General features: G+C 66.9%; 115 protein-coding genes and 1 riboswitch (2 of these 116 only partly in view). Of the genes, 42 read left to right on the top strand and 73 right to left on the bottom strand.

Going from position 1 to position 110,822, the window contains the following annotated elements; genetic code table 11:
* Both BCEP18194_RS30365 and BCEP18194_RS30360 read right to left on the bottom strand, forming a co-directional pair.
* Positions 1-294, bottom strand: the 5' portion of a protein-coding gene (locus BCEP18194_RS30365; protein ID WP_011355121.1) for an FAD-dependent oxidoreductase. 1,203 nt of this gene lie to the left of the window's left edge; only the first 294 of its 1,497 coding nucleotides appear in the window; its start codon is at positions 292-294; its stop codon lies off the left edge, out of view.
* A gap of 294 nt (positions 295-588) precedes the next feature.
* On the bottom strand, positions 589-798 hold the full coding sequence (locus tag BCEP18194_RS30360; RefSeq protein ID WP_041493573.1) for a hypothetical protein: 210 nt from the start codon (positions 796-798) through the stop codon (positions 589-591).
* 461 nt (positions 799-1,259) lie between these two features.
* Between BCEP18194_RS30360 and BCEP18194_RS30355 the strand changes: the two genes are divergently transcribed.
* The 5 genes from BCEP18194_RS30355 to BCEP18194_RS30335 are packed head-to-tail and all read left to right on the top strand — an operon-like array spanning position 1,260 to position 5,177.
* A complete protein-coding gene (locus BCEP18194_RS30355) occupies positions 1,260-1,676 on the top strand; it encodes a nuclear transport factor 2 family protein (protein ID WP_011355119.1) in 417 nt (138 codons plus the stop codon).
* A gap of 3 nt (positions 1,677-1,679) precedes the next feature.
* Positions 1,680-2,537: an SDR family NAD(P)-dependent oxidoreductase gene (locus BCEP18194_RS30350; protein ID WP_011355118.1), complete on the top strand. Its 858-nt coding sequence runs from the start codon at positions 1,680-1,682 to the stop codon at positions 2,535-2,537.
* Between the two features lie 40 nt (positions 2,538-2,577).
* Complete coding sequence (locus tag BCEP18194_RS30345; protein WP_011355117.1) at positions 2,578-3,336, top strand: SDR family oxidoreductase; 759 nt, start codon at positions 2,578-2,580, stop codon at positions 3,334-3,336.
* Between the two features lie 40 nt (positions 3,337-3,376).
* Complete coding sequence (locus BCEP18194_RS30340; RefSeq protein WP_208860745.1) at positions 3,377-4,210, top strand: SDR family NAD(P)-dependent oxidoreductase; 834 nt, start codon at positions 3,377-3,379, stop codon at positions 4,208-4,210.
* Positions 4,211-4,268: 58 nt separating this feature from the next.
* A complete protein-coding gene (locus BCEP18194_RS30335) occupies positions 4,269-5,177 on the top strand; it encodes an NAD-dependent epimerase/dehydratase family protein (protein ID WP_011355115.1) in 909 nt (302 codons plus the stop codon).
* 97 nt (positions 5,178-5,274) lie between these two features.
* On the opposite strand, the gene BCEP18194_RS30330 is transcribed toward BCEP18194_RS30335, so the two are convergent.
* From BCEP18194_RS30330 to BCEP18194_RS30310, 5 genes are all read right to left on the bottom strand, one after another.
* Positions 5,275-7,140 (bottom strand): phosphoenolpyruvate carboxykinase (GTP), encoded by a 1,866-nt coding sequence (locus BCEP18194_RS30330; RefSeq protein WP_011355114.1) that lies wholly within the window; start codon positions 7,138-7,140, stop codon positions 5,275-5,277.
* A gap of 525 nt (positions 7,141-7,665) precedes the next feature.
* Positions 7,666-8,442 carry a glucose 1-dehydrogenase gene (locus BCEP18194_RS30325; RefSeq protein WP_011355113.1) on the bottom strand — a complete coding sequence of 259 codons (777 nt, stop codon included), beginning with the start codon at positions 8,440-8,442 and terminating at the stop codon, positions 7,666-7,668.
* Positions 8,443-8,552: 110 nt separating this feature from the next.
* Positions 8,553-9,308 carry an SDR family NAD(P)-dependent oxidoreductase gene (locus BCEP18194_RS30320; RefSeq protein ID WP_011355112.1) on the bottom strand — a complete coding sequence of 252 codons (756 nt, stop codon included), beginning with the start codon at positions 9,306-9,308 and terminating at the stop codon, positions 8,553-8,555.
* A gap of 9 nt (positions 9,309-9,317) precedes the next feature.
* Positions 9,318-10,184, bottom strand: coding sequence for an SDR family NAD(P)-dependent oxidoreductase (locus BCEP18194_RS30315; protein ID WP_011355111.1), 867 nt, complete (start codon positions 10,182-10,184; stop codon positions 9,318-9,320).
* 50 nt (positions 10,185-10,234) lie between these two features.
* On the bottom strand, positions 10,235-10,735 hold the full coding sequence (locus tag BCEP18194_RS30310; RefSeq protein ID WP_011355110.1) for a nuclear transport factor 2 family protein: 501 nt from the start codon (positions 10,733-10,735) through the stop codon (positions 10,235-10,237).
* 212 nt (positions 10,736-10,947) lie between these two features.
* On the opposite strand from BCEP18194_RS30310, the gene BCEP18194_RS30305 reads away from it, so the two are divergent.
* Both BCEP18194_RS30305 and BCEP18194_RS30300 read left to right on the top strand, forming a co-directional pair.
* Entirely contained in the window at positions 10,948-11,460 is a 513-nt protein-coding gene (locus tag BCEP18194_RS30305; RefSeq protein WP_011355109.1) for a nuclear transport factor 2 family protein, read from the top strand.
* A gap of 50 nt (positions 11,461-11,510) precedes the next feature.
* Positions 11,511-12,227, top strand: a complete 717-nt coding sequence (locus BCEP18194_RS30300) for an EthD domain-containing protein (RefSeq protein ID WP_011355108.1) — start codon at positions 11,511-11,513, stop codon at positions 12,225-12,227.
* A 101-nt stretch (positions 12,228-12,328) separates the two neighbouring features.
* Here BCEP18194_RS30300 and BCEP18194_RS30295 read toward each other — a convergent pair whose 3' ends face one another.
* Both BCEP18194_RS30295 and BCEP18194_RS30290 read right to left on the bottom strand, forming a co-directional pair.
* Complete coding sequence (locus BCEP18194_RS30295) at positions 12,329-12,694, bottom strand: hypothetical protein (protein ID WP_041493294.1); 366 nt, start codon at positions 12,692-12,694, stop codon at positions 12,329-12,331.
* A gap of 154 nt (positions 12,695-12,848) precedes the next feature.
* A complete protein-coding gene (locus BCEP18194_RS30290) occupies positions 12,849-13,352 on the bottom strand; it encodes a GNAT family N-acetyltransferase (protein ID WP_157687312.1) in 504 nt (167 codons plus the stop codon).
* Between the two features lie 182 nt (positions 13,353-13,534).
* On the opposite strand from BCEP18194_RS30290, the gene BCEP18194_RS30285 reads away from it, so the two are divergent.
* Positions 13,535-13,954: an NUDIX hydrolase gene (locus BCEP18194_RS30285; protein ID WP_011355105.1), complete on the top strand. Its 420-nt coding sequence runs from the start codon at positions 13,535-13,537 to the stop codon at positions 13,952-13,954.
* A 188-nt stretch (positions 13,955-14,142) separates the two neighbouring features.
* Here BCEP18194_RS30285 and BCEP18194_RS30280 read toward each other — a convergent pair whose 3' ends face one another.
* The 5 genes from BCEP18194_RS30280 to BCEP18194_RS30265 form a co-directional block, all read right to left on the bottom strand.
* Positions 14,143-15,051 (bottom strand): alpha/beta hydrolase, encoded by a 909-nt coding sequence (locus tag BCEP18194_RS30280; protein ID WP_011355104.1) that lies wholly within the window; start codon positions 15,049-15,051, stop codon positions 14,143-14,145.
* 119 nt (positions 15,052-15,170) lie between these two features.
* On the bottom strand, positions 15,171-15,335 hold the full coding sequence (locus BCEP18194_RS41420; protein WP_157687309.1) for a hypothetical protein: 165 nt from the start codon (positions 15,333-15,335) through the stop codon (positions 15,171-15,173).
* A 54-nt stretch (positions 15,336-15,389) separates the two neighbouring features.
* Positions 15,390-16,310, bottom strand: a complete 921-nt coding sequence (locus BCEP18194_RS30275) for a proline dehydrogenase family protein (protein WP_011355103.1) — start codon at positions 16,308-16,310, stop codon at positions 15,390-15,392.
* 323 nt (positions 16,311-16,633) lie between these two features.
* Positions 16,634-17,509, bottom strand: a complete 876-nt coding sequence (locus BCEP18194_RS30270) for a hypothetical protein (RefSeq protein ID WP_011355102.1) — start codon at positions 17,507-17,509, stop codon at positions 16,634-16,636.
* 245 nt (positions 17,510-17,754) lie between these two features.
* Positions 17,755-18,342, bottom strand: coding sequence for a TetR/AcrR family transcriptional regulator (locus tag BCEP18194_RS30265; protein ID WP_041493293.1), 588 nt, complete (start codon positions 18,340-18,342; stop codon positions 17,755-17,757).
* A gap of 858 nt (positions 18,343-19,200) precedes the next feature.
* On the opposite strand from BCEP18194_RS30265, the gene BCEP18194_RS41415 reads away from it, so the two are divergent.
* From BCEP18194_RS41415 to BCEP18194_RS30235, 6 genes are all read left to right on the top strand, one after another.
* Positions 19,201-19,716, top strand: a complete 516-nt coding sequence (locus BCEP18194_RS41415; protein ID WP_063712434.1) for a hypothetical protein — start codon at positions 19,201-19,203, stop codon at positions 19,714-19,716.
* 85 nt (positions 19,717-19,801) lie between these two features.
* On the top strand, positions 19,802-21,163 hold the full coding sequence (locus BCEP18194_RS30255; RefSeq protein ID WP_011355099.1) for an NAD(P)/FAD-dependent oxidoreductase: 1,362 nt from the start codon (positions 19,802-19,804) through the stop codon (positions 21,161-21,163).
* A gap of 139 nt (positions 21,164-21,302) precedes the next feature.
* Positions 21,303-21,806 (top strand): YbaK/prolyl-tRNA synthetase associated domain-containing protein, encoded by a 504-nt coding sequence (locus BCEP18194_RS30250; protein WP_011355098.1) that lies wholly within the window; start codon positions 21,303-21,305, stop codon positions 21,804-21,806.
* 62 nt (positions 21,807-21,868) lie between these two features.
* Positions 21,869-22,507: a helix-turn-helix transcriptional regulator gene (locus BCEP18194_RS30245; protein WP_011355097.1), complete on the top strand. Its 639-nt coding sequence runs from the start codon at positions 21,869-21,871 to the stop codon at positions 22,505-22,507.
* Between the two features lie 61 nt (positions 22,508-22,568).
* The gene (locus BCEP18194_RS30240; protein WP_011355096.1) at positions 22,569-23,543 is read left to right on the top strand and encodes a threo-3-hydroxy-L-aspartate ammonia-lyase; all 975 of its coding nucleotides are present in this window, start codon (positions 22,569-22,571) and stop codon (positions 23,541-23,543) included.
* Between the two features lie 117 nt (positions 23,544-23,660).
* Positions 23,661-23,909: a hypothetical protein gene (locus tag BCEP18194_RS30235; protein WP_011355095.1), complete on the top strand. Its 249-nt coding sequence runs from the start codon at positions 23,661-23,663 to the stop codon at positions 23,907-23,909.
* A gap of 35 nt (positions 23,910-23,944) precedes the next feature.
* Here BCEP18194_RS30235 and BCEP18194_RS30230 read toward each other — a convergent pair whose 3' ends face one another.
* From BCEP18194_RS30230 to BCEP18194_RS30210, 5 genes are read right to left on the bottom strand one after another with little or no spacing between them, the layout of a single operon-like run.
* Entirely contained in the window at positions 23,945-24,769 is an 825-nt protein-coding gene (locus BCEP18194_RS30230) for an SDR family NAD(P)-dependent oxidoreductase (RefSeq protein WP_011355094.1), read from the bottom strand.
* Positions 24,770-24,774: 5 nt separating this feature from the next.
* On the bottom strand, positions 24,775-25,650 hold the full coding sequence (locus BCEP18194_RS30225) for an SDR family NAD(P)-dependent oxidoreductase (protein ID WP_041493292.1): 876 nt from the start codon (positions 25,648-25,650) through the stop codon (positions 24,775-24,777).
* 31 nt (positions 25,651-25,681) lie between these two features.
* On the bottom strand, positions 25,682-26,674 hold the full coding sequence (locus tag BCEP18194_RS30220; protein WP_011355092.1) for an NADP-dependent oxidoreductase: 993 nt from the start codon (positions 26,672-26,674) through the stop codon (positions 25,682-25,684).
* 48 nt (positions 26,675-26,722) lie between these two features.
* Positions 26,723-27,355, bottom strand: coding sequence for a Dabb family protein (locus tag BCEP18194_RS30215; RefSeq protein ID WP_011355091.1), 633 nt, complete (start codon positions 27,353-27,355; stop codon positions 26,723-26,725).
* A complete protein-coding gene (locus BCEP18194_RS30210) occupies positions 27,345-27,689 on the bottom strand; it encodes a hypothetical protein (protein ID WP_011355090.1) in 345 nt (114 codons plus the stop codon). The genes BCEP18194_RS30215 and BCEP18194_RS30210 overlap by 11 nt, the downstream gene beginning before the upstream one ends.
* Positions 27,690-27,856: 167 nt before the next feature.
* On the opposite strand from BCEP18194_RS30210, the gene BCEP18194_RS30205 reads away from it, so the two are divergent.
* Positions 27,857-28,915: a helix-turn-helix domain-containing protein gene (locus tag BCEP18194_RS30205; RefSeq protein ID WP_011355089.1), complete on the top strand. Its 1,059-nt coding sequence runs from the start codon at positions 27,857-27,859 to the stop codon at positions 28,913-28,915.
* An 89-nt stretch (positions 28,916-29,004) separates the two neighbouring features.
* Positions 29,005-29,197: riboswitch (cobalamin riboswitch) on the top strand.
* A gap of 339 nt (positions 29,198-29,536) precedes the next feature.
* A complete protein-coding gene (locus BCEP18194_RS30200; RefSeq protein WP_041493291.1) occupies positions 29,537-31,465 on the top strand; it encodes a TonB-dependent receptor domain-containing protein in 1,929 nt (642 codons plus the stop codon).
* A 230-nt stretch (positions 31,466-31,695) separates the two neighbouring features.
* On the opposite strand, the gene BCEP18194_RS30195 is transcribed toward BCEP18194_RS30200, so the two are convergent.
* Genes BCEP18194_RS30195 through BCEP18194_RS30185 form a run of 3 tightly spaced genes read right to left on the bottom strand, consistent with a single transcriptional unit; the run spans position 31,696 to position 33,924 of the window.
* Positions 31,696-33,195 carry an FAD-dependent monooxygenase gene (locus BCEP18194_RS30195; RefSeq protein WP_011355087.1) on the bottom strand — a complete coding sequence of 500 codons (1,500 nt, stop codon included), beginning with the start codon at positions 33,193-33,195 and terminating at the stop codon, positions 31,696-31,698.
* A 16-nt stretch (positions 33,196-33,211) separates the two neighbouring features.
* Entirely contained in the window at positions 33,212-33,619 is a 408-nt protein-coding gene (locus tag BCEP18194_RS30190; RefSeq protein WP_011355086.1) for a VOC family protein, read from the bottom strand.
* A complete protein-coding gene (locus tag BCEP18194_RS30185) occupies positions 33,616-33,924 on the bottom strand; it encodes an ArsR/SmtB family transcription factor (RefSeq protein WP_011355085.1) in 309 nt (102 codons plus the stop codon). The genes BCEP18194_RS30190 and BCEP18194_RS30185 overlap by 4 nt, the downstream gene beginning before the upstream one ends.
* A 229-nt stretch (positions 33,925-34,153) precedes the next feature.
* Here BCEP18194_RS30185 and BCEP18194_RS30180 point away from each other — a divergent pair, with 229 nt between their 5' ends.
* From BCEP18194_RS30180 to BCEP18194_RS30165, 4 genes are all read left to right on the top strand, one after another.
* The gene (locus BCEP18194_RS30180) at positions 34,154-34,999 is read left to right on the top strand and encodes a GNAT family N-acetyltransferase (RefSeq protein WP_041493290.1); all 846 of its coding nucleotides are present in this window, start codon (positions 34,154-34,156) and stop codon (positions 34,997-34,999) included.
* Between the two features lie 95 nt (positions 35,000-35,094).
* Positions 35,095-35,667, top strand: a complete 573-nt coding sequence (locus tag BCEP18194_RS30175) for a TetR/AcrR family transcriptional regulator (RefSeq protein ID WP_011355083.1) — start codon at positions 35,095-35,097, stop codon at positions 35,665-35,667.
* Positions 35,668-35,696: 29 nt separating this feature from the next.
* Positions 35,697-36,692 (top strand): alpha/beta hydrolase, encoded by a 996-nt coding sequence (locus BCEP18194_RS30170; protein ID WP_041493289.1) that lies wholly within the window; start codon positions 35,697-35,699, stop codon positions 36,690-36,692.
* 23 nt (positions 36,693-36,715) lie between these two features.
* On the top strand, positions 36,716-37,120 hold the full coding sequence (locus BCEP18194_RS30165) for a DUF6331 family protein (protein WP_011355081.1): 405 nt from the start codon (positions 36,716-36,718) through the stop codon (positions 37,118-37,120).
* Here the strand turns inward: BCEP18194_RS30165 and BCEP18194_RS30160 are convergent.
* Positions 37,117-37,749 (bottom strand): LysE family translocator, encoded by a 633-nt coding sequence (locus BCEP18194_RS30160; protein ID WP_041493288.1) that lies wholly within the window; start codon positions 37,747-37,749, stop codon positions 37,117-37,119. The genes BCEP18194_RS30165 and BCEP18194_RS30160 overlap by 4 nt on opposite strands.
* A gap of 116 nt (positions 37,750-37,865) precedes the next feature.
* Here BCEP18194_RS30160 and BCEP18194_RS30155 point away from each other — a divergent pair, with 116 nt between their 5' ends.
* Complete coding sequence (locus BCEP18194_RS30155) at positions 37,866-38,327, top strand: Lrp/AsnC family transcriptional regulator (protein WP_041493287.1); 462 nt, start codon at positions 37,866-37,868, stop codon at positions 38,325-38,327.
* A 122-nt stretch (positions 38,328-38,449) separates the two neighbouring features.
* Here BCEP18194_RS30155 and BCEP18194_RS30150 read toward each other — a convergent pair whose 3' ends face one another.
* A complete protein-coding gene (locus BCEP18194_RS30150) occupies positions 38,450-39,859 on the bottom strand; it encodes a collagen-like triple helix repeat-containing protein (RefSeq protein ID WP_041493286.1) in 1,410 nt (469 codons plus the stop codon).
* A 353-nt stretch (positions 39,860-40,212) separates the two neighbouring features.
* Here BCEP18194_RS30150 and BCEP18194_RS30140 point away from each other — a divergent pair, with 353 nt between their 5' ends.
* On the top strand, positions 40,213-40,677 hold the full coding sequence (locus BCEP18194_RS30140) for a cupin domain-containing protein (RefSeq protein ID WP_011355077.1): 465 nt from the start codon (positions 40,213-40,215) through the stop codon (positions 40,675-40,677).
* Between the two features lie 22 nt (positions 40,678-40,699).
* Here the strand turns inward: BCEP18194_RS30140 and BCEP18194_RS30135 are convergent, their stop codons facing one another.
* Positions 40,700-40,999 carry a hypothetical protein gene (locus BCEP18194_RS30135; RefSeq protein WP_011355076.1) on the bottom strand — a complete coding sequence of 100 codons (300 nt, stop codon included), beginning with the start codon at positions 40,997-40,999 and terminating at the stop codon, positions 40,700-40,702.
* A gap of 102 nt (positions 41,000-41,101) precedes the next feature.
* Positions 41,102-42,004, bottom strand: coding sequence for a LysR family transcriptional regulator (locus tag BCEP18194_RS30130; RefSeq protein WP_011355075.1), 903 nt, complete (start codon positions 42,002-42,004; stop codon positions 41,102-41,104).
* A 214-nt stretch (positions 42,005-42,218) separates the two neighbouring features.
* Between BCEP18194_RS30130 and BCEP18194_RS30125 the strand changes: the two genes are divergently transcribed.
* The 3 genes from BCEP18194_RS30125 to BCEP18194_RS30115 all read left to right on the top strand — a co-directional run bounded on the left by BCEP18194_RS30125 (position 42,219) and on the right by BCEP18194_RS30115 (position 46,125).
* Entirely contained in the window at positions 42,219-43,988 is a 1,770-nt protein-coding gene (locus tag BCEP18194_RS30125) for an adenine deaminase C-terminal domain-containing protein (protein ID WP_157687305.1), read from the top strand.
* Positions 43,989-44,171: 183 nt separating this feature from the next.
* Positions 44,172-44,882, top strand: a complete 711-nt coding sequence (locus tag BCEP18194_RS30120; RefSeq protein WP_011355073.1) for a YczE/YyaS/YitT family protein — start codon at positions 44,172-44,174, stop codon at positions 44,880-44,882.
* 160 nt (positions 44,883-45,042) lie between these two features.
* Positions 45,043-46,125, top strand: a complete 1,083-nt coding sequence (locus BCEP18194_RS30115) for a porin (RefSeq protein WP_011355072.1) — start codon at positions 45,043-45,045, stop codon at positions 46,123-46,125.
* A gap of 91 nt (positions 46,126-46,216) precedes the next feature.
* Here the strand turns inward: BCEP18194_RS30115 and BCEP18194_RS30110 are convergent, their stop codons facing one another.
* The 6 genes from BCEP18194_RS30110 to BCEP18194_RS30085 form a co-directional block, all read right to left on the bottom strand.
* Positions 46,217-46,465 carry a hypothetical protein gene (locus BCEP18194_RS30110; RefSeq protein WP_011355071.1) on the bottom strand — a complete coding sequence of 83 codons (249 nt, stop codon included), beginning with the start codon at positions 46,463-46,465 and terminating at the stop codon, positions 46,217-46,219.
* 98 nt (positions 46,466-46,563) lie between these two features.
* A complete protein-coding gene (locus BCEP18194_RS30105) occupies positions 46,564-47,091 on the bottom strand; it encodes a transferase hexapeptide repeat family protein (RefSeq protein WP_011355070.1) in 528 nt (175 codons plus the stop codon).
* 3 nt (positions 47,092-47,094) lie between these two features.
* Positions 47,095-48,039 (bottom strand): electron transfer flavoprotein subunit alpha/FixB family protein, encoded by a 945-nt coding sequence (locus BCEP18194_RS30100; RefSeq protein WP_011355069.1) that lies wholly within the window; start codon positions 48,037-48,039, stop codon positions 47,095-47,097.
* Positions 48,040-48,055: 16 nt separating this feature from the next.
* On the bottom strand, positions 48,056-48,805 hold the full coding sequence (locus BCEP18194_RS30095; RefSeq protein ID WP_011355068.1) for an electron transfer flavoprotein subunit beta/FixA family protein: 750 nt from the start codon (positions 48,803-48,805) through the stop codon (positions 48,056-48,058).
* 38 nt (positions 48,806-48,843) lie between these two features.
* Positions 48,844-49,632, bottom strand: coding sequence for an SDR family NAD(P)-dependent oxidoreductase (locus BCEP18194_RS30090; protein ID WP_011355067.1), 789 nt, complete (start codon positions 49,630-49,632; stop codon positions 48,844-48,846).
* Between the two features lie 66 nt (positions 49,633-49,698).
* On the bottom strand, positions 49,699-50,535 hold the full coding sequence (locus tag BCEP18194_RS30085) for an alpha/beta fold hydrolase (protein ID WP_011355066.1): 837 nt from the start codon (positions 50,533-50,535) through the stop codon (positions 49,699-49,701).
* Positions 50,536-50,672: 137 nt separating this feature from the next.
* Between BCEP18194_RS30085 and BCEP18194_RS30080 the strand changes: the two genes are divergently transcribed.
* The 6 genes from BCEP18194_RS30080 to dmpG all read left to right on the top strand — a co-directional run bounded on the left by BCEP18194_RS30080 (position 50,673) and on the right by dmpG (position 57,460).
* Complete coding sequence (locus tag BCEP18194_RS30080; RefSeq protein WP_011355065.1) at positions 50,673-51,452, top strand: SDR family oxidoreductase; 780 nt, start codon at positions 50,673-50,675, stop codon at positions 51,450-51,452.
* A gap of 156 nt (positions 51,453-51,608) precedes the next feature.
* Positions 51,609-53,174 carry a DUF1302 domain-containing protein gene (locus tag BCEP18194_RS30075; RefSeq protein WP_011355064.1) on the top strand — a complete coding sequence of 522 codons (1,566 nt, stop codon included), beginning with the start codon at positions 51,609-51,611 and terminating at the stop codon, positions 53,172-53,174.
* 40 nt (positions 53,175-53,214) lie between these two features.
* Positions 53,215-54,597: a DUF1329 domain-containing protein gene (locus tag BCEP18194_RS30070; protein ID WP_011355063.1), complete on the top strand. Its 1,383-nt coding sequence runs from the start codon at positions 53,215-53,217 to the stop codon at positions 54,595-54,597.
* A 119-nt stretch (positions 54,598-54,716) separates the two neighbouring features.
* Positions 54,717-55,499 carry a 2-oxopent-4-enoate hydratase gene (dmpE, locus tag BCEP18194_RS30065; RefSeq protein ID WP_011355062.1) on the top strand — a complete coding sequence of 261 codons (783 nt, stop codon included), beginning with the start codon at positions 54,717-54,719 and terminating at the stop codon, positions 55,497-55,499.
* 13 nt (positions 55,500-55,512) lie between these two features.
* Positions 55,513-56,412, top strand: a complete 900-nt coding sequence (locus tag BCEP18194_RS30060; RefSeq protein ID WP_011355061.1) for an acetaldehyde dehydrogenase (acetylating) — start codon at positions 55,513-55,515, stop codon at positions 56,410-56,412.
* Between the two features lie 16 nt (positions 56,413-56,428).
* Positions 56,429-57,460: a 4-hydroxy-2-oxovalerate aldolase gene (gene dmpG / locus BCEP18194_RS30055; RefSeq protein ID WP_011355060.1), complete on the top strand. Its 1,032-nt coding sequence runs from the start codon at positions 56,429-56,431 to the stop codon at positions 57,458-57,460.
* 98 nt (positions 57,461-57,558) lie between these two features.
* Here dmpG and BCEP18194_RS30050 read toward each other — a convergent pair whose 3' ends face one another.
* Positions 57,559-58,899 carry a DUF1254 domain-containing protein gene (locus BCEP18194_RS30050; protein WP_244273110.1) on the bottom strand — a complete coding sequence of 447 codons (1,341 nt, stop codon included), beginning with the start codon at positions 58,897-58,899 and terminating at the stop codon, positions 57,559-57,561.
* A 301-nt stretch (positions 58,900-59,200) separates the two neighbouring features.
* Between BCEP18194_RS30050 and BCEP18194_RS30045 the strand changes: the two genes are divergently transcribed.
* Positions 59,201-60,622 (top strand): MFS transporter, encoded by a 1,422-nt coding sequence (locus BCEP18194_RS30045; RefSeq protein WP_050781667.1) that lies wholly within the window; start codon positions 59,201-59,203, stop codon positions 60,620-60,622.
* 48 nt (positions 60,623-60,670) lie between these two features.
* Here the strand turns inward: BCEP18194_RS30045 and BCEP18194_RS30040 are convergent, their stop codons facing one another.
* The 3 genes from BCEP18194_RS30040 to BCEP18194_RS30030 form a co-directional block, all read right to left on the bottom strand.
* A complete protein-coding gene (locus tag BCEP18194_RS30040; RefSeq protein WP_041493283.1) occupies positions 60,671-60,919 on the bottom strand; it encodes a hypothetical protein in 249 nt (82 codons plus the stop codon).
* Positions 60,916-62,163 (bottom strand): alkaline phosphatase family protein, encoded by a 1,248-nt coding sequence (locus BCEP18194_RS30035; RefSeq protein WP_011355057.1) that lies wholly within the window; start codon positions 62,161-62,163, stop codon positions 60,916-60,918. The genes BCEP18194_RS30040 and BCEP18194_RS30035 overlap by 4 nt, the downstream gene beginning before the upstream one ends.
* Before the next feature lie 168 nt (positions 62,164-62,331).
* Positions 62,332-63,231 (bottom strand): AraC family transcriptional regulator, encoded by a 900-nt coding sequence (locus tag BCEP18194_RS30030; protein WP_011355056.1) that lies wholly within the window; start codon positions 63,229-63,231, stop codon positions 62,332-62,334.
* Between the two features lie 167 nt (positions 63,232-63,398).
* Between BCEP18194_RS30030 and BCEP18194_RS30025 the strand changes: the two genes are divergently transcribed.
* Together BCEP18194_RS30025 and BCEP18194_RS30020 are read left to right on the top strand one after the other, a co-directional pair.
* Complete coding sequence (locus BCEP18194_RS30025) at positions 63,399-64,178, top strand: SDR family NAD(P)-dependent oxidoreductase (RefSeq protein ID WP_011355055.1); 780 nt, start codon at positions 63,399-63,401, stop codon at positions 64,176-64,178.
* Positions 64,179-64,292: 114 nt separating this feature from the next.
* Positions 64,293-65,090, top strand: coding sequence for an alpha/beta fold hydrolase (locus tag BCEP18194_RS30020; protein ID WP_011355054.1), 798 nt, complete (start codon positions 64,293-64,295; stop codon positions 65,088-65,090).
* A gap of 176 nt (positions 65,091-65,266) precedes the next feature.
* On the opposite strand, the gene infA is transcribed toward BCEP18194_RS30020, so the two are convergent.
* The 21 genes from infA to BCEP18194_RS29915 form a co-directional block, all read right to left on the bottom strand.
* Positions 65,267-65,530, bottom strand: coding sequence for a translation initiation factor IF-1 (gene infA, locus BCEP18194_RS30015; protein WP_011355053.1), 264 nt, complete (start codon positions 65,528-65,530; stop codon positions 65,267-65,269).
* 469 nt (positions 65,531-65,999) lie between these two features.
* Entirely contained in the window at positions 66,000-66,203 is a 204-nt protein-coding gene (locus BCEP18194_RS30010; RefSeq protein WP_006483056.1) for a cold-shock protein, read from the bottom strand.
* 285 nt (positions 66,204-66,488) lie between these two features.
* A complete protein-coding gene (locus BCEP18194_RS30005) occupies positions 66,489-67,568 on the bottom strand; it encodes a Rieske 2Fe-2S domain-containing protein (RefSeq protein ID WP_011355052.1) in 1,080 nt (359 codons plus the stop codon).
* 68 nt (positions 67,569-67,636) lie between these two features.
* Entirely contained in the window at positions 67,637-70,099 is a 2,463-nt protein-coding gene (locus BCEP18194_RS30000; protein ID WP_011355051.1) for an efflux RND transporter permease subunit, read from the bottom strand.
* Positions 70,100-70,154: 55 nt separating this feature from the next.
* A complete protein-coding gene (locus BCEP18194_RS29995) occupies positions 70,155-71,126 on the bottom strand; it encodes a WD40/YVTN/BNR-like repeat-containing protein (RefSeq protein ID WP_011355050.1) in 972 nt (323 codons plus the stop codon).
* 150 nt (positions 71,127-71,276) lie between these two features.
* Positions 71,277-72,482 (bottom strand): acetyl-CoA C-acyltransferase, encoded by a 1,206-nt coding sequence (locus BCEP18194_RS29990; protein WP_011355049.1) that lies wholly within the window; start codon positions 72,480-72,482, stop codon positions 71,277-71,279.
* Positions 72,483-72,499: 17 nt separating this feature from the next.
* Positions 72,500-72,985 carry a MaoC family dehydratase gene (locus tag BCEP18194_RS29985; protein WP_041493566.1) on the bottom strand — a complete coding sequence of 162 codons (486 nt, stop codon included), beginning with the start codon at positions 72,983-72,985 and terminating at the stop codon, positions 72,500-72,502.
* The gene (locus tag BCEP18194_RS29980) at positions 72,985-73,785 is read right to left on the bottom strand and encodes an SDR family oxidoreductase (RefSeq protein ID WP_011355047.1); all 801 of its coding nucleotides are present in this window, start codon (positions 73,783-73,785) and stop codon (positions 72,985-72,987) included. Before BCEP18194_RS29980 ends, BCEP18194_RS29985 begins: the two co-directional genes overlap by 1 nt.
* Positions 73,782-74,984, bottom strand: coding sequence for an acyl-CoA dehydrogenase family protein (locus BCEP18194_RS29975; RefSeq protein ID WP_011355046.1), 1,203 nt, complete (start codon positions 74,982-74,984; stop codon positions 73,782-73,784). Before BCEP18194_RS29975 ends, BCEP18194_RS29980 begins: the two co-directional genes overlap by 4 nt.
* Positions 74,981-76,219: an acyl-CoA dehydrogenase family protein gene (locus BCEP18194_RS29970; RefSeq protein WP_011355045.1), complete on the bottom strand. Its 1,239-nt coding sequence runs from the start codon at positions 76,217-76,219 to the stop codon at positions 74,981-74,983. The genes BCEP18194_RS29975 and BCEP18194_RS29970 overlap by 4 nt, the downstream gene beginning before the upstream one ends.
* Positions 76,220-76,222: 3 nt before the next feature.
* The gene (locus BCEP18194_RS29965) at positions 76,223-77,101 is read right to left on the bottom strand and encodes an SDR family oxidoreductase (protein ID WP_011355044.1); all 879 of its coding nucleotides are present in this window, start codon (positions 77,099-77,101) and stop codon (positions 76,223-76,225) included.
* A gap of 34 nt (positions 77,102-77,135) precedes the next feature.
* Entirely contained in the window at positions 77,136-78,287 is a 1,152-nt protein-coding gene (locus BCEP18194_RS29960; protein ID WP_011355043.1) for an acetyl-CoA C-acetyltransferase, read from the bottom strand.
* Complete coding sequence (locus BCEP18194_RS29955; RefSeq protein WP_011355042.1) at positions 78,287-79,354, bottom strand: acyl-CoA dehydrogenase family protein; 1,068 nt, start codon at positions 79,352-79,354, stop codon at positions 78,287-78,289. Before BCEP18194_RS29955 ends, BCEP18194_RS29960 begins: the two co-directional genes overlap by 1 nt.
* Before the next feature lie 35 nt (positions 79,355-79,389).
* The gene (locus BCEP18194_RS29950; protein WP_011355041.1) at positions 79,390-80,559 is read right to left on the bottom strand and encodes an acyl-CoA dehydrogenase family protein; all 1,170 of its coding nucleotides are present in this window, start codon (positions 80,557-80,559) and stop codon (positions 79,390-79,392) included.
* The gene (locus BCEP18194_RS29945) at positions 80,556-81,365 is read right to left on the bottom strand and encodes an enoyl-CoA hydratase family protein (RefSeq protein ID WP_011355040.1); all 810 of its coding nucleotides are present in this window, start codon (positions 81,363-81,365) and stop codon (positions 80,556-80,558) included. Before BCEP18194_RS29945 ends, BCEP18194_RS29950 begins: the two co-directional genes overlap by 4 nt.
* A gap of 25 nt (positions 81,366-81,390) precedes the next feature.
* Positions 81,391-82,479, bottom strand: a complete 1,089-nt coding sequence (locus BCEP18194_RS29940; RefSeq protein ID WP_011355039.1) for an NAD(P)H-dependent flavin oxidoreductase — start codon at positions 82,477-82,479, stop codon at positions 81,391-81,393.
* A complete protein-coding gene (locus BCEP18194_RS29935; RefSeq protein WP_011355038.1) occupies positions 82,476-83,402 on the bottom strand; it encodes an enoyl-CoA hydratase in 927 nt (308 codons plus the stop codon). The genes BCEP18194_RS29940 and BCEP18194_RS29935 overlap by 4 nt, the downstream gene beginning before the upstream one ends.
* 8 nt (positions 83,403-83,410) lie before the next feature.
* The gene (locus BCEP18194_RS29930) at positions 83,411-84,208 is read right to left on the bottom strand and encodes an acyl CoA--acetate/3-ketoacid CoA transferase subunit beta (protein WP_011355037.1); all 798 of its coding nucleotides are present in this window, start codon (positions 84,206-84,208) and stop codon (positions 83,411-83,413) included.
* A 10-nt stretch (positions 84,209-84,218) separates the two neighbouring features.
* Positions 84,219-85,112, bottom strand: coding sequence for a CoA transferase subunit A (locus BCEP18194_RS29925; protein ID WP_011355036.1), 894 nt, complete (start codon positions 85,110-85,112; stop codon positions 84,219-84,221).
* A 9-nt stretch (positions 85,113-85,121) separates the two neighbouring features.
* Complete coding sequence (locus tag BCEP18194_RS29920; RefSeq protein WP_011355035.1) at positions 85,122-86,018, bottom strand: VOC family protein; 897 nt, start codon at positions 86,016-86,018, stop codon at positions 85,122-85,124.
* A gap of 199 nt (positions 86,019-86,217) precedes the next feature.
* On the bottom strand, positions 86,218-86,571 hold the full coding sequence (locus BCEP18194_RS29915; RefSeq protein ID WP_011355034.1) for a type II toxin-antitoxin system VapC family toxin: 354 nt from the start codon (positions 86,569-86,571) through the stop codon (positions 86,218-86,220).
* A 391-nt stretch (positions 86,572-86,962) separates the two neighbouring features.
* On the opposite strand from BCEP18194_RS29915, the gene BCEP18194_RS40360 reads away from it, so the two are divergent.
* Positions 86,963-87,346, top strand: coding sequence for a hypothetical protein (locus BCEP18194_RS40360; RefSeq protein ID WP_011355033.1), 384 nt, complete (start codon positions 86,963-86,965; stop codon positions 87,344-87,346).
* A 361-nt stretch (positions 87,347-87,707) separates the two neighbouring features.
* Complete coding sequence (locus BCEP18194_RS29910; RefSeq protein ID WP_011355032.1) at positions 87,708-87,926, top strand: hypothetical protein; 219 nt, start codon at positions 87,708-87,710, stop codon at positions 87,924-87,926.
* A 42-nt stretch (positions 87,927-87,968) separates the two neighbouring features.
* Here the strand turns inward: BCEP18194_RS29910 and BCEP18194_RS29905 are convergent, their stop codons facing one another.
* The 4 genes from BCEP18194_RS29905 to BCEP18194_RS29890 form a co-directional block, all read right to left on the bottom strand.
* On the bottom strand, positions 87,969-88,205 hold the full coding sequence (locus tag BCEP18194_RS29905) for a FitA-like ribbon-helix-helix domain-containing protein (RefSeq protein WP_039351245.1): 237 nt from the start codon (positions 88,203-88,205) through the stop codon (positions 87,969-87,971).
* 395 nt (positions 88,206-88,600) lie between these two features.
* On the bottom strand, positions 88,601-89,278 hold the full coding sequence (locus tag BCEP18194_RS29900) for a hypothetical protein (protein WP_011355030.1): 678 nt from the start codon (positions 89,276-89,278) through the stop codon (positions 88,601-88,603).
* A 629-nt stretch (positions 89,279-89,907) separates the two neighbouring features.
* Entirely contained in the window at positions 89,908-91,350 is a 1,443-nt protein-coding gene (locus BCEP18194_RS29895) for a purine-cytosine permease family protein (RefSeq protein WP_011355028.1), read from the bottom strand.
* Positions 91,351-91,439: 89 nt separating this feature from the next.
* Positions 91,440-93,023, bottom strand: coding sequence for a metal-dependent amidase/aminoacylase/carboxypeptidase (locus BCEP18194_RS29890; RefSeq protein ID WP_011355027.1), 1,584 nt, complete (start codon positions 93,021-93,023; stop codon positions 91,440-91,442).
* 108 nt (positions 93,024-93,131) lie between these two features.
* On the opposite strand from BCEP18194_RS29890, the gene BCEP18194_RS29885 reads away from it, so the two are divergent.
* Positions 93,132-94,019, top strand: a complete 888-nt coding sequence (locus BCEP18194_RS29885) for a LysR family transcriptional regulator (RefSeq protein ID WP_011355026.1) — start codon at positions 93,132-93,134, stop codon at positions 94,017-94,019.
* A gap of 69 nt (positions 94,020-94,088) precedes the next feature.
* Here BCEP18194_RS29885 and BCEP18194_RS29880 read toward each other — a convergent pair whose 3' ends face one another.
* From BCEP18194_RS29880 to BCEP18194_RS29835, 10 genes are all read right to left on the bottom strand, one after another.
* Positions 94,089-94,397: a DUF1634 domain-containing protein gene (locus tag BCEP18194_RS29880; RefSeq protein WP_011355025.1), complete on the bottom strand. Its 309-nt coding sequence runs from the start codon at positions 94,395-94,397 to the stop codon at positions 94,089-94,091.
* Positions 94,394-95,245, bottom strand: coding sequence for a sulfite exporter TauE/SafE family protein (locus BCEP18194_RS29875; protein ID WP_011355024.1), 852 nt, complete (start codon positions 95,243-95,245; stop codon positions 94,394-94,396). The genes BCEP18194_RS29880 and BCEP18194_RS29875 overlap by 4 nt, the downstream gene beginning before the upstream one ends.
* A 14-nt stretch (positions 95,246-95,259) precedes the next feature.
* Positions 95,260-96,003 carry a GntR family transcriptional regulator gene (locus BCEP18194_RS29870; RefSeq protein WP_011355023.1) on the bottom strand — a complete coding sequence of 248 codons (744 nt, stop codon included), beginning with the start codon at positions 96,001-96,003 and terminating at the stop codon, positions 95,260-95,262.
* A 60-nt stretch (positions 96,004-96,063) separates the two neighbouring features.
* Positions 96,064-96,837 (bottom strand): SDR family NAD(P)-dependent oxidoreductase, encoded by a 774-nt coding sequence (locus BCEP18194_RS29865; RefSeq protein WP_011355022.1) that lies wholly within the window; start codon positions 96,835-96,837, stop codon positions 96,064-96,066.
* A 32-nt stretch (positions 96,838-96,869) separates the two neighbouring features.
* Entirely contained in the window at positions 96,870-98,456 is a 1,587-nt protein-coding gene (locus BCEP18194_RS29860) for a FadD3 family acyl-CoA ligase (protein WP_011355021.1), read from the bottom strand.
* Positions 98,457-98,495: 39 nt separating this feature from the next.
* Positions 98,496-99,557 carry a ferredoxin--NADP reductase gene (locus BCEP18194_RS29855; RefSeq protein WP_011355020.1) on the bottom strand — a complete coding sequence of 354 codons (1,062 nt, stop codon included), beginning with the start codon at positions 99,555-99,557 and terminating at the stop codon, positions 98,496-98,498.
* A gap of 15 nt (positions 99,558-99,572) precedes the next feature.
* Positions 99,573-100,091 carry a flavin reductase family protein gene (locus tag BCEP18194_RS29850; protein ID WP_011355019.1) on the bottom strand — a complete coding sequence of 173 codons (519 nt, stop codon included), beginning with the start codon at positions 100,089-100,091 and terminating at the stop codon, positions 99,573-99,575.
* Complete coding sequence (locus tag BCEP18194_RS29845) at positions 100,088-101,848, bottom strand: FAD-dependent oxidoreductase (RefSeq protein WP_011355018.1); 1,761 nt, start codon at positions 101,846-101,848, stop codon at positions 100,088-100,090. The genes BCEP18194_RS29850 and BCEP18194_RS29845 overlap by 4 nt, the downstream gene beginning before the upstream one ends.
* 10 nt (positions 101,849-101,858) lie before the next feature.
* On the bottom strand, positions 101,859-103,052 hold the full coding sequence (locus BCEP18194_RS29840; RefSeq protein ID WP_011355017.1) for an acyl-CoA dehydrogenase family protein: 1,194 nt from the start codon (positions 103,050-103,052) through the stop codon (positions 101,859-101,861).
* 168 nt (positions 103,053-103,220) lie between these two features.
* Entirely contained in the window at positions 103,221-104,360 is a 1,140-nt protein-coding gene (locus BCEP18194_RS29835; protein ID WP_011355016.1) for an LLM class flavin-dependent oxidoreductase, read from the bottom strand.
* Between the two features lie 258 nt (positions 104,361-104,618).
* On the opposite strand from BCEP18194_RS29835, the gene BCEP18194_RS29830 reads away from it, so the two are divergent.
* Positions 104,619-104,969 carry a VOC family protein gene (locus BCEP18194_RS29830; protein ID WP_011355015.1) on the top strand — a complete coding sequence of 117 codons (351 nt, stop codon included), beginning with the start codon at positions 104,619-104,621 and terminating at the stop codon, positions 104,967-104,969.
* 76 nt (positions 104,970-105,045) lie between these two features.
* On the opposite strand, the gene BCEP18194_RS29825 is transcribed toward BCEP18194_RS29830, so the two are convergent.
* Complete coding sequence (locus tag BCEP18194_RS29825; RefSeq protein ID WP_011355014.1) at positions 105,046-105,906, bottom strand: LysR family transcriptional regulator; 861 nt, start codon at positions 105,904-105,906, stop codon at positions 105,046-105,048.
* Between the two features lie 158 nt (positions 105,907-106,064).
* Between BCEP18194_RS29825 and BCEP18194_RS29820 the strand changes: the two genes are divergently transcribed.
* On the top strand, positions 106,065-107,453 hold the full coding sequence (locus tag BCEP18194_RS29820; RefSeq protein WP_011355013.1) for a DHA2 family efflux MFS transporter permease subunit: 1,389 nt from the start codon (positions 106,065-106,067) through the stop codon (positions 107,451-107,453).
* Positions 107,454-107,462: 9 nt separating this feature from the next.
* Here the strand turns inward: BCEP18194_RS29820 and BCEP18194_RS29815 are convergent, their stop codons facing one another.
* The gene (locus tag BCEP18194_RS29815) at positions 107,463-107,843 is read right to left on the bottom strand and encodes a DUF4377 domain-containing protein (protein ID WP_011355012.1); all 381 of its coding nucleotides are present in this window, start codon (positions 107,841-107,843) and stop codon (positions 107,463-107,465) included.
* Between the two features lie 240 nt (positions 107,844-108,083).
* Here BCEP18194_RS29815 and BCEP18194_RS29810 point away from each other — a divergent pair, with 240 nt between their 5' ends.
* The 3 genes from BCEP18194_RS29810 to BCEP18194_RS29800 all read left to right on the top strand — a co-directional run.
* Positions 108,084-109,259 carry a helix-turn-helix transcriptional regulator gene (locus BCEP18194_RS29810; RefSeq protein ID WP_011355011.1) on the top strand — a complete coding sequence of 392 codons (1,176 nt, stop codon included), beginning with the start codon at positions 108,084-108,086 and terminating at the stop codon, positions 109,257-109,259.
* Positions 109,260-109,370: 111 nt separating this feature from the next.
* Positions 109,371-110,126 (top strand): SDR family NAD(P)-dependent oxidoreductase, encoded by a 756-nt coding sequence (locus tag BCEP18194_RS29805; protein WP_011355010.1) that lies wholly within the window; start codon positions 109,371-109,373, stop codon positions 110,124-110,126.
* Between the two features lie 94 nt (positions 110,127-110,220).
* Positions 110,221-110,822, top strand: the 5' portion of a protein-coding gene (locus BCEP18194_RS29800) for a tyrosine-type recombinase/integrase (RefSeq protein ID WP_041493281.1). The gene runs 592 nt beyond the window's last position; 602 of the gene's 1,194 nt are visible here — the first part of the coding sequence; the start codon lies at positions 110,221-110,223; its stop codon lies beyond the right edge, outside the window.

Here is a 110,822-nt window from a genome sequence, read left to right as displayed (position 1 = left end):
GGCCAGCATCAGGTAGCGGTACAGATCCTCGGTGTCGTCGGTAAAGCCGGCCTGCCGCTGGGCAGGCGTGCCGCCGCTGCCGCCGAGGTAGATCTCGCCGCCCGACAGCGCGCTCGTGCCGCCATAGCTCGATGCGCGCTCGACGATCAGCGTGTCGGCGCCGGCGCTCGCGGCCTCGATCGCCGCGCAGGCGCCGGCCGCGCCGAAGCCGACGATCACGACATCGTGTTCGGCGTCCCAGTGATGCACGTCGCGGGTATTCAGGGGGTGAGTCAGGGAATAGTCGGATGACATGAGGAATGGGTCAGCGTTGGGGAAATCTGCGGAAAGCGGCGGATGTGACGAGGGCCTGACAGACGTTGCAGCGTGGACGTCGTCGCAATGCCCTGTTGCCGGGATGGTTGCGAGACGGCGCGCGTGCCAGACGCTCACCGCCTCATGTCCGGATGAAGTCGAACCGCGTGAAACCGGATCGCCCCAAGGTGATGCAACCGTGGGCGTAGCAAAAGACATCCGTACGCCATCGCGCGCCACGGCTTCCGCGCTGCGCGACGCGCGGCCGCATCGGCGCCGGCGTCGGCACTGGCGTCACATGCCGCGCATCGCGGCGAAACCGAAGTGCGACGGATCGATCGGCACGCATCCGATCGGCAAACCATTCGCGTCGACCGAGCGGCATTGCAGGATGCCGGCTGCATACGGCGGCGACGGGATCTGATCGGCGCCGTATCGCGCCATCGCCATGGCAGCGAACGTGCCTATCGCCAATACGCACAGCTTGCGAGTCGTCAGTCTCATGATCGTCGTCCCCTCCGGTTGTCCGCTGGTGCGGTTCGTGTCCGGCGTGCATCGCATGCGGCACCGGATGACTGCACGGTAGCCAGCGCCCGGCCACCGGCCATCGTCCGTTTCGACTAGGGGCAAACGCTGAGCGGACGATGCGCGACCTGCCGCATCGCAACATCGCGCACCGCGGCTTCGCTCACATGGATGAAACGCGGCACGTCGCGCGCCTGTCGCAGCCGGCCACACGAATCGTCTGACGCATGTCGCGCGCCGGTCGCTGCGCCGCACCATCCATGCGTCCTCATGTGACGCGTCACGGCCTGACCCGGTGTTTTCCCCGACCCTTGCCCTGCTCCGTATGGATGATGAATCCCGGCCTGCCCGGTGCGAACCTGCGCGTCGACGTCGCAATGCCGCCGCGTCGGCCCGCCTCGCGCGGCCGACGCGTTCCGTTCTTCCACGGGAGCCAACGCATGACCGATTCCAATCCCCGCCACGCGCTGTACGAACTGGCGTGCCGCTACGCGCAAGCCGTCGACCGGCGCGACTGGCCACGCCTCACCGCACTCTTCACCCCCGATGCCAACCTGGCCGGCCCCGGCTTCCGCTTCGACGACCGCGACGCGATCGTCGCGGGCATGCGCGTGATCGAGCGCTACGAAGCGACCCAGCATCACGTGCACAACCAGCTCGTCACGCTCGACGGCGGCGAGGCCGATGTCGAAACCTACGGCGTCGCCTGCCACGTCTACGTGCGCGACGGCGTGAAGCGCAAGCTCGACTGGGGGCTGCGCTATCGCGACCGCTGCGTGTTCGACAGCGGCACGTGGCGCTTCGCCGCGCGCACGCTGCACGTCGACTGGGCCCAAGACCTGCCGCTGGAGGGCTGAACGATGCGCACCCCTGCTCCCCTCAACGGCCACACCGCGCTCGTGACGGGCGGCGCCGGCGGCATCGGCGCGGCCTGCGCGCACGCGCTCGTCGCCGACGGCGCGGCCGTCGTGCTGATGGGCCGCCGCCGCGATGCGCTCGAACGCACGCAGCGGCAATTGACCGACGCGGTACCCGGCAGCCGCGTCGCGATCCATGCGGGCGACGCCTGCGACGAGGCCGACCTGCAAGCCGCGCTCGACTGCGCATGGGCACTCGACAAGCGCCTCGACATCGTCGTGCCGACGGTCGGCGGTGCGGGCTTCCGGCCGCTGCTGCTGCACGACGCCGACACCTTCCGCGCCGAAATCGACCTGAACCTGCACAGCGCGTTCGCTGCGATCCGTCATGCCGCCCCGCGGCTCGCCGACAGCGGCGGCGGCGCGATCGTCTGCATTTCGTCGACGGCCGCGCAGATCAATTTCCGCTGGCTGTCCGCGTACTGCACCGCGAAGGCCGCGCTCGAAGCGCTCGTGCGCGGCGCGGCCGAGGAACTGGCCGGCGCGAAGATCCGCGTGAACGCGGTGCGCCCGGGCCTCACGCGCTCCGAAGCCACCGCGCCGATGTTCGACAACCGCGCGCTCGTCGACAGCTTTCTCGAACAGATCCCGCTCGGCACGCTCGGCGAGCCGGAAGCGATCGCGCATGCAGTGCGCTATCTCGCCGGCCCCGAGTCGGGCTGGGTGACCGGCCAGAGCTTCGCGGTCGACGGCGGCCATGAGCTGCGCACCAACCCGCGCGTCGACGACACGATCGCGCAGATCTACGGCACGGCCGCGCTCGACGCGATCAAGGCCGGCCGCGTGCCGGGCGCCGCATGAGTGCCGGCCTTCTTTCAACCTCAAAGGAATTCGACCGACCATGAATCGAGTCGCAAACAAGGTCGCGCTGGTCACCGGCGCGGCAAGCGGCGTCGGCCGCGCGGATGCGCTGCTGCTCGCCGCCGAAGGCGCGCGTGTCGTGCTGACCGACATCGACGAGGACGCGGGCCGTGCGCTCGCACGCGAGATCGGCGACGCGGCGCTGTTCGTCCGCCACGACATCGCCGACGAAGCCGGTTGGCAGCATGCGATCGCATCGACGCTCGACCGCTTCGGCCGTCTCGACGTGCTCGTCAACAACGCGGCGATCTGCCCGGTCGGTTCGATCGAGGACACGAGCCTCGACACGTGGCGGCGCGTGATGCGCACCAATGCCGATGGCTATTTCCTCGGCTGCAAGTATGCGATCGGCGCGATGAAGGGGAACGACACGCCGGGCTCGATCGTGATGATGTCGTCGGTCGCCGCGCTCGGCGGGTTGCCGATGATGTGCGCATACACCGGGTCCAAAGGCGCGGTGACGGCGCTCGCGCGCAGCGTCGCCGTGCACTGCAAACGCAGCGGTTACCGGATCCGCTGCAACTCGATCCATCCGGACGGGATCTGGACGCCGATGACGCAGGCGCTGATGCCCGATCTCGACCCGGCCGCGCTCGGTATCGGCAGCGATCCGATGGCGCGCATGTGCGACCCGCAGGACGTCGCGAATCTCGTGCTGTTCCTCGCGTCCGACGAATCGCGTTTCGTGAACGGTGCGGAGCTGCGGATCGACAACGCACAACTGGTGTCGTCGCTGTGACGCGACGCCCTGCCTTCCCGTTCAAAGGAGTCCATCGATGATTTCATTCACCGGCAAGACCGTGCTGATCACCGGCGGCGGCGCTGGCATCGGCCGTGCGTGCGCGGAAGCGTTCGGCGCGGCCGGCGCGCGCGTCGCAGTGGCCGAGATCGACCCGGCCCGCGCGCAGGACGTGCGCCAGGCGCTCGAAGCGGCGGGCGTCGATGCGCTCGTCGGCACCGTGGACGTCACGCGCCGCGACGAGGTCAATGCATTCGCGCGAACCGTCGACGCACGTTTCGGCGGCCTCGACGTGCTCGTCAACAATGTGGGCGATTTCCTGCAGATCGCGAAACCGTTCGACGACTATACCGACGACGACATCGCGCGACTGTTCGACGTGAACCTGCGCCAGGTCTTCATCGTCACGCGCGCGATGCTGCCGTTGCTGCGCAAGCGCGGTGCGGGCAGCAGCATCGTCGGCGTGTCGTCGATCGAAGGCTTTCGCGCGATTCCGAACTGCACCGTGTACGCGTCGTTCAAGGCTGCGTTGACCGGATTCACGAAGAGCCTTTCCGTCGAACTCGGGCCGGCCGGCATTCGCGTGAACCAGATCGCTCCCGAGACCACCGAGACGCCTCAGGTGCCTGTGAGCGCAATGGTCGCGGCCGAGCATCGCGAGCACATCCCGCGCTGGATCCCGCTCGGGCGCTTCGGCGCGGCCGGCGATATCGCGGGCGCCGCGCTGTTCCTCGCGAGCCCGCTCGCCGCGTGGATCACCGGCACGACGCTGCATGTCGACGGCGGCGCGCTCGCGGCGGCCGGCTGGTATCGCGACCCGAACGGCTTCTGGACCAACATGCCCGTCGTCACGGGCAACGGCTTCAACTTCTGAGCGGCACCGCTCGCCTGTTCATTTCACGCGGCGCGGTTGCGCCGCTACGGGAGACACCATGAAGATCCTGATCGTCGGCGGCACCGGCCTCATTGGCGGCCATGCCGCGCTGTACCTGCACGCGCAGGGCAACCACGTCACGCTCGCCGCGCGCAAGCCGCCCGCGCCCGGCAGCGCGCTCGCGCAGTTCGACTTGCTGCTGCGCGACTACGTGGCCGGCAACTTCACGCGCGACGATCTCGCGCCGTTCGATGCAGTGGTGTTCGCCGCCGGCAACGACATCCGCCACCTGCCGCCCGGCACCGACGAAGCTGCGCACTGGGAACGCGCGAACGTCGACGCGGTGCCGCGCTTCTTCGCGCTCGCACGCGACGCGGGCGTGAAGCGTGCGGTGCTGGTCGGCAGCTTCTATCCGCAAGTCGCGCCGGCGCTCGTCGACACGGTGCCGTACGTGCGCTCGCGCCATCTCGCCGACGAACGCGTGCGTGCGCTCGCGACGCCGTCGTTTGCCGTCTGCAGCGTCAATGCACCGTTCGTCGTCGGATCGGTGCCGGGGCTGCACAACGAGATGTTCGCTGCCTACACGGGCTATGCGCAGGGTCAGTTCGCGGGGCTGCCCGTGTTCGGGCCGGCCGGGGGCAGCAACTTCATCTCGACGCAATCGCTGTCGGAAGCGATCTGGGGGGCGCTGCAGCGCGGCGAAACGGGCAAGGCCTACCTCGTCGGCGACGAGAACCTCAGCTTTGCCGACTACTTCGCGGCCTTCTTCCGCGCGGCCGGCAATCCGCAGGACGTGCCGTCGCTCGACCAGGAGCATCCGCTGCTGCCCGACATGGCGATCTACACGGGGCGCGGCAACGTCGTGTCGTACGAGCCCGATCCGGCCGACAGCGCGCTGCTGCGCTACCGGCGCGGCGACGTGCAGCGCGCGGTGGATGAAGTCGTCGCGCATTGCCGCGCGCAGTAAGCGAACGGTGCGCGTGTAGAGCCGATGCAAAAACGTCCCGCCGCCGGCGATGCATGCCGGCGGCGGGACGTCAGGACAACGCCGTCGATGCGGACCGTCAGGCGCCGATGCGCTGCTCGATCTTCTTCATCGTGTCGGTCATTTCGGCCGGCAGGCGCAGCTTCAGCGTGTCGAACAGCGCCGCATGCAGCTTCAGCTCCTCGCGCCATTCGTCGGCATTCATCGACGTCACCGCATCGAACTGCTCGCGCGTGAAATCAAGCCCATCCCAGTGCAGGTCCTCATACGCCGGCGACACGCCGAACGCATGCTCGCCGCCACCGCCCGTGCCTTCGAGGCGATCGAGCATCCACTTCAGCACGCGCATGTTCTCGCCGAAGCCCGGCCACACGAACTTGCCGTTCGCATCCTTGCGGAACCAGTTCACGCAGTAGATCTTCGGCAGTTTCGCGCCCGCGCCGTCGAGCTGCTTGCCGAGTTTGAGCCAGTGCGCGAAATAATCGCTGACGTTGTAGCCGCAGAACGGCAGCATCGCGAACGGATCGCGACGCACGATGCCCTGCTGGCCAACCGCCGCGGCGGTCGTCTCCGAGCCCATCGTCGCGGCCATGTACACGCCTTCGACCCAGTCGCGCGCCTCCGTCACGAGCGGCACGGTCGTCGAACGGCGGCCGCCGAAAATGAACGCGTCGATCGGCACGCCGGCCGGGTTTTCCCAGTCGCCGTCGATCGACGGGCACTGCGCGGCCGGCGCCGTGAAGCGCGAATTCGGATGTGCAGCCTTGCGGCCCGTTTCCTTGCCGATTTCCGGCGTCCACGGGTTGCCCTGCCAGTCGGTCAGCTTCGCGGGCGGCGTGTCGGTCAGCCCTTCCCACCACACGTCGCCGTCTTCCGTCAGTGCGACGTTCGTGAAGATCACGTTTTCGGTGAGCGTCGAAATCGCGTTCGGGTTGGTCTTCACGCCGGTGCCCGGCGCGACGCCGAAGAAGCCGGCTTCAGGGTTGATCGCATACAGCCGGCCGTCGCGGCCCGGCTTCAGCCATGCGATGTCGTCGCCGATCGTCGTGACCTTCCAGCCGTTGAAGCCCTGCGGCGGAATCAGCATCGCGAAGTTGGTCTTGCCGCACGCGGACGGGAACGCCGCCGCGACGTGATACTTCTTGCCGGCCGGCGACGTCACGCCGAGGATCAGCATGTGTTCGGCGAGCCAGCCCTGGTCGCGGCCCATCGTCGACGCGATACGCAGCGCGAAACACTTCTTGCCGAGCAGCGCGTTGCCGCCGTAGCCCGAGCCGAAGCTCCAGATCTCGCGCGCTTCGGGGAAATGCACGATGTACTTGACCGGGTTGCACGGCCACGGCACGTCCTGCTGGCCGGCTTCGAGCGGATGGCCGACGCTGTGCACGCACGGCACGAACTCGCCGTCCTCGCCGAGCACGTCGTACACCTCGCGGCCCATGCGCGTCATGATCCGCATGTTCACCGCGACGTACGGGCTGTCGGACAGTTCGACGCCGACGTGCGCGATCGGCGAGCCGAGCGGGCCCATCGAAAACGGTACGACGTACAGCGTGCGGCCGCGCATCGAGCCGCGGAACAGGCCGTTGAGCGTCTCGCGCATTTCGGCGGGTTCGACCCAGTTGTTGGTCGGGCCGACGTCGTCGCGCGAGGCCGCGCAGATGAACGTGCGATCCTCGACGCGCGCGACGTCGGACGGATCGGATTGCGCGAGATACGAGTTCGGGCGCTTCGCCGGGTTCAGGCGCGTGAGCGTGCCCTGGTCGACCATCGCCTGGCACAGCGCGTCGTTTTCTTCCTGCGAACCGTCACACCACACGACGCGCTCGGGCTCCGTGAGCGCCGCGATGCGCGACACCCAGTCGATCAGCTTGCGATGTTTGACGAAAGCCGGCGGAGCGATCAGCGGGCCGTGTGTTGCTTCGGCCAAAGTGTTTTGCGACATGAGGATGTCTCCAGATTATTGGGCGGGGATGGGGGTTGCGGGGCGAGCCCGCGAGATGGGGGATGCGATTGGAGCGCAGGGTGCGGCGGCACGCAGGGCGAGACGCGCGAGCGGAGCGCGCGTCGATGCCGCGATGCATGCGAGAGAAGGTGATGTCTCTTTAGTAATTGCGAACGCGAGTTTCGCCATACAAGCAACCTGCCGTACAACTCCATGACGGCCAGCATACCATCGCCGTTATTCGGCAAACGTTGCGTTGCAACAAGAAACAACTATGTCGGCGAGCCGGCACGCCGGTTGCCTGTGCGTGCTTTTTACCGCGCCATTGCGTGCGCTTTGGGGACAAAACGGCCGGGACGGCCGTCCGGCAAGGGTTTCGTGGGAGCGGCAAAATCGGCCTGCCGCTCCCGCGCTTCGCAAACGCCAACGCAAGCCGTGCGAATTCGCGTTTTCGCTACTGCGGGAAACCCCGAATTAGGTTGCGTACACAAACATCTGACAGGAGCGTGCGACGAGCGCCCGTGCTCAAAACGGTGCGCCAGGCAATCCGGGGTAATACGCGCCTGCCGCCATCCCGCCGTCGACGGCCAGCTCGGCGCCGTTGCAGTACGACGCGTCGTCGCTCGCGAGGAACAGCGTCGCGCGCGCGATTTCGTCGGGCAGGCCGACGCGCTGCAGCGGCACGTTCGCGTAGTGCTTGTTGATTTCCTCGAGCGGCGCGCCGGTCGGGTTCGACATCGCGGTGTTCACGCCGCCCGGATGGATCGAATTCACGCGCACGCCCTGGTGGCCGAGTTCGAGCGCCGCGACCTTCGTCAGCCCGCGCACGCCCCACTTGCTCGATACGTACGCGGCCAGCGCGTTCACGCCGCGCAGCCCGTCCACCGACGAGATGTTGACGATCGACCCGCTCTTCTGCGCGATCATGTGCGGCGCGATGGTCCGGATGCCGACGAACGTCCCGACGAGGTTGATCGACACCGCGCGTTCGAAATCGCGTTTCGACAGCTCGGTGATGCCGCCGAACGTCAGCACGGCCGCATTGTTGACCAGCACGTCGATACGGCCGAACTGCTCCATCGTCGCGTCGGTCACGCGCACCCAGTTCGCTTCGTCGGCGACGTCGAGCCGCATGAAGCGCGCCGCGTCGCCAAGCTCGCGCGCGAGCGCTTCGCCTTCCGCGTCGAGCACGTCGCCGATCACGACGCACGCGCCCTCCGCGACGAACAACCGGCACGTCGCCGCACCCATGCCACGCGCACCACCCGTGACGATCGCTACCTTTCCTTCCAGTCGACCCATGTCGTCCTCTCTTCGAATCCGGTTTTCCGGCTGCCGCGCGCATGTGGGCGCGTGCTTGCCGGTTCATGATTGGTACGCGGCCAGCGCCGCGCGCCGTCGGCCCCCCGCCGTCAGCCCCAGTAAGCCTGCCCGCCGTCGAGCGGCAGCGTCGCGCCCGTCAGGTACGCGGCATCGCGGCTCGCCAGGAATACGATCGCGCGCCCGATGTCCTGCTCGCAGTCGCCGACGCGGCCGAGCGGAATCGTGCGGAAGAACGCCGCGGCTTCCTGCGGATTCGCATCGACCCAGCCTTTCAGCCCCGGCGACAACGCATGCGGCGCGACCGCGTTCACGCGGATGCCGTCCACGCCCCATTCGCAGGCGGCCGCGCGCGTCAACGCACGAATCGCCTCCTTGGTCGCCGCATACGCGCCGTAGCCGGACGCATCCCAGCGCACCGCGGCCGACGACGCGAAATTGACGATCACGCCATCGCCCTTCAGATACGGATGGCACGCGCGCATCATCCGCAGCGTCGCGATCGGCCCCGATTCGAGCCCCGCCATGAAATCCGCATCGGTCACGTCGAGCAGGCGGCCGAGCGGCACGACCTGCGCGTTGTTGATCAGGATCTGCACGCCACCGAACCGCGCGACGACGCTGGCGACGCACTGCTCGATCTGCGTTGCGTCCATCACGTCGCACACGAACGGCTCCGCTACACCGCCGCGCGTGCGGATCGCTTCACAGGTCGCGAGCAGTTTGTCGCGCGTACGACCGACCACGGCGACCTGCGCGCCTTCCGCAGCGAGTGCCTGCGCAACGCCTTGGCCGACGCCCTGCCCCGCGCCCGTCACGAGCGCGACCTTGCCTGTCAGGATGCCCATGTACGCTCCTCAGGCGACGATCGCCGGATGCGCCTGCACGGGCCCGCCGAGCAGTTCGCGGTACGACGGCGGCTGCTTGCCGTCGAGATCGGCGATGCCGTACCGCAGCGCGGCTTCCGCGCCGACGAGCACCTGCCCCGACAGCGCCATGCGTTGCGGATCGCCGTGGATCGCATGAATCACGCGGCCCGTGAACTCCGGGCTTTCCGCGACGAGCGAGAATTCCTTGTACAGATCCGGGTGTTCTTCCCACACGCGCGTCGTGCGCTCGGTGCGCAGCGGGCCCATCCAGATCGACACGGCCGCGACGTCGAACGGCTTCAGATCGACGGCCATGTCCTTCGCGAACTTGTCGACGCCGGACTTCTGCGCACCGTAGGCCGCGCCGTGCATGTAGCAGCTCGCGCCGAACGACGACGTGAACGCGATCAACCCGCTGCGACGCTGGGCCATCAGCCGCGCCGCGTGCCAGCTCGCGACATAGGCCGAGCGCAGCCCGACATCGAGGATGTTGACGAGGTCGAGCGACTTCTCCCAGAACGGGCCCGGCAGGATCAGCTGATCGTGCAGGTAGGTCGCGTTGTTGACGAGCATGTCGAGCCGCCCGCTTTCGCGTTCGACACGCTCGAACAGCGCCTTCACCTGCGCGTCGTCCGCGTGGTCGCAGGCCACTGCGATCCCGCGGCCGCCAAGCGCATCGATCTCGCGTGCGGTCTCGTGGATCGTGCCGGGCAGCGGCGCATCGCCTTCGTTTTGCGAGCGGCCCGTTACATAGACGGTCATGCCGGCCGCGCCGAGCGCGCGCGCGATGCCCTTGCCCGCGCCGCGCGATGCGCCCGTCACGACGGCAACCGGCGCATCGTGTTTCTGTGTCATGTTCGATGTCTCCTGTGGAATGTGCGCCACGTGGGTGGCACTGGCGTGCGTCAGGCGGCCGGCGGCTGCGCGCCGGCGAACAGCACGCCCGGCGCATCGCCTTCGTAGCGGGCCGACAGCGTCGACGTGACGACGCAGCGCGTGCCCGCGATCTTCCATTCGCCGTCGACCTTCCGGTATTCGTCGTCGTAGTACGCGCCGAGCTGCGTGAGCGTGCGTGCGTTCGTGTCGATCATCTGGTAGTGCAGGCCCCACGTGCCGCGCGCATGCGTCGCGTCGAGCACATCGATCTCGGGATTCACGCCGTGGTGCATCTCGACGATGTGCGGATGGCAGCCGAGTTGCGCGAAGACGTCGACCAGCGCGTCGCGCGTGTCGAACGTGCCGATCACGCCGTAGTCGATGGGCACGTGGCCGGGCGCGAAGCAGTCGCGCATGCCTTCCGGATCCTTGCGGTCGCAGCACGTGAAGTAGCGCGCCTTCAGCCGGCGAATTGCGTCGGCGTCCTCGAGCCGGCGCACGCGCGCTTCCAGCGATTCGATGAGGGTCATCCTGTCTCCTTGTTCGGTGCCGGCGCGGTTCGAACGCCGCGTCGATGCCACGTTACCGCCGCACGATGCGGCGGCCATCACCCGTTCGGATGAAACCGGTGATTCGTTTCGGCGGCGCCGTTCATGTTCGACAACGGCATTCGTCCGAACAGACGATGTGACGCAGGCGCCTTCGTTCCTACCATCGAACGACACCACCACGAGACCCGGCGATGGACGACACGACCCGCACGCTCCATGAGTACGAGCAGATCCGACAGTTGAAGTACCGGTATTTCCGCGCGGTCGACACGCACGACTGGGCGCTGCTCGCCGATTGCCTGACCGAAGACTGCGAGGCGCGGCTGTACGGCGGCCGCTATGCGTACGACGGCCGTGACGCGTTCGTATCGAGCCTGCGTGAGCTGATCGGCAAGCCGACCTTCCTGACGATGCATCACGGCCATCATCCGGAGCTCACGCTGGTCTCGGCCGATCACGCGTGCGGTGTGTGGTTTCTCGAGGATCACGCGATCAATCTTGAGGATAACTACCTGCTGCACGGCACCGCGTTCTACGACGACCAGTACGTAAAACGCGACGGCGTATGGCGCATTCACGCGACGCGCCACGAGCGGCTGTTCGAAACCGTCACGTCGCCGATCCCGCCGTCGTTCTCGCTGACCGCGAACCGGTTCGCACCGGGCGCGCACCAGGCGGCCGGATCGCCTGAAACCGCTTCCTGAACCCCGGCGGCCCCGCCGCCGATCCCGTCATTCCCCCTGGAGCCGGAGCAATGGAGAAAGTCATTTACGTGTTGTGGCGCGACGCGCAGGTCGCACCCGATCAGTGGAACCGCACGGTGCGCGCGCAGCTCGCCGACAAGCTGCTGTCGCTCGGTGCGCACGGCGTGCAGGTGAACGTCGCGGATGCGGATGTCGCACCGGCCGCCGGCCTGAAGCAGACCAACACGCACCCGGGCATCGACGGGATCGTCGCGGTGTGGGTCGACAGCGCGAACGCGATGTTCCGCCAGCCGTTCGACGACGCGGTGCGCGCCGTGGTCCCGCACATGGCGGCGTATCTCGTCACCGAGTCGCAGCCGATTCCGAATACGCGCTTTCCGGCGCGGCCGGGCGAGCGCACTACGGGTTTTTCGCAGCTCGCGTTCTTGAAGCGGCCACCGCGGCTGACGCACGAAGCATGGCTAGACGTGTGGCACGGACATCACACGCGCGTCGCGATCGATACGCAGGACAATTTCCTGTACGTGCAGAACGTCGTTGTGCGGGCGCTCACGCATGCGGCGCCCGGGTACGACGCGATCGTCGAGGAATGCTTCCCCGCCGCCGCGATGACCGATCCGCACGCGTTCTTCGACGCGGTCGGTGATGATGAGAAATTCCAGCGGAACGTGGCGGAGATGATGGATAGCTGCGGGCGCTTCATCGATTTCGACAAGATCGATGTGGTGCCGACGAGTCAGTATGTGGTGAAGGCTGTGCGGGGGTGAAGTCAGGTGATCGCGTGGTGCGATCACCTTTCCCCGGATGGATTGCGGTGTTCTGTTGCGGGCCGGTGGAGCGCTTGGGTGCGTCGCCGGCTCGTTTCAACTCACCTGAACGCACTGAAATCCACTTCTTCCTTGACGAACTTTCCCGTTGAAAGAAGGGCTTTTTCGATGTCCGCGACGATGGGCAAGTTGTTGATCGTTGCCGTGACGAACAGGCCCCAGATATCGTCGTCTATTTCGTAGCTGCCCCGAGCGTATGTCCAATAGCTGAAGTAGCGGTCTTGAGACAATGCGACCTCGGGTTCATCCAGGCCGTCCGGATGCGGGACCTGGACCGAATGCAGCGTATCTTGCAGGATCGCAGCGACGTTTGGAAAATCCACCGTCCGATGGTCGTCAAGTACCTCGACTAGAAGATCGCTACCGTGAAATACCGGTCGGACGCGGAATCGAATCAGGTTTGTCATGGTTCGTTTTTTGTTTCCGTGCATCGGTGGTTGACCGGTACCGGCCAGCGGCGGCCTCGCACCTCAACGGCCCGCCATGTTCGTTGCGGATTCAACCCGTCGATGCAGCACACTTCCCGGCGCTCGACAGCGCTTCACGACGCCAGGAGCCCTGTCAGCCCCGGGCGACCATGATCTTGTTCTCGTGCCGGATCCCGCCAAGCTCAAAGTACGCAGTCCCTTCCTGCGCCATTCCCCGGGAACGGTAGAACGCGATGGCCTTCTCGTTTTGCGAGTTGACGCTGAGCCAGAGTGACCGACTTCCGGTTCTCTCCTCTGCAATGCCGCTCGCATGCGTCAGCAGTGACGATCCGATTCCACGACCGGAAAAGGTCGCCTGGACGTAGAGCGTTTCAATCTCGACCGGGACATCTGCATGGTGCGAACCCAAGCGGATGACCATATATCCGGCAAGATTCCCGTCAGCCTCGGCAACCAGCAGGACGGCGCCAGGATCGTTCACCAGAGTCAGGATTCGTTCGGTCGTAAAAGTCCTCAGCACGTACTGTGCAATGACCTCGGACACGCCCGCCGCTGCGTAGGTGTCCACCCAAACATGTGCGCCGAGCACGGCAATACGCGCGGCGTCTGCCTGCCTCGCTGCTCTGATCGACACCATCGCGTTCATCTCGTCTATATGCGGAATATGCCCGGCCCCGGGCCGACGCTAATTTTCAGGCTACGCGAGCGCCTGCCGGATCATCGTTGTCGTGCCGAACGGATGCTTATATTAAATCGAGCGTACGCGTCGATGTCCGAGAATCTACACTGACAACCCCGCTTCCACGATATGGATCCTGCATGGAATCGCCCGCCCCCTTCAGTGGTTCGAAAATCGCGCTCTTCAAGGACCGGGAAATCCTCGTCTATCGACGCGACGACAAGCCCGACATACCGTTTCCCGGTCTGTGGGACCTGCCGGGCGGAGGCCGGGAAGGGAACGAGACGCCCGAAGCTTGCGTGCTACGTGAACTCCATGAGGAATTCGGATTGACGATACCGGGCAGCCGGATCGGTTGGTCGCGGGTCTATCCGTCGAATCGACCGGACCGCCTGCCACACTGGTTCTTTGCCAGCTGGCTGAGCGGTGCGGAAATCGGCGCGATCCGTTTCGGCGACGAAGGCCAGGAATGGGCGCTGATGGATGTCGACGCGTATCTGCGGCTCACCGATGCGATCCCGCATTTGCAGGCTCGCGTGACTGATTATCTGGGTCGTTGATGCCGCAATTTCCGGCGATTTACGGATGTACGCCGAATGTCACCTGCCGGCCGACTCCTGCTAGACGTGTTCGGCCGACGCGGGCTGCAGCGGCCACGCCTGCTTCCCGACCGCCACGCTTGATGTCGTCTGGCGGTTGTCTGTCCTGGTATAGGCCGCCCCAACGGACGAGCCGGATTCGACCGGGACTAGCGCTGGCTCGCTGTCGATGCCTGCACGAATGCCGAAATCGCCGTCACGACACCCTTCGCCAGCGGTAAATCCGGGTTCGAATAAGCGGCGAGGTTTTCTTGCCGATCCACCGTCCCAACCGTCTTGAGCACGTGATTGGCGTCGGCGATCAGCGCCATTTCGGCCCGCGGATTGGCATGCTTCAGCAGTTCCGCGTCCTGTACGCCAACCTGGATATCCCGCGCACCCTGCACGATGAGCACGGGCTTCATGTAATCGGCCAGCAGCGCTGCCGGATCGACAGTCAATTCGCTCATCAGGAAGCGCTGGACTTGCGGCCGGAACAACTGCATGAGGACTGGATCGATCCTGGCTGCATCTACCCGATCTCCTGCTTCCAGCGAATCGAGGATCGACATTGCATTTTCCAGGAACGGTGCATTTGCCGGATTCGATCGCAGTTGCTGCCTCAATACGGGCCCTAGCGGGCGTCCCGGCGTGGCAACCAGGATCAGGCCTGCGATATCGGCCGATTGCCGCGCCGCCAGCAACGCCACCAAACCGCCCTCGCTGTGCCCCAACACCCACACGCTGGAAGCACCTGTCCGCGCCCGGATGGCGGCGACCCACGCGTGAATGTCGGCCGCGTAGTCCTCGATCGTGACGTCATTGGCATCAGGTATCGCCGACGCGCTGCCGTACATGCCGCGCTTGTCGATTCGTACCGACGCGATACTTTCTTCGCACAATCCTTCCGCGAGCAATCGATAAGTCGACGCCTGAAGCCAGCTCGGCGCATTGCCATTTCTGTCGGTCGCGCCCGAGCCCGGCACGATCAGCACCACCGGAACATCAGCGGTGTCCGGGGACAAGAGCGTGCCTTTCAACGGGCCGGCTGGGCCCGGCGCTTCGATTTCCGTCTGCATGGTTTATGGAGAATCTCTCGCATGAAGTGTGATGACCGCCGTCGTTGGTTCCCACGGTACTTGAAACAGTAGAGGCGATTTGATTCAAGAATGGCAACGACGTTTTGGCAACTCGGGGATCAATTGTCGACGATGAACGCAGTTGCGTCGAGAATCCGCACCCGCCGGTTGCGGTGGACTGAGTAGCCCCCCGCGCCGGCCACCCCAGCCGCCCTGAAGCAGCCGTTCGCAACCTGGGCTACCAGGCGATAAGCCATCGCTTTATGAACGTCCTCGATCGACATGAAAGCGGGGCCACCGCTCTGGCTGGCCCCGATCTGTCGATCATGCCGCGGTGGCTAACGCATCCGATCGGCACGTACCATCGCGGCCAGAATATATCCGGCGATTCGCGGATTTTCCTTGATTCGCCGGGTGCTGTAGCCGTACCAGTCCTGGCCGTACGGCACATAGATCCGCACATTGAATCCTTGCGCACGAAGCGCATCACGCATCGGTTCGCACACGCCCAGCAACATCTGGAATTCGAACCTCGATCTGTCGATCTGCGCTCGCTGCAACCAACCGGTCAGCACATCGATCAATGGTGCATCGTGCGTTGCAATGCCGACGAACGATCCCGCCTCCAATGCCGTCGAAACGTGCCGGACGAAGTGCGCATTGATCGCCGCCCGATCCCTTGACGCACCGTCGACGAGATGCTCGTTCGCCTCCGCGTAAATCCCCTTGCAAATACGCATGCTGCTTTTGCGCGCAAGCAGTGGAACGAGGTCATCGCTCGTGCGCTTCAAATACGCTTGCAGTGCGATTCCGATCGCATATCCGTCGGCTTCGAACTTCGAGAACGCGTCGAGCGTTTTCGCGGTGAAACGGATATCTTCCATGTCAATGCATGCATTGATCCCGTGCGCGGCTGCCGATTGCAGTATTGCCGCGACTCGCGTCATACATGCGTCTTTGTCCAGATGCAACCCGAGCGCAGTCAATTTGATTGACAGCTCGGTGGGTTCACGCTCCGCCCCAAGCGCATCGATCAGATTGAGATACTCGCGAGTCATCGACTCCGCCTGTTCAGACGATGACGCACTCTCGCCCAACACATCAACGGTTGTTCGGAAGCCTGCTGCGTGGAGCGCCCGGATGCGCGTACGAGCATCGCAAAGCGTTTCGCCGGCGATATAGCGGCGGGAGATCTTGCGGATCAGCGAACGGGGAACGAGCGGGATGGCGCGAGCCGCCATCGTATTGAGAATACGCATGTTGTGGTCTCTTGAAAACGCAGTCGCACGAATACAGACACGATCGGTCAATTCGAACGACATCGCCGGACTGTTTTCCAAAACAGTCCGGGACGAATACCAAGGTCGATGCAATCGCTGCATCGACACTCGTTTTCAGTGCGTTTTCGAGGGAGGCCAGGCAGCTGCGTACATTGTTCGGGTAAGGTCTTTTGCAGTTCGCTACGGGTTGGGCAATACCGGCTTTCGGCCCGTCATTCAGGCATCGCGAATCGTAGCACGAGCAAACGAACAGGGGCGTGAAGCCGAGCGGAGGCGGCCGATCATTTCGGCCGCAGTTGAATTCAATGCAAGTCGCCGGAGAATCGACGCGGCTGATACGTCTTCTCGTTCCAGGTAAACCGCGCGGACTTGCCCGACGCGGCCTTGCCTTTCGGACGCACAAGGAGGTCGTAGTGCCCGTTGGTCATACGAGGGCTAAACGACAACACGTAATGAACCTCCTCCGTATTTTTCGCATCACACGCATCCTGCCGTGCGTCGCCCGGATCCTTGCCTTTTCCGACCTTCCCCGCGACACACGTCGCAGCCCCGTCCTTGTCATAGGTCGACCAGTCGGTAACTGCCGTGAAGATGGGTACAACGCGTGCATCGGCATAGCGATACAGGCTCAGTATCTCGGTCGAATCGCTAAAAGAAGTCGATGTGTAGTTATTGTTGAAGCGAACGCCAAAGGCGGTTTCCTGCGCACTGATGCGATAGGGAATGACGTCCATGATCAGGATTGCATTCCACAACATCGGCGACGTATCGACGCGCTCGCTTCGATCGCTCGCGAGCAGGCGGAACCCCTGCTCGTCGCGGGTCAGGACACCCGTCCACAACTCCGCGTCAACGTTCTCGTTCGAACGTTGGACCAAAGCCGACACGACCCACAGCGGCCCTGAAGCCGACGGCCCATGCGCCCATGGCGACAGCGCAATGCCCTTGACACTATCCGCCGGCGCGGGATCCTTGCCCATCAGGGCACGCAACGCAGCTTGCTGCTGAGCCTCGTCGCTCACGTCGCTCGAGGCAAACGTGCAATGCGCAACAAGCGCGAGCATGAGCGATAGCACCGTTTGTACGTAGAAGTGGCGCGTCTTGCTTGTTCGGATGCCCGGATATCGCCGCGCCGACGATGAATCCGCTTCGCGGTGTTCCTGCGTACTGGTCACCATTGCCCGTGTACTCCCCGTCGATCCATTTTCCAGCCAGTTGCCGGCAAGCCTCGCCGGGCCCGCGACTCTGCGTTTGCCTTGATGGGCTCCGACGACTCGAACGCTTGCCACGTCCGTCGTCGAACGGCCTCTCGTGGCCTGCGCGGGATAACGCCGCGCCTCGGCGAGCGTCGGCGCGCAGCATCGTCCGTGTTCTGAAGACGCGTCAAATCCGGCCTGACGCCAAGCCGCCGCAGCGATTCAGCTCATGGCGCCTTGGCCAAAGCCAGAATGGCCATCACCACGTCGTCCTCGATTCCCTTGATATCCGACGGGAACCGATTCCTTTGCGGGATCAACACGATGAGCCCCTCGATCTGCGCCGTCACCAGTGCAGCTCGCCGGGTCAGCACTGCCGGTGACAGCGCCGGGTTCACGGCTTCGATGAATCCCGCGATCACGCTCCGCTGAAATCCATATCCCTCTTCGAGCATTTTCCGCGCGAACTCCTGGGTCTGGGCCAGTGCCCAGAAGTTCACGAACAGGCTTTGGGTCTTGGGCTGCTTTCCGTCTTCGAGCAACAGGCGGACCACTTTCTCCAGGCGGCCCTCGGGTGTCAGCGACGTGTCCGCGCGCACGCTGTCGTACGTATTGGCGTACGCCTCCCTCGTCACGGCAAGGATGGCCTCGAAGATGTCTTCACGCGTGGGAAAGTAGTGCTGCAGGTTCGACAGCGCCAATCCCGCCTTTGCCGCGACCTTCCGCATGGTCAGCCCGCCGTAGCCTTCGTCCACGAAGATCTCGATCGCACTGGCCATAATTTTGTTCACCGCGTTCTTGCCGCGTTCGGTCAAGACGCGTCCATTATCGAGAGCCGCCCTCTTCAAGAATTCCTCCTGCTGCCCCGTGCGCGCATGCCCCGGGGCGATGGTACTGATGACGCTTCGGCGCCGCTCATGCCCGGTCGCATACCGCGCGAGTCGGGTCCGCTCGAAACACCGCGAGCGGGAATATAGGTTGGTCGACCGGATTTTGCAAAACTTCGCTACCCGACATCGGGCCGTGTCGGTCGACCCGCATTTGCCGCCGGTTTCAAGGCCTCGGTTCCACTGTGGCAGCCGAGACGCCGAACCTGACGGCGACATTCTACGCAGGTTTCAAAACGGAGGAGACGAGACGCTGTCCATTGGCGAACGCACACAAGACAGGTTGTCCATCCGTCTGCACGGGGAATCCATGCTTGTCTTCCACTTGCGCAAATCCTCGCTGGGAAAACAGTCCGGCGCAGTGGCAAGGCACCGCTCCATGACTCAAGAAGCACGCCCCCAGCCTCGTGGCGCCGGGCTGGACGGCCGCAACCAGGTTTCGCTGCCCACGGTGCACGTTCAGCGCCGATGTTGCACAAATAGGTCATGTGACATATTATCGTCAATACGCCCCGGCGACGGTACGCGGGGCAGATTGCCCGGCGTCACTCAATGCGCGCTCAGGAGGATCGCTTGCCTTTCAGGAAACGATACGAAAGGTGTCGAGCGCGGGACGGACGGCGTTTCCAGCAATTGAGTACGTAGCCCATTGATCCGACCATTGAGAGATGTCAGACCTCAATCATTAGGATTGCTTTGTGCTTGTTCGAATCGATCGACATGCCGGCATGACGGGGAGCAGGCTCTCCTGGTCAGGCACCGGCCCTACACGAGCGGAAAACCTTGATGCCGACCAACGCATTTACCGATGGATTTCACTACGAGATCCAGAACCGCGCCTTCGCCTTGCGTGCCATTGGAAGACTTGCGGGGCGTCTCGACGGCGATCCTCGTCAGCGACTTTGGGCTGCCTACCTGAAACTGGAAGCGTTCAATGCGCCGATCTACCATGCTGCGGCAACTCGTTGGGGCATGGATGATTCGCCCAGGTTGGCTACGCGGGTGAAGGCATGGGTAATCGGTTCAGTCCCGACGTGTGTGCTGAAGCCACTCCTGAAATACGTGTACGCACAGACGATCGCCTACTGCGAAACGTTGCGGCACCTACGAGACATCGGCCCCTCCGATTCGCGCGCCCTGCTGAATTACATGGTCGATCAGGAGGAATTTCAGATCGACATGATGAAGCGCTCGCTGGAGGGAGATGACGCCGTGCTGGCAAGCCGTGTCGACGCGTTCATTCATCGGCACGAGCAAATAATTATGCATACCGAAATTAATCACCATCACCAACAGGCGTGAGCCTTTGCAACCCGTGAGATCTGCCGCTGCGCCCTTTCATCGTTCATCGAGCGGCGACCGGACCTCCCCACCTGTGAGCTTCGCCATGGCACTCGATCAAACATCACTGCTTCAGGCCAGGTCGTTCTGGCAGCACGCCTACGGAGAATATTCGCCCAATCCATCGCTGTCCGGGGATCTCAAGGTCGATGTCGCCATCATCGGAGGCGGCTTCACCGGGCTGAACACCGCGTTTCAATTCAAGAAGGACAATCCCAACGCGCGAGTCGTCGTGCTGGAAGCCGCCGTCGTGGGATTCGGCGCCAGCGGCCGCAACGCCGGGTTCAGCACAAAAATGTTCGGCCTGGAGCCGGAAATGGTCCTGCTGCGCTGGGGCAAGCAAAAGATGGTCGATGCCCATCACTACCTGAAGCTCGCCGTGGCGCACACCCGGCACCTCATCGAGGAGCATGGCTTTCAGTCCGACTACTGCCATGGCGGCCTGGTCCGCGCGAGCTACACGAAGCAGCAATTGGGCCGCATGCAGAAGACGCTCGAGTTGTTCCAGAAGCTGGGCATCGACGCGGACATGGCGTGGCGCAGCGCGCATCAGTTCCAGCAGGACTTCCATTCGGAACGTTTCGCAGGCGGCATCTACGAGTCGGACACCGGCTATCTCAACCCCTGCAAGCAGGTCCGGTCGCTGAAGGCCCTGGCGATGTCGAGCGGGGTGTCGATCTATGAGCTGACACCTGTCACGAGCCTGGAAAGAACGCCGTTGGCGGTCCGCATCGCGACGCCGCACGGCCGGATCGAGGCGGACCGGATCGTCGTGGCGACGAATGCCTATTCTCGCGAGGTTCCCGGCTCGTCGAAGCTGAAAGCGCGCCAGTATCCGCTCTGGACGTATCAGGTCGTCACCGAACCCTTGAGCGATGCGCAATGGGAAAGCATCGGCTGGAAGGAACGACAGTCGTTCGGGGACAACCGGCAGATGCTGCACTATTTCAGGCCGACAGCCGATGGCCGCATTCTCATGGGCGGCGGCGATGCGATCAGCTACCGGACGGACGCAATGGACGAGGTTCCCGCCCCCGCAGCGTGGCGGCATTGCGAAGCACACCTGAAATGGATCTACCCGCAGCTGCGCAACACGCGCATCGACTACCGATGGGGCGGCCCGGTTTCGGTGACGATGGACATGGCGCCGGAAATCGGCTTCATCGATGACGAACGCATCATCTACTCGGGCGGATGTTTCGGTCATGGCGTCGCCCTGACGCACCTCAATGGCCGGACGATCGCGGATCTGCTGAGCGGAAAGCAATCGGCTCTGACGGACTTCTGGATCGTGAACAGGAAATCAATGTCGATGAAGAGCGACACCCTGTCGTTTCTGTTTGGCCGGGTGGCCCGTCAGGCACTGAAGACGTGGGATCGATGGGAGGAACGCGGATTGACGAAGTAACGGCGGGCGGTGGTGCGTTCCGGTCTCTTTGCCACACTCATGACAAAACGTCTATAATTGGACAATCCATCGACCGGCACGCCGAAGCATTCGAATCCGAGCGCGCCCCGATTCCCCGGCCTCACCTGCCTGGAGCGACATGAGCGACTACCCCGTTTTCGACACGCTTTGCGATCTGCTGAACACGTCCGGCGCGCGGTTCCGCGTGCTGGAGCACCCGGCCGAAGGGAAATCCGACGCGATCGCCGCGCTGCGCGGCACACGCCCCGAACAGGGCGCGAAGGCGATGCTGTGCACGTTCAAGGATGGCGGCGACACCACCGCGCTTGCCGTGATTCCCGGCCACCTGAAGATCGATTTCCGCAAGGTCGCCGATGCGGTGGGCCGCCGCAAGGCCACCCTCGCGTCGCCCGACCTCGCGGCCACCGTCACGCGCTGCGTGATGGGTGCCGTGCCGCCGTTCGTGTTCGACTCCAGCGTGACGCTCGTGGTCGATCCCGCACTGGTCGAACGCAACACCGAGATCGCGTTCAACGCGGGCCGCCTCGACCGCTCCGTCGTGCTCGACGCCGCCGACTACGTGCGGATCGCGCAGCCGCTGCTTGCCGACATCACGCGGCCGGAAGCGGCGGACGGCGAGTAACACGCCGGTTGCGCCGTTCCCGAAACCGTCGCATCGATCCGAAACCTGACCGCGAAACCATCATGACCACCACCCGGAAACTCGTGCTGTCCGAACAGGCCTCGCTGATCGAACAGGTGCAGCGCATTGCCGAGGGGCTCGGCGCGATGTTCGCGCCGTTCACCGAGGTCGTGGTTCACGACCTGCGCACGCCGAAGCACGCGATCCTCGCGATCCACAACAACCTGTCGGGGCGCGCAGTCGGCGACCCTGCGACCGAGCTCGGCCTCGCCCGCATCGCGGACGACGATTTCCCGCCCGTGCTCGCGAACTACCCGAACCGCTTCGCCGACGGCCGCACTGCAAAAAGCACGTCGATCGGCATCAAGGATTCGACCGGCCGCTATGTGGCCGCGCTGTGCCTGAATGCCGACGTCACGCTGTTCCGCGGCTTCCAGGGCATGCTGAACCAGTTCTGCAGCACGGACGGCGAAGCCGTCGCGGAAACGCTCGACCCCGCCGGCGCGGATGCGATCCGGCAACGCATCGACGCATTCGCGATGCGCCTCGCGACGACGCCGCGCGAACTGAAGACCGACCAGCGCCGCGAGCTGATGCAGACGCTGAAGGCCGACGGTTTCCTCGAAGTGCGCCGCGCGATGGAGATCGTGTCGCAGCATCTCGGCGTCTCGCGCGCGACCGTCTACAACGATGCGAAATGACGCAAGCGCGTGGCACGCGCTGCTCTCCTGCTGACCGATTCTCACGACCACCGGGCAACCCATGAATTCTCCGACTCTCCCCACATACGATGACGTGGCCGCTGCCGCGGCCCGGCTCGAAGGCCATGCGCACCGCACGCCGGTGATGACGTCGCGGACGATCGACGAAGCACTCGGCGCGCAAGTGTTCTTCAAGTGCGAGAACCTGCAGCGCATGGGCGCATTCAAGTTCCGCGGCGCGTTCAACGCGCTGTCGCGTTTCGACGCGGAACAGCGCCGCAACGGCGTCGTCGCATTCTCGTCCGGCAACCATGCGCAGGCGATCGCGCTGTCGGCGCGCATGCTCGGCATTCCCGCGACGATCGTGATGCCGCAGGATGCGCCGGCCGCGAAGATGGCCGCGACGCGCGGCTATGGCGGCAAGGTCGTGACCTACGACCGCTACACCGAGGATCGCGAACAGATCGGGCGCGATCTCGCGGCGCAGCACGGGCTCACGCTGATCCCGCCCTACGACCACCCGGACGTGATCGCCGGCCAGGGCACGGCGGCCAAGGAACTGTTCGACGAAGTCGGCCCGCTCGACGCGGTATTCGCGCCGCTCGGCGGCGGCGGGCTGCTGTCGGGCACCGCGCTCGCCACACGCGCGCTGTCGCCGCACGCGACGCTGTATGGCGTCGAGCCGGAAGCCGGCAACGACGGCCAGCAATCGTTCCGCTCCGGCGCGATCGTGCACATCGACACGCCGCGCACGATCGCCGACGGCGCGCAGACGCAACACCTCGGCAACCTGACGTTCCCGATCATCCGCCGCGACGTCGACGACATCCTGACCGCGACGGACGCGGAACTGGTCGACTGCATGCGCTTCTTTGCCACGCGTATGAAGATTGTGGTCGAGCCGACCGGCTGCCTGTCGTTCGCCGCCGTGCGACGGATGAAGGATGCGCTTAAAGGCAAACGGGTGGGTGTGGTGATCAGCGGCGGCAACGTCGATCTCGAGAACTTCTGCGCGCTGGTGTCGGCGCCGGCATGAACGTCGCGGCGCGCATGAATATTCCGTCATACGCGCCGCACTACTCCTTCACGTCGCGTTAAGTTTCGCGCCCTAGACTGATTAGGTTGTCCCGTCGTCAGTCGTGAAGGAGCCACCATGAAATCGCACGCGATCGTCGCCGCCGCCCTGGCGGCTGCTTCCCTTTCGGCGTTCGCTCAACCGGGCGTGACGTCATCCGGTTTCCCCGCTGCGTCGCCGCACGACGCCGTCGCGCAAGCGACGCACCGCTCGCCCGCCGCGTTGCCGCACGCCGGCTTCGTACTCGCGAAGATCGATCAGAACAATACGCCACCCGATCGCGGCGGCGACCCGAGCGGCCGCACGCACGCCGGCACGCACATGTGACGGCGCACGCCGGGCGCGGCTGCCCCGCCCGGCCCTCAGAACGCAGGCAGCGACGGATCGCGTGAAGCGAGAATGTCGTCGGTGCGCCGCTGCAGCGCGCCGTCGATCGTCTCCGGTTGCGGAATCAGCCAGTAGCGCCCTTCCCGGATGCCGTCGAACACCCGCTCGGCGAACGCGTCGGGCGTGAGCCCGTGCGCGTTCAGCATCGAGCGCATCGTGTCGACGAAGCCGCGCACCTCAGGCCGGTCGTGCGCATCGCCGAACGGGTCGTTGAAGATGCTGCTGTGCACGGGGCCCGGCGCGAGCAACGACACGCCGACCGGTGCGCCCAACATCTTCAGTTCTCCGTACAGCGATTCCGTCAGCGCAACCACCGCGAATTTCGTCGCCGAGTAAGGCGACATCAGCGGGCTCGGCAGGAACCCGCCGACCGACGCGGTATTCACGACGCGCGCCGGCACGTTGCGCTCGAGCATCCGCGGCACGAAGCTGCGGATCCCGTTCAGCACGCCGTGCACGTTGATCGCGAAGCTGCGCTCGAAGCGTTCCGGCGTGATTTCCCAGCTGAAGCCGGTCGCCATCACACCCGCGTTGTTGAACAGCAGGTCGACGCCGCCGAAGCGCTGCCAGGCCGCTTCCGCCAGTGCGTCGACGGCTTCCGGCCGGCTGACGTCGGTCGGCACGCACAGGACGTCGGCGTCGAGCGTCGCCGCGAATGCGTCGAGCTTCGCCGGGTCGAGATCGGCCAGCACGAGGCGCATGCCGAGCCCGGCGGCGTGGCGCGCGAGCCCGCTGCCGATGCCGCTGGCCGCGCCGGTGATCACGGCGGTGCCGCCGTCGAAGCGAATCGAATTCGTCATATCAATCAAAGTCCTGTCGGGTCGATGTGGGGATGCGCATACGCGGGAATCACCGGCGGCGGCAGCGCCGTGCGGCCGTCCAGCGAACGCACCGCGAGTTGCTGCGCGAGCGGGAAATGCAGGCTGTGCGTGACGAGGCCCGTGCGTTCGCGCGCCGGCAGGCGGCACAGCGCGAGCGCGGTTTCGGCGAGATACGCGACGTCCTCGGTCGGATAGCCTTCGGGGATGTAGCGCGCCGCGCCCGGCGTGCGGATCGCCGTGCTCGGCGCGACGAGATTCACCGCGATGCCGTCGGCTTCGAGCTCGGCCGCGAGCCCCTGCGTGAAGCGCGACAGCGCCGCCTTCACGGCCGCATAGACGGTCGCACCGCCCACACGCGAGAAATCGTCGAACGGCCGCAGCGGCGGCAGCGCCGTCACCGAGCCGACGTTCACGATCCAGCCGGCGCCGCGGGCGCGCATCAGCGGGATCGCGGCCTGCGCCAGCGCGAACGGAATCCGCAGATAGTGCTCGATCGTCGTGTCGAACATCGTCATCGGCATCGCGTCGACGCACGCGTAGTCGGCCACGCCCGCGTTGTTGACGAGGATGTCGAGGCCGCCGGCGGCTTGCGCCGCGCGCCCGACGAGTGCATCGCGCTCGACCGCGTTCGACAGGTCGGCCGCGAGCGCAATCGCACGGCCGCCGGCCTGCTCGATCAGCGCAACCGTTTCGGCGAGCGTGCCGGCGGTCGTCGCCGATTGCGTGAGGCTGCGCGCCGTCACGACGACGGTCGCGCCTTCGGACGCGAGGCGCTGCGCGATCGCACGGCCAATGCCGCGGCTTGCGCCCGTCACGAGCGCGCACTTGCCGGCCAGTACGCCGGTTCGGGTATCGGTCATCGTTGTCTCCTGTGATGTGCGTGCGGGCCGCTCAGCGGGCGATATCCGCAACATGAAGCACCAGCTTCGTTTTCGCCTCGCCCGTTTGAACGAGATCGAGTGCGCGGGCCGCCTGTTCGAGCGGAAAACGGTCGAAACGCGGCACGCGCAGCGCGCGCTTTTCAAGTAACTCTGCGAGCCGGCCGAGCGTGCCGCCGCTCGGCATCCGGCTGTAGGTCATCGCCGTGCGCAGGCCGCGCCGTGCGGCTTCGGCGGCCGTCGCAGCGAGCCGCTCCGCATCGCCGGCCGCGAGCGTCATGATGTTCACCAGCGTGCCGCCCGGTGCCAGCAGGTCGAGCGCATCGGGCAGCGTGTCGCCGCCGACCGCGTCGAGCACGAGGTCGACACCGCCGGGCGCCCAGGCGCGCAGCGCCGCGGCGATGTCCTGCGCGCGATAGTCGATGCTCGCCGCCGCGCCCAGCGATTCGACCGTCTCGCGGTTGCGCGCCGAACACGTCGCCGCGACGCGCGCGCCGGCCTGCACCGCGAGCTGGATCGCGAACGTGCCGACCGCGCCCGCGCCGCCGTGCACCAGCACGCACTGGCCCGCCCGCAGCCCGCCGTCGTCGAACAGGCCGGCCCACGCGGCCAGCGCAGGCGTCGGCACCGTGGCGGCTTCCGCCAGGCTCAACGCATCGGGCACGCGCACGACCGAGTCGTGGCGCACGGCTACGTATTCCGCATACGCGCCCCAGCGCCCCGCGCCGACGTCGGTCTGCGCGAACACGCGCATGCCGGGTTCGAAACTGTCGACGCCGTCGCCGACCGCTTCGACCACGCCCGCCGCGTCGAAGCCGATCACGAACGGAAACGTGTATTGCATGAATGCACCGAGGTAGCCTTCGCGGCATTTCCAGTCGGCGGGATTGATGCCCGCGTACGCAACGCGGATCAGCACGTCACCGGGGCCCGGCGTCGGTGCCGGCACGTCGGCCATCCGGAACGCGTCGGAATGACCGACGCGGTCGATCAACAAAGCTCGCATCTTCGTGTCTCCAGGGTTGTGTGTTGTCAGCTTGATGTGTGCGGCGCGTCACGCCGCCGTATCGGCCAGCAGGCTCGACGCGAGCGGACAGAACGCATGCGAGATCGCATCGACCGTCCAGTCGGGGCTTTCGGCATCGAACCGGCGATCGACCCAGCCCCAGTGATACGGATGCATCAGGTATTCGCCGACGAGATCGCCGACGTGCGCGAATTCCTGCTGCCACACGTGCGTCCACGCGCCGGGCGTCTCGATCCGGCTCAGCCGCCAGTTGCGGATACCGGGCATGAACGCGGGCATAAGCAACAGCTCGCGTTCGAGCGCGGCGATCTGTGCTGCGCTGGCCTGCGGCCGCGCACGCAGCATCAGCGTGCGCCATACGCCGTCGCGCAACGCCGGTTCGCGCAGGCCGCCGCCGATCGCGCGGCACGCTGCGCCGTCGATGCGCGCGATACCCGGCAGTTGCGCCAATGCGGCGAAGTCCGCTGTGTCGCAGGCCACCGACTCGTCGCGCAGCACGTCGAGCGTGTAGTCGCCCGCGCCCCAACTGCCGTCCAGATTGCGTGCGAGTGCCACGCGTTTCGCACCGGCCAGCGCGTGCGCGGCCTCGTGCAACGCATGTTCGATCGCGCCGGCATGGCAATCCGCCGACACGAATACCTGTGCCGTGTCATGCCGCATGGTCGACCTCCGTCGGCACCGGCAGCGGCGCAGCGGCGTCCGTCATCACATGGCGGCGGCGCACGTCGCACAGCGCGTCGACGGCCATCCAGAAGCCGACCACGTCGGCATCGGTCAACGCGCGCATCCGGTAGTAGGCCGGCGCGTCGGCCACATGCCAGGTCAGCCACAGCGTGCTCGGCTGGCCCGGCACCGCGACGGGCGGCGACACCCAGCGGCCGGCCGCCGTCAGCCCGCGTGCCGCATGGCCCGGCAGGTAACGGTCGCGCAGCAGGGCAAGCACGTCGGGAATGCGCTCGGGCGCGAGCGTGATTTCGTCTACGATCTGGATCATTCGCGTGTCGTCCGTGGTCGTTGGTGACAGGGATGCGCAGCCGGCCTACGCCGTTCCGGCGAGGCCGAAGGCAGTCGGCGTGGATAGCATTCTTGCGTGGCGACGGTCAGCCGACCCCTACCGGCCCGCTCACCGGCCCCTGTCGCAACGCTCAGATCGGGAGACTCATGAAACAACGCGCCATGCCAACCCGCGGCCGCGTCCTGCCGGGCCTCGGCGCGCGCCTGCTGAGCGAACTCACGCGCAGCGGCGCGCCGCCGGCCGATCGCGATGCGCAGCCGCCGCAACCGGCAACGACATCGGGCGATTTCGTCGCGCTGTACCGCGACGCGATCGAACGCCTCGAGGCGCAGGTCGCACGCGGCGACGGCCACCCGCCGATGCGCAAGCGCGAAGTCGATCTGATGTGCCGCTGCCTGCTGAGTTGCGCGACGCTCGCCGACGCGATCCGCTGTGCGCGCGAATTCGGCGAGATGCTGACGCCGCGCGCCGGCGCGCTGTCGCTCACCGTGCGCGACGGGCGTGCGACGTTCCGGATGGATTCGCTGCGCCGCACGCGCAGTCCGGCCGCGTGCCTCGTCGACCTGACGGGGTTGTTCTGCTATCTGCAACTGTTCGGCTGGCTGATCGGGCAGCCGTTGCGGCCGACCGACGTGTGGCTCGGCCATCCGCGCCGCGACGACGCGATGCCGCTGCTCGGGCTGTTCAATGCGCCGGTCGAAGTGGGCCGCAAGACCTACGGCTTCGCGTTCGATGCGGCGCGGCTCGAATGCCGCGTGATCCGCCAGCCGGCCGAGCTCGACGCGTTTCTCGTCGATTTTCCGTTTCGCCTGATCGATGCGGCGCCGGCTGTCGTGTCGTGGGCGCAGCAGGTGCGCGGCTTTCTCGATGCGGCGCTTGCGCACGAGCAGGCGTTGCCGGTGCTCGCCGAGCTGGCCACGTGGCTCGATGTCAGCGAGGCAACGCTGCGGCGGCGGCTGGTGGCCGAGCACACCGGTTATCACGCACTCCGGGAGCAATGTCTCGCCGAAGCCGCACAACGTTGTCTGCGCGAGTCGGACTGGCCGGTCGCGCGGATCGCCGCGCATCTCGGGTTCGGCGGCGAGGAGGCGTTTCGCCGCGCGTTCGTGCGGTGGACGGGTATCGCGCCGAGCCGGTTCCGGCGCGATTGCATCGCAGCGAATCCACCCGTTTCGTCAGACATGAAACGCGGCGCCGACGCATAAAAGAAAGGATTTCGAAAATATTTGCGCGGTAATGACGTTTTTTCGCATCCCCGCGCGGCCGGACAATTGACGCGCCGGAGCGCACGCCATTACCCTTGCGCGCTGATGGTTCCCGGAAACGGGATCAAAAGGGAACGCAGGAGAGGCAGCGCCTCGAATCTGCGGCTGCCCCCGCAACTGTGAGCGGCGAATCCGTGCCACTGCATGCCACTGGGAAACCGGGAAGGCCGGCACGAATCAGGACCCGCGAGCCAGGAGACCTGCCATCGACCCGAGGTCCAAGCAGCCGCACCGGGCGGGGTGTCCCGATGCGCCAACACCGCCTTTGGCGGTGCCCGTTGCATGGACGGCCCGACCTCAGGATCCGCCCGATGTCCACCATTACCGCATCCGCTTCCGCACCGGAAGCGTCGCGCCGGCACGCCGCCGGCATGCACGGCCCGCCCGCTCGCGCGTGCCGCTCCCTGTCGATCGCGTCCGCCGGCATATGCCGCGCCGACGCCCGCGACTGCGGCCCGCTTGGCCCGGTCGCGCGATAGCCCGATCACCGATAACAAAACCGGTGCTGCCGCCGCCCGCCCTCGATCGCCGCATGCGCAGCCCGACAACAACGACAGCCTCATGAAGATTCGACACCTCCTTGCCACGTCCGCCGCGACTGCGCTCCTCTCGCCGCTCGCCCACGCTGCCGGCGACACTGCGGTTTCGCAACCGGCCCCGGCCGCCGACAGCGCCGACCTGCCGACGATCAACGTGACCGACGCGCGTCGGCTGCCCGAGTCGTTCGACCAGCGCTATGCGACGACCCAGGTGCTCACGCGCACCGATCTCGACCGGCTGTCACCGAGCGACCCGAGCATCACGCAGGCGCTCGCGACGCTGCCCGGCGTGACGGTCTCGCAGAACGGCGGGCCCGGTTCGTCCGCGTCGGTCAGCATCCGCGGCTCGTCGGCAAGCCAGGTCGCCGTGTTCATCGACGGCATCCGGATCGGCTCGTCGACCACCGGTATCGCGCCGTGGGCGGACCTGCCGACCGAAGCGTTCGAGCGTGTCGAAGTGATCTCGGGGCCGGCCGCCGCGTCGTTCGGCGCCAATGCGATGGGCGGCGTCGTGCAGCTCTTCACGCGCCGCGCCGCCAACCAGCCGAACCAGACGACCGTGTCGTTCGGCGGCGGGTCGAACAAGACGTTCGACACGCAGCTCCGCACGTCGGGCACGGTGCCGTCGACCGGGCCGCTCGCCGCGCTCGGCGGGCTCACCTACTCGCTCGGCCTGCACTCGTACAACACGGCCGGCATCGATGCGACGCGCCCTTTTGCGTACGGGCATGAGGCGGGCCGCAACCCGTACCACGCGCAGGATCTCGATGCACGCCTCGGCTACGCGCGCGACAACTGGTCGATCTCGACGTTCGCGCTGTATCACCGGTCCGATCTGTCCTACGACAACAGCGGCTATGGGAACCGCCAGCTCGATCATCAACTGACGACCGGCATCGCGTTCCATCTCGACATCACGCCGGACACGCAGTTCGACCAGTCCTTCGGTTATTCGAACGATCGCGGGTTCATCTACGCGAGCGATCCGACCATCCCGACCGACCAGATCAATTCGCAGCGCATCAGCACGTCGACGTCGCTGACGCATCAGGAGCGCGGATTCCATCTGTTCGGGCTGCCGCTGTCGGGCGAAACCAAGCTCACGTACGACTTCACGCGTGAGCAGGCATTCCTGCCGGTCGACATTCCGAACGGCGTGCCGACGCGCAATGATTCCGCGTTCTCGCTGCATCAGTCGGCAACGCTCGGCAGCGTCACGATGTTCCTCGCGGGGCGTCATGAAATCATCGCCGGGCAGTCGGTGAATACGGGTAACGCGGCGCTGTCGTGGGCGATCACGCCGGTGTACACGGCACGCGTGTCGTACGGCAATGCGTTCCGGCTGCCGACGTTCAACGACCTGTATTACCCCGGCTACGGCAATCCGAATCTCAGCCCGGAACGCAACACATCGGTCGAGGCGGCGGTCGATGCGAACACGTCGTACGGTACGTTCACGGCCGCGATCTATGACACGCGAGTCACCAACCTGATCGCGTACAACCCGGCGACGTTCTCGCCGATGAACATCGGTCGCGCGCATATTCGCGGGATCGACCTGTCGTACAAGGGGACGATCGGCCGTTCGACGCCGGTGAGCGTCGCGGTCGGGATCCTGAATCCGCAGGACGAGACCAACGACTCGTGGCTCAACCGCCGGCCGCGCCAGACGGTCAGCCTCAACATCGATCACACGTGGGATGAACTGCACCTGCATGCGTTGAGCACGGGGGCGTCGCTGCTTTATGGCGGCACGACGTTCGACGATCCGGCGAATTCGACCTATCTGCCTTCGTACCTGACGGTGGGCCTGCGCGCGTCGTACCGGATCAATTCGCACGTGACGGTATCGGCGACGGTGTCGAATCTGTTCGATCGGCAGTACATGACCGCGTATGGGTACAACACGCTCGGGCGGACGGCGTTCGGGAAGGTGACTTATACGTTCTGACGGGGGAATGCGACGGCCTTGACGTGCTGAGCGGCGCGGCCCCGGTCGGAACATACGCCGGGGCCCGCCCGATCGGGCTTGCGCAACGGCTGCTTCGGCCGCGAAGCGAACATGGCCGTCTCATCCCAACCGCCACGACTCGACGGCGTCATGCGTCTCCCTGGCCGCGCCTCCTGGACGACGGGTACGCCACGTCGAAAACGTCATCCGGCCTGATGAAGACGACGCGCCTACCGGGGAGGCCCGAACCAGGTGTTCATCGCATTCTGAAGGCCGTCCTGTGTGTCGATACCCGCCCATGCGACGTATCCATCGGGCCGGATCAAAGCGGACGTCGGCGCGGCAACCCGGCCAAGCGCGGGCAGATCCCATGGGCCGTCGTATCGGGCGTGAACCAGTTCGATGCGATCCGACCAACGCGTGATATCGACGCTTCCGGGTACGCCGAGATTCAACAGCACCGGCCGAGCGTTCCGGAGCAGCGCAAAGACGCGCACGGAACCGTCGGCCGTGATCAGATCGAGGTCCGGCATGCGGCGACCGACCAGTGGGTGCCCTTCCCCGAGTGCGTAACAGAGCCCGAGCCCGGACATCTCGGCGGCGACTCGCTTGCGAGGCTCATCCATGCGGAGCCATTCCGCCGCGACTTCACGCAATGCTTCGGTGCTGTCATCGGTACGCTGCAACGCAACCTGCGCCATCGTCGTGCGCAGCACGCGAGCCGCAACCGGATGTTGCTCCGCGTGATACGTGTCGAGCAGCCCGTCGGGCGACGTTCCTTTCACCACCTGGGCCAGTTTCCACCCCAGATTCACCGCATCCAGCACGCCGATGTTGAGGCCCTTTCCGCCCACCGGAGAATGCACGTGGGCAGCATCGCCGGCCAGGAGAACGCGGCCCTTGCGGTAAGTGGCCGCTTGCCGCGCCATGTCCGTGAACCTGGAAATCCACGTCAGGTTATGGGCACCGTAGTCGGTTCCGCATGCGGCGACTAGCGCTTCCTTCAGATCGTCCAGCGTAGGCTCGGCTTTCGCGCCGACCGCCTTTTCGGTCACCATGACGCCGACGGGGCCTTCGGTGGCAAAGACGATCTTGCCGTCGCGAATTTCGTACGCCTCACGGCCGAACGCATGGATGCCCAATGCCGTGCGATGGACGCCCAAGGGCGGCTCCTCGGTCATCTCGCACTCGGCGAGAATACTGCTGGTCGTCGCATCCCATCCTGGAAACTCGATGCCGGCGCTTTTGCGGACGAAACTCCGGCCGCCATCGCACCCGACGAGATAGCGCGCCCGCAGTGGCGCGCGACCGGACAGCTCGATGGTGACGCCCGTGTCGTCCTGCGCGAAACCCGTCAATTCGCAGCTGCGATAGATCGGCACCGCCAGTTCGTCGACCCATCCGGCGAGAATGCGCTCGATGTGTTTCTGGCGCAGCCCCAACACGTAGTTGTGCCGGGTCGGAAAATCGCTGATGTCCAGGCGAATCGACGCAAACCCAGTGACTTGCGCCTTCTGGCCTTCGGCGAGGAACCGATCCACGATGCCGCGTTGATCGAAGATCTCGAGCGTCCGCGCAATCAGCCCGCCGGCGCGCGAACCCGCAAGCGACTGATCGGAGCGGCGTTCGACGATGGCGACATCGACGCCGGCCAGCGCCAGTTCGCCTGCCAGCATCAAGCCGGTGGGTCCGCCTCCGGCGATGACGACCTCATGTTCTGCAACCTGCATCGACCACCTCGCGAAATCAATGTGACGACGCTTGCTTGTCCTTCATCTCGATGAGCTGAATCAGGTTTCCGCAGGTATCGTCGAACACGGCCATGCGGACCGTGCCGGCATCCATCGGGTCCACGAGGAACCTGACGTCCTTCGCGCGCAGTTTCTTGCATTCGGTGTCCAGATCATCGACCTGGAATGAGGCTGCGGGTATGCCGTCTTCGACCAGCGCGTGCTTGAAGGGGCCAACCGCCGGGTGCTCGCTCGGCTCCAGCAGCAGTTCCGTTCCACCGGGCGCTTCACTCGATACGACGGTGAGCCAGCGGTGCTCGCCCAGCGGCACGTCATGTTTCACGACGAATCCGAGGGTGTTCGTGTAGAAGTCCAGCGCCCTGGACTGGTCGTCGACAAAGACGGACGTGACATAGATTCTCATGGGTTGTTTCCTTCCTCGAGATGTCGCTGAAGCCAGATGTCCGCCGCTTCCCGCAGCGGCTGGAGATCGAGAGAATGAATCTTGGTTCGGCCCGACCAGGAGATGCGAACCAGTCCGGCCTTCTCCAGCATGTCGAGATGCTGGGTCACCGCCTGCCGGGAGATGGCTTTTTCCCCCGTTGCGACGGCTACCGCGCAAATCTGGAAAAGCGACTGATCGGGCTGCTCGCGCAACCGATCGATGATCCTGCGGCGGATGGGGTCGGCAAGCGCCTTGAAAACATGGTCAAGCTGTTCGGCGTTCATTGCGCATGATATGCAATGATTTTATTGCATGTCAACCGCAGCGAATCCGGGTTTCACGGGGCGGAGCCGGGTTGCGCCGGCCGACGGCACGGCCCGACCTTCCCGCTCTGGCACCCGCCCGTGGGATTATGATGGCCCGATCGGCAGCCACGGCGTTGCCTGCCCGCGCTTCCCGATGCATTGACCGTCACGCAACGCGCCATCCTGAGCGCAGCGACTGGGGTGAACCATGGATCAAGGCGGAGACTTCATCGTGCGCACCATGTCGGCCGACGAGGTCGCCATGTCGGTCGCATGGGCGGCTGCAGAAGGCTGGAACCCCGGCCTGCACGATCCCGATTGCTTCAGGGCAGCAGACCCGGCCGGGTTCTTCGTCGGCGTCTGGCGCGGCGAACCGGTCGCGTGCATCTCGGCTGTCGCTTACGACGCGCACTTCGGCTTCATCGGCCTCTACATCGTGAAACCCGGGTTTCGCGGCAAAGGCTTCGGGATCCGAACCTGGGAGCACGGCATGCGTTACCTCGGAGACCGCAACATCGGGCTCGATGGTGTCGTGGCCCAGCAGGCGAACTACGGGAAGTCCGGATTCGAACTCGCGTACCGCAACATCCGCTATGAGGGGCGCGTAGACGGCATCGGGTGTGCGCACGTGGCGGCAGCGGCCGACGTGCCGTTCGGGCAGTTGCTTGCCTACGATCGCGAATGCTTTCCCGCGGCGCGCGAGCGTTTCGTCACCACCTGGATCGCGCAGCCGGATGCCGTTGCGCTCGCGACGATCGACGCAGGCCGTGTCGCCGGCTACGGTGTCGTGCGCCGTTGCAAGACGGGCTGCAAGATCGGCCCGCTCTTCGCCGATGACGCAGGCGTTGCCACCGGGCTGTTTCGCGCGCTGGCAGCGCGCATGCCCGGCGAGGTCATCGTGCTCGACGTGCCGGAAACGAACCCGGCGGCCATCGCGCTGGCCGAACGGCACGGCATGACAAGCGTGTTCGAAACCGCGAGGATGTACACGAAGGACGCACCGGCGATTGCGATCGATCGCGTGTTCGGGGTGACATCGTTTGAGCTGGGGTGATCGGCACGAACATGGCGGTGGCCGAGTTCGGAAAATTGACACCGCCATCAAAACTAATACAATTAGCTGCTTGACTAATTTGAGTAGCATTCGCCATGCCACGCGCCGGCATCACCCTGGACAAACTCGTCGAAGCGGGCGCACAGCTCGCCGATGAAACCGGCTTCGAGCACCTCACCGGTGCCGCCCTCGCGCGTCACTTCGACGTCAAGCTCGCCAGCCTGTACTCGCACATCCCGAATTTCGACGACCTCAAGAGCCGCATCGCCCTGTTCGCGCTGAAGGAACTCGCCGATCGCGCGACCGACGCATTGGCCGGCCGCACCGCCAAGGACGCGCTAACCGCACTCGCCAACGTCTATCGCGACTACGCACGCGAGCACCCCGGCCGCTTTGCGGCCGCACGTCACCCGTTGAGTGCCGAACGCGCCGCCGAAAGCGCGGGCGGCCAGCTCGTCAGGATGACGTCGGCCGTGCTGCGCAGCTACGCCATTCCGGAAGGCGAACAGGCGCATGCGATCCGTCTGCTCGGCGGCTTTTTCATGGGCTACGTCACGCTCGAAAGCGCGGGCGGTTTCTCGCACAGCGCACCGGCGTCCGACTCGTCGTGGTCGCGCAGCCTCGATGCGCTGGACGTGATGCTGCGCCACTGGCCTTCTGCCGCATGACTCGCCCAACGTTCAACGGAACCGAATCGATGAAAGACAAACCCGACGGCGTCGTCCTGCCGCGCCGCGTCGTCCCCTTCCCGGCCTCGATCAGCGACGAAGCGCGCACCGCGTTACAACGACTGGTCGGCAGCGATGGCGTGCCGCTGAACGCACTGCACGTGATGCCGGCCCCGGACGATTTCGACGCATGGATACGCGTGAAGGCGGCCGCCGACGCGCACTACGCGGCGGCCGTCGAGCAGCTCGGCGGCTATCTGCGCTCGAGCGTGGAGACGATCCGGGCCGGCGCGGCGGACGTCCATGTCGCCACGCCCGAAGCAGCCGCTTCCGGCGAATGCGCGTACATCGAGCTGCATGGCGGCGCACTGGTGCTCGGCGGCGGCGCCGCGTGCCGCGCCGGCGCGCAGATGCAGGCCGACCGGCTCGGCATTCGATGCTACGGCGTCGACTATCGCCTGCCGCCCGAGCATCCGTATCCGGCCGCGCTCGACGATTGCATCGCGACGTATGCCTACGTGCTGGAGCGCTACGCACCGGAAAACATCGTCATCGGCGGACGCTCGGCGGGCGGCAACCTCGCCGCCGCGATGGTGCTGCGCGCCCGCGACGAAGGCTTGCCGCTGCCGGCCGCGCTGGTGCTGCTGTCGCCGGAAGTCGACCTGACCGAATCCGGCGACAGCTTCGAAACCAACCGCCTCGTCGATGTCGTGTTGCCGTCCTCGCTGATGCCGAACAACCTGCTCTACGCGAACGGCGCCGATCTCGCGCATCCGTATCTGTCGCCGCTGTTCGGCGATTTCTCCGCCGGTTTCCCGCCGACGTTCATCCAGAGCGGCACGCGCGATCTGTTCCTGTCGAACGCGGTCCGCCTGCATCGCGCGTTGCGGCGCGCGCAGGTGCCGACCGAGCTTCACATCTTCGAAGGAATGCCGCATGGCGGGTTCATGGGCGCGCCCGAGGACAGGGAACTGAGCCAGGAAATCGCGCGCTTCGTGCGTGCGCATTTGCCGGCGTTGAATTGAATCCATCCGTTGAGGGTCGACCGATGAACGGCAAACCGCACAAGCACGACATCAGCATCGGCCCGGATCGCTGGATCGAATTCGGCGATCTATCAGGCGGCCACGCGCAGGCGGCCGCAATCGATCCGTCTCTGGCAGAGGTCATGCCGTTGATCGATGTACTGGAGACCCACTGTGTCGCCGAGTGCTGCGGCGTCGACGCATTCGGTTTCTGGCCGGACGAGATCGAGGTTGCGGTGGCCACGCAGGATCGCGATGCGCTGGCGCGACTCGTCGACGATCTGCTGTCGGTGCAGCGTTCGATCGACGCGTTGCCGTCCGAGATCGTCGTCAGCACGCGAATGAACCATTATTTCCGGAAGGCGGTGTTACTCGAGTTGCTCGCACATATCCGGACGACGATCGACGCGATCCGTCGATCGACCTAGATGACACCGCGCACGCCCGCGACGACCTGAATCACGCCGAATACCGCGATCACCGCGGCCGACACGCGCGACAGCCCGTGCATGAACGCGAACGACATCTTCGTGCGCAGCGCGGCGGTCGTGCCGCTCAGGCACAGCCACCACGTCGCGGAACCGATGAACACACCAGCGACCATCAGCGCCACGGCCGGCCACATCGCCCCGTCCCGCGCGCCCGACAGCGGCCCGAGCGCCGCGAAGATCCCGACGAACGACAGGATCGTCATCGGGTTCGACAGCGTCAGGCCGAACGTCGTCAGGAAATCGCGCAGGACGGTCGTGCGCGGCAGGTCGCGCAGCGCCGTCGACGCGGCCGGCGCCTGCCGCGCGACGGTCCACGCCAGCCACACGAGAAACGCGCCGCCGCCGATTTTCAACCCGACGGTCAGCATCGGGAAGGCCGTGACGATACCCGCGATGCCGAGCGCACCGAGCAGGCCGTAGATCGCATCGGCGCACGCGGCGCCGACGCCTGTCGCGAATCCCGCCTGAAAGCCGCGGCTCAGGCTGCGCTGGATGCACAGCATGCCGATCGGTCCGACCGGCACCGCAATCGACAGCCCCATGACGACGGACTTGATGAACAGCATCGCCTGCTCCTTGCGACATGTAACGGGTGGAACAGGCATCGTAGGGAAAGTCCCGTCATCGCTGAATGCGGTTTTTAAGGAAAAATGGCCACTCCGCCTTAAAAAATCCCGCCGCGATGGACGATCTGGACTGGAAGGTACTGACGCTGCTGCAGGCCAACGGCCGCATCAGCTACACGGAGCTGGCGCGCCACGTGCACCTGTCGGTGCCGGCGGTAACGGAACGCGTGAAGCGGCTCGAAGCGGCCGGCGTCGTCGAGGGCTATACGGCCCGGATCAATCCCGCCGCGGCAGGCTATCCGGTCAGCGCCCTGATCGGCATCACGGTGCCGCAACCGGCAAAAGCAAAATTCCTCCGGTTGCTGGAGACGATTCCCGAAGTCGTCGAATGCCATCACGTGACGGGCGCGGACTCCTACATGATGCGGCTCGCCGCGATCAGCATGACGCATCTCGAGCAACTGATCGAACGCATCAACCTGTACGGCGAAACACGCACGTCGATCGTGATGTCGACGCCGCTGCCCGTACGCGGGCTGGCGCGCCCGCCGTCGCAGCGCGACGTCGTTCGCGATTGATGCATCGAGAGGCCCCGTCCGATCCGCTTCCCGCAGGCGATCATCAAGTAATTCTGGTCGGCGGCAACCGGCAGCCGATTTTCGCGTGACCGGTTACCGCCGCGACGATCGAAATCGATCGACTACTTGCCGCCCAGGCCACCCAAGCCGCCCAGCAATCCGCCCACCAACCCCGTAACAGGCGCGAGCGGATTGGAGAGACCACCCAACGGTGAGCCGCCGCCCGTACCGCCCGTGCCGGTCGCGGAACCGTTGTGGACGGTCGCCGGAATGCCGCCAACCACGCTCGTCACCAGGCCGGCGACCGGCACCGCGCCGTTCGCTCCGTTCGGGTTCACGAGGCCGCCCGCGTTGGTCACGGTGTTGCCGACCGCGCGTACGAGTTCGCCGACGCCGCTGACCAGCGGCTGGGGCGACGTGGACGTCACTTTCCATCCCGCCGACGTGATCGCGCCGCCGATCTGCCCAAGCAGGCCCGCGACGGGCTGCCCGAGGCCGGTCGCCGTGCCGACCTGTTGCGTGACCTGGCCGACCGTCGTGACGAGCGGCGTGATCGCGGTGCTGATCGCCTGCGTCGTCTGCTGGACCGGGCCCGACGACAGGGCCGAGCCGAGCATGCTGCCGCCCGTCTTGAGGCCGCCGGCGACGGTGTCGAGCAGGCCGCCGACCGGCGTCGTGAGCGGCGCCAACGGCGACAGCGGGCCGGTGCCGAGCGCCTTCACCGTGTCGCTGAGGCCGGTGACCGGGTTGCTGGTCGAGCCGACGATGGAGCCCAGCCCGGCGACCGTCGTGCCGACGGGGTTCGCCGTGAAGCCGGTTTGACCGATGCCGTTGCTCACGGCGTTCGTCGTGTCGCGGATGATCGTGCCCGCGCCGGTGACCGTGTTGCCGAGGCCGGTGGTCACGCCCTTGGTCGGTCCCGGCGGGCTCGTGCCGGTGATCGTGGCGCCGACGTCCATGACGACCGCGCCGACGGAACTGATGATGCCGTTCGTGCCGGGGGTGCCGCTTGTGCCGCTTGTGCCACTGGTTCCGCTTGTGCCACTGGTTCCGCTTGTGCCACTGGTTCCGCTTGTGCCACTGGTTCCGCTTGTGCCACTGGTTCCGCTCGTGCCACTGGTTCCGCTCGTGCCACTGGTTCCGCTCGTGCCACTGGTTCCGCTTGTGCCACTGGTTCCGCTCGTACCGCTGGTTCCGCTCGTACCGCTGGTTCCGCTCGTACCGCTGGTTCCGCTCGTGCCACTGGTTCCGCTCGTGCCGCTCGTGCCGCTGGTTCCACTGGTTCCGCTCGTACCGCTGGTTCCGCTCGTGCCACTGGTCCCACTCGTGCCGCTGGTTCCGCTCGTGCCACTAGTCCCGCTCGTGCCACTGGTCCCACTCGTACCACTGGTTCCGCTCGTGCCACTCGTACTCGTTCCGATGTTGTTACCGCTCGGCGGCGCCGTCATATCGCTACCGCCACACGCAGCCAGCGTGCAAGCCGTGGCAATGGCAGCGAGCGCCACGTTCGCCTTGATGAAATGATTTTGCATGGAAGCTCCCCGTTCGCTTTTAAGCTCGATCACCTCAATAAGCATCGATCGTGCCATTGCGATCAGCATCAACGACGACTTCACACACACGCCGGACCGCCGCATCCCGACGGCCTTCCCGAGTGCGATGCAGGGCATCCGGGCCCGACCTCGCGACCGTGACCCACCCTTGCGTCACGGGTAACGCGTGCGTAACACGAGGCTCTGCGTTACGTAGCATCGCGCGGCGAAAGATGCAGTCCTGCCGCCGTCGCCATCATTCAAGCACTCGAAACGACACCGTCGCCAACACCTGCCCCCATAATTCACACTCGCCGCCCGAATGGCGCCCCGATTCCCGACAAGGACCGACGATGAACACCCCGCGTGAAGTGCTGAAAGCCGCCGACATCGCGGCGATGGAACCGGACCATTCCGTCCACCCGTTGAACGAGAATGCCGTCCGCCTGAAGCGCTCGCTTGGCGACGCAACCGGGCTGACGCAACTCGGCTTCCATCTGATGACGTTGATGCCCGGACACGAATCGACCGAATACCACCGGCATCTCTACGCGGAAGAATGTGTCTATGTCCTTTCAGGAACCGGCGAGGCAATCGTCGGTGGCCAGACCCATGCGATCGGCCCGGGCGACTTCATGGGATTTCCGCGCGGCGGCGCCGCGCACACGATGCTGAACACCGGCGCGCTGCCGCTGGTCTATCTCGTGGCGGGCGACCGGCCGGAACACGACGTGTGCGACTATCCGAAGCTCGGCAAGCGGCTGTACAAGGCGGGCGCCGACAAGGTTTTCGTGGATCTCGGCACCGCCCCTGCGTGATGCCGGCATCGCCCGGCGAATCTCACACCACCAGCGACGCGACGATCGCGCACCACAACGCAATGGCGCCGCACAGAAACACGCGCCGCGCGACTAACATCCGCCCTTCGTCGTCGGGCGCTTTCATCGGCGAGGTGGCGAGAAACGGCACGCTGACGAGGCACGCGAACCCGGCCAGCGCCGGCAGGATCACGACGTAGTCGCCGAACCGCCACGGCAGCGGCTCGTGCCAGCCCCAGTAGCCGAGAAACAGCATGCCCATCGAAAACATCGTCGCGGCAGCCGAACTAAGCGCGACCACCGATCCCGTCGGAAATTGCATGGGAGCCTCCCCTCGCGCAGCGTGCGCGACGCCGGATCATTATCCCGGCACGCCGGCAAAAAGCACAACGTCGACCGCAACCGACGTCTCGTTGCGCGCCCGTCAGCCGCTCATCTCGCCCAGGATCGCCATGATCTCCTCGGCCAGCAGCAGGCTCGCGAGCCCCCGGCCGTGCTTTTCGCGGCGCATGAGCGCAAGCACGTTGCGGCTGAACGCGCGATCGCGGATCGGCCGGTAAGTCAGGCTCTCCTGACGATATTCCTCGGCGATATCGAATTTACTCAGGAACGCGATGCTTTCGCTTGCGGCGGCAAGACGTTTCATCGTCTCGATCGAATTGGTGCGGAACACGGGCTCGACGTCGATCCCCGCCTCCTCGAACGTATCGGCGACGATGCCGTGCATCAGCATCGAGCGGTCCGCAAAGATCAGCGGATACGACGCGCAGTACGCGAGCGGGATCGACTCCATCCGCGCGAGCGCGTGTTTCGGCGAGATCACCGCGCCCAGGCTCGTATCCATTTCCCACAGGCTTTCGAGCTGCGGCGACGGCGGCAGGTTGAAGCCGAGGCCCAGATCGGCTTCGCCGCTGGCGAGTGCATCGGCGATCTCGCGCACGGACATCACGCGAATCGAAATCTTGATGTGAGGATGCTCCGCGCAGAAATTCGCGGCCGCGGTGGAGGCAATGCCGCTGGCGAGGCCGGTGACCGTCGCGATGATCACCTCGCCCTTCTGCAGCGTCTTGAGGTTGCGGATCTCGGCCTCGACCTGCCGGTACTCCGACATCGTCCTGCGCACGTGCGCCAGCAGGATCTCGCCGGCAGGCGTCAGCCGCAACCCGCGCGGCAGCCGCTCGAACAACGGCTCGCCGATCTCCTCCTCGAGCAGCAGCACATGCTTGTTGATCGCGGACGGCGCGACGTGAAGCTTCTCGCCGGCCGCGCGGATCGAGCCGCACCGCGCGACTTCGTCGATGTAGCGCAGCAATCGTGAATGGAGCATGGCCACGGGTCTCCTGAGTCGGCCCAGCGTACTCGAAAAGCGCACACTCCGTGCAAAAAACGCTGCTTTTTAGAAACGGTGACTTCGGTTTTCATAGGTCCTGTCGCGTTCGCGGGCCGGCGACACACCCCGGCCGCGACGCGCATGTTGCGGCGCCCGCGTTTGCTGCGGCGCAAAAGCAGGTTCAAACCAACCGATGAAAGCGAGACAAGTCATGTACCAAGCAGTCAGCGAGAGAACGGCCGGCACCTCCGGACAACGCGACCAGGTTGCGACGCACTACGACCAGGTGCGCGCGATTTTCGACATTCTCAACGGGAAGAAGGAAGCCGATCTCCTGCTGAAGAACCTGAACATCCTCGACGTGCACAGCGAGACGGTCTACCAGGGCTCGATCCTCGTGTACGACAAGCGCATCGTTGCACTGAACCCCGACGAAACCGCGATCCGGGTGCGCGAGGTGTTCGACGGCGAAGGGCTCTACGCGATTCCCGGCCTGATCGACGCGCATATTCACTTCGACGCGCAACTCGCGCATCCGGCGGCGTTCGCCGAGGCGATCGTGCCGTGCGGCACGACGACGATCTTCTCCGAGTGCCTCGATTTCGTCAGCGCGGCCGGCGCCGAGGCCGTGCCGGCCACCGAGCAGCTGTTCCGCGATCACGACCGCCTGCCGTATCGCGTGTTCGCGTTCGCGCCCGGCAAGAAGACGTCGGTTGAAGTGACCGACGCGCTGCTGAAGATGGACCCGGTGATCGGCCTCGGCGAACTCGCGCACCTGACCTACAGCGTCGGCAACGACGACGACTTCCGCAAATCGGCGCTGGGTCGCGCGAAAGGCGGCTTCATGAACACGCACTGGGGCGTGACGGCGCTGTCGGACATGATGCTGAACTACATGCCGGCGATCGGCGCGTTCGCGAACCACGACGTGTGGAAGGAGGACGACATCGAGAAAAGCGTGCGCTACGGGCTGCAAACGCAGATCAAGTTCGGCGTCGGCAGCCCCGAGGTGATCAAGATCATGCTGCGCGCGATCGTCAAGCGGAAATGGCCGTCCGAGAACTTCCAGCTGTGCGCCGACAACATCTCGGTGGACCGCCTGATGACCAAGGGCCACATGGACTGGATCGTATCGCTGTGCGCGGAGATGGGCATCGATCCGATCCAGGCGATCAAGATGGCGACGCTCTACACGGCGCGCGCGTTCCGGATGGACAACCGCTTCGGTTCGCTGACCCCGGGCCGCTTCGCCGACATCGTGCTGACCGACAGCCTGTCGACGATCAACCCGCGCTACGTGTTCAAGGACGGCGAACTGGTCGCCCGCGACCGCAAGCTGCTGAAGCAGGCCGACGTCGACTATTCGCACATGGTGAAGCAGCCCGTGCCCGGCCTCGGCGACCTGACGCCCGCGCAACTGGATCTCGTGCCGCTGGAAGTCTCCGAAGACGGTACGCAGGCGAAGGTCTACCTGTTCGACGTGTACGGCCGCGGCCACGAAAAGTTCTTCCAGGAAGTGTGGGTGCCGCTGCGCGACGGCAAGGCCGTGCCGGAAGTGGCCGGCGTCGCGCTCAACCGCATCTCGGTCGTGCAGCGTTATGCGAACGGCAAGCGTCACGTGGTCAACGGGCTGTTCAAGGGCGTGTCGATCGAGCGCGGCGCGGTGGCGACGTTCTGGCCGGCACCGAAGGCGTACTTCGTCGCGGTCGGCAACGACAGCGCGGAGATGTGCCACTGCCTGCGGCAGGTCGACTCTTACGTGGGCGGTTGCGTCGTCACCGACGACCGCGTCGTGAAGGCCGTGCTGCCGCTCGACATCTACGGCGTGATGGCGAACATGAGCCTGTCGGACCTGCTCGGCGCGACCCGTTCGATCGACAGCGCGCTGGCAGCGCTCGGCAACCGCAACGAGGGCGAACCGGTGGTGAACAAGCTGCTGACGCTGTTCATCTCGCTCGACCGCTTCGGCTTCATGGCCTGACGCCGGCCCACCGGAGGAGACGACCGGCGGGCGCCTGCGGGCCCCGCCGGCTATGGGAATCGCGGATGGCACCGGCACCTTCGCCCGGGATACCTTCGTGCATTCCCCACGACAGCGCATCGCGCCGCCGCCCACCCGGCGCCCCGACACGCGCGGCAACACGAAGACAACCAAGGGACCACCATGGCGCACCATGCAAGGGAAGCGGAAGTCATCGATACCGGCAGCCTCACCCGGCGCTGGATCACCTATGTCGTCGGCATCTATATCCTCACGCTCGGCATCAGCTTCGCGATCCGTGCCGGCATCGGCATCTCGCCGCAAAGCAGCCTGACCCGGACGATGACGCTCGTCTACCGGCCGCTGAGCCAGGGCACGTACAACTTCATGCTCGAGCTGTTCATGCTGTTCCTGACCTTTCTCGTGCTGCGCAAGGATTTCCGGCCGAAGCACCTCGCGTCGCTGATCCCCGCGTTCGTGCTGGCCAGCTGCCTCGACCTGAACCTGATGCTGACGCGCTCGATCGGCTTCCAGGACTACCTGCCGAAGCTGGGCCTGCTCGCGTTCGCGGATGCGCTGCTCGCGTTCGGCCTGTTCCTGATGATCCGCGCGAACCTGGTGCTGATGCCGATCGACATGTTCGTCAACGCGATCTTCGAGCGCACCGGCTGGCGCTGGGGCGACATCAAGACGAGCTTCGACTGCACGCTGCTGCTCGTCAGCGCGGCGATCGGCCTGGCGTTTCTCGGCAAGCCCGAGTTCATCCGCGAAGGCACGTTCATGAACGCGATCCTCGTCGGCCAGTACATCAAGCTCTATTTCTTCCTGTTCAGGAAGGCCAGGGGCGTGACCGCGTCGCTGCAGCGGCGATCGCTGGAGCACCGCCCCAACTAGCGCCCGCTTGCGGCAACCGGTGTCGCGGCGCAACCGCGGGCACCGGTTCATGCGCGGAGTCCGCGCCTCCCCTTGCACGGCATGGCGACGCCGACGCCTCGTTCGCGGCGTCCGCCTGCGCGCGCCATCAGAAAACACGACAGAGCGAAGAGAACCCATCATGCCGATGAACCGCATTTGCCTCGCCACGCTGAACCGGATCTTCCGCATTGCCGCCCCCGTCGCCGCGCTGACGATCGGCGCTCACGCCCACGCGCAATCGACGGTGCAGCTGTACGGCATCGTCGACGCATGGGCCGGCTACCAGCGCGTGCCCGGCAACCCGGGCGCCGCGCAACTGGGCGGCGGCGGGCTGTCGACGTCGTTCTGGGGCTTCGGCGGCCAGGAGGATCTCGGCGGCGGCTACAAGGCCGTGTTCGCGATCGAAGGCTTCTTCCGCCCGCAGAACGGCCGGTTCGGTTCGTTCGACGGCGACCCGACCTTTTCCCGAAACGCCTACGTCGGGATCGCCTCGCCGTACGGCGCGCTCGCGCTCGGGCGGCAGAGCAGCCTGCTCTACCTGCAATCGGCGAAATTCAATCCGTTCTACGCGTCGTTCACGTTTTCGCCGACGATCGTGCAGCTTTACTCCAGCCTCGGCACCTATCCGGGCTTCCCGACCGACCAGGGGATACCGGGCGGCACGTCGTGGAGCAATGCGATCCAGTATTCGACGCCGGATCTCGGCGGATTGAGCGGCGCGGCCATGTACGCGCTCGGCAACGAGGCGGGCGAGAACGGCGCGAAGAAATTCGCGGCGCAGGCGCAGTTCACGCGCGGCGCGCTCGCGCTCGGGGCCGTCTACCAGTACCTGAACTTCAGCGCCGCGCCCGGCGATCTCGGCAAGCTGCTGAAGGGCTTCAGGAGCCAGACGACCGCGCAGCTCGGCGCGTCGTACGACCTGCGCATCGTGAAGCTGTTCGGCGAATACACGTATGTCGCCAATACGCTCGCGGGCGGCAATTTTCACGTGAACATGCTGCAGGGCGGCGTGACGATTCCCGTCGGCATCGGCCGGATCCTCGCGTCGTATGCGTATTCGCGCGACAACAGCGCGCTCGACCAGGCACGCAGCACCGCATCGATCAGCTACGACTATCCGCTGTCGAAGCGCACCGATGTCTATGCGGGGTACCTGTACGACCACGTGTCGAACCTGTCGACCGGTTGCACCTACGGCGCGGGGATCCGGACGCGGTTCTGACTGCTCCGGTTGCACGGCCTGGCGGCGCCACGCCGATGATCGTTGTCACGGATTGACAGCGACCGGTTTCGCGTGAAAGAAGCGCCAGCCGTCAACCCGGCTTCTTCGTGGCCTGCATGACGGAAATCCAGCCCACCACCGCCGCGGCGACCCAGCAGCACGCGATCATCAGGTCGAGATCCATCCAGCCTTCGAAATTCGTGCTGTTTTCGAAAACGCAGCGCTGATGGCCCCTGACCCACACGCAGCCACTGATGAACTGCTGGATGTGCATATAAACGCTGTAGACGGCAAAAGCCGACGCAATGACTGTGAGCCGCAAACGGACGTTCTTTTTCATGTGACGCAGATGCCGGTGGGAAAGCCTGTGCCGATCTTACGGCAACCGCAACCTGCCCGGCAATCCGTCGCATCCTGGGTCGCCCGGTTGCCCGCGGCTCACCCGTCGATTCGCCGGATCGTCCTCAGGCAGTCAGCCGCCAGCTGCTGATAGATCCGCGTGCCGTTCGCCTTCGCGTCGATCTCCGCGTCGCTCAGCCGCCGCACGACGCGCCCCGGCATGCCCGCGAGCAACACGCCGCGCGGCACGTCGTAGCCGGCCTTCACGAACGCGCACGCGGCGACGATCGTCGTTGCGCCGATCGTCGCGCTGTCCATCACGACCGCATTCATCCCGATCATCGTGTCGGGCTCGAGCGTCGCGCCGTGCACGATCGCGCCGTGGCCGATGTGGCTGTTGACGCCGAGCCGGCACGTCTCGCCGATCCCGACGTGCAGCACGCAGCCGTCCTGCACATTGCTGCCGTCTTCGACGACGATCGCGCCGAAGTCGCCGCGCAGGCTCGCATGCGGGCCGATGTAGCAGCGCGCGCCGATCGTCACGTCGCCGATCACGACCGCGCTCGGATCGACATACGCGGACGGATCGACGCGCGGCCGCATCCCGTTGAATTCGAACAGCGGCATCGGTCAGAGCGCCGCGGCCGCTTCCGGCACGAGCGTGAACAGGTCACCGACGACACCGTAGTCGGCCACGCTGAAGATCGGTGCTTCCGGATCCTTGTTGATCGCGACGATCACCTTCGAATCCTTCATGCCGGCCAGGTGCTGGATCGCACCCGAGATGCCGACCGCGATGTACAGCTGCGGTGCGACGATCTTGCCGGTCTGGCCGACCTGGTAGTCGTTCGGCACGTAGCCGGCGTCGACTGCCGCGCGCGACGCGCCGAGTGCCGCCTGAAGCTTGTCGGCCAGCGGCTCCAGTACCTTCGTGTAGTTCTCGCCGCTGCCCAGGCCGCGGCCGCCCGACACGATGATGTTCGCGCTGGTGAGTTCCGGGCGGTCCAGCTTCGTCACTTCGCGGCTCACGAACTGCGATTTGCCGGTATCGACCGCCGCTTCGATTTTCTCGACCGTTGCGTTGCCGCCTTCCGCTGCTACCGGATCGAAACCCGTCGCACGCACCGTGATGACCTTGACCGGATCGCCCGACTGCACCGTCGCGATCGCGTTGCCCGCGTAGATCGGACGCTCGAACGTATCGGCCGATACCACGGCCGTGATCTCGGATATCTGTGCGACATCCAGCTTCGCGGCGATGCGCGGCGCGATGTTCTTGCCGTAGGCCGTGGCCGGCACGACGATGTGCGAGTAGCCGTGCGCAACGTTCATCACCGTCGCTTCGACGTTCTCGGCCAGACCGTCAGCCAGCTGCGGCGCATCGGCCAGCAGCACCTTCGACACACCCGAGATCTTCGCTGCCGCATCGGCGGCAGCCTGTGCGTCGTGTCCCGCGACGAGCACATGAATGTCGCCGCCGCCAGCGGCATTGAGCGCCTGTGCGGCCGCAACGGCATTCAGCGTCACGGCCTTGATCGACGCGTTGCCGTGTTCCGCAATCACCAGAATCGTCATTTCCTTGCGTTCCCTGTTACAGCACCTTGGCTTCGGTCTTCAGCTTCGCGACCAGCGTCTGCACGTCCGGTACCTTCACGCCGGCCGCGCGCTTCGGCGGCTCGTTCACCTTGAGCACCTTCAGGCGCGGCGTCACGTCCACGCCGAGGTCGCCGGGCTTCACGACTTCCAGCGGCTTCTTCTTCGCCTTCATGATGTTCGGCAGCGTCACGTAACGCGGCTCGTTCAGGCGCAGATCCGTGGTGATGACGGCGGGCAGTTGAAGCGACAGCGTTTCCGCCCCGCCGTCGACTTCACGCGCGACCGTCGCACGGGCGTCGGCCACCACCACCTTCGATGCGAACGTCGCCTGCGGCAAACCCGCCAGCGCAGCCAGCATCTGCCCGGTCTGGTTCGAATCGTCGTCGATCGCCTGCTTGCCGAGGATCACCAGTTGCGGCTGCTCCTTGTCGACCAGCGCCTTCAGCACCTTCGCGACACCGAGCGGCTCGACGCTGTCAGTCGCTTCGACGAGGATCGCGCGATCCGCGCCGATCGCGAGCGCCGTGCGCAGCGTCTCCTGCGCCTGCACGACGCCGACCGACACGGCGACTACTTCGGTCACGACGCCGGCCTCCTTCAACCGCACGGCCTCTTCCACCGCGATCTCGTCGAACGGGTTCATCGACATCTTCACGTTCGCGATGTCGACGCCCGTCCGGTCGGATTTCACGCCGACCTTCACGTTCGCGTCGACCACGCGTTTCACTGCCACGAGCGCTTTCAACTGCCTGTCTCCTGTTCCGTTACGTGCGCCGCGCCGCGTCAGCGCGCGGTAAAGCCGCCGTCGATCACGAGCTCCGCACCCGTCACGTAACGGCCTGCCGGCGACACGAGATACAGGATGCCGGCCGCGATATCGCGCGGGCTGCCGATCTTCGCCATCGGCACGTTGGTCTGCATGTACTCGAACGCACGATCGGGGTCCTGCCCCATCTGGCGGAATGCGTCCTCGAGCATCGGCGTGCGGATATAGCCGGGATGCACCGAGTTCGCGCGGATGTTCTTAGCCGCGTACAGCATCGCGTCGACCTTGGCCATCATCCGTACCGCGGCCTTCGACGCGTGATACGCGGGCACGTCCGGCCCGCCGACGATCCCGTACATCGACGACAGGTTCACGATCGAACCGCCGCCGGCCGCGTCGATATGCGGAATCGCGGCACGCGTGCACAGGAACACGCCGTTGACGTTCACGTCCAGCACGCGCTGCCATTGCGCGAGCGTGAGCTCGTGCGTCGGCACGTTGTGGCCTTCGATGCCCGCGTTGTTCACGAGCACGTCGAGGCGCCCGAAGTGCGCGACGATCTCGCCGAACACGCGCGCCACATCGGCCTCGTGCGTGACGTCGAGCGACCAGAACGCGGCCTGGCCGCCCTGCGCGCGGATTTCCTCGACCAGCGCTTCCGCCGGTTGCGACAGCACGTCGAGAATCGCGACGCTCGCGCCGGCGGCGGCCAGCGTGCGCGCGGTCTCCGCGCCGATGCCGCGCGCACCGCCGGTGATCGCGGCCACCTTGCCGCGCAGGTCGAACAGGTCTTCGATGAGCTTCATGTTGTCTCCATGTATGGGTTCAGACGGGCCGCCCGCATCGAGGCCGGCCGTCAAGGGTATCCGGCGTTATCGCGTATTCCGCGTCGCAAGAAAATCGAGGCATTCCCGATTGAAATAGTCGGCGTGTTCCACCATCACCCAGTGGCCGCACCGGTTCATCAGCACGAAACGCGCATCGCGGCAGCGTTCGAGGAACTTCAGCGCGCCGCCGACCGGATTGAAGCGGTCGTCCGTGCCCCAGAAACCGAGCACCGGCGTACGCAGGTCGCCGAGCGCGTCGGTCAGGTTCGGCACGCTCATCGTCGACAGCACTTCGGTCGGCTGTTCGACGCACACCTTCATCCGCTCGGCGACGAGCGCGTCGGTGACGATCGCCGGGTCGTGCACGAGCAGCGTCAGCAGTTCGCGCATCGTGTCGTCATTCATCTGGCGATTGGTGAACAGCTTCACCATCCGCTGGATGCCTTCCATCCGGAAATAAGTGTCGCGATCCTCGACGCCGCCCGGCGCCATCATGATCAGCCCGTCGACTTCGTCCGGATAGTCGAGCGCGTACTTGAGCGCAATCGCGCCGCCGAGCGAGTTGCCGAGCAGCACCGCCGGCCCGATGCCGAGCGCGTTCAGCTGTGCATGCAGCGCGCCGACGAAGAAATCGAGCGTATAGGCGACGTCGGACGGCTTCGACGACTGCCCGTAACCGGGCAGGTCGACGACGATCGCGCGATAGCCGGCCGCCGCGAACGCGGGCACGTTGTGCTTGAAGTTGCTGAAACCGCTGGCGCCCGGGCCGCTGCCGTGGATGAACACCACGGGCCGGCCTTCGCCCGCCTCGTAGTGGTGCAGGCGCAGGCCGCCCGGCACGTCGGTGAAGATGCCGGCCGGCGGCGTCGTGGGGATCGTCATCGCGGGTTGTCTCCTTCGTCGTTCGATGGATGTCTGCCACGATGATTGCGCCGCCGGCGCCGGCCGGCATCATCCTTTCAGACTACGAAGCCGCGCGCGCTTCTTCCTATCATCGGCCCACCGAAACGGAGGCAACGATGAACGGATTCGACTACAGCGGCAAGACGGTGCTCGTGACAGGTGGCACCAAGGGCATCGGGCGGCGTATCGCCGAACGGTTTCTCGCGGCGGGGGCGCGCGTATTCGTCTGCGGACGCAGCGCGCCCGACACGCCGCCGTCGGCCGCTGGCCGCACGGCGACGTTCGTCGCGGCCGACCTGCGCGACATCGAACAGGTCGACGCGATGCTCGCGACGATCCGCGATGCGGCGGGCGGGCTCGACGTGCTCGTCAACAACGCGGGCGGCTCGCCGTTCGCACTCGCGGCCGATGCGTCGCCGCGCTTCACCGAATCGATCGTGCGGCTGAACCTGATCGCGCCGCTGCAGCTTGCGCAGCGCGTGAACGCGGTCATGCAGCCGCAGCCCGACGGCGGCGTGATGCTGTTCATCGCGAGCGTCAGCGCGTCGCGTCCTTCTCCCGGCACGGCCGCGTACGGCGCCGCGAAAGCGGGCCTCATCAACGCGGTCACGTCGCTCGCGGTCGAGTGGGCGCCGCGCGTGCGCGTGTGCGCGATCAGCCCGAGCCTCGTGCAGACGGAATCGGCCACCGAAGGCCACTACGGCGACGGCGATGCGCTCGACGCGATCCGCGCGACGATTCCCGCCGGACGACTCGCGACCCCCGACGACGTCGCGTCCGCATGCCTGTTCCTCGCCTCGCCGGAAGCGTCGTACACGTCGGGCGCGAACCTGCGGCTCGACGGCGGCGGCGAGCGGCCCGCATTCCTGTCGGCCGCGCAGGCAGCCGCGCGTTGATGCACGCAGGGCAATCGGCTCAGCACGAATCGTTGTCAGTCCTAGGGAAGTCATCTAGTTCATTTTGACGATTCCCTGCTACCGCGATCTCCCTACTCTGCCTCTCACGACAACACACACAGTCGACCGTCGTCGATACCCCCAAGAGGAGACACCATGCATCAACGGATTTCGCGCCGTACCGACAAGCGGGCAACCGCCACGCTGTCGACGCTGGCCGCCGCGCTGCTGACGTGCGCCGTGCCCAGTGCACACGCAGGCAGCACGATCGAGCTGGGCGCCGACACGACGCTGGACTACACGTTCACGCTCAGCTACGGCCTCGGCATGCGCACCCGCGCACCGAGCGGCAATCTCCTCACGCCGGCGAACATCAACGGCGACGACGGCGACCGCAACTTCGCGAAGAACAAGCTGATCGAGAACCAGGTCAGCCTGCTCGGCGAAGTGAACCTGAAGCACGACGACTGGGGTGTGTTCGTGCGCGCCGACACGTTCTACGACCAGGCGTATCACCGTCCGAACTACAACGATGCGCCGGGTACCGTGAACCAGTCGGGGCAGTACAACAACTTCACGAGCGATGCGCGCTACTGGTCGGGCGGCCACACGACGCTGCTCGCCGCGTATGTGTACAACACCTTCAAGATCGGCTCGACGAGCCTGAACGTGAAGGTCGGCGACCAGGTCGTCGCGTGGGGTGAAAGCCTGTTCTTCCCGAACATCGCGGGCGCACAGGGGCCGTCCGACGCGACCAAGTCGTACATGGCCGGCGCCGAGGTGAAGGACATCCTGCTGCCGGTGCCGCAGATCTCGACGCAGTGGCAGATCACGCCGAACTTCAGCCTGCTCGGCTACTACCAGTTCTCGTACCAGCAGAACCGGCTGACCGCGCCCGGCACGTACTGGAGCTATTCCGACGTCACGGGCCCCGGTGCGCAGTACATCATCGGCCCGGGCGGGATGATCATTCCGCGCGGCCCGGACGACAAGCCGAGCGCCCGCAACCAGTGGGGGATCGGCGCGCGCTTCCGCGTACTCGGCGACACCGAGCTCGGCCTGTATCACCTGCACTACAACGACATGAACCCGAGCGTCGTCACGACCTACTTCCCGACGCTCCAGTACCAGCAGACCTACTTCAGCAACATCAAGCTGACCGGCGCGAGCTTCTCGACGCAGGTCGGCCCCGTGAACGTCGCGGGCGAAGTGTCGTACCGCCAGGGCGCGGCGGTGCTCGTCAACACGCCGACGGGCCCGCAGTCGACCCGCGCGAACGTGCTGCAGACGAACCTGTCCGGCATCTACTCGATCGGGCCGAGCTTCCTCGCGAATTCACAGTCGCTGATCGGCGAACTCACGTACGTGCATGCGGGCAGCATCTCGGAGCTCGACGGCTCGACCACGCTCGCGAATTCGCGCAACGCGCTCGCGATGGAGATCGCGTGGACGCTCAGCTACAAGAACGTGTTCAACGGATGGGATCTCGACGTGCCGTTGACCTACACGCACGACCTGACAGGCACGTCGCCGCTCGCCGGCGCGCTCGGCTCGCTGACGGGCCAGGGCGACCACCGCGTGACGGCCGGCGTGACGTTCACGCGCCTGAGCAACCTGCAACTGTCGCTCGTCTACGCGAAGTTCCTCGGCTCGCCGAACCCGGTCACGCGCCCGCTCTCGGATCGAGACTACGTGCTGGCCACGGCGACCTACCACTTCTGAGCGGCCCGGCCGCTCGTTACTTAGCAAGAAGAGGATTGATATGAAACGCATTCATCTCCCCCTCCTGCGCGCGTCGGTGATGGCCGCGTGCGCGGTCGTCGCGACAGCGTCGTTCCCGAAGGTCACGCCGGACGACCTGAAGGCGCTCGACGGCCCGCTGACGCCGATGGGCGCGGTGCGCGCCGCGAGCAAGGACAGCAGCGTGCCCGAGTGGTCGGGCAAGTGGCTCGGCACGCCACCGGACGTGCAGTACAAGCGCGGCAGCCGCTACCCCGATCCGTTCGCGAGCGACAAGCCGGTCGCGACGATCACCGCGGAAAACATGGCGCAGTACGCCGAGCACCTGACCGACGGGCAGAAGGCGATGTTCAAGCGCTACCCGACCTCGTTCAAGATCAACGTCTACCCGAGCCATCGCGACTTCCGCTACGCGGATTCGGTCTACAAGGACATCCGCGCGTACTCGCCGGATTCGACGATGACGGCCGACGCGAACGGCCTCACGAATGCGCCGCCGACGGTGCCTTACCCGATCCCGAAAACCGCTGCCGAGCTGCTGTGGAACCAGCGCTTCTCGTCGGCGATCGGCGCCGAGCAGGCGACCTACGACCAGGCGGTCGTGTACTCGGACGGCAACATCGCGTGGGGCAAGGTGCGCTACGACATCTACTCGCCGCGCAACTCCGGCAAGTTCGACGTGAAAAGCGACCTGAACAACCGCACGTACTACCGCAACGCGACGGAGCTGCCGCTGTCCGACCGCGGCTCGCTGATCGTCGGCTTCACGAACTGGGACAAGGCCGGCGCGGACAACTCGTCGCGCACGTGGATGTACAACCCCGGCACGCGGCGCGTGCGCCAGGCGCCCGAGTACGGCTATGACCAGCCGCAAGGCCCGGGCGGCTTCCGCACCGTCGACGACGACCGCCTGTACAACGGCCCCGGCGACCGCTACGACTGGAAAATCGTCGGCAAGCGCGAGATCTACGTGCCGTACGACAACTACAAGGCGATGGACAGCTCGGTGAAGTACGCGGACCTGCTGACCAAGGGCCACGAGAACCCGTCGTATGTCCGCTACGAGCTGCATCGCGTGTGGGTGCTGCAGGCGACGCTGAAGAGCAACTACCGTCACCAGTATGCGAAGCGCGTGCTGTACATCGACGAGGATTCGTGGATGACGCTGCTCGCCGACAACTACGACGCGCGCGGCCAGCTGTGGCGCACCAACGTCGCGACGACGCTGTACGCGTATGACGCGAAGGTGTTCTACCCGGGCGTCGTGTTCTATCACGACCTGATTTCCGGCGCGTACATGGCCGACCGCCTGACGAACGAAGGCCCGATGCCGAAGCTCGACAACAGCCCGCAGTTCAACGAGGCGTACTTCTCGCCGGACGCGATTCGCAGTTCGGGTAACTAAGCAACCTGTCGACGCGGCTCGCCCGCGACCGACGCGCCGGAGCCTCCGCTCCGGCGCCCGACGCCGCCCGCGACGGCGGCCTTTTCCATTCGATTCATTCGAGATTCGAGGGCCTTTTCATGTCTTCCCGCCTGCATACGACGCTCGGCGACGAACTGTACGCCGCATGGCATGCGCGTGCGCCGGTCGCACCGCTGTCGAGCCGCCCCCGCCGCCTGTCGCTCGACGATGCCTACCGCATCCAGCAGCGTTTCATCGAACGCCGCGTCGAACACGGTGAGGCTGTGGTCGGCAAGAAGATCGGCGTGACGAGCCAGGCCGTGCAGGACATGCTGAACGTGCGCCAGCCCGATTTCGGCATCCTGCTGTCCGGCATGCACTACGCGGCCGGCGAAGCGATCGCCGCCGATTCGCTGATCGCGCCGCGCGCGGAGGGTGAAATTGCCTTCATCCTCGCGCGCGACCTGCGCGGCCCCGGCATCGACCGCACCGACGTGATCGCCGCGACGGCCGCTGTCGCGCCCTGCTTCGAGATCGTCGACTCGCGCATCCGCGACTGGGCGATCCGCATCGAGGACACCGTCGCCGACAACGCGTCGTGCGGCGTGTACGTGCTCGGCGACGCGCGCGTCGATCCGCGCACGCTCGACCTCGCCGCGTGCGAGATGACGATCGAGAAAAACGGCGAGCCCGTCGCACAAGGGCGCGGCGACGCGGCGCTCGGCCACCCTGCCGACGCGGTCGCGTGGCTCGCGAACACGCTCGCCGCGTACGACGTGCCGCTGCTCGCCGGCGAGATCGTGCTGTCCGGCTCGCTCGCGAAACTGATTCCGGTCACGGCCGGCGACGCACTGTCGATGCATATCTCCGGCATCGGCAGTTGCGACGTCCGCTTTATCTAAAGGAAGAATCCTGATGAAGAAAATCAAATGCGCACTGATCGGGCCCGGCAACATCGGCACCGACCTGCTCTACAAGCTGCGCCGCTCGACGGTGCTCGAACCCGTGTGGATGGTCGGCGTCGATCCGGCGTCCGACGGCCTCGCGCGGGCCCGCGAGTTCGGCCTGAAGACGACCGACAAGGGCGTCGACGGGCTGCTGCCGCACGTCGCCGCCGACGAAATCCGCATCGCATTCGACGCGACCTCGGCCTACGTCCACCGCGACAACTCCGACAAGCTCACCGCGCTCGGCGTGAAGATGATCGACCTGACGCCCGCCGCGATCGGGCCGTACTGCGTGCCGCCGGTGAACCTCGACGCGCACCTCGACAGCGCGCAGACGAACGTGAACATGGTGACCTGCGGCGGCCAGGCGACGATCCCGATGGTATACGCGGTCTCACGCGTGCAGCCGGTTGCGTACGGCGAGATCGTCGCGACCGTGTCGTCGCGCTCGGTCGGCCCCGGCACGCGCAAGAACATCGACGAATTCACGCGCACGACGTCCGGCGCGATCGAACAGGTCGGCGGCGCTCGCAAGGGCAAGGCGATCATCGTGATCAACCCGGCCGAGCCGCCGCTGATCATGCGCGACACGATCCATTGCCTGACCGACGGGCCGCCCGACGTCGACGCGATCACCGCGTCCGTGCATGCGATGGTCAAGGAAGTGCAGCGCTACGTGCCCGGCTACACGCTGAAGAACGGCCCGGTGTTCGACGGCAATCGCGTGTCGGTCTTCATGGAAGTCGAAGGGCTCGGCGACTACCTGCCGAAGTACGCGGGCAACCTCGACATCATGACCGCCGCCGCGGCCGCCACGGCCGAGCGTTTCGCCGAACAGATGCTGGCCGCGACGGCCGCTACCGCTTGAGTTGAGGAGCCACGCAATGTCACTTGCAGGCAAGAAGATCACCGTCCACGACATGTCGCTGCGCGACGGGATGCACCCGAAGCGCCACCAGATCACGCTCGACCAGATGCGCAACATCGCGCGCGGGCTCGACGCGGCCGGCGTGCCGCTGATCGAGGTCACGCACGGCGACGGGCTCGGCGGTGCGTCGGTCAACTACGGGTTCCCCGCGCATACCGACGAGGCGTACCTGAGCGCCGTGATTCCGGAGCTGAAGCAGGCGAAGGTGTCGGCGCTGCTGCTGCCGGGCATCGGCACCGTCGAGCACCTGCGCATGGCGCACGAACTCGGCGTCGGCACGATCCGCGTCGCGACGCACTGCACCGAGGCCGACGTATCGGAGCAGCACATCGGCCTCGCACGCACACTCGGGCTCGATACGGTCGGCTTCCTGATGATGGCGCACATGTCGTCGCCGGAGCAGCTCGTCGTGCAGGCGAAGCTGATGGAATCGTACGGCGCGAACTGCATCTACATCACCGATTCGGCCGGCCACATGCTGCCCGACGACGTGACTGCGCGCATCAGCCAGGTGCGCGACGCGCTGAAGCCGGAGACGGAACTCGGCTTCCACGGCCACCACAACCTCGCGATGGGCGTCGCGAACTCGGTCGCGGCGGTGGCCGCCGGCGCGAACCGGATCGACGCGGCCGCGGCCGGCCTCGGCGCCGGCGCCGGCAACACGCCGATGGAAGTGTTCGTCGCGGTGTGCGACCGGATGGGGATCGAGACGGGCGTCGACGTGTTCGCGATCTCGGACGTCGCCGAGGATCTCGTCGTGCCGATCATGGACGCGCCGATCCGCCTCGACCGCGACGCGCTGACGCTCGGCTATGCGGGCGTCTACTCGTCGTTCCTGCTGTTCGCGAAGCGCGCGGAAGCGAAGTACGGGATTCCCGCGCGCGACATCCTCGTCGAGCTGGGCCGGCAACGGCTCGTCGGCGGGCAGGAAGACATGATCGAAGATGCGGCACTGACGATGGTGCGGGCGCGGGAGGTAGTGGCGTAATCGACGTACTCGACGCGGTATCGGGTTGCTCGCCCGATACCGCGTCGATCATGCGGAACGGGGCGCGATGCGCCCCGTTTCTTTTCTGCGTGCGCCGGTTATTGCACCGGCTCCGCCGACGGCATCGCGAACGTCCCTTGCAGCACGCTGCCGGTCGGCTCGTAGGCGCGCGCGAACAGCGTGAACGGCCGGCCGTCGGCCGGCGTCGGCAGCCAGTTCGCTGCCGACGCGCCATCGGGGCGCGCCGCCTGCAGCACGATGTCGATACTGCCGTCCGGATTGACGGCCAGGCCGCGCGTGTGGCTGCTGATCTGGTATCGGCCGATCGGGTTGGCATTCAGGAACTGGCCATCCGGGTCGACCGCGTACAGCGACACCGACCAGAACGCGTTCGACGGAATCCCGCCCGGCGGCAGGCGCAACCGATAGCGGCGGCTGCCGAGCAACGGCTGCGCGTGCGCATCGCGGAACGTGATCCAGTAATTGGCTTCGTCGCGGCTCACGCCGAGAATCCCCATCCCCATCGCCAGGGCGAGCGCACGCAACGGGTAGTCGCGCTGTTCGGTCGTGCCGAGCTTCGAACCCGGCGGGTTGTAGTTGATCCAGCCGTGCGATCCTGCCGCCGCGAGGTAGGTCTTCACGAACTGCTGCTCGAGCGCCGGATAGGCCTCCTTCCACGCCGCGCGGACATCGTCCGGCAGTCGATCCCACGCACATTCGGCACCGCAGATGCCGATGCGGCGATACCGTTCGACCAGCGCACGGTCGTGCGCGGGCGGCGGATCGAGCGCGAGCATCTGGTTCGCGATCGCGACGAAGTTCTGCGCATCGTCGTCGCGCGGCTGAATGCGTGACGGGCCATGCGTGCTCACGTCCGCGGCGGCACGTTCGGGCGTGATGCGGAACCCGTCCTGCACGGCATTGGCGGCCGCGAGATCGGCCGGCCCGTCAACCGCGACACGCAGGTTGACGTACACGTCATTGGCCGGCGCACGAACCAGCCGCACCCCATCCGGAACGGCCCCTTTCCAGCCGGGCCCGACCAGCAGGTAATGCTGCGGCGCGGTGCCTGTCGTGCGGTGCCCCGCATAGAAAAACGTGTTCGAGTAGAAATCGATCAGCGTCAGGACCGTATAGCGCCCGGTCGTGTCGGGCGTATCGATCGTGACCGGGCCGCGCGCGAGATCGATCCAGGCGGTCGAATACAACGCGTCGACGATCGGCGAATTGGCCCACCGGTCGTCGGGCGTGGCGATCTCGCGCGCGTGTGCAAACCGGCTCAACGTCGTGCTGGTACGCGCGCCGGTCGTTTCCAGCGCCGTCCAGCGGTACTGCGACAGCTTGAACAGCGGAAACGCGTAGTCGTAGGCTTCGCGGATCAGCGTGCCGGTTGCCGGCTCGTCCGCGCGCGCGGCCGGCGCGGACAGCACGGCCGACACGGCGACTGCGGTGGCACAAACGATGCGCCTGGTCAGTGGACGACGGGTGAAAGGCGCGTAGCGGGAGAACGGGGCCGAACCAGGCGGCTTGCGGGCGGACAGTGTCATGCGGGTCCTCTGTCGATGGTGACGGGGGCGGGAGTGGCGCATACGCGCCGTGACAGACCCTATCGCCCGCGTATCGGCGCCGAATCGTCCGATCGGATGAACGACTGCCCGGCATGAACCGTGCGCATCGCCCCGCCCGGCTCACCCGATGCAGCGCCTGCTGACACCACGCTGTCAGCAGCCACGGCGCAGCATGAATCGAACGACGTTCAAGGAGCGACCTATCGTGCCGAATTCGGGTCATCTCGCCCCGGCCGCCTGCGCCACCACCGAACGGCGCGGGATGACGCTGCTGACCCTGTGCCTCGCGGTGCTCGTCGCGCAGGTCGACACGGCCGTCGTCAATCTCGCGACGCGTGCGATCGGCGACTATTTCCACGCGGGCGTCGGCGCATTGCAATGGGTCGTCGACAGTTACAACCTCACTTACGCGGTGCTGCTGCTGACCGGCGGGCTGCTCGCCGACCTGCACGGCCGGCGCCGCCTCTTCATCGCGGGCACGGCCCTCTTCACCGTCGCGTCGCTGCTGTGCGCGCTCGCGCCATCGGTATCGGTGCTGATCGCCGCCCGCGCGCTGGCCGGTGTCGGCGCGGCGCTGCTGCTGCCGGCGTCGCTCGCGATCGTGCGCGTGGTGTGGCGCGATCCGGTCGAGCGTGGCCGCGCGCTCGGCATCTGGGCTGCGTGCAACGGCGTGGCGATGGCGATCGGCCCGACGCTCGGCGGCGTGCTGATCCGGCACTTCGGCTGGCGCAGCATCTTCTTCGTCGTCGTGCCGCTGAGCGTCGCCGCGATGCTGCTCGCGATCCCGGCGGTGCCCGAGTCGTCCGATCCGCGCGGCCGGCACATCGACGTCGGTGCGCAAGTCACGGGCGCGCTCGCGCTCGGCGCGCTGGCCTATGCGGCGATCGTGTTCCGCGATTCACCGGCTGCGTGCGCGCTCGCTGGCGGCGTCGCGATCGCTGCGCTCGTGGCATTCGTCGCGATCGAACGGCGTCACGGCGCGGCCGCGCTCGTGCCGCTCGAACTCTTCCGGATCGGCGCGTTTCGCGGCGCGATCGCCGCGACCACCGGCATGACGTTCGGGATGTACGGCGTGCTGTTCCTGCTGCCGCTCTTCTGGCAAGGCGCCGGCCGCCTCGATTCGACCGGCGCGGGCCTCGCGCTGCTGCCGATGGCGCTCGTGTTCGTGTTCGTCTCGCCGTGGTCGGGGCCGTTGTCCGAGCGCATCGGCGCGCGTGCGGCCACAGCCGGCGGTGTCGCCCTGATCGCGAGCGGGCTCGCGATGATCGGCACGTCAGCCGGTTCGTCGAGCCTGCTCGGCGCCGAACTCGGGCTCGCGTTGACGGGGCTCGGCATGGGGATCGCGACGGGCCCGTTGATGACCGTCGCGGTCGGCGCGGTCGACGCCGCGCGGTCGGGCACCGCGAGTGCACTCGTCAATGTCGCGCGCATGACCGGCGCGACGCTCGGCATCGCCGTGCTCGGTACGCTGTTCGCGGCTGCGCACGGCGGTGCGGCCGGCTTGCGCGCGGCGATGTTCGCCGGCGCGGCCGTTCAGTTGACCGGCGCTGCGGTGTCGGCGGTCAGCATGCCGCGTGCGCGGCACGCGGCGTGACGCCATGCGTCCGGTTTGATGCGATGCCGGTATGCGCCGCCGTTGCCGTCAATGATGCTTCCCGCCGTGCCGCTTGCGCCGATGCGCTGCGCGCGCCTGCAGCAGCGACGGCATCAGTTCCTCGATGTATTGCCGCGCCTGCCCGCGCGTCACGATCTCGCTGAAGCGCTGATGGGCCTTGTCATGACCGACCAGCGCCGCATGCGCTTTCTTCAGGATGTGCAGAAACGCGATCAGGCTCGTGCCGTCGCGCACGGGCAATGCATCGCGCGGGTCGAACGTCGGTGTCGTACTCATGATCCGATCCTTTGCGGGCAGTCGGTGCGGCACGTCGCGGTGACGAGTGCCAGCAGGTCGTTCGCGAGACGGTCGCGATCCGTCAGCGGCGCGAAGCCGAACAACCGCTCGAGCGTCGCGGCGACCGATGCATGATCGTACGGCGTATGGTCGACCTGCCCGGCCGCGACCCACGGCGAGATCACGATCGCCGGCACCCGCACGCCGTACACGTCGAACCCGAAGCCGCTCGCGTTCAACGTCGCCGCCGCGCCATCGTTCGGCGGCGGCGCAGCGGCCGGCCTGACCGAATCGTAGAAGCCGCCATGCTCGTCGTAGCAGATCACGAGCAGGCTGTTGTTCCACACCGGCGAATTGCGGATCGCGTTGTACACGCGCGCGGCGAGCTGGTCGCCACCGGCCAGGCCATCCATCGGGTGCTGCGAGCTGCCGTTCTGATAGGTGCCGTGCACGATGTCGCCGTAACCGGGTTCGATGAACGTGTAGCGCGCCGTATAGCCGGCTGCGAGATCGGCCTCGAAATGCGCGAGGTCGTCGATGTCGAAGAAGCTGATGCCCTTCAGCGACGCGACCTGCGGCACGTGGCCGAGCGGGTCGCCCGTCTGGTCCTGGTAGATGCGCCAGTTGTCGTCGCCGAGCGCGGCGAAGATCGACCCCTTTGGATAGGGAAAGCCGTCGAACGCGTCCCATCCGGCCATTTCTTCCTTGGTCGGCGAATGGTCGAGCCCGGCCGACGACGCGCCGTGCAAGAAGAAGCGGTTCGGCCAGGTCGGCCCCGGCATCGACGCATGCCACGCGTCGCACAGCACGAACGCGTTCGCGAGCGCGGACAGCGACGGCGCCTGCGTCGCGATATTGACGCCCTGCATGATCTTGCCCGCATCGGCCGGCTGCGGCGGCGTGCCTTCGGAATGCGAGGTCGCGTAGTTCGACACGAATCCGGTGTTGCCGACCGGCGGATACGGCTGCCCTTTCACGAACGGCACGCCCGCGCCACAGAGCTGCTCGAGCACGTCGGTGAATTCGTGGCACGGATCGGTCGGCATCCGGTCGGGCGCGCCGCCGCCGAACGGATAAACCGCGTCGCCGTACGCGTTGCTGTTGCCCGGCGACGCGGCAACGATGTCGGGGTAGCCCGACAGCGCGAACAGGTGATCGAAGGAACGGTTCTCGAGCATCAGCACGAACACGTGCTGGATGCGGTCCTGAACCGACGGGGATGCGGGGGCTGCGTCTGCACTCATGGCGCCTCCTGGCGTCGCGCGACGAAAGTCCTGCTGGCACGGTCGTTGGCCCGCTGAAAGCCACTGAAGGGATTGAAAGCCACGGTGCGGGCCCGAATTGCCGACGAGTGTACGACCGCGCCGGCCGGCACGTAAAGTCGCACGCGAACCGCGTTGCAGCGCGTGCGTTCAGCTGCCGGCCGACGCGATTTTCAGCGTGACGACATCGCGCCGCGGCGGCGCACCGAACATCCGCGCATATTCGCGGCTGAACTGCGACGCGCTTTCGTAGCCGACGCGATACGCGGCCGTTTCCGCATTTGCCGCGCCCGTCACCATCAGGTGCCGCGCTTCCAGCAGGCGCAACTGCTTCTGGTACTGCAGCGGTGTCATCGACGTCAGCGCCTTGAATTGCCGGTGAAACGCCGACGGGCTCATCTGCGCGACGGCGGCGAGATCCTCGACGCGGATCGCCTCGGCGAACTGGCCGCGCAGCGCATGGATCGCCGCGACGACGCGCTGCGCATGGCCGTTGGCGAACACGACGCGCGAAACTTCGCCGCCGTGCGGCCCGGCGAGCAGCCAGTAGCAGATCTCCCGCTTCACGAGCGGCGCGACGACCGGGATCGCGGCCGGCGTATCGAGCAGCCGCATCATCCGCAGCACGCAATCGGCGAGCGGCCCGCCGAAATCGGTCACGCACACGCCATGACCGATCGCGCCGTGCGGCTGCGGTGGCGGCGTGTCGAGTCGTTCGAGCACTTCACGCATCATTGCGAGATCGAATTCGAGCACGAGGCCGAGGAACGGTTCGCTCTCGCTCGCCTTGACGATCCGGCTCGTCGCCGGCATCTCGACGCTGACGACGAGCGCACGGCCGGGCCCGTAGTCGTAGCGCCGCCCGCCGAACGTCGTCCACTTACCGCCCTGCACGACGACGCACAGCGCCGGTTTCATGATCAGCGGCGCAGGCAGCTTCTCGCGGTTGGAGCGCAGCAGGATCAGCCCGTCGATCGCCGTCGCGACCGGGCTCTCTTCACCCGGCGCACCCGTCAGGCGCGCGACACGTTCGACCAGTTCGTCCGACATGCCCCCACCCTCCGTATCTCGATGTCCGGATGGTACACGCGGCCCCACGCTTCCCGGGGCGGTCGGGCAGGATCAGGCAAGAACGCGGCCGGTTCCGGCATTCAGCCGGGGCGGCCGCCGCCGTACGCTGGGCACTGTTCGTCACCGACTTCGATCAGGAGCCCAGCATGACAGCAGCACAATCCACCCCTTCCACCCCGAAAATCGCCGTCGTCACCGGCGGCAGCCGCGGGCTTGGCCGCAATACGGTGCTCCATCTCGCGCAGCGCGGCGTGCGCTCGATCTTCACCTATCACTCGAATCGTGCCGAGGCCGATCACGTCGTCGCGCTGGCCACCGATGCCGGGCAACCCGCGATCGCGCTGCCGCTCGATACCGGCGATAGCGCCACCTTCGCCCGCTTTGCCGAACAACTCCGCGAGACGCTTTCAGGCTGGGGTGCCGACCGTTTCGACTTCCTCGTCAACAATGCGGGCACATCGCATCACGCGCCGATCGCCGAGACGACCGAAGCCGATCTCGACGCGCTCTATCGCGTGCACTTCAAGGGCGTGTTCTTCCTCACGCAGACGCTGCTGCCGCTGATTCGTGACGGTGGCCGCATCGTGAACGTGTCGTCGGGCCTCACGCGCGTCGCCGTGCCGGGCAGCGCGGCGTACGGGTCGATGAAGGGGGCGGTCGAGGTGCTGACGCGCTATCTGGCCAAGGAGCTCGGCCCACGCCGCATTGCGGTGAACGTCGTCGCGCCGGGCGCGGTGGCCACCGACTTCAGCGGCGGGATGGTGCGCGACAACCCCGAGGTGAACCGGCGGGTCGCGGAGTGGACGGCGCTCGGCCGTGTGGGCGAGCCCGACGACATCGGGCCGATGATCGCGTCGCTGCTGTCGGACGACAACCGCTGGGTCAACGGGCAGCGCATCGAGGTGTCGGGCGGGATGGCGCTCTGAGCGTTGACTTTCGCCGATCGGCCCGATACGATCGATGCACTTTCAAGACGCCCTCCCGGTCCGCCGGGAGGGCGTTTCGTTTTGGTTCCGCCAACCAAAAGGAAACCCCTTGAAATGAACCGTATCGACACCCTCGCCTCCGGCCCGGACAGCGGCCTCGGCTACCTGCAGCACGGCACCGGCCCCGAATGCGTAATGGTCCTGCACGACTGGCTCGGCGACCATACGAACTACACGGCGCTGCTGCCGTATCTCGACGAAGCGGCGTTCACGTACGTGTTCGCCGACCTGCGCGGCTACGGCGAATCCATCCATCTGACCGGCGCCTGCACCGTCGACGAGATCTCGGCCGATTGCCTGGCGCTCGCGGATCGTCTCGGCTGGCAGCGCTTTCACGTAATCGGCCATTCGATGACCGGGATGGCGACGCAACGGCTCGCCGCCGATGCGCCATCGCGCATCAAGACTGCGATCGCCGTGTGCCCGGTATCGGCGGCCGGCAATCGCCTGAACGACGACGCGCGCGCATTCTTCGCGAGCACGGCCGTCGATGACGACGCGTTTCGCCGGCTCGTGCGATTCGTGACAGGGGGATTGTCGGCGCGCTGGGCTGATGTGAAGCTGCGGCAGAACCGCGAGCGCGTGGCACCGGACTGCCGGCTCGCGTATCTCGACATGCTGACTCAGACGGATTTCGTCGACGACATCCGCGGGCTCGACACCCGCTTCCTGGTGATCGTCGGCGACAAGGATCCGGGGCTCGACGCAGCAGCAATGCAGGCGACGTTCCTCGCGTGGCATCCGAACGCGCGGCTCGTGACAATACCGAATTGCGGCCATTACCCGATGCAGGAATGTTCGCCGTATTTCGCGATGACCGTCGAGGATTTCCTGCGGGACGCGGCCGTCTGAGCGTCATGCACGCGCGGCGGCCGGTAAAGGCGGTGTTGGCCGCCGCGGCATGACGATGCCGCCGGCGACCGGTGAACGGCACGCGATGTGTCGTCCACCCGGTTCGTCCGGCCTCGTCGGCCGGACGGGATTCGATCAGCGAGGCGGTGCTGCGTGCCCGCGCCGATCGTTGGCGCTTAACGGCGCGGCTGGCCGGTGCGCGGCGGACGCGGGGAATTCGCGTCCTTGTGACGGAAGTTGATGCGGCCCTTGGTCAGGTCATAGACCGACAGTTCCAGCGTCACGCGATCGCCCGCGAGAATGCGGATGTGGTTCTTGCGCATGCGGCCCGACGCGTACGCGCCGACCACAACGCCGTTTTCCAGCGTGACACGGTATTTGCTGTCCGGCAGCACTTCGTCGACGATTCCGTCCAGTTCCAGCAGTTCTTCTTTTGCCAAACCAATTCCTCCAGACAAGGTAATTGACCGCAGCCGCGGCGATCTGCCCGGCGCCGTGCCCCACGACGGGACGGCGGCCGGCAGGCTGCCGGGGATCGGTTCGTTCAGACGGGCCATGGGCCTGTCTTGCGATCGGAGCCCGGCGCGTTGCGGCGTTCAGGCGGTCGGTGGCGGCGGCGCTTTGAGTGCCGCGCAAGTCGGGACCGCGCCTGCTACGGCATGGCGGCGGTCTGCTCAGGTTGATGCGTTGAAGCGGTGATGCGCTCGCGAAGCAGCGGGCGCTTCACGAAGGCGTTGCGTCGCACGCGGGTCACGCATGCGATGAGGGAGGCGTCACGACCGATGCATCGTGAATGTCGCGATGCATCGGTCGTGCGCATCGGAATCGCGCCGGCTGCCGCCAAAGCAGCGCCCTGCGCGCAAATCCATCCGGCAACGGCCACCGTGTGGCGGCCGCTGCCGATGCGGCTTACTGCGGCGTGATGTTCGACGCTTGCAGACCCTTCGGGCCGCGCTTCACTTCGAAGCTGACCTTCTGGCCTTCGGCCAGGGTCTTGAAGCCCGTGCCGCGAATTTCCGAGAAATGGGCGAACAGATCGTCGCCGCCGTTGTCAGGGGAGATGAAACCAAAGCCCTTGGTTTCGTTGAACCACTTGACGGTACCGGTATCCACAATTACTTCCTTAATACAAATGACGATTGAACATGCACCCGTGACGGGCACAGAAAGAATCAAAAGAGGGAGAGACCAACGACCGCCGCACGGAGTGCGGCCAATGATGAGCAATCGAACTTCTTGAACACTTCGGTCATGGACACTACGCGGGAGCGGCCGTTTCGTCAAGTCTTTTTGATGCGACGCACAAGCATGCCCGCCGCGAGCGCCTTATGCAGCGGGTGTTGCCGGCCGACGGGACGGTTTTCGATGCATCCCCTTTTTCGGCCGGCCCGCCGGTTTTTACTGCGGCTCGAACACGTGATGCAGGGCCGGCGGCGCCTCGCCTTCGCGAATCCGCATTTCGAATGCCTTACGCGCGACGCTCGTCGGCCGCACGTCCGCCACGTCCAGGTAGAACTGCGAATACCAGTCGCGCATCTGGTACAGCGGCCCGTCGCCTTCGCACAGCAGCGGGTTGTCGATCCGCGTCTTGCTGTGCCAGATGTCGACGTCCTCGTAGAACGCGCGCTGCGCTTCCTTCACGTACGCGTTCGCGATCTCCATGTTCTGCGCGTCGGTCAGCCCGGCCACCTTCTTCACGATCACGCCGTAACGCAGCTCGAAGCTGTTCATGTCGATCGGCACGTGGCAGTTCAGCAGCACCGAATGGATCGGCTGCCCGCCGCTTTGCCCCGTCATCTGCGTGATGTGCACGGCCGGCCCGAAATACGTCGACAGCGCGGTCAGGGCGTCACCGCCGAGTTTCTCGCTGCGGCCGACCATCAGCTGCGTCGCCTTGTGGTCCTCGAACAGGTTCGCGAAATAGTCGATCGGCGCGCGGTGCACGGTCGCGAAGTGCGCGACATCCGAGATGTTGTCGACCAGTTCGCGGCAGTTCGCCTGGATCACCATCTTGTCGACGACCCAGTCCGACCATTCGTCGGAGAAGCACACGTCGAGGCGCGGAATCGCGACGTCCTCCGGCGGCGCGTTGCCTTCCGGGTCGTTCCACACGAACAGCAGGTTGTTTTCCTCGCAGGTCGGCCAGGCGCCGATGCGCGCCTTCGGCGGGATCCGCTTGCAGTACGGGATCGATGCGCACTGCCCTTCGCCGCTCCACGCCCAGCCGTGGAACGGGCACACGAGGTTGTCGCCCTGCACCGTGCCGAGGCTCAGGTCGGCGCCCATGTGCGGGCAATACGCGTCGACGACGTTGACCTTGCCGGTCGAATCGGCGAATGCGGCAAGCTTGCGGCCGAAGGCGTTCAGCGTGTGCGGCTTGCCGTCCTTGAAGTCGCGGGCGAGCCCGAGGCAGTGCCAGCCGCGCGCATAGCGCTGGGCGAGCGGCTGGGCTTCGATCTTGTAGGGGCGTGCGGACATGTGGGTTGACTCCTCTTGTGGAGAGCGCGCGGCGGCCGGCCGCGCGTGGGGGAAATGGGGGGCGCCGGTCAGCGCATCGGGTTGCCGGGTTCGAGCGCGGGCGACGGCTTCAGCGACGCCGGGGCCGCCGGCGACGGCTGCTGCTTCTGCACCACTCGGCGCTCGGCACGCTCGACGCCGAGCCACGCGGCGAGCGCGGGCAGCAGGAACACCGCGCCGAACAGGTTCACGAGGAACATGAACGCGAGCAGCACGCCCATGTCGACCTGGAACTTCAGCGCGGAGAACGCCCACGTGCCGACGCCGATGAACATCGTGACGGCCGTGAACAGCGCCGCCGTGCCGCGCTGGCGCATCGCATCGGCGAAGGCGTCCGGCAGCGTCGCACCGTGACGGATGTCGTGCTGCAGGCGCTCGTACAGGTAGATCCCGTAGTCGACGCCCACGCCCACGCCGAGCGTGATCACCGGCAGCGTCGCGACCTTCAGCCCGATGCCGAGCAGTGCCATCACCGCATTGCACAGGATCGACACGAGCGTGAGCGGGACGATGATGCATAGCACCGCGCGCCACGAGCGGAACGTCACCGCGCAGAGCAGCGCGATCGCACCGAAGATCGACAGCAGCATCGCGATCTCCGCGTCGCCGACGGCCTCGTTGGTCGCGGCCATCACGCCGACGTTGCCGCCCGCGAGCCGGAACGCGACGTTCGGCGTCGGGTTCTCGGCCGCGAAGCGCTTGATCTCGTCGACGATGTGCGCGATGGTCGTGCCTTCGTGGTTCTTCGTGTAGATCAGCACCTGGATCGCCTTGCAGTTCGCGGTGTTCATCCCGTTGTCGGGGTCGAACGCGTTGGAACCCTGCGTGAGCCCGTCGCTGGAGCGCGGCAGCGCGGCCCAGCGCGGATTGCCCTCGTTGAATGCGGCGATGAACACCTTGCCCTGCGACGACACGCTCGTCACCGACTGCACGCCGGCCACGCCGCGCATGTTCATCTCGAACTTCTCGATCGCGCTCATCACCGGGTAATGCAGGCACGCGTCGTCGAAGCCGGTCGTCTCGACGATGACCGACAGCACGTCCACGCCGATGTTGTACTGGTGCGTGATCGCCGCGTTGTCGATGTTGTAGCGCGAGTTCGCGCGCAGCTCCGGCGCGCCGGTGCCGATATCGCCGATCTCCAGCTTGCGCGATTCGAGCGTGCCGTAGGCGAGCAGCGCGAGCGCCACCGCGAACACGCCGAGCGCTGGCGCCGGCCGTGCGAACACCGCGAAGCGCGACCACATCGGGCTGCCGCCGGCCGCCGCCGTGCGCTGCGCACGGGCCAGCGTGCCGCGTTCGAGGCGCGTGTACGACAGCAGGATCGGCAGGAACACCTTGTTCGTCACGATCATCAGCAGCACGCCGAGGCACGCGGTGATGCCGAGCTCGCGCACGATGTCGATCTTGATCCGCATGATCACCATGAAGCCGAGCGCGTTGGTCAGCAGCGCGACGGTGCCCGGCACGAACAGCTTGCGGAACGCGTCGCGCGCGGCGTCGACCGACGACGCGCCGCGCACCAGCGCCTGCTTCCACGCGTTCGTCATCTGCACCGCGTGCGACACGCCGATCGAGAAGATCAGGAACGGCACGAGGATCGACATCGGGTCGATGCCCAGCCCGAGCAGCGGCAGCGCGCCCAGCAGCCAGACGACCGGCAGCAGCGCGACGACGAGCGCGAGCACGGTGGTCTTCAACGAACGCGTGTAGGCGAACAGCAGCGCGGCCGTCACGAGGAACGCGAGCGCGAAGAACGCCATCACGCCCGCAATCCCGTTCTCGACGTCGCCCACCAGCTTCGCGAAGCCGATGATGTTCACGTCGATGCCCTGCTTCGCGTACTTCGCGCGGATCTCTTCCAACTGGCGCGCGACCGCGCTGTAGTCGAGCCGCTTGCCGGTGGCCGGATCGGTCTCGCGCAGCTCCGCGCGGATCAGCGCCGACTTCAGGTCGTTGCCGACCAGGCGGCCGATCTGCCCGGACCGCGCGACGTTGCGGCGCACCTTGCCGAGATCGTCCGGGTTCGCGCTCGAGAACTGGCCCGGCACCACCACGTCGCCGCGAAAGCCGGCCTCGGTCACCTCGGTGTAGTGGACATTCGGCGTGAACAGCGAGAACACGCGCGAGCGGTTCACGCCGGGGATGAAGAAGACGTCGTCGGTCGCATGGCGCAGCGCGTCCATGAACGACTGGTTGTAGATGTCGCCGTCGCCCTTCCAGCGCAGGCTCACGAGGATCGTGTTCGCGCCGGGGAACGCGCCCGCATAGCGCTCGAACACCTGCATGTACGGGTGCTGCATCGGGATCATCTTGTTGAAGCCCGGATCGAGCTTCAGGCGCGTCGCGGACAGCCCGAGCGCGAGCGTCACCGCGACGCACAGCAGCATCAGCAGCTTGCGCTGGCGGATGATCGTGTTGGCGCAGCGCTCGACGAACGCGGCGAGGCGCGACGCGGGAACGGCTTCAGGGGGGCGTGACAGGTCGTTCATGGAATTCTCTTGTCGATGCGAAACGAACGGGAGCAGGCAGCGGGACGGCCGCGCGTCAGGACGGTGTCGACGCAGCCGCGCCGGCGAGCGGCGCGACGCCGGCCTCGCCGCCAAGCAGCAGCGCGCCGTGGCCCATGTCGAGCACGGCCGCGAGGCTCTGCACGCCGCCGAGCTTGCGCACGTCGAAGGTCAGCCCGCCGTCGCGCGACGCGACGATCGCGCCGCCCTGGCCCACCAGCACGAGTTCGCCGTCGGCGAGCTGGGTTGCGCCGAAGTACGACACCGGCACGTGGCTGTCGACATGCGTCCAGGTCGCGCCGCGATCGGTGCTGCGTACCACGTTGCCGCGCATCCCGTACGCGACCCAGTCGCCGTTCGCGAGCATCAGCGCGCCGAACAGCGAGCCCGCGTACGGCGACGGCAGCTTGTCCCACGTGGCGCCGTTGTCGGTCGAGCGCAGCAGCGTGCCGCTCTCGCCGGCGACCAGCAGGTTGCCGTGGCCGTCGCCGACGATTGCGTTCAGGTGACGGTCGCCGGCCGGGGTCTTCACGGTCTGCCAGTTGAGGCCCGCGTCGTCCGAGCGCAGCAGCTGGCCGAAGCTGCCGGCCGCGAACAGCGGACCGTCGGCCGTGCCCCATACGGACAGCAGCGGATCGGAATGTTCGTGGTCCATGTGCACTTCGCGCCAGTGCATGCCGGCGTCGTCGCTGCGCACGATCCGGCCGTCGTGGCCGACCGCGATGCCGAGCGTCGGCGTGATGAAGCGCACCTGCGTGAGCGTCGATGCCTGGTCGGGTGTGGTCGATGCCGGCCGCCAGTGGGCGCCCGCGTCATCGCTGAGCAGGATCACGCCGCGTTCGCCGACCGCGACGATGCGCGCGCCGGCGCGGGCGAGCCCGTTGATCTGCAGCCGGTCCGCATGGATCGCTGTGACCGGGAACGCCGGCAGCGGGCGCGGCGAAAACGCGAACAGCGCGGCGCCGAGCACCAGCGCCGACATCGCGAGTCCGGGCAAAGTTCGTTTCATCGCTTGTCTCCTGTGTCTGCGTTCGACGACGGTTCGCGCCATCGCGCTCACCGCCGTCGCCTGCAAGTCTCCGGGCCGTCGGTCGTTGCCGCGGCCTCGAATGGTCCTGAATGGCGGGCCGCTCGAGCGGCGCGGCCCGTCCGCGTGCCGCTATGCGCCGACTTCGAACAGCGCGGCGGCACCCATCCCGCCGCCGATGCACATCGTCACGACCGCGTGCCGCACGCCGCGCCGCGCACCTTCGAGCAGCGCGTGCATCGTCATTCGCGTACCCGACATCCCGAACGGATGGCCGAGCGCGATCGCACCGCCGTCGACGTTCAGCCGGTCGTCGGGAATGCCGAGGGTGTCTCGGCAGTACAGCGCCTGGCACGCGAATGCCTCGTTCAGCTCCCACAGCCCGATGTCGCCGACGGTCATCCCGAAGCGCGCCAGCAGCTTCGGAATCGCGAACACCGGGCCGATGCCCATCTCGTCCGGCTCGCAGCCGGCCACCGCGAGGCCGCGGAACGCGCCGAGCGGCGTCAGGCCACGGCGCACCGCCTCGCTGCGCGACATCACGACCACGGCCGCCGCGCCGTCCGACAGTTGCGACGCATTGCCGGCGGTCACGAACTCGCCCTGCTCGACGACCTTGCCGCCGCTCCACGACGGCTTCAGCCCCGCGAGCCGCTCGGCCGTCGTGTCGGCGCGCACGCCTTCGTCGCGTGCAGCGTTCAGGTCCTCGTGACCGGCCGGGTTGCCTTCCTTGTCGAACAGCGCGCGCCGCACGTCGAGCGGCGCGATTTCCGCGTCGAAGCGGCCGGCTGCCTGGGCGTCGGCCGTGCGCTGGTGGCTCTGCAGTGCGAATTCATCCTGCGCGGCCCGCGAGATTCCGTAGCGGCGCGACACGATCTCGGCCGTTTCCATCATCGCCATGTACGCAGCCGGCTGATGGTCGAGCACGGCCTGCGAACGCGCGCGATACGCGTTCTTGTGCTTGTTCTGCGTGAGCGAGATCGACTCGACGCCGCCCGCGACGACGATCCGCGCATCGCCCGCGCCGATGCTGCGCGCGGCGCTCGCGATCGACATCAGGCCCGACGAGCACATGCGGTCGATCGCCATGCCGGGCACCGACGCCGGCAGCCCGGCCGCCGCGGCCGACAGGCGGCCGATGTTGTAGCCCTGCGTGCCCTGCTGCGCGGCGCAGCCGATCAGCACGTCGTCGACGTCGGCCGGCGCGACGCCCGCGCGTTCGAGCGCGGTGCGCACGACGTGGCCGCCCAGCGCGGGCGCCTCGGTGTCGTTGAACATGCCGCGAAACGCCTTGCTGATCGGCGTGCGTGCGACGGAAACGATGACTGCGTCTTCCATGTCTCTGCTCTCTGAATCTAGAAGTAGTAACGGCTGATCGTGTCGGCCACACAACCGGGCTTGGCTTCGCCTTCGATCTCGACGGTCACGCGAATCCAGGCCTGCACGCCGCCTTCGAGCGGCTCGACGCGCAACAGCTCGCCGACACCGCGCACGCGCGCACCGACCTTCACCGGCGCGGGGAAACGGATCTTGTCGCAGCCGTAGTTGACGCCGAGCCGCGCGCCGTCGATCCGCACGATCTGCGGCAGGAAGTAATTCACGAGCGACAGCGTCAGGTAGCCGTGCGCGATGCACGCGCCGAACGGGCCGTCCTTCGCGCGCACCGGGTCGACGTGCACCCACTGGTGGTCGCCCGTCGCATCGGCGAAGCCGTCGATGCGGATCTGGTCGATCGCAAGCCATGCGCTCGCGCCGAGCGTGTCCCCGACGGCCGCCGCGAGTTCGCCGGGATGCGCGAACACGCGGGGCGTCGCGCGCACGGGGTCGAGGGTCGCGCTCATCATGCGTGCTGGCTGCTGACCGACAGTACTTCGCCGGTCATGTACGACGCGTAATCGCTTGCAAGGAACACCATCACGTTCGCGACCTCCCAGACTTCGGCGGCGCGCCCGAAGGCTTCGCGCGACGCCAGTTGATTCAGCAAGTCGGCCGGGGCCGACTTCTTCAGAAAATCGTGCATCGCGATGCTCGGTGCGACCGCGTTGATGCGCACGCCGTACGGCGACGCCTCGAGCGCCGCGCAACGCGTGAGCGCCATCACGCCCGCCTTTGCCGCCGCGTAATGCGCCTGTTCCGCCTGCGCGCGCCAGCCGAGCACCGATGCGTTGTTGACGATCGCGCCGCGGCCTCGGGCCTGCATGTGCGGCAGCATCGCGCGCGTCATCCGGAACGTCCCGGTAAGGCTAATGTCGATCACGCGCGACCATTCGGCATCGTCCATATCGACGATGCGGGTCGAGCCGCCGAGCCCGGCGTTGTTGATCAGCACGTCGACGCCGTCGAGCTTGTCCTGCGCTTCGGCAACCAGCGCCTGTACGTCCGCCTCGACCGCGACGTTGCACAGGCGGCCGTAGATCTGTTGCAGCCCCGTTTCGGCGCGCAGCGTCTCGACGGCCTGTTCGAGGCGCTTTTCGTGGATGTCGGAGATGAACAGCGCGCGGCAGCCTTCTTCCGCGCAGCGGCGCGCGGCCGCGAAGCCGATGCCGGCGCCGGCGGCAGCCGTGATCAGCACCGATTTGCCGGCGAGCAGCTGGTGGCCCGGCACGTAGGCCGGCGCTTTGTGGATCTGGGGTTCGGTCATGCTGTTCCTCTTGCTTCCCTGGGCATGCCGAGCCCGCGCTCGGCCATGATGTTGAGCTGGATTTCGTTGGTGCCGGCGTAGATCGTGTCCGCGCGGGAGAACAGGAATACGCGCTGCAGATGGGTGAGCTTTTCGTCGGCCGGATCGATCACGTTCGCTCGGGGCCCGAGCGCATCCATCGCGAGCTGGCCGAGGTCGCGGTGCCAGTTCGACCAGAAGTACTTGTAGATCAGCGCCTCGCGGCGCAGCGGCGCACCCGCACCGGCATCGGTGTCGTCCGCGCCGGACAGCATCCGCAGCGCGTTGTAGCGCATCACGCGCAGCCCGGCCCACGCGCGGCCGATCCGCTGGCGCAGCACGGGGTCGCGGTCCGCGCCCGATTCGCGCGCGGCGTCGATCACCCATTCGAGCTCGCGGACGAACTGCATCTGCTGGCCGAGGGTCGACATCCCGCGCTCGAAGCCGAGCAGCGTCATCGCGATCCGCCAGCCGTCGCCGGGCGCACCGACGAGGTCGCGGGCTTCCGCTCGCGCGCCGTCGAAGAACACTTCGTTGAATTCCGCGCCGCCGTTGAGCTGCTTGATCGGCCGGATCTCGATACCCGGCTGGTCGAGCGGCATCAGCAGGAACGACAACCCCTTGTTGCCCTTCGACGCGGGATCGGTGCGCGCCAGCACGAAAATCCAGTCGGAATCGTGCGCGAGCGACGTCCAGACCTTCTGGCCGTATACGCGCCACGTGCCGTCCGCATCCTGCTCGGCACGCGTGCGCACGTTCGCCAGGTCGGAGCCCGCGCCGGGCTCCGAATAGCCCTGGCACCAGAACTGCGTGCCGGCCAGGATGCCGGGCAGGAAGCGCACGCGCTGGTCGTCGGTGCCGCATGCAACGAGCGTCGGCCCGAGCAGCCCTTCGCCGATGTGCCCCATCCGCCCGGGGCCGCCCGCGCGTGCATATTCCTCGTGGAAGATCACCTGCTCGCCCACCGAGAAGCCGCGCCCGCCGGCGTCCGTCGGCCAGCCGAGCCCGGTCCAGCCGCCCTTCGCGAGTTCCTGCTCCCACGCCTTGCGCAGCTCGGGCCACGCTTCCTCGTCGCCGGGGCCGCCGCGGTATTTCAGGCAAGCGAAGTCGCCGGTCAGGTGCGACTGCACCCAGTCGGCCACTTCATGCCGCAATTGCTGTTCGCGCGTTTCGCTGTTCATTGGAGGGCTCCTGCGCGTGCGGCCGACGGACGAGATGCCACCGCGGCGGGTGACGCGAACGCTTCGTCGCGAGGCGATGCGCCGCCGTCGATCGCATGGGACGCGATCCATTCAAGCAGTTGCGGCGTGCTGCCGAACTGCGCGCCCGACGCCTGCGCGCGCTTGAAATAGAGATGCGGGTCGTATTCCCACGTAAAGCCGACGCCGCCGTGCAGCTGGATCGCTTCCTGTGCGCAGAACGCATACGCGTCGTTCGCGGCGGATTTCGCGGCGGCGATGTCGGCGCGCAATGCATCGCTTGGCAGCACGCTGCCGGATTCCGCATCCCACGCGTGTGCGGCCCCGAGCACGGCCGAGCGCGCCGCTTCGATCAGCACCATCATCTGCGCGCAGCGGTGCTTGACGGCCTGGAACGATGCGATCGCACGGCCGAACTGCACGCGCTGGCTCGTGTAGTCGAGCGTCAGGTCGAGGCATTGCTGGGCGCCGCCGAGTTGTTCGGCAGCCAGCGCGAGTGCTGCGAACCAGGCGGTGCGTTCCAGCAACTGCGTTGCGGCCGTGCCGCACGCGAGCAGCGCGTCGCGGCTCACGCGGGCTTCGTCGAGCACCACGCGCGCGATCGGCCGTGTTGCGTCGAGCGTGTCGAGCGGCGTGACCTTGAGCCCGGACGCCGTAGCGACGTCGATCGCGAACAGCCCGATCGCCTGCCCTTCGTTCGCGATCCGCGCGGGCACCAGCAGCAGGTCGGCGCGCGCGCCGTCGATCACCTGGTCGATCGTGCCGGAGAGCGCGTAGCCGCCCGCGGCTTCTTCCGCGACGACCGGCAGTTGCCGCGCACCGGCCGGCAGGTCGAACGGCAGCGCCAGCGTCGCACTGCACGCGCCTTCCACGATCTTCGCGAGCCAGCCGCTTGCCAGCGGCGTATCAGCGCAGCCTGCAAGCGCAGTCGCCGCAAGGCACGCCGTCGAGAAATACGGCACGCACGCGACGCGCCGGCCGAGCTGTTCCATCAGCACCGCCTGCTCGACCGCACCGAGCCCCAATCCGCCTGCCGCTTCCGGCAGCGCGAGCGCGTTCCAGCCGAGCTCGCCGGACAGCGCGGCCCACAGCGCATCGTCGCGGCCGGCCGACTGCTCGAGCGCGCGGCGCACGTCGGCGGACGCGCTGCGTTCGGCGAGCACGTCGGCTGCCGCATCGCGGATCATCGCCTGTTCGTCGGTGAGCGCCAGATCCATCGCTCAGCTCCCGTACACGCGCTGCGCGGGGCGCGCACCGGCGAGCAGTTGCGCGACCGCCGGGCCGACCTCGGCCGCCGCCCAGCGCGCGCCGCGATCGACGCTCGGGCCCGTGCGCCAGCCTTCGGCAACCGCGATCATCCCGCCCGCGACCTCGAACACCTGGCCCGTCACGTCGGCCGACAGTGCGCTGCCGAGCCACACGACCAGCGGCGCGACGTTCGCCGGATCGAAATAGTCGAAGCCGCCGTCCTCGGGCTTCTTCATCATGTCGGCGAACACGCCTTCGGTCATCGACGTGCGCGCGGCCGGCGCCAGCGCATTCACGCGCACGCCGTAACGCTGCAGCTCGGCCGCCTGCATCAGCGTGAGCGCGGCGATCCCGGCCTTCGCCGCGCCGTAGTTCGACTGGCCGATCGAGCCTTGCAGCCCGGCGCCCGAACTCGTGTTGACGATCCGCGCATCGACCGCGTGGCCGGCCTTCGCCGCGTCGCGCCACACACGTGCCAGCACGCTCGACAGGCAGAAGTGACCGCGCAGGTGCACGCGCATCACGTCGTCCCAGTCAGTTTCGGTCATGCTCGTGAACATCTTGTCTCGGCAGATGCCCGCGTTGTTGACGAGCACGTGCACGTCGCCGAATGCTTCGCGTGCCGCGTCGACGATCCGCTGTGCGGTGTCGACCTGCGTGATGTCGTCCGCATTCGCAAGCGCCCGGCCGCCGCGCTGCGCGATCTCGTCGACGACCGCTTGCGCGGCGTCGTGCCGGATGTCGTTGACGACGACCGCCGCGCCTTCGGCCGCGAACGCCAGCGCGTATTCGCGCCCGAGCCCGCCGCCCGCGCCGGTGATGATGACGGTGCGTCCGTTACAGATTCCCATGCTCATGCCTCGTGGATCGTGAAAGATGGCGCGCTCACAGGCGCTCGATGATCGTGACGTTCGCGAGGCCGCCGCCTTCGCACATCGTCTGCAGCCCGTAGCGGCCGCCCGTGCGCTCCAGTTCGTGCAGCAGCGTCGTCATCAGCCGTGCGCCGGTCGCGCCGAGCGGATGGCCGAGCGCGATGCCGCCGCCGTTCGGGTTGGTTTTTTCGTGCGGGAAGCGCGTGTCGGCGAGCCATGCCTGCGCGACCGATGCGAATGCCTCGTTCATCTCGACGACATCGATCTGCGACCAGTCGAGGCCGGCCTTCTGGAGCGCGGCCTTGGTCGCCGGGATCGGCGCGGTGAGCATCCACAACGGATCGTCGCCGAGCACGCTCAGGTGATGGATGCGTGCGCGCGGCGTGAGGCCGTAGCGCTTCAACGCATCCTCCGACACGATCAGCAGCGCCGCGGCCGCATCGCAGGTCTGGCTCGCGACGGCGGCCGTCAGCGAGCCGCCCGGCGTCAGCGGTTCGAGCGTCGCCATCTTTTCAAGCGACGTGTCGGGGCGCGGCGTTTCGTCGTGTATCACGCCTTCGAGCGGCACGATTTCCCGCTTGAAATGCCCAGCCTCGATCGCGGCGACCGCGCGACGGTGGCTTTCGAGCGCATAGCGCTCCATCGCGTCGCGCGACAGGTTCCAGTGATCGGCGATCCGCTGCGCGGCGACGAACTGCGACACCGGCGCATCGCCGAAGCGCGCGCGCCAGCCGGTGCTGCCCGAGAACGGGTCGTTGAAGCCGAGCGGCGCCGCACAGGTCATCGCGGACGAGATCGGGATCTGCGTCATCGTCTGCACGCCGCCGGCCACCACCACGTCCTGCACGCCGCTCATCACCGCCTGCGCGGCGAAATGCACGGCCTGCTGCGACGAACCGCACTGGCGGTCGACCGTCACACCCGGCACCTGAAGCGGCAGCCCGGCCGCGAGCCAACAGGTGCGCGCGATGTTGCCCGCGAGCGGGCCGATCGTGTCGACGCAGCCGAACACCACGTCGTCGTATTCATCGGCGGGAATCGCGTTGCGCTCGACCAGCGTCTTCAGCACGAAGCCGCCGAGGTCCGCCGCATGCACGTGCGCGAGCCCGCCCTTGCGGCGGCCGGTCGGCGTGCGCAGCGCGTCGACGATATAGGCTTGTCTCATCAGTTCAATTCCTCGAGGTCGAAGGTCTGCGCGGGGCCGATCGGCAATGCGTCGCCGAGGATCGCGTCGGCCACGCGGGCCTTGTGGAACGCGCTGTCGCCCCAGCTGCCGGAGAGCGCCCAGATGCGTTTCATGAAGATCTGCAGGTCGAGCTCCCACGTGTAGCCGATTGCGCCGTGCACCTGCATCGAGTGGCGCGCGGCGAGCTGTGCGGCCGACGTCGCCGCGAGCTTCGCGTGCGACACGAACACCGCGCGCTGCGGGTGATCGTCGGCAATCGCCTGCGCGGCACGCGCGACCACCGGCCGCGCGAACTCGTAGCGGATCGCGACATCGGCGAGCAGGTGCTTGAGCGCCTGGTACGAGCCGATCGCCTTGCCGAACTGCTTGCGCTGCGCGCTGTAGTCGATCGCGACGTCGAGCACGCGCTGCGTGAGGCCGAGCAGTTGTGCGGCCACTGCGAACGCGCCGTGGTCGAGCGCGCGGTTCAGCAGCGGCGCGGCTTCGTCGGCGCTCGCGATGCGGGTGGCCACCGACGGCTCCCAGTCGAGCGTGAACAGCCGCCGCGACGGGTCGACGCTGTCGACCGCGCGCCATGCGCACTGTGCGGGATCGACGCGGTGCAGCTCGCCGCGGTGCTCGCACAGCAGTGTCTGTGCGACGTGCACGTCGGCCGCATACGGGTTCACCGGATGCACGAGCGCGACACGCGCGCGCCCCTCGGCGATGTCGCGCAGCAGCGCGTCGCGCCAGTCGCTCGCCGGCAGCCGCGCCAGCACGCCGGCCGACACGAGCGCCGTGTCGAGCAGCGGCTCGGGGCTGCCGAAATAGCCGTAGGTCTGCGCGAGCAGCGCCCATTCCGCTTCGGTCAGGCCGAGGCCGCCGTGCGCCTCGGGCACCGACACGGCGGTCAGCCCCTGCGACGCGAACAGCGCCCACAGGTCGTCCGACCGCCCGGTCGGCGTGGCCCACAGCTCGCGGATCAGCTCGGGCGTCATCTCGGTCATCAGCAGGCGCTTCACGCTGTCCGCGAGCGCTTCCTGGTCTTCATCGAATACGAAATCCATACGATGTCCGTTCTGTAAGGGTGGCGCCGGCGCGCTTACGCGCGCGGCATGCCGAGCATCCGTTCGGCGACGATGTTGCGCTGGATCTCGTTGGTGCCCGCGTAGATCGTGCCGGCCTGCGCGAACAGGAAGCCGTCGAGCCAGTGGCCGAGCGTCGCGTGCTGCGCGGCCGTCTGCGGGACGACCTCGCCGTGCGCGCCGAGGATGTCGAGCGCGGTCTGGTGCATGCGCAAATCGAGCTCCGACCAGAACACCTTGTTGGTGCTCGACTCCGCGCCGATATGGCCGCCTTTCAGCAGCCGGCTCGCGGTCGCGTAGGTCGACAGCGCATACGCCTGCGCATCCATCCACGCCTGCACCACGCGCTCGCGCAGCGTCGGGTCGCGATCGGCGCTGTCGCGGTGGGCGAGATACAGGTCGCGCAGCGCCTGTGCGGTGCGCTGGAACCGTGCCGGCGAACGCAGCATCAGCCCGCGCTCGAACCCGGCCGTCGCCATCGCGACCTGCCAGCCCGCGCCTTCGGCCGCGAGCCGGTTCTCGACCGGCACGCGCACGTCGTCGAAGAAGATTTCCGCAAAACCCGTCTGCCCGTTGAGCTGGCGGATCGGCCGCACCGTGATGCCCGGCGCGGACAGCGGCACCATCAGGAACGTGAGCCCGTGGTGACGCGACGACTCGGGATCGCTGCGAAAGAGGCCGAACAGCCAGTCGGCCCACACCGCGCGCGTCGACCAGATCTTCTGGCCGTTCAGCACGTACTCGTCGCCGATGCGGGCGGCCGTCGTGCGGATCGCGGCCATGTCCGAGCCCGCGTTCGGCTCCGACCAGCCCTGCGCCCACACGTGCTCGCCGGCCGCCATCGCGGGCAGGAAGCGCGCCTTCTGCTCCGCCGTGCCGAAATCCATCAGCGTCGGGCCGAGCAGGAAGATGCCGTTCTGGTTCACGCGCATCGGTGCGTCGGCACGCCAGTACTCTTCCTCGAAGATCAGCCACTCGATCAGGTCGCAGCCGCGCCCGCCGAGTTCGCGCGGCCACGTGACCATGCTCCAGCGGCCCGAGTGCAGCGTGCGCTCCCATTCGCGGTGCGCGGCGAAGCCTTCCTCGGTGTCGAAGCTCGGCAGCCGCTCGCGCGGCACGTGGGCCGCGAGCCATTCGCGGATCTCCGCACGGAACGCCTGTTGCTTCGGCGTATAGGTCAGGTTCATGCGCGTGCCTCCTCGGCGGTTGCCTGCGCGTCGAAACGCGCATCGCGCTTCTCGACGAACGCGGCGCGCGCTTCCGTCGAGTCGTTCGTCATGTACGCCTGCAGCGTGAAGCCCTGCTCCCAGCGGTACTTGTCCTCGAGATCGCCGTCCTCGACGCCGTTCAGCGCCTCTTTCGCGAGCCGCACCATCGCCGGGCTCTTCTCCGCGATCTTGCGGGCGATCGCGAGGGCCGCGTCGCGCAGCGTGTCGCGCGTCACGACCTGCTCGACCGCGCCGAGCCGGTAAGCTTCGGCGGCGTCGATCATGTCGCCGGTGAAGTACATCGCGCGCACCTTCTGCACGCCGAACAGACGCTGCAGGTGCGCGCCGCCGCCCATCGCGCCGCGGTCGATCTCGGGCACGCCGAAGCGCGCGCAGTCGGCCGCGACGACGATGTCCGCCGCGCCGCAGATGCCGATCCCGCCGCCGAGCACGAAGCCGTGCACGGCCGCGATCACCGGCTTCGGGTTGCGGTGCACCGCGCGGAACGTCTCGTAGTTGCCCGCGTTGACCGCCACGATCCGCTCCGGATGCGCGGCCAGTTCCTTGATGTCGACGCCCGCGCAGAAGCCGCGCCCTTCGCCGCGCACGACGATCACGCGCACGTCGTCGTCCTCGCCGAGCGCGTCGAGCGCACGGGAAAGTGCGTGCCAGCCCTGCGCGTCGAGCGCGTTCACGGGCGGATGGGCGATCACCAGTTCGGCAATGCCGTCGGCGCGATCGATCCGGAACGGCATCGAGCCGGCCGGTTGGTTGGATGCTGTCATCTCCTCTTCCTCCCTGTGATTGTGTTCACGCGGCCTGTGCGGCCGGCGCGCCGCGCAGCGCGGCCAGTGCGTCGAGTCGCTCGCCGGCTTCCGCGACGATCCGCGCGATCAACGCGTCGCACGTTTCGATCGCGCCGATCATCGCGGCCGCCTGGCCGCTCGGCAGCACGCCTTCATCCGGGCGGCCCTCGACGATCGCGCGCTGGATCAGGAACGGCGCGTTCGCGGCCATCAGCGTCTGGCTCGCGGTGTAGTCGTGCGAGCGCAGCGCCTTGATCGCGAGGCCGAGCATGTCGCCCGTGCTCAGGCCGTTCTGGCGGCGCCATGCTTCGGCGGTCTTCAATGCGAACCACGTGCGGCGCAGCGGGCCGAAACTTTCGAGCTTCAGCAGGTACGGGTTGTCGATCATCCGTTGCGGCAGCCCGTCGAGTGCGTCCGATACGCGGATGCGCGCCGGGTCGCCGACCGCGACGTAGCGCTCGAGCGTCTCGCGCGGCACCGGCGATTCGGCGCTCATCAGGAAGCGCGTGCCCATCGCGATGCCGGCCGCGCCGTACGCGAGCGCGGCAGCCAGCCCGCGCCCGTCGAAGAAGCCGCCGGCCGCGACCACCGGCACGCGCACCGCGTCCAGCACCTTCGGCAACAGCAGCGTGGTCGGCACCGAGCCCGTGTGGCCGCCGCCTTCCGCGCCCTGTACGGTGACGATGTCCGCGCCGAGTTCGACCGCTTTCGCCGCATGCTTCGGCGCGCCGACCGTCGGCATGCAGACGATGCCGGCATCCTTAAAACGGCGGATCGTCTTCGCATCGGGCCCGCGGCCGTAGCTCACCGCGCGCAGCCTGTGCTTAATCGCCAACTCGACGACCTGCTGCGCGTTCTTCTGGAACATGTGGAAATTGATGCCGAACGGCTGGTCCGTCAGCGACTTCACTTTCAGGATCTCGGCCTCGACCTGCTCCGGTTCGAGCGTCGCGCCGGCCAGGAAGCCGAAGCCGCCGGCGTTGCTGGTGGCCGCGACGAGCCGTGCATCGGCCACCCAGCCCATCGCGGTCTGCACGATCGGGTAACGACAGCCGAGCAGGTCGCACAACGGCGTATGCAGCGTCGTGCTCATGCGGCGGCTCCGTTGACGGCAACCGGTGCAGGTGCCTGCGCGTCGCTACGGTCTGCGCCGTTCGGCTGGCGCTGCGAGCTGGCCATGCTGCGCGCGTCGTAGCCGCCGAGGCGGTCGCCGCTCACCAGCTCGTTGTGCGCATGCGCAAAGTGATGCCATGCGAACGCCGCATCCATCGCCGCGCGCTTGCCTTGCAGTTCCTCGACGTGATTCAGCGCCTGCTTGGTCAGCGTGAGCCCGAGGCGCGGCATCGTCGCGATCTTCGCGGCAATCGCGTAGGTCGCGTCGCGCAGCCGCTCGCGCGGCACCACGCGGTTGACCATCCCCATCTGGTACGCACGCTCGGCCGGCATCCGCTCGCCGAGGAACAGGAATTCCTTCGCGATGCGCGGATTCAGCTCGTACGCATGCGCGAAATACTCGACGCCCGGAATCCCCATCCGCACGACCGGATCGGCGAAGAACGCATCCTCGGACGCGACGATCAGGTCGCACACCCACGCGAGCATCAGCCCGCCGGCGATGCACGCGCCCTGCACCATCGCGATCGTCGGCTTCGGCAAATCGCGCCAGCGCCGGCACATCCCGAGGTACACCTCCTGCTCGCGTGCATAGAGGAATTCGCCGCCTTCCTTGTCGACGTGGTCGTACCACAGCGACGCGCGGTCGAACGACTCGTGGATGTCGCGGCCCGGCGTGCCGATGTCGTGGCCTGCCGAGAAATGCTTGCCGGCGCCCGCGAGCACGATCGCCTTCACCGCGTCGTCGTGCGCTGCGCGCCGGAATGCCGCGTCGAGCGCATACGTCATTTTCGAGTTCTGCGCGTTGTGATACTCGGGACGGTTCATCGTGATCGTCGCGATGCCATCCTCGACCGCGTAGTCGACGACACCGTCGCCGAAGGTCACCTGGGTCGCTTCCATATCGGACCTCATCCCCGGCGCGGCGCCGGATTGTTGCGCACGATCGTCGCGCGCAGGTTGTGCGGATCGAGCGATCGGACGATGCGCAGGTCTTCCGCGTTCGGCGGAGCCGTCGTGCCGAGGTCGGGTGCGGCGATCAGCGGGAAGCCCGTCGCGTCCTGCACCTCGTCGAAGCTCACGCCCGGATGCAGCGAACGCACGCGGATCGCGTGGTCGGGCCCGCCGAAATCCATCACGCACAGGTCGGTGACGATGCTGCGCAGGTCGACGAAGGTCTTCATCCCGGGCAACCGGCGCGCGGGGTTGTAGCCGACCGTGCACACCATGTCGACTTCGTTCTCGACGAACGTGCGCTTGCCGTGGCCGCTGACGAAGAACGAGTTCGCGTGATTCGTCGTGTTGCCGGGGAAGCCGCGTGCGCCGAGCAGCTGGGTTTTCGGGCGCGTGTAGTCGTCGCCGAGCCACGAGATGTTGGCCTGGCCGAACCGGTCGATCTGCGTCGGCATCACGAGCGCATGGCGGCGGCCGTGCCACAGGCAGTCGAACACGCGCTCGTAGGTCATCCAGCCGCTCGCCTTCACGCGATAGCCGTCGGGGCGCGGCCCAAGCGGCACCGGCTCCTCGACGAGATACGCTTCGCCGTCGGTCAGCATCAGCCCGTTGTTGTACGCGAGCCGCGCGAGGCCGGCCGCGAGCCGCGGGCCCGTGCCGATGCCGGTCGCCAGCACTTCGCCGTCGTCGCGCCAGAGTCGCGCGGACGCGACGATCATCAGTTCCGCGAGGGAATGGTCGAGAGATTCGCTCACAGGCGCTCCTTTACAGAATCGGCAACGGCAGCGTCGTCACGTGCGACAGCCCGCCGACGCCTTCGAGGTACTGGCGTTCGTCCTGGCCGACCACGTCGCGCAGGTACGCCGTCGTTTTCGCGTCGTCTTCCGCGCTGGCGCAGTACGCGCGCAGGTGCGGCAGGTCCCAGCCGTAAGCCGGCCCGCACGACGTCGGGTGTGCACCGCCCGGCGCATGGACGACACCGCTGACGAGCGAGCGCTCGAACGGATTGCGTTTGGCGGCATCGAGGTCTTCGCTCGCGAGCGATGCGTCGACCGTTTCCGCCGACACGTAGCAACGCTGTGCGGCACGTGCCATCCACGCGTCGAAGAACGGATCGGGGCCGTCGATGCGCGTGTTGCCCATCCGGTCGGCCGCATTCACGTGCAGCAGTGCGACGTCGAGCTCGATCGCGGGCATCGCGAGCAGCGTCTCGCCGTCGTCGTACGGCGATTGCACGGTGCGCAGTTGCGGCGCGTGATCGAGCAGCGCGGTGCCGAGCCCGGCGCGGGTCGGCAGGAACGGCAGTCGCGCGGCGGCCGCGCGCAGGCCGAGCTGCAGCATCCCTTCGTCGAGCTCGAGCACGTCGACGCGGCCCTGCTCACGGGCGCGGCGGAAATGCGGTTCGAGCGGAATCACGTCGAGCGACACGAAGCCGAACACCACCTTGCGCACCTTGTCCGCCGCACACAGCAGGCCGACATCGGCGCCGCCGTACGCGACGATCGTCAGGTCCTTCAGGTTCGAGCGCGCGATCTCGCGCACCAGTGCCATCGGCTTGCGCCGCGGCCCCCATCCGCCGATGCCGATCGTCATGCCGTCGGCGAGTTGCGCGACCACGTCGCGCGCGGACATCGTCTTGTCGAGAGGTTTCATCGTCATCGTGCTGGCTTACCGGTATCCGATGCTGAAATCGTGGCCCCACTGGCTCACCTTCGTGGCCTCGAACACCGCGTGCTTCGACCAGTCGACCGTGAGGCCGCCGAAGCCGTATTCGAGATCGAAGCCGCCGGGGGTCTTCATGTAGAAAGAGATCATCTGGTCGTTGCAGTGGCGGCCGAGCGTCGCGGACATCTTCACGTCGTGCGTGGCCACGCGATCGAGCGCGCGCCCCACTTCGTCCATCGAGTCGACTTCCGCCATCACGTGCACGCAGCCCGACGGCACGGCCATCTCGAACAGCGCGAGGCTGTGATGGCGCGCGTTGCGGCAGTGCATGAAGTGGATGCGCTTCTCCGGTTCCGCCGGATCGGGCGTGAACTTCACGCGATAGATGTCGGACAGCTCGAAGCCGAGCACGCCGCGCACGAACGCGTCGGTCGCATCGAACTGCGGCGCGGGCAGCACCGCGTGGCCGAGCCCCATGTCGCCGGTGACGAAGTGCGAGACACCCAGCGGCGACACGAAGCGGCGGAAGTCGCAGCGCGCGCCCCAGTACAGTTCGTGGCGGTTGCCGGACGGGTCGGTGCACCACGCCATCGCCTGCACGCGGCGCAGCGCAGCTTCGTCGCGGGTGGCACGCACCGGCTCGACGCCCGCACGCTGCAGCGCAGCAAGCGCGGCGTCGAACGCGGCGCCGTCGGGCAGTTCCCAGCCCGACGCGAAATAGCGGTCGGTCGAGCCGGGGACGATCACATAGCGGAAATCGCGCTCGTCCATCTTCAGGTACAGCGCGCCGTCGGGCGCGTCGAGCGCCTGCATGCCCAGCACGTCTTCCGCGTAGCGGCGCCACGCATCGACGCGCGTCGCCTCGACGACGACATAGCCAAGCGCACGGACATCGATCATGTCGGCCTCCTCCTGGTTCAGAATCCGTTGTTCGTGAAAGGATTCTGGCCGCTCGGGGGTGGCGTTACATCGTCTGTTGGGACGAGAGGCGGCGGGGAATTGGAGCGGCGCGGGCGCGCGCGCAAGCCCGGCGGAACGGGCTATGCGGACGGGAAGAGATGGGGAGCAGGTGTGGATTGCCGCAGCGCGGCAACCCAGATCAGTCGAACGGGTTCAGCAGCCGGACGCCGGTGCGGGCGAAATCCGCAACGTTGCGCGTGACGACGGTGAGATCGTTGATCAGCGCGGTGGCCGCGATCAGCTTGTCGATTTCGTGCGTCGGGTCGGGCACGCGCAAATGCCCCCACATCTGGCTGATCTCGATGTCGACCGGCAAGATGTTCGGCGCATAGCCGGACAGGATCGTCGCCATCCAGGCCTCGAGCGCCGACGCCTGGGGATGATCGCCGCGATGACGGATCAGATCGACGCCGCGGCGAAGTTCAGCAACCGTCACGACGGACAGGTAAAGCGGGCTCGCGAACGAGTAGAACACCCTGCCACTCACGAGCATGCAACAAAAGCAAAGCCTAAAACGTAGGCCGCACTCATTGCACAACAATATTTATAGTTCAACGCGCTAGACCATAAATCGTCCTGGCATCGATTGTTCATGGCGTTCACACCCTCGACGTTGGCTTCACTTTGCCTGACAAGATGAAACGATGATTGGATTTATTTCAGAAAATCCGAATACTCTCATTTTGCAAGTCAATATTTCAAACCCAGATCACCCTACTTCGCCAACACAAACCAGTGACTCTCAGAAATATATTTCGACCATTATAATGATCAAATTTACTGTCAACTCTACCAGTTCCACGCCACTCGCTCACAGGTTTTAATGCCCTCGGGGCTTGCCAACAAAACAGCAGCCCTTTACATATCTTTAAAAGGGCACTTAAATGAGCAAGTCAAACACCATTCAACTTACGAACAATACACAATACATACTCGTCCTCCATTCATTAAGCGGGAGCGGTGATTACTGGTCGGGAGATTATCCGCCCGCCTATCTTCGGCCGAACGATACTCTCATATTCACCAACTCACTCGACAGCGGGGACCTAAGCGGGTCGGCTCGCTTTGACATACTCGACACTGTGTACAAGAGATGCCCGGACGCAACCAACGTTCAGCTCGACTGGCACAATCCCGTCGGCGCCGCCAATTATGGGTCTGGATCGGTGGTGGGCAACACTGCGGGATTTTTTAACGTCGGCAGCCCGACGATTAGTGGTGACAACGTCGGCCATCCGACATTTGCCTGGACCGTAACCGGTCCCTGAAAGTCGGACTCGATATCGCGCCAAACCGCCAATTCACCCGTAGCTGCACCAGTTCTGTAGAGTATTGCCGTTATCAAAGTGTGGGCGACGTCGAACGTCATTGCTGACTGGCCGATGAGCAGTCTGCCGCAACTTAGCTGCTCCATCGGTCATTGACGTCGTCCACGCTTACAAGCCCGGGTAACTCCTGATACTACGCAGGTATGCTTTGATCATCGCGGTCGAGCCATGAACGTGATTCCTCCCTCGGCTAGACACCATTACACCCCTCCGGGTGATTTTCCGGAGGGGCCCGGCAGTCATTCACGTAGTCGTTGACCGCGTTGTAGCTCGCGACGATCGGAGTGACAACCTCATTGAGATGAGCATCGAAGGTTTCCTGATCCCGGATGAGAACGCACCGTCGTTCCACGAGATCCGGAGCCTCTCCAAGCGGCTGTACGACAAGCAGGGAAACGTCGATACGAAGGCTTTGCTCGGCCACATGTCGGACATGTCGGCCGAAACCTACGCAGATGCTCGAGGAATCGAACCTATTCGGGTGAAGGTGGGTTCTTATCGAATTCTGAACAGATTCTGAACACTCCCTTGTGCGACAAGGGTTTCCGGACGATCGAATGTTTCAATCAAATACACGCCTGGCCTCGCCGGAATCCTGAACACGTTGAAAATCCGCGTCGTCGCCAACATCGGGCATGCTCATCAGCACTTGCGCGAATGTCTTTCGCTTCGGCCGGCCGAGCGCATCGGCCAGGATGGCCCGATGTTCGGCCTCGGCACTCCTGCCATTTGCCGCAGCCTGCTCGCGCAAGCTCTGAACGATACTGTCATCCACGTTACGCACCAGTAGATTTGCCATGAGTTCCTCCATCCGGGTTTGATATCAACGTTAGCGCCACGAGGGCGAATTGCAATCATTGCGATCATCGCCATCGACGGAAGGAGGACGATGATTGGCGTCGGCGAACGGCAACGGGCCGCATGAATTGTCTCGACATGCGCCGCTCGCCCGACGGGTCGAATTGCTGTCTGCAAGGTAAGCCGGATCGGAGCAGCGGGAAAGACGGCCGAACGGCCATTCACCACCTGTTGTGGAGGCGCACGCAAACCGCAGCGAAGCGGCGGCATTCACCGTCTCCGCGCACGGTGCTCGCGTCGGTCGTCAGTCGGCGGTCGTGCCAACACCCGTTGCCACGCGCGTATCGGCGATGCCGGCGTCGCGCTCCCGAACACACGCGACGCCAGCCGCACCACTCAGAACCGATACGAAATCCCGATCTGCAAAACCGGGTACCACCGATAACGCGACATCACCTGCCGCAGCGAATCCAGCCCGCTCGAGGCCAGGATCTGGCTCTTCGCCGGCCCGGCCGCGGCTGCCAGTTCCGGCGACAGCGTGTACGAGCATTTCGGTATCCCGTACGCCACGCCGAGATCGGCAACGAATCCCAGCCCCTTCGACGCCGGCCGATGCCCGTAGCCGATCCCGAAGTACGGCATCACGGTCGGATAGCGCGCTTCCGCCACCGCGTACATCCCCGGCATCGCCGGATAGTGCTTGCCGCCGAACACATAGGTGCCGTTGGTCGGCACCGATACGCCGCGGAGATCGTCGTCGTTGAAGCGCAGGCCGAGCGTCGCCCGGAAGCCGCTGCCTCGCCACGGAAAGATGTCCGCGTACAAGCCGCCCTGGCGCAGCTTCAGGTCGTCCTGATAGCGATTGCCGGCCACCGTGAAGTCATGCGAAAGATCGATCGCATTGAAGTCCGCATGCGCGCCCAGCATCGAATTGAAGCTCACGGCCGCGCCGATGCCGACGCCCTGCGTACCACCCTGCAGGTAGATCTCCTGCGCGTGCGCGCTCGCGGCACACATCACCGCAACCGCTGCCCATTGGTTCACCGTCATTTTCACGGGCGCCTCCCCCGACATGTGCCGGGCGCGCCTCCCCAACGCATGCGGCCTGCGCCGCCCTGCGTAATGCGCCCCCCGGCACGACACCTCGCAAGCACGCTTGCTGTTCGACGGATCGGGAACGCGTTGCCCCGTGCGCATGACCGATACGACATGCGCGGCAGGTACGCCGCTGCTGGCAGCGCCCACGCCCCGATCCGATTCCCCGTTTGTTTCGATGTCGTTGCGTGCCGCCGATGCGTTCATCGTTGTTGCGTGTTTCGTTTGCACCGGCGGCACGGCGTCAACCGCAAAGCGCGTGCCATGCGGCGCAAACCGAAGCGGGGCAAGCGTCATCGCCGAACGTGAGCAGTCACGCGGCGTGTCATCGGAGGAAATGTTTCAGGTACGCATCGTTATTCGGCAGACCAGGCCGAAACACGAGATCCGACGTGTCGCACATCGGTTCCGCAATGCGTGTCGAACGAGGCGGGACGGCCGTCAGCGCCTGCGTGTCGTCGTTGCCGTCACGGGCGTGCGGCGCAATACATCGACGAATACGTTGCAAGGATGTGACCTCGCGCCCGTCGGGCGCGAGGCCGATGCGCGATCGCGCGTGGCAATGCAGGGTGAATACGGATGCCGGCGGGTGCTGCCCGGCCAACCGCTCAAACCGACTCGTGCGCGCGGACCAGCGCTCTCTCCGCTTCGAGATCGAGCTTGCGGGACAACCGGTAGTACACGCCGCCCGACACGATCAACCCGACGAGCCACGCAATGTCGATCTCGTGCAGCCGCTGCGCGATGAAGCCGACGAACACCGCCTTGCCGGTGGACGGATCGAAGATGCTGAAGAACGGAATCATCACGGCGAAGCCGATCAGGTACGCGGCGATCCCGGTCGCCTGCCAGGAACCGTAGATGCCATCGGGGCGGAAGAAATGCGGGATCACGTAATGCCCCTTGCGGACGAAGAAGTAGTCGACCAGGTTCACCGCCGTCCAGGGCACGAGGAAGTACAGCAGCGTCGTCAGGAACAGGTTCAGCAGGTTCAGGCCGCCGCCCTTCAGCAACAGGATGCAGGCAGCCAGCAGCACGCTGATGGCGACGATCGTCGTCACGCGCGCACGGCGGCCTGGGGTCATCGGCTGCAGACAATCGACGCCCGTCAGCACGGTCAGCGTCGCGCTGTACGTGTTCAGCGCGATGATCGGCACGAACCCGACGACGGCCACGGTCACGAGCAGCGCGCCGAACCCGGGCGCGGCCGCATTGCCGAGCCCATAGATCGCGGACAGCACGTTCGTCGCGGACAGCGACTGCGCGAGCGACGCACCGAGCGCGATCATCCATGCACCGGACAGCGATGCGCCGACGAACACCGCCGCGATCAGCGGCTTGCGCCTCGTATCGGCCGGCAGGTAGCGCGTGTAGTCCGACACGTACGGCGCGTAGCCGATGTTGTAGCTGGCCGATACCGCGAACTGCGTGAGGAACGCGACCCAGTTGAAGCCGAGGTTCGGCATCGGCGTGCCCGCCGCGCCGCCGCCCGCGTGCGTCATCGCCAGCACGGTCACGATCACGTAGACGGGCAGCGTCGCATACAGCGACCACTTGAACGCGCGGTGCATCGCGTCGTGCCCGTAGATCGCCAGCAGCGCGCCGATCGCGATCGCGACGAGGCCGACCGGCTTCGAGTCGTAGCCGAGAATGTTGTGCACGCCTTCGACGATCAGCGCGACGTTCACGACGTTGATGCCGAAGAACACGAACAACGCGGCCACCAGCGCGAGCACGACGCCGCGATAGCCGAACTGCGCGCGCGACTGGATCATCTGCGGCAGTCCCATCTCGGGCCCCTGCGAGCCGTGAAACGCCATGAACACCGTGCCGAACATGATGCCGAGCGCACCGGCGAGCGTCGTCCAGCCGGCCGACAGCCCCATCGCGGGGCCGACGAAGCCGATCGAAACGGTCAGGAAGTGAAAATTGCCGACGAACCAGAACGGTCCCTGGTGACGGAGCTTCGCACTCCGTTCGTGTTTCGGCACATAGTCGATCGAGCGGCCTTCGATGGCCGACGGATGCGATGCCTGGGCGACATGTTCCATGTCTTGTCTCCTGCGACGGCCGCGTTGCGCGCGGCCGATCGGGTCATTGGAATCGTTCGAATGAATGCGTTGACGGATCGGGTGGCGCGTTACTCGTCGTCGCGGTACGGGATGGTCCATTCCTCGCCGCGCACGGTCGTCACGTACTCGGGCCAGCGATACTGGTGCGGCACGCGGAAATCCGCCTCGAGCATCGGGGCTTCCCATGCGCGCCCGCCCACGCCGCCCTCCGTGCGCTGCGCGAATTCGGCCTGCGCCGCACGCAGCAGGTCGCGGTCCTCGAGCAGGTCGACGAGCGTCGCGCCGATCGTCTTCGACGCACTGACGATCATCGGGTCGATCGTCTCGCGGATGCCGCCGAGCGCGTTGGCCACCCAGTCCGGATACACGAAACCCGGCGGCGCCTTCAGCATCGGCCGGGCCACATAGAGCCGCACCGTCGGGCAGTGCCACGTGTACTCGGTGTAGTCGTCGGAGGTCATGTACTTCTGCCAGGACGGCATCTGCTTGCGCAATGCGGCTTCGCAGTCCTCCGGATCGATCAGTTGCTCGGTCACCGGCAGGAACGGCTCGGCCATCGCGTCGATGCCGAGGTTGCGCTGGATTTCCTGTGCGATGCCGATTGCATCGCCGTTCCAGCGCGGCGCGCCGGCGCGTTCCAGGTTCGCGTAGGTCGCCCGTGCGAGCGCATGGTTCGGCAGGCCGCCGCGCGACTTGCTGACCCACGTCTTCTTCCATTTGCAGTGGGTTGCCTGCGCTGCGGCCTCGGCATTCTGGTCCATGATTGCGCTGATGGTTTCGGCCTGCTCGACCGAATCGGTGCGCACCATGAAGTTGATCTGCGCGATGTGCGGCGGCAGGTTGTCGGCGGTCGCCTGCCCCGCGACGAGGATGGCCTCGTTGAAGCTCCACAGCCCGGTGGCCGGCAGCATCGAGCGGCGCAGCCCTTCGTTGAGCTGGTAGAAATGGATCAGCGCGTCGTTCGCGCCCGGTGCGCGCGCAGCCAGATGATTCTGCGGAATCGGGCTCAGCTTGTCCGACGCGATCCAGTATTCGGGATCGTCGCAAGTGAACGTGTAGATGTAGTTGTAGCCGACGCCACAGTGCGTATCCCACACCGTCGTATTGCACAGCGGCAGCAGGTAGGTCGGATGGAAGCTGACCGCCGCGTCGAGGCCGTCGTAATAGCCCTTTGCCGCGTGGATCGGCTTCGACGCGCGCAGCTTCTCCGCCGGCTCGCCGAAGAACTTCAGCGTGCCCTGCAGCCCGTGGCGCACCATCGCATCCTTCGCGGCCAGCAGGCCGCCGAGTGCGCTGATGCCGAGCGCCGAATGCGGATCCGTGTGGCCAGGTGCAAAGCGCGACAGGTGGCCACGCGGCTCGCGCCGCGTCGACGCGGCCTGGCAGTTGCCGGGCACCGCGTCGTATTCGGCGTAGGTCGCGACCGTCGGGCCTTCGCCCTGCCGGAACGTCGCGACGAACGCGGTGGGCATGCCGCCACTGCCTGCCTCGACGTCGAAGCCGGCTGCCCGGAGTTGTTCCACATACCAGGCGCTGGACTTGTACTCGCGGAACGCCGGTTCCGCGAAATGCCAGATCACCTGGTGCCAGTCGGACAGCTCGGTCGTGTGGCTGTCGATCCAGTCGAATACCGAACGCTGGGTTGCGCGCATCTCGTCTCCTTGGTTGTCGAATCGTTCGAATCGCTTTTCGCGACGCCATCCTACGGCCGGCCTATCGAATGGCATAATTGACCGTAATCGAATTTATCGATAACCAACATGACCCTCGATCATCTCGCGATCTTCATCGCGATCGCCAAGCACGGCGGTTTGTCGGCCGCCGCGCGGCGGCTCGGCAAGGCGCAATCGACGGTGAGCACGGCGCTCGCCAATCTCGAGGCCGACCTCGGCGTCCGCCTGTTCGATCGGGATCTTCATCAAGTGTCACTGACGGCCGAGGGCGAGGTGCTGCTCGGCTTCGCGCAGGCCACGCTGAACGCGGCGGCAACGCTCGAACGCAAGGCGTACAGCCTGGCGGGCGGGCGCGGGCACCGGCTGCGGCTCGGCATCGATCCGATCCTGCCGCAGACGGCCGTCCATCTGCTGTGCCTGGAACTCGAGCAACGCTTCCCGGAGCTTCAGCTCGAACTGCTGCAGCCGAACAGTGCCGACGCAGCCGCGCTGCTGAAGCACGGCGCGCTCGACATCTGCATCGCGGCAACGGTCGAAGCGACGCCGGTCGAATTCGGCGCGACGACGCTCGGCCACGTGCAGTTCGTGCCGGTCGCGGCGCGCAGCCATCCGCTCGCTGCGCTGAAGGCCGTCAGCAATCGCGATCTCGCACAGGTGCGCCAGTTGCGCGCGGCCGATCGCGATGCGGAGAGCGGCTCGGTGTTCGGGCGATACACCGAGATCATGTGGCACATCGAGAACCAGGCGCAGCTTGTCGACCTCGTGAAGAAGGGCCTCGGCTGGGCGTTCATCCCCGAGCACCTGCTCGCAGACGAAGGCAATGGCGAGCTGTACGTGCTGCCGCACGAATATCAGCGCTCCGCATTCCTGAAGGCGGTCGATTTGCTGTGGAGCCTGCGCAGCCGGCAGACGGACGTCATCGCGTGGCTGAATGCAGATCTGGGGAAATTGCGAACCCTGTTCGCGCTGCGATGACGCGAGCGGCGCGGCGCCGCCCGATCCATTCCGTAGAAGAAGTACTGTCCTGACGCGAGCGCCTGCCGCTTACCCGCGCACACCGACGACCACGCCGGCCGCGATGATCGCCAGCACGAGCAGCGACAGCAGCGCATACGTCCGGTCCCGCTCGCGCACGAACAGCCCCAGCAGCAAGGCGACGCGCGCAACCGGCAGCAGGATGAACAGCGCGACACCGGCTTTTGCGAACGCATGACCGGCCGGTGCGAATGCGCTGCCGCCCGCCCCCAGCAGCATCCCGACCGCGATCAGCCCGCACGCGCACACCGTGCCAACCCGCAGCAGCAGCGCGACTGCCCGATCGCGGCGCTCGACGCCATCGACGATGCGCGTCATCCCGCCCCGCCCGGCGCATGAACACCCAGCGCACTCAGGAGCATGTCGATCGCGAGCAACAGCAGCACGACGACGAAAAAGACCCGCAGCTTGTCGGCCGGCAAGCGGATCAGCAACCGCGCGCCGACGATCGCGCCGATCACCGAGCCGAGCGCGATCGGGCCGGCAAGACGGATGTCGATGTCGCCGCGCGCGAAATAGGCGCCCGCACTCGCCGCGGCCGTCACGCCGATCATGAAATTCGACGTGGCCGACGACACCTTGATCGGCAACCGCAGCGCGGTGTCCATCGCGGGAATCTTCAGCACGCCGGAGCCGATGCCGAGCAGCGCGGAAATCAGGCCGGCGCCAACCATCAGCGCCATGCCGAACGGCACCCGCCCGACCTGATAGCCGATCTCCCGGCCGGATGCCGGATCGGGAAAGCTCGCATGCAGACGGAGAGTGCTTGCCCAGCTCGCGGCATCGGGCGGCCCATCGGCGGGCGCTTCGTGACGCCGCGCCAGCATCTGCTTCGCGGACACGACGAGGATGACCGCGAACAACGCGTACAGGAACGAAGTCGGCACACGGCCGATCAACAGCACGCCCGCGAGCGCGCCGAACGTGGTGGCCGTTTCGAGCACGATCGCGAGCCGGACATTGACGAGCCGCCCCTTCAGGAACGATGCCGCGCCGCTGCACGAGCAGGCGATCACCGACACGATGCTCGCGCCGATCGCCGTCTGGATGCTCACGCCGAACAGCAGCGTGAGCAGCGGCACGACGAAGATGCCGCTCGCCATCCCGAGCACGCCGCCGAGCGCACTGGCGCCGAACGCGGCGACGAACAGCCAAAGCGCCTGCATGCCGGCCCGCCCCGTTACGAACGCTCGCCCGCGCGCCGGCTCAGGCGCGTGACGAAGCGGATGAGGTCGCCGCGGTAATAGAGCTTTTCGAAATCCACGGGCTGGTGCGCGTGCGTATGCGACGTCCGTTCGATCAGGAAGACCGGGCTGCCGGGCGCGATCGCGAGCGCCTGCGCAACCTCGGGCGGCGCCGCGACGGCTTCGAGCCGGTACTCGGCGTCGACGAGCGGCACGTCGTAGCGCTCCTCGAGCAACGAGAAAATCGGCTCGGCCTCCAGATCGTGCGCGACGATCTTCTCGCCGAGCTCGCGCGGCAGGTAGGTTTCGTCGAAGGAGACCGCGACGCCGTCGGCCAGGCGCACGCGGCGAATGCGCATGACCGCGGTGCCCGGCGGCAGCGCGAGCTGCCGCGCGACGTCGGCGCCGGCTTCGACGACCTGACGATCGACGAGCCGCGCCGTCGGCGTACGCCCGAGCGCGTGCATGTCCTCGACGAAGCCGGTCAGCTCGGTCAGTTCCTGCGTGATCTTCGGTTCGGCGACGAACGTGCCTTTCCCGCGCCGGATTTCGACGAGGCCGCGCGCGACGAGGTTTTCGATCGCCTTGCGCACGGTCGTCCGGCTGACTCCGAACCGCTCGATCAGGCGCTCCTCGGGAGGAAGCTGGCTGCCCGGCGGCAGGTCGGACGTCGAGATTTCGAGGGCCAGAGCGGCCTCGACCTTCGTATAGAGCGGCGCGTTGCCGAAGTCGGAGTTCATTAAGACATCATGACGTCACGACGTCATGATGTCAAATCCGCTGATTGTGCCGCGGGACGGCTACAACCCGTACCCGCCCGACACATTCAACTGCTGCCCGGTGATGTAATTGGCCCGGTCCGACGCCAGGAACACCGCCGCCCGCCCGACGTCGTGCGCCTTTCCCCAGCGCTTGAGCGCAAGCATCTTCTGCGTCTCGTCGATCCACGCCTGGTCGAACTGCCCCTGTTCGAGCAGCACCGGAAACATTCCGGCCTCGATCACGCCGACCAGGATCGAATTCGCGCGAATGTCGTAACGCCCCTCCTCGCGTGCCAGCCCCTTGACCAGCGCCTCGTTCGCCGCCTTCGGCGCGACCGACAGCCCGTCGCGGTCGGGCCAGCGCAGGTGCCCGGCCGACCCGAGCGTCACGAACGATCCGCCGCCCGACGCGCGGAAGTGCGGCAACGCCGCCTTCGCCGCCACGAAGAAGCCGACCGTCTCGACCTCGATCGCGCGGCGCCAGTCGTCGTGCGTCATGTCGCCGATATGACGCTGGTTCACGAACGGCCCGGCCGCCCAGACGACCGTATGCACGCGGCCATGCGCGCCGACCGCGGCCGCGAGCGCGGCGTCGACCTGGGCGGGATCGGTCACGTCCACGCAGTGCGTGGTGGCCGCGACGCCTTCGCCGCGAATGTCGCGTGCGACGCGTTCAGCCACGTCGGCCTTGCTGCGGTAGCCCACCGCGACCGGCACGCCGGCCCGCGCAAACTCGAGCGCGACGCCCTGCCCGATCCCGCCGCTGCCGCCGAACACCAGCACCGCGCCCTGCGGAAATCCGTTGTCGTTCATGCGTTCATCCCGTTCGTGTGTCGCGGCGGCGCTCAGGCCGCCGCCTCGGTCCCCGCCCGCAGGCGGTACTTCAGCACCTTGCCGGCCGCGCTCGTCGGCAGTTGTTCGACGAACGTGAAATGCCGCGGCACCTTGTAGTTCGCCATGTTGCGGCGCGCCCAGTCGTTCAGTTCGTCGGCGTCCGCTTGCGCGCCCGGCCGCAGCACGACATACGCGTGCCCGACCTCCCCGAGCCGCGTATCGGGCACGCCGACCAGCGCCACCTGCGCAATCGCAGGATGCGCTGCAAGCAGCCGTTCGATCTCGGCCGGATAGCAGTTGAAGCCGCCGACGATGAACATGTCCTTGATGCGATCGGTGATCTTCAGGTTGCCGTTCGCATCGACGCAGCCGAGATCGCCCGTATGCAGCCAGCCATCGGCGTCGACGGTCTCGCGCGTCGCGTCCGGCTGGTTGAAGTAGCCGCGCATCACGTTGTAGCCGCGCACCCAGATCTCGCCGGTCTCGTCCGGCCCGAGTGGTTCACCGCCCGGCCCCGCGATGCGCAGCTCGACATCCGGCATCGGCCGGCCCGACGTATAGGCGACCGTCTCCGCATCGTCGCCTTGCCGGCACAGCGTCGCGAAGCCGCACGATTCGGTCAGCCCGTAGCCGGTCAGCACCGTCTCGAAGCCGAGCTCCGCGCGCATCCGCTCGATCAGGCTCGGCGCGATCGCCGCCGCGCCCGTCACCGCGATCCGCAGCGACGACAGGTCGCGCGTCGCGCGATCGGGCGCGTCGAGCAGCGCGTAGTACAGCGTCGGCGGGCCGGGCAGCACCGAGACGCGATCGTCGGCGACGCGGCGCAGCACGTCGGCCGGCTGGAACACGAGATGCGGCAGCACGGTCGCGCCGCTCGACAGCGCGGCGAGCCAGCCGGCCTTGTAGCCGAACGTGTGGAAAAACGGATTGACGATCAGGTAGCGGTCGTCGGGCCGCACGCCTGCGATTGCCGCCCATGCCTGCGCAGCGCGCAGGTTCTGGCCGTGCGCGGTCATCACGCCCTTCGGGCGGCCCGTCGTGCCGGACGTGAACATCAGGTCCATCACGGTGTCGGGCGTCACCTGTGCCTCGCGTTCGCGCACCGCGACCAGCGGTACCTCGGCGCCGCGCGCGAGGAACGCGCTCCAGGTTTCGTCGTACGCGCCTGAAGGCGGCTCACCGTCGAACACGACGACGCGCTCGAGCGTCGCGGGCCGGTGCGGCGCGAGCATCGCCGGATAGGATTCGCCGAGGAAGGTGCCGCAGCAGAACAGCAGCCGCGCGCCGCCGTCGTGCAGGATGCCGCCCACCTCCATCCCCTTCATCCGCGTATTGACCGGCACGAGGATCGCGCCGACGGTGTGGATCGCCAGCGCCGCGACGATCCATTGCGGCAGGTTCGGCGCCCACACCGCGATGCGGTCGCCGGCCGCGATGCCACTCGCGAGCAGCGCGCGGGCCGCATCGAGGCGGGCCGCGTCGAGTTCCGCGTAGGTCAGCCGGCCATGCTCCGACTCGATCGCCGGATGCGCGCCGTGGCGCGCGGCTGCCCGCGCGATCAGCGCGGGCGTGGTCAGGATTTCGTTGTCCATCGTCATAGATCAGGGTGGCCGTGCGCGCCGCCGGCGCGCGACGGCTCAGTCGGGAAACACCACGCGCAGCGCATCGCTCGCGGGCCGCGCACAACAGGCGAGCGTCCAGCCGGCCGCGATCTCGTCTTCATCGAGCACGTGGTTGCTGTCGAGCGCGACCTCGCCGCGCTCGATCCGGCACATGCACGCGCCGCATTGCCCCATCCGGCAGGAATTCGGCGCCGGCACGCCCGCGCGCAGCATCGCGTCGAGCAGCGTTTCGCCGGGAGCACTGTCGAACGCGAACGCGTCGCCGTCGAGCACCGTCTCGATCGCCGCGCCGTCGCCGGATGCCGAAGCCGCCGCTGCGACGCTTGATGCCGTCGTATCCGACGCCGCCGGTGCCTGTGCCGGTGCATCGGGCAGCGATGCGAACCGCTCGACATGTACCCGCGCCCGCGGCAGCCCGAGGCCGAGCATCGCGGCCAGCGCGTTCTCCATGAACAGCGCGGGCCCGCAGATGAACGTCTCCTGCTGGCTGAACGGCCGCGCGAGTTCCTCGAGATGGCGCTGTTGCGGGATGCCCTGCACGCTGTCGAGCCAGTGGATCACGCGCACGCGGCCCGGATGGCGCTGCGCAAGCTGCTGCAGTTCGGCGCGGAAAATCACCGAGCGTTCGTCGCGGTTCGCATAGATCAGCGTCAGCATCCCGCGCCCGTGCACGAGGGCCGATTTCAGGATCGACAGCACCGGCGTGATGCCGCTGCCGCCCGCGAACAGCAGCAGGTCGCCGTCGAGCGTGCGCGGCGTGAACACGCCTGCCGGCGGCAACACGTCGAGCGCGTCGCCCGCCTTCACGCGGTCGCACAGCCAGTTCGACGCACGGCCGTCGCGTACACGCTTGACGGTGATCTTCGGCGCGGCGTCGATGCCGGGCGCGCTCGACAGCGAGTAGCAGCGCGCGACGGTCGCGTCCGCGCACGGCACGTTCAGCGTCAGGAACTGACCGGGCCGGTACGCGAAGGCGTCGCGCAACGCGGCCGGCACGTCGAACACGAACGAGCACGCGTCGTCGCTTTCGGCAATCACTTCGGCAACGGTCAGCCGATGGAAGCGCGAATCGCTCATGGCCGGCTCCTCACGTCACGCAGCCGCACGGGCCACCGGCGCACCGGGCGTCGTGTAGGCACCGTCGAGATAGACGAGCGGATCGACGTCGCCGCTCATCAGCACTTCGCGGATACGCCCGATGAACACCGTATGCGTGCCGTATTCGAAGCGGCCATCCTGTTCGCACACGAGGCTCGCCTGCGCGTCGCGCAGATACGGCACGCCGAGCGCCGACGTATGCCAGTCGCCCGTCGTGAAGCGCGCCTCGCCCTTCAGGCGGCCGCTGCAGTCGATCGCGATGCCTTCGTGGGCCGCCGACAACACGTTCACGCAGAAGCCGGCGCCCGCGTCGAGCGGCGGATACAGCGACGCGTTGCGGTTGATGCAGATCAGCAGCGAAGGCGGATCGGTCGACAGCGAATCGACCGCCGTCGCGGACATCGAGTAGCGCCGGCCGTCGTGCGCACTGCTGATGACCGTGACGGAGCGCGCGAGGCGGCGCATCGCGAGCAGCATGTCGGTGCGCAGCGGATGGGTGGTGAGATCGCTCATGATCGGACTCCGTCAAGTTCAGTCGTGGATGGCCGGGCGGGCTGCCCGCCGGCGTCGGCTGCGCGAGCAGCCAGGTGGTCGGCGGCGAGATACCCGAAGGTCATCGCCGGACCGAGCGTCGAGCCCGCGCCGGGGTAGCTCGCGCCCATCATCGATGCGCTGGTGTTGCCGATCGCATAGAGGCCGTCGATCGGCTCGCCGTCGGCGCGCAGCACGCGGGCGTGCACATCGGTGACGAGCCCGCCCTTCGTGCCGATGTCGCCCGCGTCGATCCGCACCGCGTAGAACGGTGCCTGGTCGATCGGCCCGAGGCACGGGTTCGGCTTGTTCTGCGGATCGCCGTAGTACGTGTCGAACAGGTTGTCGCCCTTGCCGAACGCTTCGTCGATCCCGGTGACTGCGTAGCGCGCCATGTCGCGCAGCGTGTCGTGCAGGCCGGCCGCATCGACGCCGATGCGCGCGGCCAGCGCGTCGATCGTGTCGGCCTTCACGATCACGTCGCGGAACGCGGCCGGAATCCGTGAATCGGGCATCATCGACGCCGGCATGATCGGCCCGCACGGATACTTGCGGCGAAACCGCGCGTCGAACACCATCCACGCCGGTACGCTCGCGCCGGTGCGCGCATGGTCGCGATACATCGCCGGCACGAATTCGGAATACGGCGCGGCTTCGTTGACGAAGCGCTTGCCGAGGCTGTTCACGATCACGCAGCCCGGCAGGTTGCGTTCGACGAACAGCGCGCGCTGCTTCTCCTCGCCCGCGACACCGACCGTCGGCGCGCCCCACACGTGCGCCATCAGCGCGAGCGCGCCGCCGAGCCGGTGGCCTTCGGCGATCGCGTCGCCGGTGTTGGCCGGCGGCGTTGCGCTCCACTGCGCCTGTGTCGGCTGCGGCAGGTAGCGCTCGCGCATCGGCTGGTTGCGCTCGAAGCCGCCCGCGCCGAGGATCACGCCGCGCCGCGCGGCGATCGTCACGGGCTGCCCGAAGCGCTGCGCGCGCACGCCCGTCACGCGGCCGTCCACGTCGAGCAGGTCGCGCATCGGCGTGTCGAGCCACACGGGCACGTTGCGGTCGAGCAGCGCACGGCGCAGCCCGCCGATCAGCGCATTGCCGAGCGTCAGGCGCCGGTCGCGCCGCGTGCGGCGGCGCATCCCGATATCGAGCCAGTAGCGGCCGAACTGCGCGATCGCGAGCTTCATGAAGCCGGGCCCGCGCGAGAACAGCGTATGCGCCTCCTTCGACGTCACGGCCACGCGCCCGCCGATCAACGTGCCGGGCGACGCCGGCCGCAGCCGGTCGAATTCGTCGCCGAGCAGCCCCCCGTCGAACGGCATCGGATCGAGCGCGCGGTAGCCCGGCATCGCGCCCGGCACCTTCTGGAAATAGTCCGCGTACTTCGGCAGCGACTGGTAACGCACCGGCGTCTGCGATTCCAGGTAGCGCAGCATCTCCGGCGCGCGGTCGAGATAGGTGTCGATCTTCTCGGGCGTCGATTCGCCGGCCACGCACGCTTCGATGTAGCCGCGCGCGGCCTCGCGCGAATCGGTCACGCCCAGCTCGGCGATATGGTGATTGCACGGCACCCAGATGCCGCCGCCCGAGACGGCCGACGTGCCGCCGTACAGCGCCGTCTTCTCGATCACGACGACGGACAGGCCGCGGTCGGCCGCACGGCACGCGGCGAGCAGCGCGCCCGCGCCCGAACCGACGACCACCACGTCGAACACGTATTGCTGTGCTTGCGGGTCGTTCATCGCGTCTCCGTCAGATGAAGAAGTCGGTGTTCTCGCGGCCGAGCATCACGGCGCCGAGGTTCTGGCCGAAGCGGTCCACGTTGTTCGCGTAGTGCGCGCGGGCCGCGTGCAGGTCGAGGAAGCGGCGCACCAGCGGATTGCGGTGATAGATGCCGTTGCCGCCCGCATAGCGCAGCAGCGCGTTCGCCGCCTGCGCGCAACGCTCGGCAACCTGCGCGGACTGGTAGCGGAAATGCACGCGGCGCTCGATCGACACGGCCGGGCCGCCGGTGACCGACGCCATCAGTTCCGCGAAATTGCGCTTGAGCAGCACCTGCATCTCGTCGATCGCGACGGCCGCGTTCGCGCATGCGTTCTGCGCGCCCGGATCGTCGGTCGTCTTCGCGCCGCTGTTGGCCGACACGCGCGTCGCCGCATAGCCGGTGAAATCGTCGAGCGCGCCCTGCAGCGCGCCGATGCACGACGTGCACACCGCGCGCACGAAGATCTGCGCGAACGGCAGCTTGAACAGCGGCGCGTCGTTGACGGCGAGGCCCGGGCTCGTGCCCATCATCCCGTCGATTGCCTTGTGCGTGCGATACGCGGGCACGAACACGTCGTCGACGACGATGTCGTGGCTGCCCGTCGCGCGCAGCCCGAGCACGTCCCAGTCCTGCTGGATCCGGTAATCGGATTTCGGCAGCAGGAAGGTGCGGTATTCGGGCGGCTGGCCGGCAACGGTTGCCGGCACCAGCGCACCGAGGAACACCCATTCGCACAGTTCGCTGCCGCTCGAGAACTTCCAGTGGCCCGACAGGCGGAAGCCGCCGTCGACCGGCGTCACGCGGCCGACCGGCATGTAGGTCGATGCGATCAGCGTCGCCGGGTCGTTGCCCCACACGTCCTGCTGCGCGCGCTCGTCGAACAGCGCGAGCTGCCAGTTGTGCACGCCGACGACGCCGTACACCCACGCGGTCGACATGCAGCCGCGCGCGAGCGCCATCTGGATGTCGAAGAAAGCCTGCGGATCGAGCTCGTAGCCGCCGTAGCGCTTCGGCTGCAGCACCTTGAAGAAGCCGGCGGCCTGCATGTCGGCGATCGTCTCGGCCGGGATGCGGCCCTGCGCTTCCGCCTGCGCGGCGCGGCCGGCCAGCGTCGGCGCCAGTGCCTCGGCCCGGGCGATCAGCGTGGCGGCCAGTGCGTTCGAATCGTTGTCGCGATGCACGAATGTCTCCTGTGAAGCGGGTGATGCGCCGCGGCGCGTGCCCCGCTCTCGTTCAAAGTTGTTCGGCGCGGCCTGGCCGCGGGCGATGCTCGCCACCACCGATGGTCGGCTTCGCACGACCGCGCCGCATCGTCCGACCGGACGGGACGACGGGCGCGGCCCGGTGCATCACGCGCAGGCGCGCTCCTTCTCCTTGTTGAAGAACGGGATCACGTGCTCGCCGATGTTGCGGATCGTCTCCATCTGCGCCTCGTGCGGCACCGTGCCCATCTGGCACAGGAACAGCACCTCGTCGACGCCGGCTTCCTGCAGGCGGCCGACATAGCCGATGCAGTCGTCCACCGTGCCGTACGCGTGGTTCGGGTTCATCATCGCGAGCGCCGGGTCGGCGAAGTTCACGACGACTTCCTCCGAGGCGAAGCGCGAGCGGATCACCATCTCGCCGGTGTCGGCCTGCACGAGGTCGTCGCCCCACTTCGCCGGGTCCGGACGCTCGCCGCCCGTGTACCAGTACGCGAGCGATTCCATGAAGTAGCGCTGGCCGCGGATGCCGATCTTGCGGGCGGCCTGGCCGTCGGCCATCACGACCGTCGGGCACAGGGCGGCAAGGTGCTGGGTCGGGCGGAAGCCGACCTGGTCTTCCGGCTTGCGGTTCGCCCACGCTTCGCGGTACACCGCGTTCTTCTTCGCGACTTCATCGGGGCCGCCGAAACCGAGCACCAGCGCGCCCATCCCGCGCTGGCCGGCGCGCAGCAGCGCATCGGTGTTGGTACACGCGAGGTACATCGGCGGATGCGGATCCTGGAACGGCTTCGGGTGGATCGGACGCTTCGGAATCTTGATGTACTTGCCGTCGTGCTCGATCTCGTCCTGCACGAACATCTTCGGCACGAGGTACATCGATTCGTCGATCATCGGCTGCAGTTCGTTGAGGTCGTAGCCGAACGCGCCGGCTTCCTGCTGGCTGCCGCCCTTGCCGACGCCGAAGTGCACGCGGCCGCCGGACAGGATGTCGAGCAGCGCGACGCGCTCCGCGACCTTGATCGGATGGTTCATCGCCGGCGGCAGGCACACGACGCCGTGCCCGAGGCCGATGCGCGTCGTGCGGCCGGCCAGGTAGGCGAGGAAGGTTTCCGGCGCGCTCATGTGCGCATAGTTGGTCAGCGACGTGTGCTCCACGCACCAGATCGTGTCGAAGCCGACCTGCTCGGCGAGCAGCGCCTGTTCGACCGTCTCCTTGAACACCCGGTGGTCGCCCTCGCGCGATGCGTCGGTGGTCTGGGCTTCGTAGATGAGGGAAAACTTCATTGCGTGCGTCTCCATGGTTGTTGGACGAGTCGGGTCGTGCAGCCCGCCCGCACGATACGGACGAAGCGCGACGGTCCACGAATGGAAGTGTCGGCGCGCCGGCTGGCGCGGGCATCATCTGTTCGGAGTAGCCGCGCGCCCGCGGGGACAGAGGGGTTTCACCGTCATCCGATCGGACTGCGTGGCGGCGGGAGCGGCGCGCTAGCATCGAACGGCGGGCGCGTTGCGCGCACCGACCAACGACAAGGGAGAGAGGGAATGAAGGTATCGATGCTGCTGTATCCGGTCGACGACATCGACACGGCGTTGCCGCTGTTCGTCGACGGGCTGGGCCTGAACGTGAAGTTCCGCGACGGCGACCGCTATTGCGCGCTCGACGGCGGCCCGCTGACGATCGCGCTGGTCGCGGGCGACGAGCAGATCGTCGAGCGCGCGGCGCTCACGCTGCGCGTGGACGAGGACGACGACCTGTATGCGGCGATGGCGCGGGTCGTGAAGGCCGGCGCGTCGGTGCGCGTGCCCGTGCAGGCCGGGCCGCACGAATACCGCGCGGTGCTGGAGGACAAGAACGGCGCGCTGCTGGTGATTTCGCAGAAACGGGCCGCATGACGGCCCGCGGTGCGGGCGCGGGCGTGGGCGCCGGATGCGGGCGCCGGATGCGGGTGCCGTGCGCGTAACGGATCCGTTACGCGTCCGCGCCCGGCGTGCTCAGGTCGCTCGCTTCCAGCAATTCGAGCAGCGTGCGCGCCGGCTGGCTGAGCCGCTTCGCGGCCAGCGCGATGAATTCGATGTCGGGCAGCACGGGCAGCGCGTCGCCGTTGACCAGCGGCGCAAGCCCGCGCGTCGACAGATAATGCGACGTCGCGGTCAGGCCGAGCCCCGCGCGTGCGGCCGCGATGCAGCCCGGCTGGCTGCTGCTCGAACACACGACTTCCCAGCCGATCCCCTTCTCCGCGAGCGCGTTCAGGACGATCGCCCGCGTCACGCTCGGCTCGGCCACCAGCACGAGCGGCAGCGGCCGCTCCGGATCGACGACGGTGCCGGGCCGCGCGACCCATTCGAGCCGCGTGCGTAGCAGCGGCGTGCCGCGCCGCTCGCCGAGCCGCCGCTTGCCGATCATCAGGTCGAGCGCGCCCGCATCCAGCCCTTCATAGAGCCGGCTCGTCATGCCGGTGGTGATCTCCAGTGCGACGTCCGGGTGCGCGGCGCGAAACCCGGCCAGCACATCCGGCAACGCGACGAGCGCGAGGTCGTCCGGTGCGCCGAGCCGCACCAGCCCTTGCAGCCTCGGCTTGCGGAACTGCGATTCCGCACGGTTGAGCGCCTGCAGGATCACGTTCGCATGCACGAGCAGCGCCTCGCCGTCGGCCGTCATCGCGATCGAATGCGTGTCGCGCACGAACAGCCGCCGGCCGACGCTCTCTTCGAGACGACGGATGTGTTCGCTGACGCTCGACTGGTTGAGCCCGAGCTGCCGGCCTGCTTCGGTGAAGCTGCGGCAGTTCGTGACGATCGCGAACGTGTTGAGCCAGACGGGATTGAGCATGGCGCATTGTCATCGGCATTGCCGATGACAGTCAACGTCTTCAGGCGGCTTCCCGATGACCATCGGAATCGGTACCATCGTGCGCTTGAAGACCGGCAGGCGCCGCGCAACCGCGCCGAGACGCCACCCGCGCCGGCCTTTGCACCACCGATTTCGCCATGTCCCGGGAACCCACACACTCCGCGCTGCTCTGGATCGTCGCCGCTGCATTCTTCATGCAGTCGCTCGACACGACGATCGTCAACACCGCCCTGCCTTCGATCGCACAAAGCCTGCACGCGTCGCCGCTCGCGATGCAGCCGGTCGTGGTCGTCTACACGCTGACGATGGCGATGCTCACGCCGGCGTCGGGCTGGCTGGCCGACCGGTTCGGCACGCGCCGCGTGTTCTCGCTCGCGATTTTCGTGTTCGTGCTGGCATCGATCGGCTGCGCGGCGTCGCATACGCTCGGCCAGCTCGTCGCCGCGCGCGCGCTGCAGGGCATCGGCGGCTCGATGCTGCTGCCGATCGGGCGGCTCGCCGTGCTGCGCCGCGTGCCGGGCGAACAATACGTCGCGGCGATCGCGTTCGTGTCGATCGCCGGCCAGCTCGGGCCGATCGTCGGGCCGACGCTCGGCGGCTGGCTGACGCAGGCGATTTCGTGGCACTGGGTGTTCATCGTCAACGTGCCGGTCGGCGTGGTCGGCTTCCTGGCCGTGCAGCGCTACCTGCCGCACGACCAGGCGCAACAGCCGCCGCCGTTCGACTTCATTGGCTGTGCGCTGCTGTCGGTCGCGATGATCGCGCTGTCGCTCGCGATCGACCCGCCGATGCCCGCGCATCGCGCCGCGTGGGCGGCCGGGCTCGCCGTGGTCGGGCTGGCGAGCGCGCTTGCGTACCTGCCGCACGCGCGGCGACGCGCGCAGCCGCTGTTCCGGCTCGGGCTGTTCCGTGAGCCGAACTTCGGTTCGGGGCTGCTCGGCAACCTGCTGTGCCGGATCGGCACGAGCTCGGTGCCGTTCATGCTGCCACTGCTGATGCAGGTGCAGCTCGGCTATACGCCGCTGCAGTCGGGGCTGATGATGCTGCCGGCCGCGATCGCGGGCGTCATCGCGAAACGCTGGATCGCGCCGCTCGTGAAGCGGTTCGGCTATGCCGCGTTCCTGGTCGTGAATACGGGGATCGTCGGGTGCGCGATCGCGGGGTTCGCGCTGGTGTCGGCGCGGCCCGCGCCGCTACTGGAAGGTGCGCTGCTGATCGTGTTCGGCGCGGCGAACTCGATGCAGTTCGCGGCGATGAACGGCGTGACGCTGAAGGGGCTGTCGCATGCCGACGCCGGCAGCGGCAACAGCCTGTTCACGATGATGCAGATGCTGGCGATGGGGCTCGGCGTGTCGATCGGCGGCGGCCTCGTCAACCTGTTTGCTGCCTATTGGGGTTCGATGGCCCACGGGTTCATGCTGTCGTTCACGTGCATGGGCGTGGTGACGCTGCTGTCGTCCGTCGTGTTCCGGCGAATCGATACGGCCGCGCCGCCGGCCAGTGCGGCAGCGCGCCCGTCCGCGTGAGCGCGGCCGTCAGTTCGCCTGGCGGCGCTCGACGACGCGCTTGAGCACCCAGCGGATCGACGAACCGTCGGCCGGCGGCTGCGCAACGTGGTATTCGTCGATTTCGAGCGTGTACAGGTAGCCGGGCTGGTACGCGAAGCCTTCGATACCGGCGTACCACAGGCTCCACGGCTCGTTCGGGCTGTTGCGCACCTGCAGGCACTCCATCGGCGCGACGCCCGTGCAGCGCGCGGATTGCGGCGCGACATACACAGTCTTGGTCACCGGCTTGCTGTCGGCCGGGCGCACCGCGTTCGGCGACGTGGCGACGGCGTCGGTCTGGCATCCGGCGAGGAGCGTGCTGCCGGCAATGACGGCCGCGCCGAGCAGTGTTCTGGATTGGCGAATCATCTGATGTTCCTCAGGAAGCGTTGGAGGGCCGATTAGAGGCCCCCACGGCAGGAAAGTTCACAAATAGCTTACAGAAAGCGATCCGCCACGTTCATTTATGGGATGTCGCGTGCGAGCCGATACGTTACCGTGATCCGGTTCAGCCGCGCGCATCGCTGCCGGCGGCTCGCCCGTGCACACCGGGCGACGGGGCCGAATCACGCCCGGTCGACCCGGTGGCCGCAACAGGAGACAACCCGAATGACCACGGCGCCCGCGGCCCTGCCGCCGCACCTTGCCCAATCGAAACTGACGCTCGAGCAGTTCGACGCATTGCTCACGACGATCTACGAAGGCCCGCTCGAAGACGTGCCGTGGGGCGGCGCACTGGAGCAGATCCGCGTCCACCTGCACGCGAACTACGTGACGATGATCCTGCGCTGGCCCGCCAGCGGCCATGCGGGGCTGATGATCAATGCGTCCGGGCAGAATGCGCCGCTGTCGGGCGTCGCGTCGTACAACACCTACTACTACGCGCTCGATCCGTTCGTGAACCTGCCGAGCGATCGCGTCGTCACCGTCGACGAGCTGCTCGGCGTCGGCGTCTGGCGCAGCAGCGCGATGTATCGCGAGTTTCTCGAGCCGTTCGACGTCGGGTACCTGATGGGCGCCGACCTGCGCACGCCCGATGGCATCGAGTGCCGTTTCCGCGTGTGCCGCTCGCATCGCGACCGCGCGTTTTCGGCGACCGACAAGGCCGTCTGCAATGCGCTGCTGCCGCACCTGAAGCGCGCGGTGCGGCTGCACGCGAAGTTCGGGATGGTCGAATCCGAGCGCACGCTGTACGCGAGTACGATCGACCGCATGCTCGTCGCCACCGCGATCCTCGACGAGCGCGGCACGGTCATGAAGACCAATTGCGTCGCGGACGAGATCTTCGCCGAATGCGACGGCCTGCGCGTGCGCGGCGACGCGCTCGAAGCGTCGTATCCGCTGGAGGATCGCAAGCTGCAGAAGCTGATCCGGCAGGTGCTCGCGGAGCGCGCAAGCGGCGCGCCGTCGGTCGCGCAGGCCATTGCCGTGCCGCGCCCGTCCGGCAAGCCGCCGCTCGGCGTGCTGATCCGCGCGGTGCCGCTCAGCGAATGGTCGGAGGACAATCCGCGCCGGCCGGCGTGCGCGATCTTCATCCGCGATGCCGAGCGCAAGTCGCAGGCGTCGCACGACATCGTGCGCAAGCTGTTCGACCTCACGCCGGCCGAAACCGCGCTGGCGCTCGCGCTCGTCAACGGGCAGACGCTCGAGGAAGCCGCCGACGAACTCGCGATCAGCAAGAACACCGCGCGCTCGCATTTGCGCGCGATTTTTTCGAAGACGGGCGTCACGCGGCAGGCGACGCTCGTCAGGACGTTGCTGAACAGCGTGCTGTCGCTGGGGTGATGCTTTCGTGACGACCGCCCCGCCATCGAATCCGCCTAGTCCGTTTCAACGTCGAAGCACCGGCGCATGCCGCCTAACCTGTCTCTCCACTCAGCGCCACAGGAGACAGACATGGAAAGCTTCGCTGGAAAAGTTGCCGTCGTGACCGGCGCGGCGACCGGCATCGGACGACAGGCCGCACTGTGCTTCGCCGAAGCCGGCGCGCAGGTCGCGCTGCTGGACACCGTCGTGTCCGCTGCCGAAGACGTCGCGCACGCGATCGAGCGCACCGGCGCCAGGGCGATCGTGCTGCGCACCGACGTCTCGCGCGCCGACGACGTGCGCGATGCGATCGACACGACAGTCGCCACGTTCGGGCGTCTCGACATCGCCTTCAACAACGCCGGCATCGCGCCGCGCGGCGCGCCCGTCGCCGAATTCGACGAGGACGAATGGGATCGCACGATCGCCGTGAACCTGAAAGGCGTGTGGCTGTGCATGAAACACGAATGCCGGCACATGCTGTCATTCGGCGGCGGGGCGATCGTCAACACGTCGTCGATCATGGGGATTGTCAGCGGGCCGGGGCTCTCCGCGTATTCGGCATCGAAGAGCGGCGTCATCGGCCTCACGAAATCGGTGGCGATCGACTATGCGAGCCGCGGCATCCGCGTGAATGCCGTGTGCCCCGGCGGCATTGCCCATACGGCGATCACCGACCGCCCGGAAAACCGCGACGACATGGCCCGACTGACGCAGGCCACGCCGATGGCGCGGCTCGGCGAGCCGCGCGACATCGCGGAAACGGTGATATGGCTGTGCTCGCCCGCCGCGCGCTTCGTCACCGGTCAGGCAATCGCCGTCGACGGCGGTTTTACCGTGTGGTGATCGTGTACCATCGGCGCTTCCCGATATGCTTGATCGCGCTGCGTTCGTCCGCCCGTTCACGTGCAAACGATCCGCACAGCGCCCTCCGCTTCGCATGACCTCACCCGTTCCGTCCGACACCGCGCTGCGCCCGCTGCCGATCGATGCGCTGACCGTGCCGGCCGCGCTCGACGGACGCACGGGCACCAACCGCTCGAACAGCGCGCATCCGCAGATTGCCGCGACCAACGACCTCGATGCGGTGCGCGCGTGGCTCGCCCGCTTTGTCGATACGCCGACCACATTCCAGAACTACCGCAAGGAAGCCGAACGCCTGCTGCTGTGGGCCGTGATCGCGTGCGGCAAGCCGCTGTCGTCGCTCACGCACGAAGATCTGGTCGTCTACCGGCAGTTCCTGCTCGAACCCGCGCCGGCCGAGCTGTGGTGCGCGAACGGCGGGCGCAAGCATCCGCGCGACGATCCGCGCTGGCGGCCGTTCTACGGGCCGCTGTCGGCGGCCAGCCAGCGGCAGGCATTGGTGATCCTGAACGTGATGTTCTCGTGGCTCGTGCAGGCCGGCTACCTCGCCGGCAATCCGCTCGCGTTGTCGCGCCAGCGGCAGCGCCGGCCCGCGCCGCGCGTCACGCGCCATCTCGGGCAACCGCTGTGGCAGTCGGTCAAGGATGCGATCGCCGCGATGCCGCGCGACGACGCGCG

Origin of the sequence: Burkholderia lata (genome assembly GCF_000012945.1) — a bacterium.
In the GTDB taxonomy this organism is placed as follows: Bacteria; Pseudomonadota; Gammaproteobacteria; order Burkholderiales; family Burkholderiaceae; genus Burkholderia; species Burkholderia lata.
The sequence above is the reverse complement of the archived record's forward strand: the minus strand, read 5'-3'. Positions and strand labels throughout refer to the sequence as shown.

Bases quoted from the DNA above. Each gene is read 5' to 3' on its own strand.
- BCEP18194_RS30170 (WP_041493289.1), top strand. From the start codon at position 35,697: ATGAAAGACAAACCCGACGGCGTCGTCCTGCCGCGCCGCGTCGTCCCC.
- BCEP18194_RS30330 (WP_011355114.1), bottom strand. From the start codon at position 7,140: ATGTCGCAAAACACTTTGGCCGAAGCAACACACGGCCCGCTGATCGCT.
- BCEP18194_RS30355 (WP_011355119.1), top strand. From the start codon at position 1,260: ATGACCGATTCCAATCCCCGCCACGCGCTGTACGAACTGGCGTGCCGC.
- BCEP18194_RS30005 (WP_011355052.1), bottom strand. From the start codon at position 67,568: ATGTCCGCACGCCCCTACAAGATCGAAGCCCAGCCGCTCGCCCAGCGC.
- BCEP18194_RS30045 (WP_050781667.1), top strand. From the start codon at position 59,201: ATGAATCGAACGACGTTCAAGGAGCGACCTATCGTGCCGAATTCGGGT.
- BCEP18194_RS30245 (WP_011355097.1), top strand. From the start codon at position 21,869: ATGACCACCACCCGGAAACTCGTGCTGTCCGAACAGGCCTCGCTGATC.
- BCEP18194_RS30110 (WP_011355071.1), bottom strand. From the start codon at position 46,465: ATGAAAAAGAACGTCCGTTTGCGGCTCACAGTCATTGCGTCGGCTTTT.
- BCEP18194_RS30000 (WP_011355051.1), bottom strand. From the start codon at position 70,099: ATGAACGACCTGTCACGCCCCCCTGAAGCCGTTCCCGCGTCGCGCCTC.
- BCEP18194_RS29905 (WP_039351245.1), bottom strand. From the start codon at position 88,205: ATGGCAAATCTACTGGTGCGTAACGTGGATGACAGTATCGTTCAGAGC.
- BCEP18194_RS30035 (WP_011355057.1), bottom strand. From the start codon at position 62,163: ATGAGTGCAGACGCAGCCCCCGCATCCCCGTCGGTTCAGGACCGCATC.
- BCEP18194_RS30335 (WP_011355115.1), top strand. From the start codon at position 4,269: ATGAAGATCCTGATCGTCGGCGGCACCGGCCTCATTGGCGGCCATGCC.
- BCEP18194_RS30360 (WP_041493573.1), bottom strand. From the start codon at position 798: ATGAGACTGACGACTCGCAAGCTGTGCGTATTGGCGATAGGCACGTTC.
- BCEP18194_RS29850 (WP_011355019.1), bottom strand. From the start codon at position 100,091: ATGAGCGATCTCACCACCCATCCGCTGCGCACCGACATGCTGCTCGCG.
- BCEP18194_RS30140 (WP_011355077.1), top strand. From the start codon at position 40,213: ATGAACACCCCGCGTGAAGTGCTGAAAGCCGCCGACATCGCGGCGATG.
- BCEP18194_RS29960 (WP_011355043.1), bottom strand. From the start codon at position 78,287: ATGAGACAAGCCTATATCGTCGACGCGCTGCGCACGCCGACCGGCCGC.
- BCEP18194_RS30190 (WP_011355086.1), bottom strand. From the start codon at position 33,619: ATGAGAATCTATGTCACGTCCGTCTTTGTCGACGACCAGTCCAGGGCG.
- BCEP18194_RS29885 (WP_011355026.1), top strand. From the start codon at position 93,132: ATGACCCTCGATCATCTCGCGATCTTCATCGCGATCGCCAAGCACGGC.
- BCEP18194_RS29995 (WP_011355050.1), bottom strand. From the start codon at position 71,126: ATGAAACGAACTTTGCCCGGACTCGCGATGTCGGCGCTGGTGCTCGGC.
- BCEP18194_RS30205 (WP_011355089.1), top strand. From the start codon at position 27,857: ATGAAACAACGCGCCATGCCAACCCGCGGCCGCGTCCTGCCGGGCCTC.
- BCEP18194_RS29975 (WP_011355046.1), bottom strand. From the start codon at position 74,984: ATGAACAGCGAAACGCGCGAACAGCAATTGCGGCATGAAGTGGCCGAC.
- BCEP18194_RS30345 (WP_011355117.1), top strand. From the start codon at position 2,578: ATGAATCGAGTCGCAAACAAGGTCGCGCTGGTCACCGGCGCGGCAAGC.
- BCEP18194_RS30130 (WP_011355075.1), bottom strand. From the start codon at position 42,004: ATGCTCCATTCACGATTGCTGCGCTACATCGACGAAGTCGCGCGGTGC.
- BCEP18194_RS30185 (WP_011355085.1), bottom strand. From the start codon at position 33,924: ATGAACGCCGAACAGCTTGACCATGTTTTCAAGGCGCTTGCCGACCCC.
- BCEP18194_RS30135 (WP_011355076.1), bottom strand. From the start codon at position 40,999: ATGCAATTTCCGACGGGATCGGTGGTCGCGCTTAGTTCGGCTGCCGCG.
- BCEP18194_RS30165 (WP_011355081.1), top strand. From the start codon at position 36,716: ATGAACGGCAAACCGCACAAGCACGACATCAGCATCGGCCCGGATCGC.
- BCEP18194_RS30120 (WP_011355073.1), top strand. From the start codon at position 44,172: ATGGCGCACCATGCAAGGGAAGCGGAAGTCATCGATACCGGCAGCCTC.
- BCEP18194_RS40360 (WP_011355033.1), top strand. From the start codon at position 86,963: ATGAGCAAGTCAAACACCATTCAACTTACGAACAATACACAATACATA.
- BCEP18194_RS30155 (WP_041493287.1), top strand. From the start codon at position 37,866: ATGGACGATCTGGACTGGAAGGTACTGACGCTGCTGCAGGCCAACGGC.
- BCEP18194_RS30350 (WP_011355118.1), top strand. From the start codon at position 1,680: ATGCGCACCCCTGCTCCCCTCAACGGCCACACCGCGCTCGTGACGGGC.
- BCEP18194_RS29855 (WP_011355020.1), bottom strand. From the start codon at position 99,557: ATGAGCGATTCGCGCTTCCATCGGCTGACCGTTGCCGAAGTGATTGCC.
- BCEP18194_RS30235 (WP_011355095.1), top strand. From the start codon at position 23,661: ATGAAATCGCACGCGATCGTCGCCGCCGCCCTGGCGGCTGCTTCCCTT.
- BCEP18194_RS29870 (WP_011355023.1), bottom strand. From the start codon at position 96,003: ATGAACTCCGACTTCGGCAACGCGCCGCTCTATACGAAGGTCGAGGCC.
- BCEP18194_RS30300 (WP_011355108.1), top strand. From the start codon at position 11,511: ATGGAGAAAGTCATTTACGTGTTGTGGCGCGACGCGCAGGTCGCACCC.
- BCEP18194_RS30315 (WP_011355111.1), bottom strand. From the start codon at position 10,184: ATGACACAGAAACACGATGCGCCGGTTGCCGTCGTGACGGGCGCATCG.
- BCEP18194_RS30115 (WP_011355072.1), top strand. From the start codon at position 45,043: ATGCCGATGAACCGCATTTGCCTCGCCACGCTGAACCGGATCTTCCGC.
- BCEP18194_RS30175 (WP_011355083.1), top strand. From the start codon at position 35,095: ATGCCACGCGCCGGCATCACCCTGGACAAACTCGTCGAAGCGGGCGCA.
- BCEP18194_RS30180 (WP_041493290.1), top strand. From the start codon at position 34,154: ATGGATCAAGGCGGAGACTTCATCGTGCGCACCATGTCGGCCGACGAG.
- BCEP18194_RS29805 (WP_011355010.1), top strand. From the start codon at position 109,371: ATGGAAAGCTTCGCTGGAAAAGTTGCCGTCGTGACCGGCGCGGCGACC.
- BCEP18194_RS29950 (WP_011355041.1), bottom strand. From the start codon at position 80,559: ATGAACCTGACCTATACGCCGAAGCAACAGGCGTTCCGTGCGGAGATC.
- BCEP18194_RS29910 (WP_011355032.1), top strand. From the start codon at position 87,708: ATGAGCATCGAAGGTTTCCTGATCCCGGATGAGAACGCACCGTCGTTC.
- BCEP18194_RS30295 (WP_041493294.1), bottom strand. From the start codon at position 12,694: ATGACAAACCTGATTCGATTCCGCGTCCGACCGGTATTTCACGGTAGC.
- BCEP18194_RS29920 (WP_011355035.1), bottom strand. From the start codon at position 86,018: ATGATCGATGTCCGTGCGCTTGGCTATGTCGTCGTCGAGGCGACGCGC.
- BCEP18194_RS30320 (WP_011355112.1), bottom strand. From the start codon at position 9,308: ATGGGCATCCTGACAGGCAAGGTCGCGCTCGTGACGGGCGCGGGGCAG.
- BCEP18194_RS30075 (WP_011355064.1), top strand. From the start codon at position 51,609: ATGCATCAACGGATTTCGCGCCGTACCGACAAGCGGGCAACCGCCACG.
- dmpG (WP_011355060.1), top strand. From the start codon at position 56,429: ATGTCACTTGCAGGCAAGAAGATCACCGTCCACGACATGTCGCTGCGC.
- BCEP18194_RS30270 (WP_011355102.1), bottom strand. From the start codon at position 17,509: ATGGTGACCAGTACGCAGGAACACCGCGAAGCGGATTCATCGTCGGCG.
- BCEP18194_RS29815 (WP_011355012.1), bottom strand. From the start codon at position 107,843: ATGATTCGCCAATCCAGAACACTGCTCGGCGCGGCCGTCATTGCCGGC.
- BCEP18194_RS30160 (WP_041493288.1), bottom strand. From the start codon at position 37,749: ATGCTGTTCATCAAGTCCGTCGTCATGGGGCTGTCGATTGCGGTGCCG.
- BCEP18194_RS30280 (WP_011355104.1), bottom strand. From the start codon at position 15,051: ATGCAGACGGAAATCGAAGCGCCGGGCCCAGCCGGCCCGTTGAAAGGC.
- BCEP18194_RS30290 (WP_157687312.1), bottom strand. From the start codon at position 13,352: ATGGTGTCGATCAGAGCAGCGAGGCAGGCAGACGCCGCGCGTATTGCC.
- dmpE (WP_011355062.1), top strand. From the start codon at position 54,717: ATGTCTTCCCGCCTGCATACGACGCTCGGCGACGAACTGTACGCCGCA.
- BCEP18194_RS30040 (WP_041493283.1), bottom strand. From the start codon at position 60,919: ATGAGTACGACACCGACGTTCGACCCGCGCGATGCATTGCCCGTGCGC.
- BCEP18194_RS30230 (WP_011355094.1), bottom strand. From the start codon at position 24,769: ATGACGAATTCGATTCGCTTCGACGGCGGCACCGCCGTGATCACCGGC.
- BCEP18194_RS30275 (WP_011355103.1), bottom strand. From the start codon at position 16,310: ATGCGTATTCTCAATACGATGGCGGCTCGCGCCATCCCGCTCGTTCCC.
- BCEP18194_RS29900 (WP_011355030.1), bottom strand. From the start codon at position 89,278: ATGTCGGGGGAGGCGCCCGTGAAAATGACGGTGAACCAATGGGCAGCG.
- BCEP18194_RS30085 (WP_011355066.1), bottom strand. From the start codon at position 50,535: ATGACGATCCCCACGACGCCGCCGGCCGGCATCTTCACCGACGTGCCG.
- BCEP18194_RS30020 (WP_011355054.1), top strand. From the start codon at position 64,293: ATGAACCGTATCGACACCCTCGCCTCCGGCCCGGACAGCGGCCTCGGC.
- BCEP18194_RS30310 (WP_011355110.1), bottom strand. From the start codon at position 10,735: ATGACCCTCATCGAATCGCTGGAAGCGCGCGTGCGCCGGCTCGAGGAC.
- BCEP18194_RS29915 (WP_011355034.1), bottom strand. From the start codon at position 86,571: ATGCTCGTGAGTGGCAGGGTGTTCTACTCGTTCGCGAGCCCGCTTTAC.
- BCEP18194_RS30215 (WP_011355091.1), bottom strand. From the start codon at position 27,355: ATGCGGCATGACACGGCACAGGTATTCGTGTCGGCGGATTGCCATGCC.
- BCEP18194_RS30220 (WP_011355092.1), bottom strand. From the start codon at position 26,674: ATGCGAGCTTTGTTGATCGACCGCGTCGGTCATTCCGACGCGTTCCGG.
- BCEP18194_RS30080 (WP_011355065.1), top strand. From the start codon at position 50,673: ATGAACGGATTCGACTACAGCGGCAAGACGGTGCTCGTGACAGGTGGC.
- BCEP18194_RS30060 (WP_011355061.1), top strand. From the start codon at position 55,513: ATGAAGAAAATCAAATGCGCACTGATCGGGCCCGGCAACATCGGCACC.
- BCEP18194_RS30210 (WP_011355090.1), bottom strand. From the start codon at position 27,689: ATGATCCAGATCGTAGACGAAATCACGCTCGCGCCCGAGCGCATTCCC.
- BCEP18194_RS29810 (WP_011355011.1), top strand. From the start codon at position 108,084: ATGACCACGGCGCCCGCGGCCCTGCCGCCGCACCTTGCCCAATCGAAA.
- BCEP18194_RS29825 (WP_011355014.1), bottom strand. From the start codon at position 105,906: ATGCTCAATCCCGTCTGGCTCAACACGTTCGCGATCGTCACGAACTGC.
- BCEP18194_RS30125 (WP_157687305.1), top strand. From the start codon at position 42,219: ATGTACCAAGCAGTCAGCGAGAGAACGGCCGGCACCTCCGGACAACGC.
- BCEP18194_RS41420 (WP_157687309.1), bottom strand. From the start codon at position 15,335: ATGTCGATCGAGGACGTTCATAAAGCGATGGCTTATCGCCTGGTAGCC.
- BCEP18194_RS30100 (WP_011355069.1), bottom strand. From the start codon at position 48,039: ATGACGATTCTGGTGATTGCGGAACACGGCAACGCGTCGATCAAGGCC.
- BCEP18194_RS29890 (WP_011355027.1), bottom strand. From the start codon at position 93,023: ATGCGCGCAACCCAGCGTTCGGTATTCGACTGGATCGACAGCCACACG.
- BCEP18194_RS30025 (WP_011355055.1), top strand. From the start codon at position 63,399: ATGACAGCAGCACAATCCACCCCTTCCACCCCGAAAATCGCCGTCGTC.
- BCEP18194_RS30250 (WP_011355098.1), top strand. From the start codon at position 21,303: ATGAGCGACTACCCCGTTTTCGACACGCTTTGCGATCTGCTGAACACG.
- BCEP18194_RS30240 (WP_011355096.1), top strand. From the start codon at position 22,569: ATGAATTCTCCGACTCTCCCCACATACGATGACGTGGCCGCTGCCGCG.
- BCEP18194_RS30105 (WP_011355070.1), bottom strand. From the start codon at position 47,091: ATGCCGCTGTTCGAATTCAACGGGATGCGGCCGCGCGTCGATCCGTCC.
- BCEP18194_RS29880 (WP_011355025.1), bottom strand. From the start codon at position 94,397: ATGACGCGCATCGTCGATGGCGTCGAGCGCCGCGATCGGGCAGTCGCG.
- BCEP18194_RS29845 (WP_011355018.1), bottom strand. From the start codon at position 101,848: ATGAACGACCCGCAAGCACAGCAATACGTGTTCGACGTGGTGGTCGTC.
- BCEP18194_RS30255 (WP_011355099.1), top strand. From the start codon at position 19,802: ATGGCACTCGATCAAACATCACTGCTTCAGGCCAGGTCGTTCTGGCAG.
- BCEP18194_RS30070 (WP_011355063.1), top strand. From the start codon at position 53,215: ATGAAACGCATTCATCTCCCCCTCCTGCGCGCGTCGGTGATGGCCGCG.
- BCEP18194_RS29835 (WP_011355016.1), bottom strand. From the start codon at position 104,360: ATGAAGTTTTCCCTCATCTACGAAGCCCAGACCACCGACGCATCGCGC.
- BCEP18194_RS29830 (WP_011355015.1), top strand. From the start codon at position 104,619: ATGAAGGTATCGATGCTGCTGTATCCGGTCGACGACATCGACACGGCG.
- BCEP18194_RS30030 (WP_011355056.1), bottom strand. From the start codon at position 63,231: ATGTCGGACGAACTGGTCGAACGTGTCGCGCGCCTGACGGGTGCGCCG.
- BCEP18194_RS29980 (WP_011355047.1), bottom strand. From the start codon at position 73,785: ATGACCGAACCCCAGATCCACAAAGCGCCGGCCTACGTGCCGGGCCAC.
- BCEP18194_RS29820 (WP_011355013.1), top strand. From the start codon at position 106,065: ATGTCCCGGGAACCCACACACTCCGCGCTGCTCTGGATCGTCGCCGCT.
- BCEP18194_RS29970 (WP_011355045.1), bottom strand. From the start codon at position 76,219: ATGGATCTGGCGCTCACCGACGAACAGGCGATGATCCGCGATGCGGCA.
- BCEP18194_RS29935 (WP_011355038.1), bottom strand. From the start codon at position 83,402: ATGGAAGCGACCCAGGTGACCTTCGGCGACGGTGTCGTCGACTACGCG.
- BCEP18194_RS30195 (WP_011355087.1), bottom strand. From the start codon at position 33,195: ATGCAGGTTGCAGAACATGAGGTCGTCATCGCCGGAGGCGGACCCACC.
- BCEP18194_RS30150 (WP_041493286.1), bottom strand. From the start codon at position 39,859: ATGCAAAATCATTTCATCAAGGCGAACGTGGCGCTCGCTGCCATTGCC.
- BCEP18194_RS29940 (WP_011355039.1), bottom strand. From the start codon at position 82,479: ATGAGCACGACGCTGCATACGCCGTTGTGCGACCTGCTCGGCTGTCGT.
- BCEP18194_RS30200 (WP_041493291.1), top strand. From the start codon at position 29,537: ATGAAGATTCGACACCTCCTTGCCACGTCCGCCGCGACTGCGCTCCTC.
- BCEP18194_RS29875 (WP_011355024.1), bottom strand. From the start codon at position 95,245: ATGCAGGCGCTTTGGCTGTTCGTCGCCGCGTTCGGCGCCAGTGCGCTC.
- BCEP18194_RS29895 (WP_011355028.1), bottom strand. From the start codon at position 91,350: ATGGAACATGTCGCCCAGGCATCGCATCCGTCGGCCATCGAAGGCCGC.
- BCEP18194_RS30225 (WP_041493292.1), bottom strand. From the start codon at position 25,650: ATGACCGATACCCGAACCGGCGTACTGGCCGGCAAGTGCGCGCTCGTG.
- BCEP18194_RS29990 (WP_011355049.1), bottom strand. From the start codon at position 72,482: ATGGAAGACGCAGTCATCGTTTCCGTCGCACGCACGCCGATCAGCAAG.
- BCEP18194_RS30285 (WP_011355105.1), top strand. From the start codon at position 13,535: ATGGAATCGCCCGCCCCCTTCAGTGGTTCGAAAATCGCGCTCTTCAAG.
- BCEP18194_RS30090 (WP_011355067.1), bottom strand. From the start codon at position 49,632: ATGAAGCTCATCGAAGACCTGTTCGACCTGCGCGGCAAGGTGGCCGCG.
- BCEP18194_RS30325 (WP_011355113.1), bottom strand. From the start codon at position 8,442: ATGGGTCGACTGGAAGGAAAGGTAGCGATCGTCACGGGTGGTGCGCGT.
- BCEP18194_RS29965 (WP_011355044.1), bottom strand. From the start codon at position 77,101: ATGGGAATCTGTAACGGACGCACCGTCATCATCACCGGCGCGGGCGGC.
- BCEP18194_RS29860 (WP_011355021.1), bottom strand. From the start codon at position 98,456: ATGACGATGGACAACGAAATCCTGACCACGCCCGCGCTGATCGCGCGG.
- BCEP18194_RS41415 (WP_063712434.1), top strand. From the start codon at position 19,201: ATGCCGACCAACGCATTTACCGATGGATTTCACTACGAGATCCAGAAC.
- BCEP18194_RS29945 (WP_011355040.1), bottom strand. From the start codon at position 81,365: ATGACAGCATCCAACCAACCGGCCGGCTCGATGCCGTTCCGGATCGAT.
- BCEP18194_RS29985 (WP_041493566.1), bottom strand. From the start codon at position 72,985: ATGAGCGCGACCCTCGACCCCGTGCGCGCGACGCCCCGCGTGTTCGCG.
- BCEP18194_RS29955 (WP_011355042.1), bottom strand. From the start codon at position 79,354: ATGGATTTCGTATTCGATGAAGACCAGGAAGCGCTCGCGGACAGCGTG.
- BCEP18194_RS30305 (WP_011355109.1), top strand. From the start codon at position 10,948: ATGGACGACACGACCCGCACGCTCCATGAGTACGAGCAGATCCGACAG.
- BCEP18194_RS29925 (WP_011355036.1), bottom strand. From the start codon at position 85,112: ATGACGATGAAACCTCTCGACAAGACGATGTCCGCGCGCGACGTGGTC.
- BCEP18194_RS29865 (WP_011355022.1), bottom strand. From the start codon at position 96,837: ATGAACGACAACGGATTTCCGCAGGGCGCGGTGCTGGTGTTCGGCGGC.